94 protein-coding genes, 1 tRNA gene and 15 pseudogenes (1 of these 110 running past the window's edge) are annotated in these 115,343 nt (G+C 56.7%); 51 read left to right on the top strand and 59 right to left on the bottom strand.

From position 1 onward, the window contains the following. The 4 genes from JCM25354_RS22255 to dapF form a co-directional block, all read right to left on the bottom strand. Positions 1-903, bottom strand: the 5' portion of a protein-coding gene (locus tag JCM25354_RS22255) for a TonB-dependent receptor plug domain-containing protein (protein WP_243443922.1). Its footprint begins 663 nt before the window's first position; only the first 903 of its 1,566 coding nucleotides appear in the window; the start codon lies at positions 901-903; its stop codon lies off the left edge, out of view. Between the two features lie 287 nt (positions 904-1,190). After that, entirely contained in the window at positions 1,191-2,138 is a 948-nt protein-coding gene (ftsY, locus tag JCM25354_RS05550) for a signal recognition particle-docking protein FtsY (protein ID WP_025885282.1), read from the bottom strand. A gap of 1 nt (position 2,139) precedes the next feature. Continuing rightward, complete coding sequence (gene mtaB / locus JCM25354_RS05545; RefSeq protein ID WP_025885281.1) at positions 2,140-3,384, bottom strand: tRNA (N(6)-L-threonylcarbamoyladenosine(37)-C(2))-methylthiotransferase MtaB; 1,245 nt, start codon at positions 3,382-3,384, stop codon at positions 2,140-2,142. Then, the gene (gene dapF, locus JCM25354_RS05540; RefSeq protein ID WP_025885280.1) at positions 3,381-4,166 is read right to left on the bottom strand and encodes a diaminopimelate epimerase; all 786 of its coding nucleotides are present in this window, start codon (positions 4,164-4,166) and stop codon (positions 3,381-3,383) included. The genes mtaB and dapF overlap by 4 nt, the downstream gene beginning before the upstream one ends. A gap of 111 nt (positions 4,167-4,277) precedes the next feature. On the opposite strand from dapF, the gene JCM25354_RS05535 reads away from it, so the two are divergent. The 3 genes from JCM25354_RS05535 to JCM25354_RS23340 all read left to right on the top strand — a co-directional run bounded on the left by JCM25354_RS05535 (position 4,278) and on the right by JCM25354_RS23340 (position 5,629). Further along, entirely contained in the window at positions 4,278-4,904 is a 627-nt protein-coding gene (locus JCM25354_RS05535) for a hypothetical protein (RefSeq protein WP_025885279.1), read from the top strand. Positions 4,905-4,982: 78 nt separating this feature from the next. After that, positions 4,983-5,210 carry a hypothetical protein gene (locus JCM25354_RS23345; protein WP_369345731.1) on the top strand — a complete coding sequence of 76 codons (228 nt, stop codon included), beginning with the start codon at positions 4,983-4,985 and terminating at the stop codon, positions 5,208-5,210. Between the two features lie 11 nt (positions 5,211-5,221). Continuing rightward, positions 5,222-5,629: a class I SAM-dependent methyltransferase gene (locus tag JCM25354_RS23340; protein ID WP_369345730.1), complete on the top strand. Its 408-nt coding sequence runs from the start codon at positions 5,222-5,224 to the stop codon at positions 5,627-5,629. Between the two features lie 30 nt (positions 5,630-5,659). Here the strand turns inward: JCM25354_RS23340 and JCM25354_RS05525 are convergent, their stop codons facing one another. Next, complete coding sequence (locus tag JCM25354_RS05525; protein WP_025885278.1) at positions 5,660-6,619, bottom strand: sugar phosphate isomerase/epimerase family protein; 960 nt, start codon at positions 6,617-6,619, stop codon at positions 5,660-5,662. A 155-nt stretch (positions 6,620-6,774) separates the two neighbouring features. Further along, positions 6,775-8,931: an FUSC family protein gene (locus JCM25354_RS05520; protein ID WP_025885277.1), complete on the bottom strand. Its 2,157-nt coding sequence runs from the start codon at positions 8,929-8,931 to the stop codon at positions 6,775-6,777. 255 nt (positions 8,932-9,186) lie between these two features. Between JCM25354_RS05520 and JCM25354_RS16935 the strand changes: the two are divergent. Together JCM25354_RS16935 and bfr are read left to right on the top strand one after the other, a co-directional pair. Continuing rightward, positions 9,187-10,997: pseudogene (locus JCM25354_RS16935) on the top strand (DEAD/DEAH box helicase). A gap of 332 nt (positions 10,998-11,329) precedes the next feature. Next, entirely contained in the window at positions 11,330-11,821 is a 492-nt protein-coding gene (bfr, locus tag JCM25354_RS05510; protein WP_025885276.1) for a bacterioferritin, read from the top strand. Between the two features lie 119 nt (positions 11,822-11,940). Here bfr and JCM25354_RS05505 read toward each other — a convergent pair whose 3' ends face one another. Both JCM25354_RS05505 and hrcA read right to left on the bottom strand, forming a co-directional pair. Next, on the bottom strand, positions 11,941-12,171 hold the full coding sequence (locus JCM25354_RS05505; RefSeq protein WP_025885275.1) for a (2Fe-2S)-binding protein: 231 nt from the start codon (positions 12,169-12,171) through the stop codon (positions 11,941-11,943). Positions 12,172-12,259: 88 nt separating this feature from the next. Beyond that, positions 12,260-13,306: a heat-inducible transcriptional repressor HrcA gene (hrcA, locus tag JCM25354_RS05500; protein ID WP_035446822.1), complete on the bottom strand. Its 1,047-nt coding sequence runs from the start codon at positions 13,304-13,306 to the stop codon at positions 12,260-12,262. A gap of 81 nt (positions 13,307-13,387) precedes the next feature. On the opposite strand from hrcA, the gene JCM25354_RS05495 reads away from it, so the two are divergent. The 3 genes from JCM25354_RS05495 (at position 13,388) to rdgB (ending at position 15,611) form a co-directional block, all read left to right on the top strand. Next, positions 13,388-14,176 (top strand): MOSC domain-containing protein, encoded by a 789-nt coding sequence (locus JCM25354_RS05495; protein WP_025885273.1) that lies wholly within the window; start codon positions 13,388-13,390, stop codon positions 14,174-14,176. Between the two features lie 98 nt (positions 14,177-14,274). After that, positions 14,275-14,997 carry a ribonuclease PH gene (gene rph / locus JCM25354_RS05490; RefSeq protein ID WP_025885272.1) on the top strand — a complete coding sequence of 241 codons (723 nt, stop codon included), beginning with the start codon at positions 14,275-14,277 and terminating at the stop codon, positions 14,995-14,997. Next, on the top strand, positions 14,994-15,611 hold the full coding sequence (gene rdgB, locus JCM25354_RS05485) for an RdgB/HAM1 family non-canonical purine NTP pyrophosphatase (protein ID WP_025885271.1): 618 nt from the start codon (positions 14,994-14,996) through the stop codon (positions 15,609-15,611). Before rph ends, rdgB begins: the two co-directional genes overlap by 4 nt. Before the next feature lie 715 nt (positions 15,612-16,326). On the opposite strand, the gene JCM25354_RS20585 is transcribed toward rdgB, so the two are convergent. Next, positions 16,327-16,956 (bottom strand): LysE family translocator, encoded by a 630-nt coding sequence (locus JCM25354_RS20585; RefSeq protein WP_084294649.1) that lies wholly within the window; start codon positions 16,954-16,956, stop codon positions 16,327-16,329. A 357-nt stretch (positions 16,957-17,313) separates the two neighbouring features. On the opposite strand from JCM25354_RS20585, the gene JCM25354_RS16930 reads away from it, so the two are divergent. The 3 genes from JCM25354_RS16930 to JCM25354_RS05460 all read left to right on the top strand — a co-directional run bounded on the left by JCM25354_RS16930 (position 17,314) and on the right by JCM25354_RS05460 (position 21,165). Beyond that, complete coding sequence (locus JCM25354_RS16930) at positions 17,314-17,610, top strand: hypothetical protein (RefSeq protein WP_025885268.1); 297 nt, start codon at positions 17,314-17,316, stop codon at positions 17,608-17,610. Positions 17,611-18,001: 391 nt separating this feature from the next. Next, positions 18,002-19,033, top strand: coding sequence for an HlyD family efflux transporter periplasmic adaptor subunit (locus JCM25354_RS16925; protein WP_243443921.1), 1,032 nt, complete (start codon positions 18,002-18,004; stop codon positions 19,031-19,033). Continuing rightward, positions 19,030-21,165, top strand: coding sequence for a peptidase domain-containing ABC transporter (locus JCM25354_RS05460; protein WP_025885267.1), 2,136 nt, complete (start codon positions 19,030-19,032; stop codon positions 21,163-21,165). Before JCM25354_RS16925 ends, JCM25354_RS05460 begins: the two co-directional genes overlap by 4 nt. Before the next feature lie 30 nt (positions 21,166-21,195). Here the strand turns inward: JCM25354_RS05460 and JCM25354_RS05455 are convergent, their stop codons facing one another. After that, positions 21,196-23,064 carry an ABC transporter ATP-binding protein gene (locus JCM25354_RS05455; protein ID WP_084294643.1) on the bottom strand — a complete coding sequence of 623 codons (1,869 nt, stop codon included), beginning with the start codon at positions 23,062-23,064 and terminating at the stop codon, positions 21,196-21,198. A 74-nt stretch (positions 23,065-23,138) separates the two neighbouring features. Between JCM25354_RS05455 and nth the strand changes: the two genes are divergently transcribed. Together nth and JCM25354_RS05445 are read left to right on the top strand one after the other, a co-directional pair. Beyond that, complete coding sequence (gene nth, locus JCM25354_RS05450; protein ID WP_035446863.1) at positions 23,139-23,825, top strand: endonuclease III; 687 nt, start codon at positions 23,139-23,141, stop codon at positions 23,823-23,825. Next, positions 23,822-24,109 carry a DUF1330 domain-containing protein gene (locus JCM25354_RS05445; protein WP_025885264.1) on the top strand — a complete coding sequence of 96 codons (288 nt, stop codon included), beginning with the start codon at positions 23,822-23,824 and terminating at the stop codon, positions 24,107-24,109. Before nth ends, JCM25354_RS05445 begins: the two co-directional genes overlap by 4 nt. Positions 24,110-24,158: 49 nt before the next feature. Here the strand turns inward: JCM25354_RS05445 and JCM25354_RS16920 are convergent, their stop codons facing one another. After that, positions 24,159-24,851: a M23 family metallopeptidase gene (locus JCM25354_RS16920; RefSeq protein ID WP_035446861.1), complete on the bottom strand. Its 693-nt coding sequence runs from the start codon at positions 24,849-24,851 to the stop codon at positions 24,159-24,161. A 199-nt stretch (positions 24,852-25,050) separates the two neighbouring features. Here JCM25354_RS16920 and JCM25354_RS05435 point away from each other — a divergent pair, with 199 nt between their 5' ends. After that, positions 25,051-26,301: a cation:proton antiporter gene (locus JCM25354_RS05435; RefSeq protein ID WP_025885262.1), complete on the top strand. Its 1,251-nt coding sequence runs from the start codon at positions 25,051-25,053 to the stop codon at positions 26,299-26,301. A 3-nt stretch (positions 26,302-26,304) separates the two neighbouring features. Here JCM25354_RS05435 and JCM25354_RS22250 read toward each other — a convergent pair whose 3' ends face one another. The 3 genes and pseudogenes from JCM25354_RS22250 to JCM25354_RS22965 form a co-directional block, all read right to left on the bottom strand. After that, entirely contained in the window at positions 26,305-26,841 is a 537-nt protein-coding gene (locus JCM25354_RS22250; RefSeq protein ID WP_243443933.1) for a hypothetical protein, read from the bottom strand. Between the two features lie 67 nt (positions 26,842-26,908). Next, positions 26,909-27,504, bottom strand: a pseudogene (locus JCM25354_RS22970) (ComEC/Rec2 family competence protein); the annotation flags it as partial. Then, on the bottom strand, positions 27,390-28,403 hold the full coding sequence (locus JCM25354_RS22965) for a ComEC/Rec2 family competence protein (protein ID WP_279379547.1): 1,014 nt from the start codon (positions 28,401-28,403) through the stop codon (positions 27,390-27,392). The gene JCM25354_RS22965 and the pseudogene JCM25354_RS22970, both read right to left, overlap by 115 nt. Before the next feature lie 330 nt (positions 28,404-28,733). Here JCM25354_RS22965 and gltX point away from each other — a divergent pair. From gltX to JCM25354_RS05385, 9 genes and pseudogenes are all read left to right on the top strand, one after another. Beyond that, positions 28,734-30,137 (top strand): annotated as a pseudogene (gene gltX, locus JCM25354_RS16910) (glutamate--tRNA ligase). Beyond that, positions 30,130-31,070 (top strand): annotated as a pseudogene (locus JCM25354_RS16905) (aspartate carbamoyltransferase catalytic subunit). The pseudogenes gltX and JCM25354_RS16905 overlap by 8 nt, the downstream one beginning before the upstream one ends. Next, a complete protein-coding gene (locus tag JCM25354_RS05415) occupies positions 31,067-32,359 on the top strand; it encodes a dihydroorotase (protein WP_025885261.1) in 1,293 nt (430 codons plus the stop codon). The pseudogene JCM25354_RS16905 and the gene JCM25354_RS05415 overlap by 4 nt, the downstream one beginning before the upstream one ends. Then, positions 32,356-33,006, top strand: coding sequence for a glycerol-3-phosphate 1-O-acyltransferase PlsY (gene plsY, locus JCM25354_RS05410; protein WP_025885260.1), 651 nt, complete (start codon positions 32,356-32,358; stop codon positions 33,004-33,006). The genes JCM25354_RS05415 and plsY overlap by 4 nt, the downstream gene beginning before the upstream one ends. Positions 33,007-33,012: 6 nt before the next feature. Then, entirely contained in the window at positions 33,013-34,140 is a 1,128-nt protein-coding gene (gene dprA, locus JCM25354_RS16900) for a DNA-processing protein DprA (protein WP_035446818.1), read from the top strand. Between the two features lie 41 nt (positions 34,141-34,181). After that, positions 34,182-36,912: pseudogene (gene topA / locus JCM25354_RS16895) on the top strand (type I DNA topoisomerase). Between the two features lie 422 nt (positions 36,913-37,334). Continuing rightward, positions 37,335-38,635 (top strand): annotated as a pseudogene (locus JCM25354_RS16890) (S41 family peptidase). Then, positions 38,632-38,964, top strand: a complete 333-nt coding sequence (locus JCM25354_RS05390) for a DUF1491 family protein (protein ID WP_025885259.1) — start codon at positions 38,632-38,634, stop codon at positions 38,962-38,964. The pseudogene JCM25354_RS16890 and the gene JCM25354_RS05390 overlap by 4 nt, the downstream one beginning before the upstream one ends. Before the next feature lie 232 nt (positions 38,965-39,196). Beyond that, on the top strand, positions 39,197-40,408 hold the full coding sequence (locus JCM25354_RS05385) for an OmpA family protein (protein WP_084294647.1): 1,212 nt from the start codon (positions 39,197-39,199) through the stop codon (positions 40,406-40,408). A gap of 83 nt (positions 40,409-40,491) precedes the next feature. Here the strand turns inward: JCM25354_RS05385 and cysK are convergent, their stop codons facing one another. Further along, a complete protein-coding gene (cysK, locus tag JCM25354_RS05380; protein WP_025885257.1) occupies positions 40,492-41,493 on the bottom strand; it encodes a cysteine synthase A in 1,002 nt (333 codons plus the stop codon). A 112-nt stretch (positions 41,494-41,605) separates the two neighbouring features. On the opposite strand from cysK, the gene JCM25354_RS05375 reads away from it, so the two are divergent. Continuing rightward, the gene (locus JCM25354_RS05375) at positions 41,606-42,055 is read left to right on the top strand and encodes an RrF2 family transcriptional regulator (RefSeq protein ID WP_025885256.1); all 450 of its coding nucleotides are present in this window, start codon (positions 41,606-41,608) and stop codon (positions 42,053-42,055) included. A gap of 59 nt (positions 42,056-42,114) precedes the next feature. Here JCM25354_RS05375 and JCM25354_RS05370 read toward each other — a convergent pair whose 3' ends face one another. Next, positions 42,115-42,651: a hypothetical protein gene (locus tag JCM25354_RS05370; RefSeq protein WP_148301407.1), complete on the bottom strand. Its 537-nt coding sequence runs from the start codon at positions 42,649-42,651 to the stop codon at positions 42,115-42,117. A gap of 356 nt (positions 42,652-43,007) precedes the next feature. Between JCM25354_RS05370 and JCM25354_RS05365 the strand changes: the two genes are divergently transcribed. The 4 genes and pseudogenes from JCM25354_RS05365 to JCM25354_RS05350 all read left to right on the top strand — a co-directional run bounded on the left by JCM25354_RS05365 (position 43,008) and on the right by JCM25354_RS05350 (position 47,334). Then, a complete protein-coding gene (locus JCM25354_RS05365) occupies positions 43,008-43,538 on the top strand; it encodes a hypothetical protein (RefSeq protein WP_035446857.1) in 531 nt (176 codons plus the stop codon). A 63-nt stretch (positions 43,539-43,601) separates the two neighbouring features. Continuing rightward, positions 43,602-45,619, top strand: a pseudogene (parE, locus tag JCM25354_RS16885) (DNA topoisomerase IV subunit B). Then, positions 45,619-46,524 (top strand): EamA family transporter, encoded by a 906-nt coding sequence (locus JCM25354_RS05355; RefSeq protein ID WP_025885253.1) that lies wholly within the window; start codon positions 45,619-45,621, stop codon positions 46,522-46,524. Before parE ends, JCM25354_RS05355 begins: the two are co-directional and overlap by 1 nt. Positions 46,525-46,635: 111 nt before the next feature. After that, positions 46,636-47,334, top strand: coding sequence for a YfdX family protein (locus JCM25354_RS05350; RefSeq protein WP_025885252.1), 699 nt, complete (start codon positions 46,636-46,638; stop codon positions 47,332-47,334). 41 nt (positions 47,335-47,375) lie between these two features. Here JCM25354_RS05350 and mutL read toward each other — a convergent pair. From mutL to ileS, 5 genes and pseudogenes are all read right to left on the bottom strand, one after another. Next, positions 47,376-49,218: pseudogene (gene mutL / locus JCM25354_RS16880) on the bottom strand (DNA mismatch repair endonuclease MutL). A 9-nt stretch (positions 49,219-49,227) separates the two neighbouring features. After that, a complete protein-coding gene (locus JCM25354_RS05340; RefSeq protein WP_025885251.1) occupies positions 49,228-49,764 on the bottom strand; it encodes a DUF3035 domain-containing protein in 537 nt (178 codons plus the stop codon). Positions 49,765-49,807: 43 nt separating this feature from the next. Then, positions 49,808-50,389 carry a signal peptidase II gene (gene lspA / locus JCM25354_RS16875; RefSeq protein ID WP_408734975.1) on the bottom strand — a complete coding sequence of 194 codons (582 nt, stop codon included), beginning with the start codon at positions 50,387-50,389 and terminating at the stop codon, positions 49,808-49,810. Then, positions 50,386-50,634 carry a zinc finger domain-containing protein gene (locus tag JCM25354_RS23710; protein ID WP_408734977.1) on the bottom strand — a complete coding sequence of 83 codons (249 nt, stop codon included), beginning with the start codon at positions 50,632-50,634 and terminating at the stop codon, positions 50,386-50,388. Before JCM25354_RS23710 ends, lspA begins: the two co-directional genes overlap by 4 nt. A gap of 105 nt (positions 50,635-50,739) precedes the next feature. Then, positions 50,740-53,178, bottom strand: a pseudogene (ileS, locus tag JCM25354_RS23705) (isoleucine--tRNA ligase); the annotation flags it as partial. Between the two features lie 306 nt (positions 53,179-53,484). Between ileS and JCM25354_RS05325 the strand changes: the two are divergent. Further along, the gene (locus tag JCM25354_RS05325; RefSeq protein ID WP_148301406.1) at positions 53,485-53,907 is read left to right on the top strand and encodes a hypothetical protein; all 423 of its coding nucleotides are present in this window, start codon (positions 53,485-53,487) and stop codon (positions 53,905-53,907) included. Between the two features lie 40 nt (positions 53,908-53,947). On the opposite strand, the gene JCM25354_RS21325 is transcribed toward JCM25354_RS05325, so the two are convergent. From JCM25354_RS21325 to JCM25354_RS05280, 9 genes and pseudogenes are all read right to left on the bottom strand, one after another. Next, entirely contained in the window at positions 53,948-54,094 is a 147-nt protein-coding gene (locus tag JCM25354_RS21325; protein ID WP_159103456.1) for a hypothetical protein, read from the bottom strand. A gap of 386 nt (positions 54,095-54,480) precedes the next feature. Then, the gene (locus JCM25354_RS05315) at positions 54,481-55,251 is read right to left on the bottom strand and encodes a DUF3667 domain-containing protein (protein ID WP_243443919.1); all 771 of its coding nucleotides are present in this window, start codon (positions 55,249-55,251) and stop codon (positions 54,481-54,483) included. Between the two features lie 448 nt (positions 55,252-55,699). Next, complete coding sequence (locus tag JCM25354_RS05310; protein WP_025885246.1) at positions 55,700-56,629, bottom strand: bifunctional riboflavin kinase/FAD synthetase; 930 nt, start codon at positions 56,627-56,629, stop codon at positions 55,700-55,702. Beyond that, a complete protein-coding gene (mtnC, locus tag JCM25354_RS05305) occupies positions 56,626-57,318 on the bottom strand; it encodes an acireductone synthase (protein ID WP_025885245.1) in 693 nt (230 codons plus the stop codon). The genes JCM25354_RS05310 and mtnC overlap by 4 nt, the downstream gene beginning before the upstream one ends. Then, a pseudogene (locus JCM25354_RS16865) lies at positions 57,315-57,870 on the bottom strand (1,2-dihydroxy-3-keto-5-methylthiopentene dioxygenase). Before JCM25354_RS16865 ends, mtnC begins: the two are co-directional and overlap by 4 nt. Further along, positions 57,867-58,484, bottom strand: coding sequence for a methylthioribulose 1-phosphate dehydratase (locus JCM25354_RS05295; protein ID WP_025885244.1), 618 nt, complete (start codon positions 58,482-58,484; stop codon positions 57,867-57,869). Before JCM25354_RS05295 ends, JCM25354_RS16865 begins: the two are co-directional and overlap by 4 nt. Positions 58,485-58,491: 7 nt before the next feature. Next, positions 58,492-58,758, bottom strand: coding sequence for a twin-arginine translocase TatA/TatE family subunit (locus JCM25354_RS05290; protein ID WP_025885243.1), 267 nt, complete (start codon positions 58,756-58,758; stop codon positions 58,492-58,494). 51 nt (positions 58,759-58,809) lie between these two features. Next, positions 58,810-59,319 carry a CHAP domain-containing protein gene (locus JCM25354_RS05285; RefSeq protein WP_025885242.1) on the bottom strand — a complete coding sequence of 170 codons (510 nt, stop codon included), beginning with the start codon at positions 59,317-59,319 and terminating at the stop codon, positions 58,810-58,812. Beyond that, positions 59,316-59,939, bottom strand: a complete 624-nt coding sequence (locus tag JCM25354_RS05280; protein WP_025885241.1) for a regulatory protein RecX — start codon at positions 59,937-59,939, stop codon at positions 59,316-59,318. The genes JCM25354_RS05285 and JCM25354_RS05280 overlap by 4 nt, the downstream gene beginning before the upstream one ends. 59 nt (positions 59,940-59,998) lie before the next feature. On the opposite strand from JCM25354_RS05280, the gene JCM25354_RS22235 reads away from it, so the two are divergent. The 10 genes from JCM25354_RS22235 to JCM25354_RS05230 all read left to right on the top strand — a co-directional run bounded on the left by JCM25354_RS22235 (position 59,999) and on the right by JCM25354_RS05230 (position 70,728). Beyond that, positions 59,999-60,769 carry a serine hydrolase gene (locus JCM25354_RS22235; RefSeq protein WP_279379546.1) on the top strand — a complete coding sequence of 257 codons (771 nt, stop codon included), beginning with the start codon at positions 59,999-60,001 and terminating at the stop codon, positions 60,767-60,769. After that, the gene (locus JCM25354_RS22230) at positions 60,766-61,557 is read left to right on the top strand and encodes a hypothetical protein (protein WP_279379545.1); all 792 of its coding nucleotides are present in this window, start codon (positions 60,766-60,768) and stop codon (positions 61,555-61,557) included. Before JCM25354_RS22235 ends, JCM25354_RS22230 begins: the two co-directional genes overlap by 4 nt. A gap of 129 nt (positions 61,558-61,686) precedes the next feature. Next, positions 61,687-62,901: an aspartate aminotransferase family protein gene (locus JCM25354_RS05270; RefSeq protein WP_025885240.1), complete on the top strand. Its 1,215-nt coding sequence runs from the start codon at positions 61,687-61,689 to the stop codon at positions 62,899-62,901. Next, positions 62,898-63,884: an ornithine carbamoyltransferase gene (argF, locus tag JCM25354_RS05265; RefSeq protein WP_025885239.1), complete on the top strand. Its 987-nt coding sequence runs from the start codon at positions 62,898-62,900 to the stop codon at positions 63,882-63,884. The genes JCM25354_RS05270 and argF overlap by 4 nt, the downstream gene beginning before the upstream one ends. Positions 63,885-63,939: 55 nt before the next feature. Next, positions 63,940-64,857 (top strand): Hsp33 family molecular chaperone HslO, encoded by a 918-nt coding sequence (hslO, locus tag JCM25354_RS05260; protein WP_025885238.1) that lies wholly within the window; start codon positions 63,940-63,942, stop codon positions 64,855-64,857. After that, on the top strand, positions 64,854-65,870 hold the full coding sequence (locus JCM25354_RS05255) for a hypothetical protein (protein WP_025885237.1): 1,017 nt from the start codon (positions 64,854-64,856) through the stop codon (positions 65,868-65,870). Before hslO ends, JCM25354_RS05255 begins: the two co-directional genes overlap by 4 nt. Before the next feature lie 29 nt (positions 65,871-65,899). Beyond that, the gene (locus JCM25354_RS05250) at positions 65,900-66,748 is read left to right on the top strand and encodes a hypothetical protein (RefSeq protein ID WP_025885236.1); all 849 of its coding nucleotides are present in this window, start codon (positions 65,900-65,902) and stop codon (positions 66,746-66,748) included. A gap of 157 nt (positions 66,749-66,905) precedes the next feature. After that, positions 66,906-67,598: a gluconate 2-dehydrogenase subunit 3 family protein gene (locus tag JCM25354_RS05240; protein WP_025885235.1), complete on the top strand. Its 693-nt coding sequence runs from the start codon at positions 66,906-66,908 to the stop codon at positions 67,596-67,598. 26 nt (positions 67,599-67,624) lie between these two features. Then, positions 67,625-69,403 carry a GMC family oxidoreductase gene (locus JCM25354_RS05235; RefSeq protein ID WP_025885234.1) on the top strand — a complete coding sequence of 593 codons (1,779 nt, stop codon included), beginning with the start codon at positions 67,625-67,627 and terminating at the stop codon, positions 69,401-69,403. After that, on the top strand, positions 69,400-70,728 hold the full coding sequence (locus JCM25354_RS05230) for a cytochrome c (RefSeq protein WP_243443918.1): 1,329 nt from the start codon (positions 69,400-69,402) through the stop codon (positions 70,726-70,728). The genes JCM25354_RS05235 and JCM25354_RS05230 overlap by 4 nt, the downstream gene beginning before the upstream one ends. A 40-nt stretch (positions 70,729-70,768) precedes the next feature. Here JCM25354_RS05230 and JCM25354_RS16855 read toward each other — a convergent pair whose 3' ends face one another. Genes JCM25354_RS16855 through JCM25354_RS21015 form a run of 7 tightly spaced genes read right to left on the bottom strand, consistent with a single transcriptional unit; the run spans position 70,769 to position 76,350 of the window. Then, the gene (locus tag JCM25354_RS16855; RefSeq protein ID WP_148301405.1) at positions 70,769-72,028 is read right to left on the bottom strand and encodes a glycine-rich domain-containing protein; all 1,260 of its coding nucleotides are present in this window, start codon (positions 72,026-72,028) and stop codon (positions 70,769-70,771) included. Further along, entirely contained in the window at positions 72,007-72,666 is a 660-nt protein-coding gene (locus tag JCM25354_RS05220) for a hypothetical protein (RefSeq protein ID WP_025885232.1), read from the bottom strand. The genes JCM25354_RS16855 and JCM25354_RS05220 overlap by 22 nt, the downstream gene beginning before the upstream one ends. Further along, complete coding sequence (locus JCM25354_RS05215) at positions 72,666-73,901, bottom strand: hypothetical protein (protein WP_025885231.1); 1,236 nt, start codon at positions 73,899-73,901, stop codon at positions 72,666-72,668. Before JCM25354_RS05215 ends, JCM25354_RS05220 begins: the two co-directional genes overlap by 1 nt. Further along, positions 73,901-75,043: a baseplate J/gp47 family protein gene (locus JCM25354_RS05210; RefSeq protein WP_025885230.1), complete on the bottom strand. Its 1,143-nt coding sequence runs from the start codon at positions 75,041-75,043 to the stop codon at positions 73,901-73,903. Before JCM25354_RS05210 ends, JCM25354_RS05215 begins: the two co-directional genes overlap by 1 nt. Before the next feature lie 39 nt (positions 75,044-75,082). After that, positions 75,083-75,457 carry a hypothetical protein gene (locus tag JCM25354_RS05205; protein ID WP_025885229.1) on the bottom strand — a complete coding sequence of 125 codons (375 nt, stop codon included), beginning with the start codon at positions 75,455-75,457 and terminating at the stop codon, positions 75,083-75,085. Beyond that, positions 75,454-76,104 carry a hypothetical protein gene (locus JCM25354_RS16850; RefSeq protein WP_025885228.1) on the bottom strand — a complete coding sequence of 217 codons (651 nt, stop codon included), beginning with the start codon at positions 76,102-76,104 and terminating at the stop codon, positions 75,454-75,456. Before JCM25354_RS16850 ends, JCM25354_RS05205 begins: the two co-directional genes overlap by 4 nt. Positions 76,105-76,116: 12 nt before the next feature. Then, positions 76,117-76,350, bottom strand: a complete 234-nt coding sequence (locus tag JCM25354_RS21015) for a hypothetical protein (protein ID WP_148301404.1) — start codon at positions 76,348-76,350, stop codon at positions 76,117-76,119. Between the two features lie 117 nt (positions 76,351-76,467). Here JCM25354_RS21015 and JCM25354_RS21010 point away from each other — a divergent pair, with 117 nt between their 5' ends. Beyond that, positions 76,468-76,743 (top strand): hypothetical protein, encoded by a 276-nt coding sequence (locus tag JCM25354_RS21010; protein WP_148301403.1) that lies wholly within the window; start codon positions 76,468-76,470, stop codon positions 76,741-76,743. A gap of 112 nt (positions 76,744-76,855) precedes the next feature. Here JCM25354_RS21010 and JCM25354_RS05185 read toward each other — a convergent pair whose 3' ends face one another. From JCM25354_RS05185 to JCM25354_RS05105, 16 genes are all read right to left on the bottom strand, one after another. Continuing rightward, positions 76,856-77,725 carry a hypothetical protein gene (locus JCM25354_RS05185; protein WP_025885226.1) on the bottom strand — a complete coding sequence of 290 codons (870 nt, stop codon included), beginning with the start codon at positions 77,723-77,725 and terminating at the stop codon, positions 76,856-76,858. Positions 77,726-77,735: 10 nt separating this feature from the next. After that, positions 77,736-78,014 (bottom strand): hypothetical protein, encoded by a 279-nt coding sequence (locus tag JCM25354_RS21320; RefSeq protein WP_159103455.1) that lies wholly within the window; start codon positions 78,012-78,014, stop codon positions 77,736-77,738. A gap of 978 nt (positions 78,015-78,992) precedes the next feature. Then, positions 78,993-79,316 carry a hypothetical protein gene (locus JCM25354_RS05170; protein WP_025885224.1) on the bottom strand — a complete coding sequence of 108 codons (324 nt, stop codon included), beginning with the start codon at positions 79,314-79,316 and terminating at the stop codon, positions 78,993-78,995. After that, positions 79,313-79,738, bottom strand: a complete 426-nt coding sequence (locus JCM25354_RS05165) for a hypothetical protein (RefSeq protein ID WP_025885223.1) — start codon at positions 79,736-79,738, stop codon at positions 79,313-79,315. Before JCM25354_RS05165 ends, JCM25354_RS05170 begins: the two co-directional genes overlap by 4 nt. 3 nt (positions 79,739-79,741) lie before the next feature. Beyond that, positions 79,742-81,232, bottom strand: a complete 1,491-nt coding sequence (locus JCM25354_RS05160) for a phage tail sheath protein (protein ID WP_025885222.1) — start codon at positions 81,230-81,232, stop codon at positions 79,742-79,744. 27 nt (positions 81,233-81,259) lie between these two features. Then, entirely contained in the window at positions 81,260-82,237 is a 978-nt protein-coding gene (locus JCM25354_RS05155; RefSeq protein WP_025885221.1) for a hypothetical protein, read from the bottom strand. Positions 82,238-82,239: 2 nt separating this feature from the next. Then, entirely contained in the window at positions 82,240-82,617 is a 378-nt protein-coding gene (locus JCM25354_RS19965; protein ID WP_051537235.1) for a hypothetical protein, read from the bottom strand. 231 nt (positions 82,618-82,848) lie between these two features. After that, the gene (locus JCM25354_RS05145) at positions 82,849-83,232 is read right to left on the bottom strand and encodes a hypothetical protein (protein ID WP_243443917.1); all 384 of its coding nucleotides are present in this window, start codon (positions 83,230-83,232) and stop codon (positions 82,849-82,851) included. Between the two features lie 29 nt (positions 83,233-83,261). After that, on the bottom strand, positions 83,262-84,629 hold the full coding sequence (locus JCM25354_RS05140) for a hypothetical protein (RefSeq protein ID WP_025885219.1): 1,368 nt from the start codon (positions 84,627-84,629) through the stop codon (positions 83,262-83,264). Between the two features lie 27 nt (positions 84,630-84,656). Then, positions 84,657-85,097: a phage scaffolding protein gene (locus tag JCM25354_RS05135; RefSeq protein WP_025885218.1), complete on the bottom strand. Its 441-nt coding sequence runs from the start codon at positions 85,095-85,097 to the stop codon at positions 84,657-84,659. Positions 85,098-85,123: 26 nt separating this feature from the next. Continuing rightward, positions 85,124-86,533, bottom strand: coding sequence for a phage portal protein (locus JCM25354_RS05130; protein ID WP_025885217.1), 1,410 nt, complete (start codon positions 86,531-86,533; stop codon positions 85,124-85,126). A gap of 10 nt (positions 86,534-86,543) precedes the next feature. Beyond that, positions 86,544-87,713 (bottom strand): phage terminase large subunit, encoded by a 1,170-nt coding sequence (locus tag JCM25354_RS16835; protein WP_408734976.1) that lies wholly within the window; start codon positions 87,711-87,713, stop codon positions 86,544-86,546. Between the two features lie 141 nt (positions 87,714-87,854). Then, positions 87,855-88,292, bottom strand: coding sequence for a helix-turn-helix domain-containing protein (locus JCM25354_RS05120; RefSeq protein ID WP_025885216.1), 438 nt, complete (start codon positions 88,290-88,292; stop codon positions 87,855-87,857). A 79-nt stretch (positions 88,293-88,371) separates the two neighbouring features. Then, positions 88,372-88,692 carry a hypothetical protein gene (locus JCM25354_RS05115; protein ID WP_025885215.1) on the bottom strand — a complete coding sequence of 107 codons (321 nt, stop codon included), beginning with the start codon at positions 88,690-88,692 and terminating at the stop codon, positions 88,372-88,374. A gap of 70 nt (positions 88,693-88,762) precedes the next feature. Next, positions 88,763-89,182: a hypothetical protein gene (locus JCM25354_RS05110; protein WP_035446840.1), complete on the bottom strand. Its 420-nt coding sequence runs from the start codon at positions 89,180-89,182 to the stop codon at positions 88,763-88,765. A gap of 168 nt (positions 89,183-89,350) precedes the next feature. Then, positions 89,351-89,590: a hypothetical protein gene (locus tag JCM25354_RS05105; protein ID WP_148301401.1), complete on the bottom strand. Its 240-nt coding sequence runs from the start codon at positions 89,588-89,590 to the stop codon at positions 89,351-89,353. 107 nt (positions 89,591-89,697) lie between these two features. On the opposite strand from JCM25354_RS05105, the gene JCM25354_RS22225 reads away from it, so the two are divergent. The 4 genes and pseudogenes from JCM25354_RS22225 (at position 89,698) to JCM25354_RS16825 (ending at position 96,511) form a co-directional block, all read left to right on the top strand. After that, a complete protein-coding gene (locus JCM25354_RS22225) occupies positions 89,698-89,925 on the top strand; it encodes a helix-turn-helix domain-containing protein (RefSeq protein WP_243443916.1) in 228 nt (75 codons plus the stop codon). Between the two features lie 631 nt (positions 89,926-90,556). Beyond that, positions 90,557-93,721, top strand: coding sequence for an efflux RND transporter permease subunit (locus JCM25354_RS05095; RefSeq protein ID WP_025885212.1), 3,165 nt, complete (start codon positions 90,557-90,559; stop codon positions 93,719-93,721). After that, positions 93,721-94,902: an efflux RND transporter periplasmic adaptor subunit gene (locus JCM25354_RS05090; RefSeq protein ID WP_025885211.1), complete on the top strand. Its 1,182-nt coding sequence runs from the start codon at positions 93,721-93,723 to the stop codon at positions 94,900-94,902. Before JCM25354_RS05095 ends, JCM25354_RS05090 begins: the two co-directional genes overlap by 1 nt. Further along, positions 94,899-96,511, top strand: a pseudogene (locus tag JCM25354_RS16825) (efflux transporter outer membrane subunit). Before JCM25354_RS05090 ends, JCM25354_RS16825 begins: the two are co-directional and overlap by 4 nt. 92 nt (positions 96,512-96,603) lie before the next feature. On the opposite strand, the gene JCM25354_RS05080 reads toward JCM25354_RS16825, so the two are convergent. Both JCM25354_RS05080 and uvrA read right to left on the bottom strand, forming a co-directional pair. Beyond that, positions 96,604-97,548, bottom strand: a complete 945-nt coding sequence (locus tag JCM25354_RS05080; protein ID WP_025885210.1) for a 2-hydroxyacid dehydrogenase — start codon at positions 97,546-97,548, stop codon at positions 96,604-96,606. Continuing rightward, positions 97,545-100,471, bottom strand: a pseudogene (gene uvrA / locus JCM25354_RS16820) (excinuclease ABC subunit UvrA). Before uvrA ends, JCM25354_RS05080 begins: the two are co-directional and overlap by 4 nt. A gap of 174 nt (positions 100,472-100,645) precedes the next feature. Here uvrA and ssb point away from each other — a divergent pair. The 6 genes and pseudogenes from ssb (at position 100,646) to JCM25354_RS05040 (ending at position 107,180) form a co-directional block, all read left to right on the top strand. Continuing rightward, complete coding sequence (gene ssb / locus JCM25354_RS05070; protein WP_025885209.1) at positions 100,646-101,188, top strand: single-stranded DNA-binding protein; 543 nt, start codon at positions 100,646-100,648, stop codon at positions 101,186-101,188. A gap of 118 nt (positions 101,189-101,306) precedes the next feature. After that, positions 101,307-104,110, top strand: a pseudogene (gyrA, locus tag JCM25354_RS16815) (DNA gyrase subunit A). Continuing rightward, a complete protein-coding gene (gene coaD / locus JCM25354_RS16810) occupies positions 104,094-104,696 on the top strand; it encodes a pantetheine-phosphate adenylyltransferase (protein WP_051537234.1) in 603 nt (200 codons plus the stop codon). The pseudogene gyrA and the gene coaD overlap by 17 nt, the downstream one beginning before the upstream one ends. Beyond that, complete coding sequence (locus tag JCM25354_RS05055) at positions 104,666-105,139, top strand: peptidylprolyl isomerase (protein WP_025885208.1); 474 nt, start codon at positions 104,666-104,668, stop codon at positions 105,137-105,139. Before coaD ends, JCM25354_RS05055 begins: the two co-directional genes overlap by 31 nt. A gap of 97 nt (positions 105,140-105,236) precedes the next feature. Continuing rightward, positions 105,237-105,312: transfer RNA gene (locus JCM25354_RS05050), tRNA-Lys, on the top strand. Between the two features lie 401 nt (positions 105,313-105,713). Further along, a complete protein-coding gene (locus tag JCM25354_RS05040; RefSeq protein ID WP_025885207.1) occupies positions 105,714-107,180 on the top strand; it encodes a hypothetical protein in 1,467 nt (488 codons plus the stop codon). 8 nt (positions 107,181-107,188) lie between these two features. On the opposite strand, the gene JCM25354_RS05035 is transcribed toward JCM25354_RS05040, so the two are convergent. From JCM25354_RS05035 to JCM25354_RS05020, 3 genes and pseudogenes are all read right to left on the bottom strand, one after another. Further along, complete coding sequence (locus tag JCM25354_RS05035) at positions 107,189-108,055, bottom strand: DUF697 domain-containing protein (RefSeq protein WP_025885206.1); 867 nt, start codon at positions 108,053-108,055, stop codon at positions 107,189-107,191. Further along, positions 108,052-109,565 (bottom strand): annotated as a pseudogene (locus JCM25354_RS05030) (YcjX family protein). The gene JCM25354_RS05035 and the pseudogene JCM25354_RS05030 overlap by 4 nt, the downstream one beginning before the upstream one ends. Before the next feature lie 767 nt (positions 109,566-110,332). Next, positions 110,333-110,791, bottom strand: coding sequence for an Lrp/AsnC ligand binding domain-containing protein (locus tag JCM25354_RS05020; protein WP_025885203.1), 459 nt, complete (start codon positions 110,789-110,791; stop codon positions 110,333-110,335). A 135-nt stretch (positions 110,792-110,926) separates the two neighbouring features. Here JCM25354_RS05020 and putA point away from each other — a divergent pair, with 135 nt between their 5' ends. Continuing rightward, on the top strand, positions 110,927-114,496 hold the full coding sequence (putA, locus tag JCM25354_RS05015; protein ID WP_025885202.1) for a bifunctional proline dehydrogenase/L-glutamate gamma-semialdehyde dehydrogenase PutA: 3,570 nt from the start codon (positions 110,927-110,929) through the stop codon (positions 114,494-114,496). A 168-nt stretch (positions 114,497-114,664) separates the two neighbouring features. Here putA and JCM25354_RS22220 read toward each other — a convergent pair. Further along, a pseudogene (locus JCM25354_RS22220) lies at positions 114,665-115,246 on the bottom strand (alpha/beta fold hydrolase); the annotation flags it as partial. Positions 115,247-115,343: the final 97 nt, after the last annotated feature.

The following is a 115,343-nucleotide window of genomic DNA, read 5'->3' as shown; positions in this document are numbered from 1 at the left end:
AGAATTCTGGTTATAATTCTGCACCATTGTGTCTTTGGCAAAATTATAGCGATCGGCATTGCTGTAGCGATGAAATGTGCCATCGCCGTTCGAAACCAGATTGGTGCCGGTAACCGGATTGGTGACACGACCGGCAGGAATGATCGACGAGCCATAGAGCGGTGTGCCGGTCACGGGGTTGCTCTGCTGGGGATTGGCCGCCCAGTCACGATCCTTGCTCATGATCCCGCCGGACGTGTTGTACTGGCCGAACAGGGTGACGTTGCCGCGACCATGATCGAAATTGAAGCCCTTCATGGCCGAGAGCAGACCGGTCTTGGCATCGCCATATTGCGAGATGCCACCACGCATGGTGATGGTTGCCTTGGTGACGTCATGACGCAGCTTGATGTTGATCACGCCAGAAACAGCATCGGCACCGTAAAGCTCGGAACCACCATCCTTGAGCATTTCAACGCTCGCGATCTCTTCGATGGGGATCGTATTGAGATCGACGCAGGATGTGGCCGCGTTGATCGCCGTGCGCTTGCCATCAATCAGGATGAGGACGCGCTTGGAGCCGAAATTGCGGATATCGGTGCAGCTCACGCCACCACCGCCATTTGTCTGCTGGTTGGGGGTACCCGAGGAACCAACTGAAGGCAGACGCTGCAGATAGTCACCGAGAGAGGTGGCCGAGGTCTGCTGAATCTGCTTGGCTGTTACAATCTGAACAGGATTGGCCGAGCTGTTATTCGAGCTGCGCAGATACGAACCGGTTACCATGATGGTTTCGGATTTGGCGGTCGCCTGCTTCGTCTTGGCGAGTGTCTTCTTCTTCGAGACCGTCGTGCTGGTCTTTGAAACCGTGGCATCGCTTGGCACATCGGCCGCCACGGCAACGGGTGCTGAAAGCCCGGCCACAGCCGTAAACGTCAATAAGAGGGATTTGCGCAGTGACGCCGCCATTAACAGAACGCTCCAACGTAACGAAATTCAATCGAAACGTGACGCTGTCATAACGATAAAAGCCTGTGTGCGACGTTTTGTTGCTTATTTGTGTCGAACTATAAATTATAATTGAAACAGCGTCGTAACGTTAAATAATCGTCAAAGCAACTGACGTGCTCCGGATTATCGTTGCGAAAAAGACACGATATTATCCGCCCATCCAGCCCAGTTGACAGGGCCGGAGATACATTTCCGGAAACTCAGTGTTCAGAATCGTCCACCAGATGCCCGGCAAGGTCGCCCCCCGCCTGCCCCACCAGACCACGAGCATATTCCGTGGCAGAGAAAGGACGCAGATCCTCGACCTGCTCTCCCACACCGACCAGATGCACCGGCAGCTTGAAGGCATCAGCCAGCGCCACCACGATCCCGCCCCGCGCCGAGCCGTCAAGCTTTGTGACGATAAGGCCGGTTACATTGACCAGCTCCCGGAAGACACGCACCTGTTCCATGGCGTTCTGACCGGTTGTGGCATCAAGTACGAGCAACACGGAATGCGGTGCTGTCTCGTCAAACTTCTTCATGACACGAATGATCTTGGCGAGCTCCTCCATGAGCGCACCCTTGTTGTGCAGACGACCGGCCGTATCGACAAAAAGCAGATCCGTACCTGCTTCCCGGGCCTGCTTGATACCTTCATAGGCCAGACCAGCCGCATCGCCGCCAGGCTTGCCCGCAATGACCGGCGCACCGGTGCGTTCGCCCCAGACCTGCAACTGCTCTACGGCAGCAGCACGGAAAGTATCGCCTGCCACCATCATGACCGAACGGCCCTGATCACGGAACCATTTGGCCATCTTGCCAATGGTCGTCGTCTTGCCGACGCCGTTGACGCCAACCACCAGCACAACATGCGGCTTGTGTTCGGTCCGGAGTTCGAAAGGCTGGGCCACAGGCTCAAGAACACGGGCTATTTCAGTTGCCAGCGCCTCCTGGATTTCTTCTGTCGTCACATTGCGCCCGAAGCGTGAGCTTCGAAACCCCTCGATCACACGCCCTGCCACGGCAGGACCAAGATCGGCAGCGATCAGCTCATCTTCGAGTTCCTCCAACGCTGTCTCGTCGAGATAGCGATGGGTAAGAGCTGCGTTAAGCTTCTGCGTCGAACGCGTCAGCCCCTGTTTGAGACGTGAGAAAAATCCAGCCATGTCAGTTGATCTCTGCTACCAGCCCGGCTTCGTCAAGAGTGTGGGCCCTGAGAACAAGGCGTGCTCCCCGTTCTGCCTGACCGCCGGCAAGACGCACAGGCACAAAATGAGCCGAGTGCCCGCGTTCGGGCCCCTCCATCAGAACATCGAGTTCACGTCCGATCATGCTTTGCCAATAGGCACGGCGACTGACTTCCCCCGCCTCACGCAAGGCGGAAGCGCGCGCCTGCCGCTGTGCATTGGGTACGCTGGGCATGCGCGCCGCCGGAGTGCCGGGTCGCTCGCTATAGGGAAAGACATGCAGGTAAGGCAGAGCATAGTCGGTAACGAAAGCAAGCGTCTCCTGCGCCTGCGCCTCCGTCTCGGTCGGGAACCCGGCAATAAGATCGGCCCCGATGGCGATATCGGGACGCAGGCGCCGCGCTCTTTCTATAAGAGAGGCCGCATCATGTACCGAATGCCGGCGCTTCATGCGCTTGAGAACCATGTCGCTTGCAGCCTGAAGCGACAGATGGAGATGAGGCAGAAAACGCGGCTCTTCGGCCAGCAGCACCCAGAGATCACGGTCCACGGCAGCCGGATCAAGCGAGGACAGACGCAAACGCGGCAATTCCGGCACAGCATCCAGTACGGCGCGGCACAGCGTGCCCAGAGCCGGGTTGCCATCGAGATCACGCCCCCATGACGCAATATCAACACCTGTCAGCACGACTTCATGATGCCCTGCCGCGACAAGCTGACGCGCGCGCGTAATGACATCAGCCACAGGTACCGACCGCGACGCGCCTCGCCCATAGGGAATGATGCAGAAGGTACAGCGGTGATCGCAGCCCTGCTGTACCTGAAGCAGGGCACGAACATGACCACCCGTTTCAGTCACCGGGGCAGCCGGAACTGCCGGGGCCGAAAGGATGTCGGCAACACTGGCCTGTTGCTTCAGGGCCGTATCGGTCCAGCTCCCGGCTTCGAGCTTCTCGGCATTGCCCATCACATGGGCAACGCCTGGCAGGCTGAGCCAGTTTTGCGGCGTGATCTGGGCCGCACAACCTGTCACGACGATCCTTTTGGAGGGGTCCTCGCGATGCGTTCGCCTGATCGCCTGACGCGCCTGGCGTTCCGCACTTGTCGTCACAGCACAGGTATTGACCACCACCACATCATCCAGATGCCCTGTCAGAGCCTGCATGCGTTCGCTCTCATGCAGGTTCAGACGACAGCCGAATGTCAGGAGCTTTGCCCCGCTCACAGGTGAATCTGCCCTTCAAACACATGGGTGGCAGGGCCGATCATCAGCACATGATCATCGTCCTTACGCCAATGGATACGAAGACTGCCACCCTCCATCGTCACGTCGCAATGCCGGTCAAGCAGACCCCGACGCACCCCATTGACGACAGCGGCACAGGCACCTGACCCACAGGCAAGGGTCAACCCCGCGCCACGCTCCCAGACGCGCAGCCTGACAGCCTGTCTCGACAGGATCTCGACACAGCCGATATTGGCCCGTTCGGGAAAAAGCGCGTTGCGCTCCAGCGCTGCACCCTCACGTTCTGCGCGCTCCAGCCCGTCAAAAAAGGTCACATGGGGATTCCCCATCGAACAGGCAGCCGGATTGCCAGACAAAGGCAGATCAAGCGTATTCATGGCATGCGCCAGCGGTATGCTCTGCCATTCAAACACGGGGCGCCCCATATCAACCCCGATTTCCCCGTCCGGTGTCACAAAACTGGGCAACAGACCGGCACGCGTCTGCAGAACAGGCGCCCCTCCCACCAGAGCCGCGACGCAGCGTGAAGCATTACCGCACGCCCCTGCTTCGGAACCATCTGGGTTGAAGAACCGGACCAGCACATCAGCCCCTTCACGATCCGCTGCATCGAGCAGAACGAGCTGATCGCAGCCAATACCGAAGCGTCTGTCACAGAGCTGCGACATAGTATGTAATGTTGCCTCAAAAGGCCCGTGACGCCTGTCGATAATGACAAAGTCATTACCCAGGCCCTGCATCTTATGGAACCGGATCATCATGCTCGCAGTTATAGAGGCTCCGAGCCGTTCCGGCACGGAAAACCTCAGGTTTTCCTTTGTAAATTTTCAAAACCGTTGCGCCGCTCCATGCGACGCAGGAATACGAGATCCATGTTTGTTGCGCCTTACGACACGCCTGCCATTACACGTCACATGCGTCTGATCTGGTCGTGTCTGGGAATGAGTCGTGACGAGATCGAAGTCTGCCTGTCACAAACTTCCTCAGGGTCAAACCTTCTTGTCGATCAGAGCGATATCGGCTGGCTTCGTGCTCAGGCACCGCGTCACAACCTGTTGCGCCTAGGCCTGACAGGGGTAGAACGCCTTCGGCCCGATGGCAGCGTTGCCGAGACCATGGCTCTTTATGAACATTGCCTGCCATCACAGATCGTCGATCACCCTACCCGCTCGGCCATCGCCCTTGATATTGTTCTCGACGAGAATACAGAGGAAGCATGGGAACAGGCTGAGACTCTCATTGCCCTCGGCCTCAGGTCACAGATTGCCGCTGCCGCGCTTATCGGTACCGCACAGGAAATAGCCCTGCGTCTGAATGATTACCGCAAGCTCGGCTTTTACGATGTGATACTGACTGCCCCCGCAGATCGCGCACCCTACCGAAGCGCAGGCGAAGTGCTGATGCCCCTGCTGCGTCAGCAGGCTATACCGCTCGAGAGCCATGCCCGGGTAGCCGGCATCTCGCACGGACCGTTTGAATGGCACGGCGCCGCGCTCTGATCCATCCCTGACTTGACGAGAAACGAAGGCGGTTGCATCCCTCCTTGTTTCCTCGTTGAGACAGTCAGGAAGACACCTATGGCCGACACCCCATCAGGGCTGCATCCTGCGGCCTTCACCCGCGCCAACAATGATCCAGATCGCCTGTTCTATAACGGGCGCAGCGATTCCAGCCAGATGGATGTCGGAGCTCGAACCGCTGTCACGGCTCTCTATCAGACAACGCTACCGGCATCGGGAGTTGTGCTCGATCTCATGTCAGGATCTCTCAGCATATCCCGCCGGAGAGCAGTCATGAGACGGTAATCGGACTCGATGTGAACAAGAGCGCACTCGACAGCAATACAGCCCTGACCCAGCGCATCGAACAGGATCTCAACGAAACTCCACTAATCGATCTACCCGATTCCACCCTGGATGCCGTCTGTCTGTGCGATGGTTTTGCCTATCTCACAGATCCGACCACTGTACTGGAGGAGATCAACCGCCTCCTCCGCCCCGGCGCACCGATCATCATCACTTTTTCGGACAATTTCATTCCGCAGAAGGCCGTAGCACTCTGGCAGGCTCTTGAGCCCGCCGATCGTACACGACTGATCACCCTTCTGCTCGACCGCGCCGGTTTCAGTGATCTTGATACAGGCGAAGTTGTTCCCCCTGAAGATCTGACAGCATGGAACGATACCGTCCATGCTGTGATCGGTCGTAAGAAGACAGTTGCCTGACAATCCGTCAGGCTGACCGTATCAACGACGTCAGATCTCCAGCTGGGTAAAGCCGCCGATCCTGACCGGCATGACTTCACGCAGTAGCGCGACAGATTTTTCAAGCCCTTCGATCGGATCGAGCAGTGAATCCTCATGCTCGATCGAAAGCCAGCCATCATACCCGACCATCCGCAGACGGTAGCAGAACTGTCGCCACCAGAGCGTGTCATGACCATAACCAAGCGTGAGAAAGGACCAGGCCCGATCAGAGGGCAAACCAAGCGGTCCGTTTTCAAGGCTCGTCGTGACACCGTGTCGTGCTTCGTTGAACCCGGCATCCTTGGCATGGACATGGCAGATTGCGTCACCCAGCGCATCGATGGCCGCAATCGGATCCCCCCCCATCCAGAACATATGAGAGGGATCGAGATTGGCACCGATCATCGGACCAAGCACCTCGCGCAGACGAAGCAGATTGGGCACGTTATAGGCCCACTGCCCACCATGCATTTCGAGTGCAAACTGTGTGACACCGCATTGTGGCGCCATCTCAAGCACCTTTTCCCAATACGGAATGAGACGTTCCTTGAGCTGCCATTCCTTGGCTACCTGGCCTTCCGGTGGCCAGGAACTCACAACCCAGTTAGGCAGAAGATCACCTTCCCGCCCCTCGGGCAGACCAGACATGGTACAGATCTTGGTGATACCCAGATCGCCCGCCAGCCGGATCGTCTCGTGCAGATCCTCACTCTGTTTGCAATCAACAGGATGAAGCGGATTACCGTTTACATTGAGGGAAATGATTTCAAGACCCCGGCTTTCAAAAGCCTGCATGAAGGACTGCCTGGCTGCGGCGCTTCCCCGCAGAAGCGGCAGATCGATATGAGGGGCGTGAGACCATCCACCCGTATTGACCTCCACCCCCGAAACACCGAGAGCGACGGCCTGATCCAGCATGTCGTCGAAAGAGAGTGTCCCGAGGCTGTCTGAAACAAATCCGATCTTCATGACGCAAGCACCATTCCTGTGAAACCGCGCCGCCATGCAGAGGCAGCGTTGGAATGAGAATTTATATTCTCTTCTTCCTCAGGAATCGGAACATTAATTCGTTATTACTCTATCATATGGCTGTGATCCACTCTGCAAAGTCCTCCCGGCCCCCCTCAGGCATCCTGGTTACTGGCTTTCTGCAAGGCAGAACGAAAGCTTCTATTATCAAGCCAGAGCTGATTTCCTGCCCATTCATGCTGCACAACAATAAAGCTGCCCAGCGCTTCAGCATAGGCAAGGCGTTCGCTCTCAGAGGCAGAACATGCCTGTTCACGCAACGTCGCTATGGCCGTTTCCAGCCTCACTGAAAAAGCAGATTCTTCCGTCGAAGGCATGCGCAGCCAGTGCGGCCCGATCTCTCTGAAAAAATCCGTGAGTATGTCGGCAAGCGCCGGAGGCAGAGTGGGACGCGAGGCAAAGCCTCTGAGAAAAAGCAGATTACGACCCAGCGTCATGACAGAGAGGAGACCATGCAGATTCAGCTCGATGAATGGCGTCAATCCTGTACCCGCGTAACGTATCACCCGTTCCATCCCCTGGGTGACAAGGCCGATCCAGCGATTCTCCTCCGGAAGGCGTCGCCTGGACGTGCAGATACGCACCAGCCCCTTGAGGGCGCGACGCCTGAGCAGAACACAGACCTGATGCATATTGAAAGGCAGAATACACCGGAAGACCAGCACACCGGCCCCAAGACCAAGGAGAAGCGCCATCGTGGCATTGAACCAGCCCAGCTCACTCATGCGTGTCTGATTATCAAGCCCGATGATCGCTGGTAGAAACGTATTATACGCGCTCCCTGCCGTCGCTGTGGCCGGATTGCGTATGGCCAGACCACCTATGAACATCAGAGGTCCCACTGCCACGACCAGAGCCTCGAACCCGGATCCCAGAGGAATCAGGAAAAAAACGGGTACGATCGAAGCAAGTGCCGCGAAACAGGCACCATAAAAAAAACGGTTACTGACCAGCACCGTATTATCTGTCGTGGCAAACCCTGCCACGACTACAGCAATAAAGGAGATGAATGCTGCCCCCTGAGACCAGGCGGTCACCTCCCAGAACAAACCTGCCAGCAGGATCGCAGCGGTTGATCGCATCGCATTATGAAAAGCCGCATGAAAATGCATCACCCGTCGCAGACGGAACCTCGCGGGTGTGAGAGCTTCATCGGGTTTCGCCTCGAAATAGACCAGAAGCGTTTCATATTCTTCCAGAATAAGCCTGATACCATGCAGGATAATCCGGTCATCCGGCGTAAAGGACTCACCCCCACCATTATCAGCCTGTCTGTAGAGAATATCGAGACGCGCCTGAAGCACCCTGAGATCCTCCCTCAGTGAAACAACAAGCGCCGCATCCCCGAGGCGAGCTGTCAGCCCCCTGATAAACGCTGCCACTTCAGCCTGCATCTTTCGCGTCATTTCGGAAACCACAGGCGTGATTGAAAGACGGGCCTGCATTCCAAGGCCGCGTGAGACGATTTTCGAGAGAATACCAATCGTCGCATAGGCGCAGGCTATGGCGTGATCACTGCGTCCCACCTCCACCACAGTGAATTCGAGCTGTTCATTGAGTTTGAGCGTACGACTGAAAACAGCGCGTATGGCTGCCTCAGGTGGGGCTGCACCAGCAAGGACGTCACTAATCACATGAGAAGCGCCCTCGATACCTTCTATCAGCCATGCCCGCATGGTGCGACGGGCCTTGACCGCCAGCGAAGCAGAAAAAATAAGGCCTGCCGCCATCTCACACAGAACACCGAGGACGATATATGTCCCCCGTGCCATCGCAATCTCGAATACATGATCGGGCGCGCTCAGCGAACCTGTCGCAATGATAGCGCAGGTATAGGCTGCCAGAACGAATGCATAGGCACGAAAATTATGCAGCAGCGTCGCAAGGCCAGTGCACAGCCCAGCCCAGAGGGCAAGCACCGGAATGAACAGCCAAGGAGCCTGGGGGAACCCGGAAACCAGGGTGATAGCGGCGATCACACCGAGCAGCGTGCCAACCAGACGCCAGCGCCCCTTGGAAAGGCTTTCACCCCGGGAGCCCTGGGCCGTAATCCAGACGGTCATGGCCGCCCATTGCGGTTCCCCGAGCTCCATCCAGAACGCAATGCCCAGCGCAAACAGGGACGCAATCGTATTGCGCAGAGCAAATTCAACCGCATTGCCACTCGGCGCCCAGAGCCATCTGAAAGGCCAGGAACGACCGTTCAGACGGGAAAGCGCCTCGTTCTGACGGGCAAGAAAATCAACAATCATGCGCGGCGTCTTACCCGAATTTTAGGGTTTACATGAAGACAGTCGCTTCAAAACCTTTCTCCTTTCCCATATATTGAACTCATGCAAGGTAACATCTCGAGGATCAGCGTTTTCAGCCTCCCTGCTGTTTAATCCTAGATTTCATCCTGCATATTCTCTATTGACCGCCTTCCTTACGCCGCGAGCCATGCTCGGCACAGCGAAGCTCTGTAACGGCGTTCTTTCTTCGCAAGATCCTGATCGAGTCCGAACCGCATGCCTTTTCCCGATACCGTCCCGTCTCTCAGTCGCGCTCTGGCGGCACGCGGATATGAAACGCCGACCGCCGTGCAGGAAGCTGTGCTGCAGCCGGGCCTCGAAACACGGGATCTGCTTGTTTCCGCCCAGACGGGATCGGGCAAGACGGTTGCCTTTGGTCTGGCCTTTGCCCCAACCCTTATTCCCGAGGGGAGCGAACGCCTGCCCCCCGCCAACAGCCCGATGGCTCTGGTCGTGGCGCCAACGCGCGAACTGGCCCTGCAGGTGCAGACCGAACTCCAGTGGCTCTATGCCGAGACCGGCGCACGTATCGTAAGCTGCATTGGTGGCACCGATGCCCGTCGCGAAGCCCGCAACCTGTCAAACGGCGCTCATATCGTTGTCGGCACACCTGGCCGCCTGTGCGACCATCTGTCTCGCGGCGCACTGAACCTGTCTGATCTGCGTGTAGTCGTACTCGACGAAGCAGATGAGATGCTCGATCTGGGCTTCCGCGACGAGCTGGAGCAGCTCCTGGATGCTGCCCCGGTCGAACGCCGCACGCTGCTGTTCTCGGCGACTATCGCCAAGGAAATCGCCAATCTGGCACGTCGCTTCCAGAAGAATGCCGAGCGAATCAACACCGCCTCGACTTCCAAGCAGCATGACGACATCACCTATAAATGCGTGCTGACTGCGCCCAATGATATCGGCCGTGGCATCGTCAATGTGCTGCGCTTCTACGAGAGCCCGACAGCCATGCTGTTCTGCAACACGCGCGCCATGGTCGCACAGGTGCAGGCAGCCCTTGTCGAGCGCGGCTTCGCCTCGGTCGCAATCTCGGGCGAAATGGGTCAGAACGAGCGTTCACGCGCCATCGAGGCCCTGCGTTCCGGCGTGGCACGCGTCTGCGTGGCGACCGACGTTGCCGCTCGCGGTATCGACATTCCGGCTCTGTCTCTCGTCATTCACGCCAACATGCCGAGTGAAGCCGCAACTCTGCTGCATCGCTCTGGCCGCACAGGTCGTGCAGGACGCAAAGGTACCTGCGTGGTCATGGTGCCGCTGAGCCAGCGCCGCAAGGCAGAGCGCCTGCTCACTATGGCCAAGATCAGCAATGCTGAATGGGAGAGTGTTCCGTCCGCTGATGCGATCCTCGAACAGGATGCCAAGCGCCTGATGGAAGACCAGACGCTCTTTGCGCCGTCCCAGGCCAACGAGGATGTTCTGGCTTCCAAACTGGCCGAGACGCACGATTCGCATCAGTGGCAACCGCACTGGTACGCCTTTACAAGAGCCGCCTGCCAAGTGTTGAGAATATTCGCCCTGTCAGCGTCGAGGCGCCTGCTCGTGGCATGCGTGACGATCGCGCCCCGCGTGAATTCACCGGCCGTATTGATCGCATGGGTGGCGAGTGGTTCAGCTTGGCGATTGGCCGCACCGAGCGCGCCGATCCGAAATGGCTGGTACCGCTGATCTGCCGCCTGGGCGGCGTGACCAAGAGCGAAATCGGCGCCATCCATATCGACACGGATCATACCCTCTTTGAAATCGCACCAGACAGCGCTGAGCGTTTCCGCTCCTGTGTTGCCGGTGCCGATGCCGACGAAGCCAAGATCGAGCCGGCTTCCGCACCGACCGGCCCGTCTGCCCCGCCACGTGGTCCACGCCGCCCCCGTGAAGGCGGATTCGCCCCCCGTGGCAAGGGTGGTTTCCGTGGAGGAGACCGGGGTGGTGATCGCGGTGGCGACCGTGGCGGCGATCGACCGGCCTTCCGCAAGAGCAGCGGTGTCGGCAACGGCAAGGGTTCGTCTCGCAAGCGCTACTGATGCAGGCCACATGACGCCCAGTGCAGCGTCACTTCCGATAAAGCATTAGAATCAGGGCACTGCCCTGTTCAGACGCCCCGCCCAAAGCGGGGCGTTTTTCGTTTTGAAGTCCAAAAAAGAAATAGCATATTGTTGCGAATGAAAATCAACTTCGTTTACTGAGTCTGTATTAATAGAGCGATTGATTCTCATCTCCGATACTATAATTATTATATTCGTTATTTCTATTGCGTGGTTTTATTTTTCATGCTTGAAGAGCGCCATAGAGCCAGCGACGGACAGCCATGTGCTGACCGGGCGCAACAGGACAGATATCAAGAAAGGAACATGCCATGCTTAAGGACCCGAAAGTCGTCGAGCATCTGAACATCCAGCTGACGAACGAACTGACTGCCATCAACCAGTATTTCCTCCATGCCCGTACCCTGAACCACTGGGGCGTAACCAAGCTCGGCAAGAAGGAATATGACGAGTCCATCGAAGAGATGCGTCATGCTGACTGGCTGATCGAACGTATCCTCTATCTCGGCGGCCTGCCGAATGTGCAGCGTCTGAACCAGATCCTGATCGGCGAAAGCGTCGAGGAAATTCTGGCCTGCGACCTGAAGCTCGAAGAAAAGGCTCTGGCCGATCTGCGCGAAGGCATTGCGTATTGCGAAAGCGTCCGTGACTACGTGTCACGCGATCTTCTGATCCGCATCCTCGCCAATGAGGAAGAGCATGAAGACTTCATCGACCGTCAGTTTGATCTGATCAAGCAGGTTGGCATCCAGCGTTACATCACGCTGAACTCTTCACCTGCCCCCGAGCAGACAGCAGAGTAAGATAGCAGCCTTCTCCGGCCAGCGTTGCGACGCATAGCCGGAAGATAAAGTCTGACTGACAGAAAACCCGGCAGCCTTCTGGCGTGCCGGGTTTTTTGCGTTTTGCGGATTCGGTCCGTTCAGGCGAAGGCGGCTGACCCGCCCCCCTGTTCGGCGTGCTGATACAGATGGGCATTTTCCTTGCGCTCACGCATCAGGCTACGCAGTGCGCACACAACACCGGGAACACAATTGCCGCACTGCGCCTTGCATCCCTTTGCGGCGTAGACATCCTTGGGTCTGGAAGCGCCCCGGCGGACCGCATCAGCGATATCATGATTGGTCAGGGCATTACACGAACAGACGATCATCAGCCATTCCACTTCAGAACGGCCCGACCGTAACAGCGTTTGAGAACCAATCGCAACTGTAAATTGCGAGTGATTCTTAAAAAATATCTCAGCTCAGGAGACGGCCTATAACCCTGGCCGTGTAATCCACAACCGGTACAATCCGACCGTAGTTGAGGCGCGTAGGGCCGATTACCCCGATTGCCCCTACAATCCTGTTGGTTTCGTTGCGCGCCGGAGCAACCACCATCGAGACGCCCGACATTCCGAAAAACCCGCTTTCCGCGCCGATATAGATTCGTACCCCATCCGAGTCCTGCGCGAGCTGCAACAGACGCAACATGGTTTCCTGCGCTTCGAGCCGCTCAAAGAGCATCTGGATCGTAGTCAGTTTCTCGATCTCGGTAATATCAGTGAGAAGATTACCCTGACCACGCAGATACAGCGTACCGTGCTGCTCATCCCACATGGCCAGGCCGCTTTCGATCACGCTGGCAGCCAGCGAGTCGAGATCTGATCTGTTCTGCTGAAGGTTTTCCGAAACGCGCTGGCGAAGTGCACTGAGTGTCACATCACCCAGAAGCGAGTTCAGATAGTTCCCCGCTTCGACCAAGGCGGAAGGAGGCAGACCGGGAGGAGTCTCGATCATGCGGTTTTCTACCTGACCATCAGCCGCTACCAGAATGACCAGAGCCTTTCCCGGCCCAAGAGCCACGAATTCGATATGTTTGAGTGCTCCGTCGCCTTTCGGTGCCAGAACCAGCCCGGCAGCCGCGGAGAGCCCCGACAACATTGACGAGGCTTCGGCAAGAGTTTCCTGCATCGAGCGCCCCTTGAGCGCCAATCTGCTGGCAATGTGAGCCCTTTCCACATCATCAAGGGCACCGAATTGCAAAAGCCCATCCACGAAAAGGCGAACACCTTTTTCTGTGGGAAGACGCCCAGCCGAAACATGAGGACTGAACAGGAGGCCCGCCTGGGTCAACTCAGCCATGACATTGCGAATGGTGGCGGGAGAAAGAGAAGGCGTAAGCCGCTGGGCAAGAGTCTTGCTGGCGACCGGATCACCCGTCTCCATATATTGCTCGACAATCTCACGCAGGATCTTGGCTGATCGGGCATCCATACCGCCCGGCAGGCTTGAAAGATCGATCATACACTGCCCTTTCACGTGACGTGCTCTACAGGAGGGGCCATGGTCCGACGGACTGTACCACCCGGATCTGGAGTCCTGTTCTTGACCCGCATCGCTGCCTTATACATCCATCCAGTCAAAAGCCTGCACCGCATTGACGTTGAGACACTGGATCTGGAACCCTGGGGACCAAAGGGAGACAGGCGCTGGCTGGTGGTTTCACCAGAAGGCATATTCATGACCCAGCGCCAGCATCCTGCCATGGCCCCTGTCAGGACCTTCCTTGACGCTGACGGACTCATCCTTTCAGCCGAGGCGGTTCCTCCCTTGCGACTTGCCCCTCCAGGCCCGGATGCATCTGTTCTCTCTGTCAGTGTCTGGAAGGACCGCAACATCGAGGCCCGTGATGCAGGAGAACAGGCCGCAGACTGGATGAGCAAGGTCCTGCAAACACCCTGTCGTATCGTCCATATGGCAACACCGGAACAGGCAAGACCCACCGGGTTCGGCAGTGTGAGCTTCGCCGATGGTTTTCCGCTTCTCGTAACCAGCACGGCCTCTCTTGCAGCACTGAACGAACGCCTTGACCAACCTGTACCCATGGAGCGGTTCAGACCCAATATTGTAGTCGAAACCGAAGCACCCTGGGCCGAAGATGAGTGGCGCATTCTGAAGATCGGGATGGTAGAGCTGGAACTTGTCAAACCATGCAGTCGCTGCATCGTCACGACCATTGATCAGGAAACCGGTCATATTCCTGTACCTCGTGAGCCACTCAGAACCATGACAGCGTTCCGACACCGACCAGGTGGAGTCATGTTCGGTCAGAACGCCATCATCCGTCGAGCCGGCGTTATTAGACTGGGTGATCAGGTCGAATGTCTCGCCTGAATTTTATGGCCAGAATTTTTGTCAATCGGAGCCTGACGCGCTAAGGCTTCTTTCCGATAGCGTGCACACGCCCGAACAGAAAGAATATCATGTCCAGCATCCGCCCCTCCGGCCGCAAAGCCGATGAAAACCGCGTTGTCTCGATCGAGCCGGGCTTTGCCCGCCACGCTGAAGGTTCGGTGCTGATCCGCGTAGGAGGTACGGAAGTTCTCTGCGCCGCCTCGATTGAAAACCGTGTACCGCCCTTCCTGCGCGGTCAGGGGCAGGGCTGGATCACTGCCGAATACGGCATGCTGCCCCGCGCCACTCACACGCGCGGCAATCGTGAAGCCGCCAAGGGCAAGCAATCGGGCCGCACACAGGAAATCCAGCGTCTGATCGGTCGCGCCCTGCGCGCCTGCGTTGACCTGCGTGCTCTTGGTGAAATGACCATCACACTCGATTGCGACGTGCTGAACGCCGATGGCGGCACACGCTGCGCGGCCATTACCGGCGCTTGGGTGGCCCTCGCCATTGCGCTCGACAAGCAGATCAAGGCTGGCACGCTCAAACGCTCGCCGCTGCGCGCTCAGGTGGCTGCCGTGTCTTGTGGCCTGACCGAAGCTGGCCCGGTGCTCGATCTGGATTATATCGAAGACAGCTCAGCCCAGGCCGATACGAATTTCGTCCTGACCAGCGAAGGCGGCATTGTCGAAATTCAGGGCACGGCTGAAGACGCGCCATTCAGCGAGGCCGAGTTCAATGCCCTTATGGCCTTGGCCAAGACAGGCACGTCACGCCTGTTCGATGCCCAGCGCGCCGCTCTTGAGAGCGTCAAGTGAGCAGCGAGCGGCGTCTGCAAAGGGGCGAGCGCATTGTGCTCGCCAGCCATAACAAGGGAAAGCTGGTTGAATTCCGCGCCTTGCTTGCCGAAAGCGGGATTGAAATTGTCTCCGCTGCCGAACTTGGACTAGCCGAGCCGGAAGAAACGGCAGACAGTTTTGAAGGCAATGCCGCCATCAAGGCTCTGGCTGCTGCAAAAGCTACCGGTTTACCCGCACTGTCCGACGATTCCGGCTTTTGCGTTGCGGCACTCGACGGTCGCCCTGGTGTTTATTCGGCACGCTGGGCCGGGCCAGACGGCAACATGACGCTCGCCATGCAGCGTGTTCACGACGAAATGGGCGCATCGCCCGACAAAAAAGCCGCTTTCGTCGCCGTACTCTGCCTTGCCTGGCCCGATGGTACAACACGCTTTACCGAAGGACGTTGCGAAGGCGAGGTCTGCTGGCCACCACGCGGTGATCAGGGTCATGGCTATGATCCGATCTTTGTCCCGCAGGGCGATTGCCGCAGTTTTGCCGAACTCTCATCTGATGAGAAGAATGCGACCAGTCATCGCGGGCGCGCATTGACCCGGTTTTTACAGAGCTGCGTAACCCCGGATCCTGTCTGACTATGTTTGGAGTTTTCATCATGAAGACAAGCTCGTTTCTCCTTATGGCCTGTGCGCTTGCCCCCTTCGTGACGAAGGCTCTTGCTGCACCGCTTTTCGACCCGACAGGATTTGAGCTGCGTGAAACGCAGCCTTTCAGCATCTCGGTGCAGCCAGCCACGGCACTCAGCTCTGCGCAGACAGTGTCCTATCGCCTGATGCCGGGCGGTATCATGCTCAGCAGTGAGGCCCGCAAACCAACTTCCTACCACGCCCGTCAACCCCGTACCGAGCTCTCGGAAAGCCGTATCTGGCGCGTGCAGGATGCTCCTGCTTTTCTCAGCGCGACCCTCCACATCGATCGCTTTCCCAAATCGGGACAGATTGTTCTGGCTGAACTCGGCCCTGATAACGACAGCGCACCTTTGCTGAGACTGATGGTTGACGGCGATCGAATAGTGCTCCGCGGCATGATTGACGATGCACCAGCCAGTGGCGTGACTGTCGGTACGGTTGACGCCACACATCAGGTGCATATTGCCCTTCAGACACAGGCTGACGGACAGCTGACCACCCTTGTCAATGGAACACAGAGCCAGCTGCATCTGACACGCCAGGCTCTCTCCATTCCAGTCGTGTTTCGTACAGGTGCCCATGCGGTTGAAGATATCGGAACGACACCTGACACTGTGACCGTCACCCTTACGGGTCTGAGCGCAAGCATGGTACTTCTGGCTCAGGCCTTCGCACGTAAGATCACAATACCAAATGCCACGAAAACAACAGCGGTCACGCGGTTGAATGCCCGTCTGATGGGACGGCGGCTAAGAAAGCGCGAGAGCGACTGGCCGCCCAGACCGTAGGCCGAAAGCCAGAGTGAATCAGAACAGAGATAGGTAACAAGCAGAATACCGAACTGCGGCAGTACCGGCCTGTGATGGTCTATGAACTGCGGAAAAAACGCTGCCGCAAAAAGCAGCAATTTCGGATTGCTGATTCCGACCAGAAAGCCATTACGATATAAGGTCCAGATACCTGTCCGACAGACGCGACTCTCTCCGCTGGGCAGTCTGGTCTGCTCATCGCTCGACCGCCACGCCTTTATTCCCAGATAAACAAGATAAGCCGCTCCCATATAACGGATGGCGTCGAACAGACGAGGCATGGCAACCAGAACAGCACCAACACCAGCCATCGAAAGTACAAGAGCGATAAGCAGTGCCGATACACAGCCGGCCATGGCAGCAGTGCTACGTTTGAAACCCACCTGCACGCTGCGGCTTAATGCGTGCATCATATTAGGCCCTGGTGTAGCCGAAATGAAGAAAACGGTGACTACAAAAAGCCACCAGGTCTGCATGGTCATGGATAGCATTCCACCTGCCTGAAACCGGAGAAGACAGAAACCGGCTTGCGATAGTCGATGATCGCGAAGCAGATCTGTATTTATCCCGTCAAAAAAATACCACGATCCGGGTCAGCCCTGATAGGCAATGATCTGCTCTTTTCCAAGCGGGGGAGGCATCAGGACCTGATACTTGTCAGATCTCCGGAAAACAGAACAGTTTTCTTCTATTCATCAATCTATATAACTAATAATTTTATATAAAAATAATAGTAGCAAAATATTGAAAAATTATCAGTGGAGTTATTCGTGTTTAACAAACATTATAAATAACTGGGTCAGGATAGGGACTCAAACTCAGAACGAAAGGTCAAAACCATGCGCGAATTGAATATCGTCGAAATTGACTCCGTCAGCGGCGCTGGCTTTTTCAGCAATTTTGGCTCTCAGCTTGGAAGTGCAATCGGCAACATCGTCGACTGGGCAAGCACCGCCATAAACGGTTCTGCACCGAAGGCGAGCGCGCTTACTCCAGCCACTACACTCGGAACCGGTATTGGCGAAGTTGTCGATACCCTTGCATCACGCAACCTGAACGGCGTTCCACAAGCCGTTCAGACAATAGGGCTTGGTATTACTGGGATCATCGCAGCAGCCAAGGCCAATCAGGCCTGACAGGTTCCGGTCTGGCGGGTCAGGCATTGTCAGCCTGCCAGACCGGTATTTCAGTCATCCATATCTATGCGTGAGTCCCGGATTTTTGACCCGAATGCCTACCTCTGATGTCTTCTGATCTTTTCAGACAGGAGTCAATCGACGCTCGACGTCATTCCTGGCTTGGCCGGGTTCAAGTTATCCAGCCCCTCTCCTTCCGTCTTGTTGCCTTTGCCACACTCATCCTGTGTCTTGCATTGGCGCTATATGTAGCACTCGGCGTCTATACACGGCGTGTTCATGCTACAGGATATATGGCACCGCCTTCAGGCCTCATCACAATCGCCGTCAATTCCACAGGCGTCATATCTGCCAGAATGCCGAGGAGGGCAGACACGTCCATAAAGGTGACGTGCTGTATGTCATCAACATCGAATCCACATCCAGCTCTGGTCCGACGCAGGAACGGGTACTCAACCAGCTTCGTCAGCAAAGTGCGATTCTGAGAAAACAGAAAGCACTCAGGATCAAGGATGGCCCGATCGAAAAAACATCTATCGCGACGCAGATCCGCTTTCTCACCCAGCAGCATGAAGAAATTCGGCACCAGATCGATAATGACAACAAGGTCCTGCCCGTCGTGGAATCGGCAATGAAAAAAATGCAGGCCGCAAAGACCGAGCATATCGTCACAGAGACACAGTTTCAGAACCAGCTCTATACTTATGCACAGCTACTCAGCAGTCATGCACAGTTCCTGCAAAATCTCTCCGGTATCGAAGGCCAGATAGCCGATCTTACAACCAGGCTCATACGCTATGACAGTCAACAGGCTCACGATCTGAACGACCTCGACAAACAGATTGCCCAAATCGATCAACAAACCATCGAAAGCGAGGCCCAGCGAAGCAATGTAGTCATCGCTCCTGATGATGGCATTCTAACCGCCATTCGGAGCAATCGCGGTCAGCATGTCCAGGCCGGACAGACACTCGCCACACTTCTGCCTACAGGACATACGCTTGAAGCGATGCTGTTCGTCAGCAGTGCTTCGATCGGCTTCTTACACGAAGGCGAACCGGTTCTGCTTCGCTATGACGCCTACCCCTATCAACGCTTTGGCCTTTACCGCGGCACAGTGGTCGAAGTTACGCGGGCTCCTGTTTCAGTGACTGAAATCAGCGGAACAGCCAATAGCGGTTCGCCTCCCGCACCTGTCAGACAGGGTAACGACGTCGCCCAGAACCTGTATCGCATACGTATCCTGCCCGATAAGCCCTATGTCATGGCTTATTCAAAACGAAAGCCACTACAGGCAGGAATGGCGGTTCAGGCAGATATCGCCATTGACACACGGAAACTCTACGAATGGCTTTTCGACCCTCTGATCAGCGTTCGTGACGATATCTACATGGTCAGTGGTGGAATGGTGCGTGGACGATGAAAGCGCTTAACGCGATTGAGTTCGGCTTTCAGTCAAAAACACCGGTGATCCTGCAGGTTGAAGCTGCTGAATGCGGCATGGCCTGCCTGGCCATGATCATGGGTCATCACGGCAATCGCATCGATCTGCCCACACTGAGACGGCGTTTCTCGCTTTCAATCAAGGGTAGCACACTGAAAGATCTGATGATGACGGCTGACCGGGTCGGGCTTGCAACCCGCGCCGTACGTCTTGATCTGGATGAGCTGTCCGGTCTGCGTCTGCCATGCATCCTGCACTGGAGCCTGACCCATTTTGTCGTTCTGACAAAAGTCTCCGGCAACAAAATTGTCATCCACGATCCCGCCTTCGGTCGACGCGTACTCGGTCTCGATGTCGTTTCACGTGAATTTACCGGCATAGCGCTCGAAGTCTTTCCAAACGAGAATTTCCGCAAAGAAGATGCACGGGAAACCCTGCGTCTGCGTGACCTGTTTCAGCATATCTCGGGACTGCGTTCGTCGCTTCTGATGCTTGGGGTTCTTTCTCTTGGGCTGGAAGCTATTGCCATTATCATGCCGATGGTTTCACAGGTGATCATCGATGAAGTCGTGGTGACATCCGACCATGAATTGTTGATTACCATCGCTTCCGGAGTGGCGCTCCTCCTCCTTTTGCAGTTGCTGATCTCCTGTGTGCGACAATGGTCGGTGCTCATTCTTGGCACCCGTGTCGGGCTGCAGTGGAGTGCAGGGTTGTTCAACCATCTGTCACGCCTACCGCTCGATTATTTTACAAAACGCCATGTGGGCGACGTTCTTTCTCGCTTCAACGCGATTGCCTCAATCCAGAAAACCATGACAACCGATATGGTCCAGACGATCATGGATGGTTTGATGGCTGTAGGCATGGGCATCATGCTGTTCATCTATGGCGGATGGCTGGGCGCCGTTGCTTTCGTAGCAGTCGCTCTTGATGTTGCCTTGCGTCTGTTTACCTATCGTCTTTATCGCGAGGCAAATGAAGAGCAGATTGTCTTCGACGCACGTCAGCAAAGCCATTTCATCGAGACCATCCGCAACATGGCCAGCGTCAAATTGCTGGGGTTACGCGAACGACGACGCGCATCTTGGCTTAACCTTATCATAGACAGCATCAATGTCCGGCTGCGCATACAACGTTATGACCTTGTCTACGGACGTCTTGCTGAACTGATTTTCGGGGCAGATCGCCTGATCATGATGGTGCTTGGCGCCTTTGCTGTCATGAAAGGAGCCATGACCGTAGGTATGCTGGTGGCCTTTCTCTCCTACAAGGATCAGTTTGCAGGACGGATTGGCAGCCTGATCAACAGCGCTTTCCAGATCCGCATGCTCAGCGTTCAGACTGAACGTCTGTCTGATATTGTCATGACAGCTACAGAGCCTCAGGAAGCTCCGTCCAGTCCTGTCAGCGGGACACCCGGCTCAGCAAGAGGTGCTCTCACCTGCGAAGATCTTTCTGCACGATATGGAGCCCATGATCCCTGGATTTTCCAGAATGTGTCGCTGAGCGTTCCAGCAGGACGCATTATTGCTATCGTCGGACCGTCAGGCTGCGGCAAAACCACTTTTCTCAAAGCACTCATGGGACTGATGGAAATCCCGAGTGGCCGGATCACGCTTGATGGTAACGACATCACAGCGCTGACCCTTGAGGGCTATCGCAACCGGATAGCCGGAGTCTTGCAGGATGATGGGCTGTTTTCGGGTTCAATTGCTGAAAATATCAGCGGTTTTGCAGAAGAACCTGATGAAAACTGGCTGAGGCAATGTGCCACCCATGCAGCTATCCTGCAGGATATCGAGCATATGCCTATGGGGTTTGATACGCTGATTGGCGATATGGGTGCCGGCCTCTCGGGAGGACAAAAACAACGTATTATTCTGGCCCGCGCCCTTTATCGCAAACCCGATATCCTGTTCCTCGATGAAGCAACCAGTCATCTGGACGAGACGACAGAGGCGCATGTTGCCTCGGCCTTACGGGAAATGCGGATCACCCAGATTATCGTCGCCCATCGTCCGGCCACCATCGCGCATGCAGACCGGATCTACGTCTTTCAGCCAGGCGGTATTCTGCAGGAATATATTCCACAGGGTCGGGTATCATAGGCCCTGCAGTAAAAAACGGTGGCCTGCAACTCAGCCTTCCAGAGATTGCAGCTCGAATAGACGACGATAAATTCCTCCCTCACGCTGGACCAGTTCACCATGCGTCCCGTCTTCCATCAGCTTGCCTTTGCTGAATACGAGAATGCGATCAAGTTCCATAACGGTTGAAAGGCGATGCGCAACGACAATCACTGTGCGCCCCGCCATGAGTCGATGCATGGCTTCCTGCACCAGGACTTCAGATTCAGAATCCAGACTGGAAGTGGCCTCATCGAAGATCAGCAAGGGGGCGTCAGCAAGAAAAGCGCGGGCAATGGCTACGCGCTGACGCTCGCCACCCGACAGCTTTACACCGCGCTCACCAACAAGCGTGGCATACCCATCAGGCAGCCGCTCGATGAAGGCGCTGGCATTGGCAAGACTGGCCGCACGTTCGATTTCCGCCTGGCTGGCACCGGGACGGCCATAGGCAATATTCTCCGCCAGAGAACGATGAAACAGCATCGGTTCCTGGGGTACTATGGCAATACGGGCACGCAGCGAGTCCTGGGTTACATCACGCACATTCACATCATCAATCAGCACCCGGCCTTCGTTCGTGTCATACAGGCGCTGGATCAACTTGGTGAAGGTTGTCTTGCCCGAGCCGCTCGGCCCGACCAGAGCCACACGTGATCCGGGCGTAATGGTGACATCCAGATCCTCGTAAAGCGGCGTGTCCTGACCCGGATACTGGAAGGTAACCTTCTCGAAACGGACACGACCGGTTGTAAAGGCAGCCTTTTTCGCCCCCTTGCGGTCCTGAACGCCTGGTGCCTCGTCAAAAATTGCGACCAGTTCTTCCATTTCATTGACCGAACGCTGGACCTGACTGACCTGCTGGCCCAGATCGCGCAGATAGCCCTGCACCAGAAACACCATGGTCAGCACATAGGCGACATCACCCGGGCCCGCCTTGCCCTGCCACCACTGCCAGACAACCATGACCACCAGCAGCATACGCATGACCAGCGATGAGAAACCCTGGAGATTGGCGCTGTTTGTTCCCCTGATCCAGGTGCGGGCCGTACGCGCGCTCCATGCTTTCAGCACGCGTCCCAGACGACGTTCCTCACGCCGCTCTGCACCAAAGGCCTTGACCACGGCATTACAGGTCACCGCATCGGCAATCGCCGCCCCTACCTTGGTATCCCACCGATTGGCCGCACGCGCTGAGGGCGCCACATAACGCAGCGTCAGCATGACCGAGAGCCAGGTAAAAAGCACGACTGAAAGGGCCAGTACCGCTCCCATAAGCGGCGAGTGCCAGGCCAGAACCAGTGTCGTGCCCGTCAGGACCAGCACTTCAGGAGCAATAAGCAGAAGCAGCGTATCATCAAGTGTGTCGATGGCCCACATGCCACGCGTCAGCTTGCGCACGGTGGAGCCCGCGAAATTATTGGCGTGCCAGTCGGTCGAGAAACGCTGCACACGAGCAAAACCCTGAGACAGGGCGCGCTGCATGATCGCCAGACTCAGATGGGTAATTCCGAGATAGGAAGAACGACGCCCGAGCAACCCGATAAGCCCCAGGGCAATCAGCCCCCCTGCCATCATCAGCGCATCATTACGCAGAGCAAGCTGGGCAGCATCATGCGGCGCTCCCCCGCTATGGCTGGAGATATCGGTTACCAGTCGCCCTGAAAGAACGGGGGTCGCCACATCGGCAATCGTCGCCAGTGCAATGCCCAGCACCGTGCGTGCCAGAAAAGCCGGGTGCTCCAGCCAGCGGCGCATGACAAAGCGCACAATATCAACAAAGGCGATATCGCGCGGCTTTGTTCGGTGAGTGAGATCGGTCTGGTCGGGCTCGGACACGAAAGAAAGCTCCTCCGCCAGATGATTGAACCGGGCGGGCATACTGGAAGTCTTGATCGGGAAGCGCTTATTGTGGGGTTTCAAGCGTCCTTATGCAACATGATGAAACGGTTCTGATGTCTCTTCCTTCGGCCAAGCGTGCCATGACTCGCGCCCAGGCACGCGATTTCATCACTCTGCTCGCCCAGGCCAACCCCGATCCGGAAAGCGAGCTCGACTATAGCGACGCCTTCTCGTTGCTGGTTGCAGTCGTGCTCTCAGCCCAGGCAACAGACAAATCGGTCAACAAGGTCACTGCCGGATTATTTGCCGATGCGCCCGACCCCGCCGCTATGGTGGCACTCGGGGAGGAAGGCATAGCCAGCCACATACGCACTATCGGTTTGTGGCGCGCCAAGGCGAAGAATGTTCTCAGACTGTCGGAACAGCTGCTGGCCCTGCATGAGGGCGCCGTTCCCGCCGACCGGGCCGCACTAGAGGCTTTGGCAGGGGTCGGACGCAAGACAGCCAGTGTCGTTCTGAACGTCATGTTTGGCGAAAGCGCGATGGCAGTCGATACGCATATCTTTCGTCTCGGCAATCGCACCGGACTGGCACCGGGCAAGACCACGCGGGCTGTTGAAGAGGGTCTGATCAAACGCATTCCGCCCGATATGCTGCGCCCTTCACATCACTGGCTGATCCTGCACGGTCGTTATGTCTGCAAGGCACGCAGCCCCGAATGCTGGCGTTGCGTTGGGTTTACGCCTTGTCTTTTTCCCCTCAAGGCCCAGATGCTGAAGGCAAAAGGAGAGTCTGTATGAGCACATATATCATCTTCACCCGCGAAGAGACCCTCGATCAGAAGGAACTCGATACCTATTCCTCTCTCGTCGCCGAAACCTTTGAGGGCCATCCGATCAAGCCGATCGTAGCCTATGGCGACCAGAAGGCTCTCGAAGGCAGCGAGCCCGAAGGAGTTGTTGTCGTTGAATTCCCGGACAGAGCCTCCGCTCTGGCCTGGTACGATGGCGATGCCTACCGCAAGGTGCGAGAGCATCGTTTCCGCGGTGCAAAATATCGTGCGACCCTCGTAGAGGGCGTCTGATATTCTGCCCAAGCCTGACCGGATGACGCCATCCGGTCAGAAAACCTGCCTAATTCGAGCGCAGTGTCGGGATTGCCCCCATAGCGGCAAGGTCCCACCGGATCTGGAAGGGCTCAAGCCCCTGATAGGCCCCCACATGAATATAAGGATTACGCGCGAGGCCATTATTTCCTCCGAAAGCAATAACGTCGCCTGACTTCACCCGGTCGCCCTCTTTCACACGTATATCCTGCACATGGGCATATACGACCATCATCCCGTCATCACGCCGGAAAACTATCATGCCAGCAGGTGACTTGCCCGTTATACCGGGCCGATTGGTTACAGGATTGACGTGCACATAGGTCACAGTACCATCGAAAGGCGCATGAATACCCACATGCCAGCCGTACCAGTCCTTGTTGTTTCGCCCTGACCCTCTGAAGAGCTGAAAAAAGCCACCGGCCTTGGTCACACCGCCTACCACCATACAATCCGTACCGAGAGCATCGCCGACCGTGGTCATCTGACCAAGCGGATGTTCACTGCAGACAAAAGGTTGATCAAAAAGAGGGGCCAGCGTCACCTCACGAATGGCTTCCGGCTGACGGGCGATTTCCTCCAGACCAGGCGGGAGGTTCATCGCCTTGAGTTTTTCATGATAGGCACGCAGCAATGCCGTACTGGGGGTCGCTGAAACCTTCAGGGGCACTATGCCCAGAGAGAAGACGAACAAAAGCAAAAATCTTCTGACAGGCTTCATAGGGCACTCTTTTTTGCTTTTCTGACCGCAGCAGAAAAACGTCGCTGAGAAACAGTCCAGATACCGACAATCACCATTGGCAATGCCCGTCAGCATAGCTTTCGAAATGACATAATGTGAGAGGCGGGACAAAACGTCTTCATTCACGTTCTCTTGGGCTAGAACAATCTGGTTTCGCCCCTCAAGAGTCGTAGGTTTCATGTCATCACTCAGCCTGTTCGCGATCCTGCTGACGCTTTGCACTATCTGCGGTATTCTCAATTACAAACTGCTGCGCCTGCCCATGACCATCGGCATCCTGCTGATTGCCATGGTGGGATCACTGGTAATCAAGGGGCTCGACATCGTACTGCCGAACGTCGATCTCCATACGCTGCCGATGCATCTGCTGGACTCAGCCGATTTACCCGGAAACCTGCTGGATGGCGCCCTCTCCTTCCTGCTTTTTGCTGGCGCGTTGCAGGTTGATACACGTCATCTCATAGAACGTAAGTTCTCGGTTCTCTTCCTTGCGATTGTCGGAACCATTCTGGCGGTTTTCCTGCTCGGGGGGGCCATGTACTGGGTTATGGCACTGGTGGGACTGCCAATTCCCTTTCTGTGGTGCGTGGTGCTGGGTGCCATTCTGGCCCCGACTGATCCGGTCTCTGTGGTGGGCATGCTCAGACGCCTCGGTTTACCGGGACCAATACAGGCTATTTTTGCCGGGGAGAGCCTGTTCAATGACGGGGTCAGCATCGTTATTTTCGGGCTGGCCATGACATTGGTCACCGGAGAGGCACATCATCTGACCCTGCTCGACGCACTGGAGGCGTTCGGAGTCGAGGCTATCGGAGGCGGCTTACTGGGGTTTGTTGCCGGGCTGGTCGCGCTGTTCTGTTTCCGGGCCGTACGCGACAGCCATCTTCAGCTTCTCGTTTCCCTCAGCCTTGCGGCAGGCACGTTCAGTCTTGCTCATGCGCTGGGCATGTCCGGCCCGATTGCCGTAGTCGTCGCCGGGCTGTGCCTCGGCAGCGAGCGAGCGAAGAACAGCATGGACGAACATGCCCGCGAAGAACTCAACAGCTTCTGGACGCTGGTTGATGAGGTCCTGAACGCATTGCTGTTCCTGATGATCGGGTTTGAAGTGCTGGCCACCATACCGGGCATGCATGCACTCTGGGCCCTACTTCTTGGTATTCCTCTCTCCATCGCTGCGCGCGCGCTCAGCGTGTTTCTGGCAATCCTGCCGATCCATCTTTATGGCGAGGACCGCGGGCGCATGCTGGCTGTTCTCACCTGGGGTGGCCTGCGGGGCGGTATTTCCCTTTCACTGGCCCTCACCCTGCCCGCAGGACCAATGAAGGATATTCTGGCACCGATCTGCTACGGGATCGTGGTGTTCACAATTCTGGTGCAAGGCCTGTCCATGGAGCGTGTAGCCCTGCATTTCTATCCCAGGACCAGATAGCCGCTACTCCGACCGGGCCAGCGGCAAGTTCGGCACCCCCCTGAAGCCAGGGCGTGGCACCCAGAGACGCGCTCCACGCCAGGAGCGGTCGGAGACGAGCCTGAGACCGTCACTCTGAACCCAGACGGCTATCGCCCCCTCACGCCAGACAGTAAATCGATCGATGTAAAGGGGCGGATGACAGTCTTCGGGCAAAGGCGCGGCACTGATCACAAACTCTTCTCCCTGACAGGCTTCCGGGCGAGCCTCGGAAGGTGGCAGAGCAAACCACAGAGCAACAAACCGTCTGCCTATGGCAAGATCGCATTCCGTCGCATTGCACGAAGACGTGCTGACACTTGCCTGAACCGGCAACGGCCAGGCCCGTCGCCAGGCATCCAGCACATGTGTTTCAAGGCCATTATGCGGCCCGGCAATCCAGGACCCGTTTTCCTGAAAGGCAATGAGACCGGCATCGGGGGATACAAGCAGGGCAGGCTTTTTGACAAAAACTGACGACACCACCCCGACCAGGATCAGAGGCAAAAAAACGACCCGCATCCCCCCCCCGCCACAGACAGAGCCCTGCAAGCCCTGTCATGTACAACAGCAGCGCCCACCAGCTCACATGAGGCACCGGAACATGTGCCAGCGGCAGAGAAGCGACATGACATGCCAGGAAAGAGATCACGCCAATCCCCTGCCCCATTATCTGGAGTGGCAGTCCTGACAGGCCGAGCGGCATGAGCAACAGGGCACAGAGCCCGGCAGGCATGACACAGAAGGCCGCGATCGGCACTGCCAGAAGATTGGCCAGAACGAACCAGGCTGAAAACTGCCGAACCCTGCCATGACCAGAGGCAGGGTAGCCCCACCTGCAAGGGCGCTGGTCAGGGCAAGCAGCACGAGATGATACCCCGCCCCGTTTCGCTTTCCTTGTTCGGCCCTTCTGATGAAATGCGGCCTTAGCGCTTCGTATCCGGCAATCAGCGCCATGACAGCGGCAAACGACATCTGAAAGGACAGATCGAGCACAAGAACCGGAGAGACCATAAGTAACGCGAGAGCGATCAGCGCCAATGAACGCATTGACAGCACGGTCCGCCCACTCAGAAGGGCAAGGGTTGCCAATCCGGCCATTCCCAGACTGCGCAAGGCGGGCAGATGGAACCCGGTAAGCGAAACATAGACCAGTCCGGCACATAAGCCAGAGAAGGCTGCCATTTCCCGACAGGCAGACGCAATCCAAGCCAGGGCCACAATACCAGGACCTGTCTTGTCACAACAAATACTGCCCCCATGACCAGACCCAGATGCAGCCCGGCAACGGCAAGAATATGGGCAAGACCTGACGCTGCATAAGCCGCGCGCGTCTCCCGACTGATTCCCTCGCCATGACCAGCGATCAGTGTCGAGGCAATTGCGGCGCGCTGTCCGGAAAGATGACGGGCAATCTCGGTAGCGATCTGCATTCGCCATCGTCCAAGCACATAACCCTGCGGTGCTTTCAGAATATCAGGCACTCCGAGCACGCGCCCTGTTCCGGCCAGACCGTCAAACCAGAACTCTCTCTGACGGTCACGTCCACCGGGAAAATCCGGCCAGTCAGGCGGGCGCAGCACCGCACGCAGACGCAGCATCATGCCCGGGACGTAATTCTGCCCGTCATGAGTAAAAACCAGCAGATCGCGTTTCAGAGGAGCCATACCGATATCGACCCCGGTTTCAAACACGGCCTTGCGGATACGCAGGCGTTGCAGATTCTGACCGGTCTCTCCGTTGCTGGAAACATCGGCAATCGTGCCATGCAGTGTCACAGCGAGAGAAGGCAGGGCTGGCATTGGCGGCTGACGCCTGGCCTGATCGCGTGCCGCCAGAAACCCCAGACTGGTCATCAGCACAGCAAAACCCAGACTGCGTAGTGTGAGCTGTCGCCAGCCGCAAAGCAGCATCAGCAGAGCCAGTGCAGCGCAAATACAGGCCTGCCAGAAACCAGGCTCGTATCGAGGCAGAAAATAGATCAGACTCCCCGCTGCCCAGGCAACAGGCAGCCATGCGACAAGAGCACGCCCCTGAATCATCAGCAGGGAGTCGAAAAAGGCTGTAATACGCGTCAGACTCACGACGTGTTGCCTCGATCAAAGGCTAACTGCCTTGTGGAAACATTCGATTTGGGTACCGCAAGGGAGACATTCAGCCCCGACCACCCGTCACGGATTTTTCATAAACAACCGAAAACGAATTTTTATATTACGATTATTGAAAATAATACTGATATCTATTCACGATGCATGATTGGGGATCTTTCCTTCTTCCTTTCTGCTGAACAAACCACAGCTGGCTGAAAGCACCTTTGTTCTCACGTCTCAGGACGAGCTCATAAGCGGGCTGCGATCCGCACAACAAGATGCCATCCCATAGTGTGCCGCCCCTAATCATGCTATGCAGCCGCCATGACCGTTCGCACACGCTTTGCCCCTTCTCCCACCGGCTTGCTGCATATCGGCAATGCCCGTGCGGCCCTGTTCAATTTTCTTTTTGCCCGCCACCATGGTGGGCAATTCCTGCTCAGAATCGAGGATACGGACCGTGAGCGCTCCACGCAGCGTGCGGTCGATGTGATCTTTGAAGGACTGGCCTGGATGGGAATCAAGGCGGATGAGGAGCCCGTGTTCCAGTCCACCCGACAAGGCCGACACACGGAAGTGGCACAGGAATTGCTGGCAAAGGGCCTCGCCTATCGCTGCTACTGCACAACCGATGAGCTGAAGCAGATGCGCGAAGACGCCATCGCGAACGGCCAGCCGCCCCGTTATAACGGCATGTGGCGCGACCGCGATCCGTCCGAAGCTCCCGAGGGAGCGCCTTTCGCGGTGCGTCTGAAAGCACCGCGCGAGGGCGAGACCGTGATCAATGATCTGGTTCAGGGTGAGGTCCGCGTGGCCAATGCGGAGATGGACGATCTGATTATCCTGCGTTCAGACGGTACGCCAACCTACCTCCATGCTGTAGTCTGCGATGATCATACATGGCCATTACCCATGTCATTCGTGGTGACGATCACCTGACGAACACCTTCCGTCAGGCCATGATCTATCGCGCCATGGGCTGGGATCTGCCGCGTTTCGCCCATCTGCCGCTGATTCATGGTCCCGATGGCGCCAAACTGTCCAAGCGTCACGGCGCCCAGTCGGTGGTGGAATTCCGCGATGAGGGTTTCCTGCCGGAAGCTCTGTGCAATTACCTGCTGCGTCTGGGCTGGGGTCATGGCGATGCGAGATCCTGAACCGCGAAGAACAGATCCGCCTGTTCGATCTCGATGGCGTCGGTCGTTCGCCCTCACGTATGGATTACGTCAAACTGACCCATCTCAATGGCGTCTATATGCGGGAGGCCGATGACGCCCGCCTGACCAATGATGTGATCGAGCGCCTGAAAGAGCGCGAGGAGGTCACGGTCGACGATGCATTGCGCGCCCGTGTACTGACGCTGATGCCGGGCCTCAAGGAACGCGCCAAGATGCTTACCGAGCTGGCCGATAGCGCAGCGTTTCTGGGGCGCTCCCTGCCCTTCACCTATGACGCCAAGCACAGAAGCAGCTTTCGGAAGAAGGCAAGGACGTGCTGCGTGGTGTCGCGCAGGCGCTTGCTCTGGTCGAGCCTTTTGAGGCTGCCGCCATCGACAGCGCGTTGCGTGAATTTGCCGAAAGCAAGGCCATCAAGCTGGGTCAGGTCGCGCAGCCCTTGCGTGCCGCCATGACCGGCAGCACGGTCTCGCCCGGTATCGATCTGACCCTGCAAGCCCTTGGCCGGGACGAGGTTCTGGCCCGTATAGGAGCCGCGATCGCGCATGGCTGACACGCTCGCCCGGAAGCACCATCTGCTCGGCCTCGAAGGCATGAGCGCCGAAGAGATCACGCCTTTTCTCGATCTCGCGGCGAATTATGCGCTGCTGAGCCGCTCGCGCACCGCGCCCCGTGATGCGCTGCGCGGCCGCACCGTGATCAACATGTTCTTCGAGGACAGCACCCGCACCCGCACCAGTTTTGAACTGGCCGGCAAGCGTCTGGGGGCCGATGTCATCAACATGACGGTGGCCACATCTTCGGTGAACAAGGGCGAGACGCTTCTCGATACGGCCGCAACACTCAACGCCATGCGTTGCGATCTGCTGGTGGTGCGTCACGCACAATCCGGCGCTCCCGCCCTGCTGGCACAAAAGGTCGAGGCCAGCGTGGTCAATGCCGGTGACGGCATGCATGAGCACCCGACACAGGCCCTGCTCGACGCGCTCACCATCAAACGCCATCTTGGTACGCTAAAGGGGCTGAATGTCGCGATCTGCGGCGATGTCGGCCATAGTCGTGTGGCCCGCTCGAACATCCATCTCCTGACTGCCATGGGCAGTCATGTGCGTCTTGTCGGACCGCCGACGCTGGTGCCTGCCGCCATGGCCTCTCTCGCGCGGTGTCGATCCATCATGATATGGAAAGCGGACTGCGTAACGCTGATGTGGTCATGACGTTGCGTCTGCAACGCGAACGCATGGGCGCCGGGCTGGTGCCAAGTGCTCGAGAGTTCTTCCGCTTTTATGGCGTCGATAGCCGTCGCCTTGCACTGGCAAAGCCAAGCGCACTGGTCATGCATCCGGGGCCCATGAACCGTGGTGTTGAAATCGCTTCGGACGTGGCTGATTCGGTGCAGAGCGTCATTCAGGAACAGGTAGAAATGGGCGTCGCCGTGCGCATGGCCGTTCTCGACCGACTTTCACGCATGCGGACCGCATCATGACCGAACTCGTTTTTGAAAATGTCCGCCTGATCGACCCCGCGGCCGGTACGGACAGTATCAGTCGCCTTCTAGTCAGGGGTGGCCGCATTGCCGGCCGTGACAAGCGCGGCGCCGAGGGCAAACCGGAAAACGCACAGATTATTGACGGCAAGGGTGCTGTTCTCTCGCCTGGCCTGGTGGATATGCGTGTGGCCATAGGCGAGCCGGGGTTCGAATATCGCGAAACCATCGCCTCCTGTGCCCGCGCTGCCGTTTCAGGGGGAATAACCACTCTGGCGGCTCTGCCGAACTCCAAACCCGCTATTGACGAGCCCGCACTTGTACGTCTGCTGCGCGGCCGTGGCGAAGAGACGGGTCTTGTCAGCATCCTGCCCTATGGCGCTCTGACAAAAGGCTGCAATGGTGAGGAAATGGCCGAACTTGGCATGCTGCGTGAGGCAGGTGCCGTAGCCTTTACGGACGGCATCCATGCCATAGCCGACACCAAACGCATGCGGCAGCTTCTGGCCTACGCCAGGGGCATTGACGCCCTTGTTGTACAGCACCCGGAAGATCCGTCCCTTGCCAAAGGCGGCACCGCTACGGCCGGAGCCCTCGCCACACGCATGGGTCTGGCCCAGATCCCGGCAGCCGCTGAGGCCATCCTGATCGCACGCGATATCCGCCTCGCAGAAATGACGGGGGCAAGACTGCATTTTGGTCATGTCTCGACCGGCGAAGGTCTGGCCCTGATCCGGCAGGCCAAGGCACGGGGACTGGCCATCACCTGCGACACAGCACCTCCCTATTTCGCGCTGAACGAAGAAGCGATCGGCGAATTTCGCACCTATGCCAAACTCTCTCCGCCTCTGCGTGCAGAAGAAGACCGTCTGGCCGTCTGTGCAGCGCTGGCTGATGGCACAATCGATGCCATCGCCTCAGATCATGCCCCCTGGGATGCCGATGACAAGCGTCTGCCCTTCGCCCAGGCCAGCGCAGGAGGCACCGGTCTGACCACCTTGCTCGCCGTGGGACTTTCCCTCGTGCATGAAGGTCACCTCAGCCTGACGCAACTCATCACCCTGGTTACACGCAACCCGGGGCATCTGCTGGGCAGTGAGGCCGGGACAGTGCAGGAAGGCGCCAGCGCCGATCTGTGTCTGTTTGATCCCGATGCCGAATGGATCGTCGAGGCAGGTAACCAGCCCGGCCGGGCCCAGAATACCCCCTTTGACGGACGCAGGCTCAAGGGCCGGGTCGTGGGTACATGGAAAGCCGGGCTCCACGTCTATGGTGAGGCTTCTGTATGATCCAGACCTTGCTGAAGCCTGATTTCCTTCTTTGTGCCGGGCTTGCCTATCTGCTCGGCAGCATTCCTTTCGGTTTGCTGATTGCCCATGTTGGCGGAGCCGGGGATATTCGCAAGATCGGCTCGGGGAATATTGGTGCGACCAATGTGCTTCGTACCGGTCGCAAAGGACTTGCTGCCGCCACGCTGCTTCTTGACGGTCTCAAGGGGGCGCTGGCTGTTCTGATGGTTCGCTTTCTGCTTTCTGCCGATCTGCAGACCGGCATGGCGGTCGCTGGTGTGAGCGTGGTGATTGGCCATTGTTTCCCGGTCTGGCTGGGTTTTCGTGGCGGTAAGGGCGTTGCGACCGGGCTGGGCGTCCTCTTTGCCCTGTGCTGGCCTGTCGGCATTGCCTGCTGCATTGTCTGGCTTGCTGTTGCCAAACTCTCCCATATCTCATCGGCAGGTGCCCTTGCAGCTTTTGCCGTCGCGCCTTTCATCATGCCGCCACTGGCCATGCAGCCGATACACAGTCCACTGCCTGTCGCCACACTGATTCTGACGCTCATCATTCTGTTGCGGCACACAGGCAATATAAAACGTCTGATTACAGGCCGGGAAACGCGTATCAATATAGACCCCCCTCCGCAGACAAAGCGGGAAATCTGACGCCAGATGATCCCACCGCCCTCAGCCAGCGAACGCATCGACATGATGCGCCTCGCTCGTACTGACGGGATCGGGCCGGTCAATTTCCGACGCCTGCTGAAAGAGTATGGTTCGGCCACAACGGCCATTGACATCCTTCCAGAACGTGTCCGCAAGGCAGGTAGGCGGGCCGGTGTCATTATTCCAACGCGCGAGTCGATTGCCGAGGAACAGGAAGCTCTTGAACGCTTTGGAGGACAGCTGCTTGTTCTCGGCGATCCTGATTATCCGCCCCTCCTGGCGCGCCTCCCGGATGCCCCGCCCGTTCTGGGTGTCTGGGGACGGGTTGCGTTACTTTCAGAACATGCCATCGGTATTGTCGGCGCGCGCAATGCTTCGGCAGGAGGACTGCGTATCGCAGAAAGTCTGAGCGGTGCCCTAGCTCTCGAGGGATGTGTGATTGTCTCCGGCCTTGCTCGTGGCATCGATTCTGCCGCCCATCGGGCAGCACTCCATACCGGGATGACCATTGGTGCAGCAGCAGGGGGGCTGGACTGTTTCTACCCTCCTGAAAACGAGAGTCTCTACCGCGCTGTAGCCGAACGTGGCTGCATCGTGACCGAAGCACCTCTTGGCACTATCCCGCAGGCCAGTCATTTCCCCCGGCGCAATCGTCTTATTGCAGGGCTGTCCCTCGGGGTTATCCTGATCGAAGCGGCTCTGCGTTCCGGCACCCTGATCACAGCCCGCCTTGCCCTTGATTATGGTCGCGATGTCTTTGCCGTGCCGGGGTCCCCCCTTGATCCACGCTCTCGTGGCGGCAATGACCTCATACGTCAGGGTGCAATCCTGACAGAAACCGCCGAGGACGTTCTGAGCCAGATCGGAAGCCCGGGCAATCCGCGAGTCGCGCCGGAATGGACCGGATTTCCCGGGTTCTCAGAGGCAGCTTCCCCCGGCGTCACACCGACGCCCACCCCTGATGAAGTGCGTCAAACAGTTCGCGATCTGCTCTCTCCTGCGGCCGTAGCAGTTGACGACATCGTGGCGCGCTGCCAGTTCTCGGTATCCATGGTGCTATCCGCCCTGTCAGACCTTGAACTTGGCGGCGTAGCGACTTTCCTTCCCGGGGGGCAGGTTGTTCTATCAGCCTGATCCGCCGGTTCCGAGCAGGCCGGAGCGGTTCTGGAGTAGAGATGACTGATGTCGTAGTGGTCGAAAGCCCGGCAAAGGCGAAGACCATCAACAAATATCTGGGCGATAATTTCATCGTTCTGGCATCGTTTGGCCATGTCCGTGACCTGCCGCCCAAGGATGGCAGTGTAAGGCCTGACGAAAACTTCGCTATGGACTGGCAGACCGATGAACGCGGTGCCAAGCAGATCGCGACTATCGCCAAGGCAGTCAAAAGCGCCAGCACGCTCTACCTCGCCACTGACCCGGATCGCGAAGGCGAAGCCATTTCCTGGCATGTGCGGGCGGCACTTGAGGAGAAAAACCTGCTGCGTGGCAAAAACGTGCAGCGGATCACCTTCAACGAAATCACAAAATCGGCTGTGCAAACAGCGATGGCCAATCCACGCGCGCTCGATCAACCCCTGATCGATGCCTATATGGCCCGCCGCGCACTGGATTATCTTGTAGGTTTCACGCTCTCTCCTGTGCTGTGGCGCAAGCTGCCTGGCAGTCGCAGCGCAGGGCGTGTACAATCGGTCGCACTCAGGCTGATCTGTGAGCGCGAAGCCGAGATCGAGATCTTTAAAAGCCGCGAATACTGGTCGGTCACCGGCGGTTTTGCCACGCCACGCAACGCAGCGTTCTCAGCGCGCCTTACGCATCTTGACGGACGAAAGCTCGACCAGTTCGATCTGGACAATGAAGAGAAAGCCCATGCCGCGCGTGATCTGGTAGCGCGCAGCGCCTTTACTGTGCGTTCTGTCGAGCGGAAAAAAGCCCGTCGCAACCCGCCTGCACCGTTCACTACTTCAACCCTTCAGCAGGAGGCCTCGCGCAAGATCGGCATGAGCGCGCAATCGACAATGCGCGCGGCCCAGCAGCTCTACGAAGGTGTCGATCTCGGAGGCGAAACAGTCGGTCTCATCACCTATATGCGTACCGATGGCGTCACCATGGCAGCCGAGGCCGTCCATGCCATTCGTGACATGATAACCAGCAGCTATGGCCCGCCCTATCTGCCCGAAAAGCCCCGCGTCTATACCAGCAAGGCAAAAAACGCGCAGGAAGCGCATGAGGCGATCCGCCCAACCGATGTCACGCGCACACCCGAATCCATGGCGCGCCATCTCTCGGGCGAGCAGATGCGCCTGTACGAACTGATCTGGAAGCGCGCTGTCGCCTCGCAGATGCAGTCGGCGGAACTCGACCAGGTGGTGGTTGATCTGTCCGACTCCACAAACCGGTCCGTCCTGCGTGCCAACGGCTCGATCATCGCTTTTGACGGCTTTCTCAAGCTGTACAGCGAAGGCCGCGACGATACGAAATCTGACGAGGATGAAGGCCGCGTTCTGCCTGCCATGAGTGAGGGTGACGCGCTCTCCATTCGTGGTGTCGAAGCTGACCAGCATTTCACCCAGCCGCCGCCGCGCTTCTCTGAAGCCAGCCTCGTCAAGCGTATGGAAGAAATCGGGATCGGACGTCCTTCGACCTATGCCTCGATCCTGACCGTTCTGCGCGACCGCAATTATGTACGCCTCGATGCCCGCCGGTTCATTCCCGAAGATCGCGGCCGCCTGGTCACTGCGTTTCTGACATCCTTTTTCGAACGCTACGTCGATACGGACTTTACGGCGACTCTCGAAGAGCAGCTTGATGACATTTCCGATGGCCGTGCCGACTGGCACGACATCATGGCCGCCTTCTGGCGCGATTTCTCGGCAGCCGTAGCGCAGACCAAGGATCTGAAGATTTCGGATGTCATTGACGCGCTTGATGAGGATCTTGGTTCGCATTTCTTTCCGACCCGCGAGGACGGGGGCGATCCACGCCAGTGTACGGCCTGCGGAACGGGACGCCTTGGGCTGCGACTTGGTAAATTCGGCGCCTTTATCGGCTGTTCGAATTACCCCGGCTGTCAGTTTACCCCGTCGTCTGGTCGCTGAAGACGGCGGAGAAGGCGAGACCCTCAAGGAAGGTATGAAGAGCCTCGGCCAAGACCCGGAAACGGGAGAGGACGTCACGATACGCCGTGGCCCCTATGGTCTCTATATCCAGCGTGGCGAAGCCGATCCTGACAACAAGAAGATCAAGCCAAAACGCACTACCATCCCCAAGGGACTGGAAGGAGACAAGCTCACACTTGATCAGGCGCTTGGCCTGCTCTCCCTGCCACGCAAGCTCGGACCCCATCCCGAAACAGGAGAGATGATAGAAGCAGGGCTTGGCCGTTTTGGTCCCTATGTGAAGATGGGCGCAATTTTCGGTACGCTCGACGCGGATGACGACGTACTGACAGTCGGGCTCAATCGTGCCATCGACTCACTTGCCAAGAAGCTGGCTTCGATACGCAATCTTGGTGCGCATCCGAAGGACGGCGAGGCGGTCATGATACGCAAGGGACGCTTTGGTCCCTATGTCCAGCACGGGCAGATCGTTGCCAATCTCGCCAAGGGGCAGGCAATGGACGATGTAACGTTCGACGAGGCCCTGACGCTACTGTCCGAAAAAGGCAAGCCCCTCAAAGCCAAGACAAAGGCAACGCGCAAGACCGCCACGAAATCGACCCCTGTCGAAAAGGGTGAGAAGGCCGAACCCGGAAAGAAGTCCGCGTCCAGGGCAACATCAACGAAGAAACCAGCTGCCAGGAAAGCCACAAGCACCAGAAAAAAAGCAGAGTCCTCAGAATCCGCCACCAAGCCTGTAAGGAAAACACGCCAGGCCAAAACAACAGGTGGTGAAGAAACAGAATAATTTGCGCTTTTGATGCCACAGACCGTGGCAAAAACATCGCTCGTCCTGCTAGGCTTCTATCGCGCCTCCTGACGGGTCGCTAAAGCGGAATTCTTAGGGGGAAGCCATCTTCCTGATGGTCAAGGTTACTGGCTCTGAAACACGTTCCTTTCCTGTCTGGCGCGTTATCCCGGTGCAGCCTGGGCACGATTGCGGCGCTATCCTTCATTGCCTGCCTGGAAACAGCGCAGGCACAGGAAGGGCCCGCACTTGATACGGGGTTGCTGAACTCCGTTCTGTCGAGCGCCTTCCGGTTTCTCACACCGCGTACTCTCGAGGTTCATTCAAGCAAGACCTATAGTCTGTGGGGGCTCGACGGGCTGACAGCAATCGATCCGTCGATCACCGTGGTCGAACCGCCCCATGATCCCAACCATCCGGCAATGTTGCGCCTGTCTATCGGCCAGAAAACTGTCTCGGAATTTCGGGAACCGGGCGAGAATGACACGCTCAACTGGGTAAAGCTGATTGTTTCGAGCATGGATGTGGCATGGCATGGTTCGGCCTCCCTGCGTGCCGCCGGACGTGACGCTCTGCTTCAGAGTTTTTTCGACGAGCTGTTCAACCATCTCGACCCCTATTCACGCTATGTCGCCCCGGCTCCCGCAGGGAATGACAGGGCGAACCGAACAGGCGCCCAGGCGGGTGTCGGGCTTTCTCTTGCGCGTGAGAACTCTGCGATCGTCGTAACTGCCATCAATGCCAATGGGCCTGCCTGGGCTGCTGGTGCCAATATCGGCCAGAGACTGCTTGCCGTCGATGGCCGCTCGACGCGGAACCAGGACCCTGCGACAGTCGAGAGCTGGCTCACCGGCGCACCGGGAAGCAAGGTCAAGCTTCTGCTTGCCGACCCCGGCCATCACGGTGCGATCATGCGAATAGAACGCCAGATCGTCCCACCCCAGACAGTTTTTGCCAGTATGCACGATCATATCGTGATACTGCGTATCGCCTCGTTTTCCTCGGATACAGCTGAAGAGCTGAGTCAGAATATCGATCAGGCTCTTGAAGACAAGAAACTGACCGGGCTGATTTTCGATCTGCGCGGCGATCGTGGAGGTGTGCTTCAACAGGCGGTTACTGCGACAGCCCTCGTGCTCGATCAGGGTATTGCAGTCGTTACCCAGGGCCGTGATCCAAAATCCAATCATATATGGGCAGTACAGGGAGGGGACATGACCAATGGCCTGCCCATCGTGGCTCTTGTTGATGGCCGTACGGCAAGTGCAGCAGAGATTATGGCGGCAGCCTGTCTGATCATCGCCGTGCTGTAGTTGTCGGCAGCGCAACACTGGGCAAGGGACTAGTTCAGGCTGTCGGACAAATGCCGGATGGCGGCGAGCTTTTTGTTACCTGGAGCCGTGTTCTGGCGCCTCTGGGCTGGCCACTGCAGGGACTGGGAGTCATACCGCAAATTTGCACTTCACGCGGAGCCCAAGCGCTCAAACAGCAACTGCAATCACTTGCTCAGGGAAAGCTTCTTGACAGCGAAAGCGTCACCGCCAGTCGCGCCCTGCGCTTTCCGGTTTCCGTCTCGCGTATTCTTGATATCAGGCGTCACTGCCCTGCAGCATTGGGTACCGATGCCGATCTCGATACAGCTGCGCTTCTTCTTCATCGACCGGAAAGCTATCATGCTGCAATTGCCGCCATGCCGGACGATATGGATGATGCGCGGCCATGACTGAAGCCCGTCTCAAATCCGGCCTGTGGGCGCGTGGTCTCATGCGACTGATCGAGACGCAGGGGGGCTCAGCCATGATGATCAAACGTGGTGATGACGATGCCGGCGCCGTGCTGGTCATTCTGGTTGACCGTATGGCACGTTGCGCCGTGCTGCGTGATGCGGCCTTCGGTGCGGGCTGGGAGCGCATCACCATGGAAAGCCATGAAGCACTCGATACATATCTCGAACGTCAGAAACGCTATGACCCGGATTTATGGATTCTGGAATTCACCCTCGATGACATAACCGCGCCTGTCGAAAGTATTTTACCTGGCCGGAACGGGTAATTCCATGCAGGCCGCATTAAAAAATGCAGAGGCAGGCTTCTGCGACTGTTGCAACCATCCCACACTCGGAGCAGGAAGAAAGAATGGCGCAACAAAGCGAATGCACCCCGACCGGAAACAGACGTTGCACGGGGATGACAGTTCAGCGAAAAGACGGCATTCAGATCGCTGCGGAAGGCTGCTTGACCGGCCTCCTCTCAGTCTGCCGCGTGAAAAGGATGGAGAAGACGATATGACCCTGGAGCACCGAACGCGCGGTGAAGCCGTTTACCGCCCGTTTTCCGATGTCCCGCAGGCGGTCGGATCGCTTTCTCGCTTTTTCCGCAGGAGTCTCCTGGGCCTGAGCGCTCTGGGCGGCTTCTGCCTTCTGACTGCTCCTGCACAGGCTCAGGTGGTGAAAGGGCTTTATGCGGCAGGCGCAGGTGGCGCAAGTTTCAATCAGGATCAGACCGTACGCCTTTCACCGGTCCTGCCCAGCGGGCGCGACCACTATGATGCGGGCGTAACCGGCCTTGGTTCTGTCGGCTGGGGTCTGGGCAACGGCTTTCGTGTTGAAGTGGAAGGCAATTACCGCAACAACCGTCTGCAACAGTTCAAATCAAGCTATTTCCCGTCTTCTGCCGGGGGTCGTCAGCAGCAATATGGCGTAATGGTCAACGCCCTGTTTGACATGGATATCGGCGCGAACTGGGTCTATCCCTATTTCGGAGCCGGTGTAGGCTATGGCTGGCAGGCCATGAATGCCTCTGTTCGTGCTCCGAATAACTATCTCAACCAGAAAATCGGCGGTACGACCAGCAATTTTGCCTATCAGGGTATCTTTGGTCTTTCCTTTCCGGTTCCGTTTGCTGTCGGACTGTCATTTACAACCGAATATCGCTTCTACTCGATGCTTGGACCAAACGGGCATTACGCGAGTGGCTATGGCAGCATAGGCGGGTATGACACCCCGCGCCCTGCAGGTGCCATGGAAGGTAACCGTGTTACCCGTACCGACTTCAATCATTCCCTGCTGCTGGGACTGCGCTACGAGTTCAATCCGGCCCCTCCCCCACCGCGCAGTGTGCCCGTCGTTACAGCGCCTGCTCCTGCCCCGGCGCGCAGCTATCTCGTCTTCTTTGACTGGGATCGTGCCGATCTGACTGATCGTGCTCGCGCCATTGTCGGCACTGCCGCCCAGAACTCGACCCATACGCAGCTTACGCGCATTGAGGTCAATGGCTACACCGATAACAGCGCCGCTCATCCCGGTTCGCGCGGTGAAAGCTACAACATGAAACTGTCGGTCCGTCGCGCTGATGCCGTACGCGCCGAGTTGATCCGTGATGGTGTGCCAGGCGGGCTGATCGTAACCAAGGGCTATGGCGAAAGTAACCCTCTGGTCCAGACAGGGCCGAACACGCGGGAACCTCAGAACCGCCGGGTCGAGATTATTCTGAACTGACAGGATAACGGGAGAGGGTATCCCTCTCCCACCCGTCAGAACGGGAGATACCGCCCCCGTTCCGCAGACCAGCAGGTCCGATTCTAGACAAGTCCGTTGAAAAGAGATGTCGAGAGATAGCGCTCGGCAAATGACGGAACGATTGACACGATCGTCTTCCCCTCGTTCTCATCGCGTTGTGCCAGCGTCAGGGCCGCATGAAGCGCGGCTCCGGAAGAAATCCCGATGGGAATACCTTCAATACGCGCGCAACGCCGTGATGCCGCCATGGCATCACGTTCCGAGACAGCAAGCACACCATCCAGCAGGGATGAATCGAGCGTATTGGGACAGAAACCGGGGCCAATGCCCTGAATTCCGTGCGGACCCGGGTCATCACCATTCAGCACCGCGCTTTCCGCAGGTTCCACGCCCCAGAACTCCATTGATGGTTTGCGCGGCCTGAGAGTGCGCGCGATACCGGTCAACGTTCCCCCTGTGCCCACCCCGGCAACGACAAGATCCACTGTCCCATCCGTATCGATCCATAGCTCCTCAGCTGTCGTTAGCGCATGGATCTCGGGATTGGCCTGATTATCAAACTGACTTGGCATCCAGGCATCAGGGAGAGAAGCCACCAGCTCTTCAGCACGCAGAATGGCCCCTGCCATTCCTCGTGCCGCCGGAGTCAGTTCCAGCTGGGCATCCATCAGACGCAACATCTTGCGTCTTTCGATCGACGCGCTCTCCGGCATGGTGACAATCAGCCGATAACCAAGCGCAGCGGATGCAAATGCCAGGGAAATACCCGTGTTACCGGAGGTCGGCTCTACCAGTACCGTGCGCCCCGGCGTGATCTCTCCCCGTGCTTCTGCCTGCTGGATAAGGGCAACGCCGATACGATCCTTTACAGAGCCCAGCGGGTTAAAAAACTCCAGCTTGAGCAAAAGCCGGGCCTTGAGTTTGTCAGCCTGGGTCAGGCGCGGCACAGCCACAAGCGGTGTGCCCCCTACGGTTTGCAGGATCGAGTCGAAAATCTGGCCTCTGGGTGCGGCATAGCCTGACGCCGTACGCGTTTTCTCACCAGGCACCGTAGGGGTCGTCATGGGCAAATCCTTCTTGCAATATGGCAGCGCGTTCGTTCCTGCGATGCGCATCTGTGTTTTCCCGGCAATAACTGCTATATTGCGGATAATTTGTCATTGAGGAAAAATCTGGATGTATCTTCGCAGGGACAGGGCGATGATCGCTGTGATCATCATGGTCGATGTGGCCTTTCATGCCGGACGCTCCAGCCTTGTCAGCGGCGGCGATATTGCCGAGCGGGCCGGGTTGGCCCGCAGGGGGATCGAACCACTGCTTCAGGCACTGTCGCGCTCCGGCCTTCTCGAAAGTGTCCGTGGACCACGTGGCGGCTATCGCCTGGGCCGACCGCAACGCGATATCGGGCTTGATGAGATTGTGCGTGTCGTTGTCTCCGAAGACACAGCGAGTGAAGAAGCCGCTCAGGGTGCACTGTTTCGCAATGTCATCGAGCCTTGCTGGCAGGTCCTCGATGAAACGATACGCGGTGAGATGGCGACGCTTACCCTGGAGGAGATGGTCAGGAGAGCAGAAGCTGCCGGACTGCGTCGACCGGTCCACGAGCCTATTTCATTCTCGATCTGACATGCGAGTCAGTCTCCCTGCTTCTTCGCCAGACGCAGAAGCAGGGGAGAAACGGATTCCTACTTCTTGGTGGTCTTGCGACGTGACGTCGTGTGCTTGGCGACAGGTTTCCTGGCTGCCGGAGCGACTGTAGCCTTCGGAGGGGCCGCAATGGTAACGCCCGTTGCATCAACCGTTGCATTGACAGTCAGCCTGGTGCGCTTTTCGGTCCCGCCGGGAATCAGAACGGCGGTAAAGCTGTCCTTGCCTGCATAGGCGGTGCTCGGTGTGTAGGTAATGTAGGTGTGATCGTCGAAATTATACATGAAGGCCTTGCCATGCTGAGGCGCAGGGGCAACGCCGAAAGAACGGTAATTGGTGTTGCCCGGCTTCTGCACGGCGAGGGCACAAAGACCGTCATCGCTGCGCACCGTCATTTCAACGCTCATGCTGCCATCAGGCGCCGTCTTGACCGGAGTCGTCGTACAGACAGCAGAGACTTTCTGATAACCGAAGGGGTTGGGAGGAACGACGCGCTGTACGACGGGCTGTTGCGCGCAAGCCGCCAGAGTCAGAGCCGAAACGAGAGTAATTGCAGAACCACGCAGTCGCACCATCAACTCCACTGATCACATGTCATCGAAAATCGATACTGCTATTTGTTATACCAGCAGGCCCGACACCGGATGTCTCCCGGCATGATCAACGCCTCCGGAGACAAATTCGTCAATGGCCCTAGCGCAAGCAGAGCGCTACCGGAAGGGGGAACCGACGATGGAAACGAAAGAAAAGAACGTCCGGGTTTTTTTTTGAGAAAATGGCCTTCTTCCTTGCCTGCGGGCATTTTCTCGCCGTAATTGCTACGTCATAATCCAATGGCATTTCCCTGCCCTGCCCGCGCCCTGACGGCGCAACGCTCTTGTCACTCGCCCTTGTGGAGTCCCCTGATGTCGCTTTCAGCCCGGCAACGCTCCTGCGTCCGTTTGCGCGCCTTACTGCCTGCACCTTGCTTGCCAGCACCTTTGCCGTTTCCGGTGCTGCCTATGCGGCAGGATGCAGCGAATCTCCCGCGCATGAGGCTTTCAACGTGCAGGGACTGAAAAGCGAACTCATGGTGACCGCACTCTCATGCAGCGCCCAGGACCGCTATAACTCATTTGTAGCCAAGTTCCGCCCGAAGCTTGCTGCCGAGGAGGAACGCCTGAATACCTATTTCAAATCGGCTTACGGGCGCAACGCCATGAAGGCGCATGACGACTACATCACACAGCTCGCCAATGTGCAGTCTGAGGGTGGTCTGAAGGCTGGTACGATTTTCTGTCAGCAGCGCGTTGCCATGTTCGATGAGGTAGACGCTCTCGATGACGGCGCCGATCTGGCCCATTATGCAGATGCCAAGGATATCATTCAGCCTGCCTCCTTCGAAACCTGCTCGGCCCCGGCGGCTGTCGCCCATAGCCGTTCAACCGGCAAAACTCGCGCCCGTCGCAAGACCCGCGCCTAAAATCTGACCCCTACCTGCACGGGGTGCTTGACGGCGCCCCGGCGAGGCCGTCAAGAACGCAATATGAACGACGACCTCTTCAAGAGTGATGACAAGCCTGCACGTCGCCCCCGCAAGACGACGCAGGCTCCGGTGCCGGAAAATTACGGTGCCGACCAGATCGAAGTCCTTGAAGGACTAGAGCCGGTCCGCCGCCGCCCTGGCATGTATATTGGTGGTACGGACGACACCGCCTATCACCATCTCGCTTCCGAGATTCTCGACAATGCCATGGATGAGGCCGTTGCAGGCCATGCCAGCGTCATTGATGTGGCCTTGGAAGGAGCGAGACTCCTTATGGTGCGCGATAACGGGCGCGGTATTCCTGTCGATGCTCATCCGAAATTCAGGAATCGCTCGGCGCTGGAAGTGATCTTCACAACGCTTCACGCGGGCGGAAAATTTTCAGGCAAAGCCTATGATACGTCGGGCGGATTGCACGGCGTCGGTTCTTCTGTGGTCAATGCCTTGTCCGAGAAGCTCGAGGTCGAGGTCGCGAGAGAGAAACTTCTGTGGCGACAGGACTATGCACGCGGCAAGCCTCTCACGCCTCTGCAGCAGATCGGCAATGCGCCCAACAGGCGCGGTACAACAATCCGCTTTGCACCCGACCCGGAGATTTTCGGCGGCCTGAGCTTTTCGCCACAGCGTCTTTATCGGCTCTGCTGCTCCAAGGCGGCTCTCTTTCGTGGGGTAACCATTCGCTGGAGCGTCGAGCCAACACTGATCAAAAGCGGTGACGAGACCCCGACTGAAGCGACGATCCATTTTCCCAATGGTCTGGCCGACAGTCTGAATGCCGAACTCGGCGCGACACCTGCCCTGCTGAGCCCCCTCTGGTCCGGCGAGGCCGAACTGCCTCAGGCGGCCGATGGACGGACTGGTGGCAAGCTGGAATGGGCTGTGGCGTTTCTGGAGCAGGGCGTGTCGGGCATGACATCATACTGCAATACCATCCCCACACCACAAGGCGGCACGCATGAGGCAGGGTTCCGCACTGCGCTTGTCAAAGGGTTTCGTGCCTGGGGCGAGAGCCGCAGTATCAAACGGGCAGCGGCAATCACGGCCGAGGATGTCCTAGGAACGCTTTCTGCCAAACTCTCTGTTTTCATTCGCGACCCACATTTTCAGGGACAGACAAAGGAAAAGCTGACTACGCAGGAAGCGAGCCGCCTCGTGGAAGGCGCCCTGCGCGACCGACTGGATCACTGGCTCGGTGGTAACCCGGCCCAGGCTGATAATCTTCTGGCCTTTATCATTGAGCGCGCCGAAGAACGTCTGCGTCGCAAGGAAAGCAAGGACACGCCACGCAAGAGCGCCACGCGTCGTCTGCGCCTGCCTGGCAAGCTGACCGATTGCACGCGCGAGAATGCTGCCGATACCGAACTTTTTCTGGTCGAAGGCGACTCGGCTGGAGGTTCCGCCCGTCAGGCGCGCGATCGCGAGACACAGGCTGTGCTGCCGCTTCGCGGGAAAATTCTCAACGTTGCCTCGGCAACAGCAGACAAGCTCAAAGCCAACCAGGAACTGCGTGACCTGGTGGAAGCACTGGGCTGCGGTTCAGGATCAGCCTTTGATCTGACACGCCTGCGTTATGGGCGCGTGATCATCATGACGGATGCTGACGTGGATGGTGCCCATATCGCCTCACTGCTCATGACCTTTTTCTATCGTGAAATGCCCGAACTGGTCCGCAAGGGACATCTCTATCTGGCGCAGCCCCCCCTCTATCGCCTGACCCACGGCGCCAAGACTGTGTACGCCATGGATGACGATGATCGCGTACGCCGCCTCAAACGCGATTTCAAACAGGCGCGAAAGTCGAAATCTCACGATTCAAGGGGCTGGGCGAAATGCCGGTCAAGGATCTGAAACAGACAACCATGGACCCTGCCAGACGCACGCTCCTGCGTGTTGTGACTCCGGCGGAAGATCGCGCGCTGACAAGTGATCGTGTCGAAAGCCTCATGGGACGCAAACCGGAACTGCGCTTTCGTTTCATTCAGGACCATGCGCGTTCAGCCGAACTGCTTGACGTCTGATGGTTTCTCTCGATCATCCGACGTCGACACGCCTCGACAAGCTCGGCGGCCTGGCCCTTCTGATAGGAGGCATTTCCTCTTTCCAGATCGGCGCAGCGCTGGCCAAGGGGCTTTTTCCTCTCTTCGGCGCAGAGGGTATGGTCGGTCTGCGTGTCGGCCTGGCTGCTGTCATCCTTCTGATCGTGGTTCGGCCTGGCCCTTCTGTCCTGCGTCCTGGCCTGTGGCGCCTGCTTCTGCCTTATGGCGCGTCAATGGCCGTCATGAATTTTGCCTTCTATGTCGCTCTGGTGCGTTTGCCTCTGGGGCTGGTGGTGGCTTTTGAATTCATGGGGCCGCTTTCACTCGCCCTTATCGGTTCACGTCGGCTGCTTGACCTGCTCTGGGCAGGCATGGTGGTTTCAGGACTTTATCTCCTTCTGCGCCCTGATCATGTCGCAGGGCACCTTGACCCGATCGGGGTTATCGCCGCCCTGATCAGTGCCGTTGGCTGGGTGGTCTATATCCTGACCGGTACAAGAATCGGACGGGTCATGCCTGCTGCCCAGGCCACAACACTGGGTATGACGACCGCAGGTATCCTGCTGCTCCCCTGGTTGCTCCCGGCCCTTGTACCGGCTGTCACCCATCCTCATCAGGGGATTGCCGCTGTAGGAGTAGCCATCCTTTCTTCTGCCGTACCCTATATTCTGGACATGATGGCCATGCGCAAGCTTGGCCCGCGTGATCTTGGTATCCTGTTGAGCCTCGAACCGGTACTCGGTTCGATCTCGGGGCTGTTGCTTCTGGGTGAGTCTCTTTCTGTCGCCCGCTGGCTCGGTGTTCTCTGCATTGCAGGCGCATCGGCAGGCAATGTGCTGACCAGTCGCAAACCTCCCCCGGATGGAGAGACACCGCCCCCTCTCTGATTGTCGTTTCTGGCTGCGTGTTAACAGGGTTGTCATGCAACAGCAGCGCGTTGCTTCCGTTCTAGACTCAACATCTCCAGAAAACAGAGATGACCATTGAGGAGAAAAACGATGCGCCGCCTGATGATTGCCGGCTCTGCCCTACTGACCCTGGCCGGGGTTCCGGCCTACGCCGCGACATCTCAGAATGTCACAGGCGCCGAACAGGCCCATGCCGACAAGGATTTCGCCCGTCTCTCCAAGGATGGACAAAAAGCACTCGCCAATATTCTGCTTGCCCAGCAGGCTCTGGCGAACAACCAGAACGGGCAGGCCCAGAGCCTGATCAATGAAGCTGAAGCCCGACTGGAAAAGGCTGCAAAGGATGACCGCGCCTTTGTACGAGCCGAAGATGCCATGCAGCCGGTTCCAAGTCATGGCGCACCAAAACGTGTTGTCGCCAATGGTGTTCCGGTTCACTGGCTCCCTGTTGGCGGAGAATATATGGTCACGGATGCTCTGGCTCCTGCGCAGCAAACCGCCCTTTCCAGTGCCAATCAGCATCTGAAAACCGGCGAGACCCGACTGGTCAATCAGGATCTTCAGGTTGTAGGGACCAAAGTCCAGTATGTGATCGCCCTTGCACCTCTGGAAATGATTTCGGGCGACGTACATCGCGCCTCAGTTTTCATGGATGGGGGCGACTCCAAATCGGCAACAGACGCGCTGCAGAATGCGGTCGATTCGGTACTCTACGTTTCAGGCGATGTCGTAGCAGTAACTCACCCCGTTACAGCAAAGCGTCACAGAATGGCTCACAACCCGTCCTGACAGCATAAACTGAAGGCGATACGTCCAGAGATGAATCGCCTTCAGCGAATCCGGCCAAACAGTTTCTCGAGTTCATCACGGCCCAGACGAAGCCAGGTTGGTCGGCCATGTGAACAGGTATTGGCACGAGGCGTCTGCTCCATCTGGCGTAGCAAAGCTGCCATTTCCTCCCGTTGAAGGCGTCTGCCAGCTCTGATGCTTCCGTGACACGCCATACGCGCGATAACCGAGTCAATACGTCGTTCCAGTGCAACGCTGTCTCCCGGCACAAGATCAGGGTCGGAAGCCAGCTCTTCAGACAGATCACGCAACAGCGCTACACCATCCCCTCCCTGCAACAGCATTGGCATGGTTCGCAGCAGTACACTCCCCCCGCCAAAGGATTCGATTTCCAGTCCCAGGGACTCCAGAGCCCCTTTCCATTCGAGCAGACGTACGGCCTGTCCGGGTGGCAGATCCACAACTTCAGGCAAAAGCAGGCGCTGGGCTTTCAGTGCACCAGAGGCATGTTGGGCAAGCAGCTTTTCATGGGTCAGACGCTCATGAGCTGCATGCTGATCCACGAGGATCAGATCGCCGTCCTGACCAAGTGCCAGAATATAGGTATCAAAAATCTGGGCAACCGGGGCTCCCAGCGGGAAAGACCCAAGCTGACCGGCATCCGGCTGGATGGCCGGACGGGCTACCGGCATAAAACTGCCGAGACCTTCGGAGAAGCCCCGGGGAGTTGCAGCCCCTCCCTGTGAAGCTGGCACCTATACCGACAAGTGTTTCATGTGATGAAAGGAAACCGGGTTCAGGACGCACCGGGGCAGAAACCGGATACTGGATATTCTGGCGCGCGGGCGCTGCAAAACGCATCCTTACCCCGCCTTCACCCGCTCCATGACCCAGAGCGCGTTGAATGGCCCCAATCATGAGACCCCGCACATCAGCCTCATCGGCAAAACGAAGCTCCGTCTTGGCGGGATGAACATTCACATCCACCCTGTCATGCGGCAATTGCAGATGAAGAGCGAGAACCGGGTGCCTGCCAGGTTCAATGACCGGGCGATAGGCCACACGTATGGCCGTTCTCAGCAGAGGATCAGAAACAGGCCGGTTATTGACCACAAGGAACTGTGAGGCTGCCGTAGCACGCGTTGCAGCCGGGCCGCAGACGAAACCCGTCAGACGCAGGCCATGGCGTTCTTCATCCAGCGTAATCAGGGAGTCACTCTCGCCCAGAACGGCCTGCACACGCTCAACAAGGGTCTGGGCCGGGAAATCAAAAACCAGCCGCTCATCGAGTGTGAAGCGCATGGCACAATGCGGTGCCGAAAGTGCAAGGCGGCGCATGACGGCTTCGGCATGCCCTCCTTCCACGCGGGCAGATTTGAGGAATTTGCGTCGTGCCGGCGTTGCGAAAAAAAGGTCTTCCACGACGACACGCGTCCCCGGCGCCCCTGGCGCCGGAACGGGAGGAGTCAGGAGGCCACCTTCAAGACGCAGCATCCAGGCCGTATCAGCATCATGCTGACGGGATGTCAGACCCAGTCGGGCAATGGCACCGATAGAAGGCAACGCCTCGCCACGGAAACCAAGAGTGACAATACGGGTCAGGCTTTCATCGGCAAGTTTTGACGTGCAATGACGCTCTACAGCCATGACAAGGTCATCCGGCGTCATGCCGCAACCATTGTCAGTGACCTCGATACGGTCACAACCGCCATTGAGGAGAGAAATCTCGAGTCGGGTCGCACCGGCGTCGAGTGCGTTCTCCGCCAGTTCCTTGAGCGCCGCGGCAGGACGCTCGACAACCTCACCCGCAGCAATCAGATCGATGACATGATTGGATAGACGACGCAGCGTGGGACGAGGAAGGACGTGCTCAGCAGGTTTCATGAAGAGGCATCAGAAGACGCCGAGAAACGAGCTCTTTGACTTCTTGGTAGGCGTTGCCCCTGTCGAGGGTTTCTGACCAAGTGCCGAAGCGCGCTGGATGCGACGGTTTTCGGCCTCGCTATCGACAACACTACCGGCATTACCACCGCGCCAGAACATCAGCTCATCGGTCAGACCGGCCCCCGCAGCCCCCAGCTCGGCGTTATTGGGTGCTCTGGAAGCCTGATCGACCTCGCCGACAAGTGCCTGCTGACCTGCGCTGTTGCTGCCTGTTGTCGAATGCAATGCCGCATTGGGCGACAGGGTTTCAAGCGCCTGGGTACGGGGATTCTCATCCGCCGTATGCTCGCCCTGACCCGGCAGGCTCAGTTTTTCTGAAGGCGGCATCGAGAGCGGTGCTCGCGTGGTGACCGTATACTCGTCGGGCATCGACCGTTCGAGGCCAAAAGCCCGCGAGACGTCGGAACCGGAGCAAGCCGGAAGGAGTGCTGTCAGGCCGAGAACCGGCAGGACACGAAGGACGGTCGGGAGGGAGAGCTGAGCCATATCGGTCTCGATCCTAATGGAGCGTTTCGGCATCGACAAGAGATCAATGATCCCGCGGTGCTGTTGCAGAGCCGGATAAGTGCAACGAATTCTTGCCACCCCCGCTGCGTGTCCCTTCTGCGCGTCGATCAGCCCAAATCGATCCGATAATCCAGGCAGCAACACCGCAGTCAATGGCGGAATCGGCAACGTTGAAGACATACCAACTCCAGCCGAAAGCATGGACATGGATGAAATCGACCACCGCGCCGAAGCGTACACGATCGATCACGTTCCCTACTGCCCCACCGGCAATGGCTGCAGAGGCAATAGCCACGACCATACGTGAGGTGGTGAGCGTCTGCCAGAGCAGGACCAGAACTGCGATGAGTGCAACGGTGCAGAAAATCAGCGGACCGTAAGACCCCACGCCCCCAAGCAAGCCGAAAGTAACAGCGTGATTCCACACCATAGTGAAATTCAATCCTGGCAGGATGGCCACGCTCCCTTTGGCAGGCAGATCAAAAACATCAAGAATCCACCATTTGCTAGCCTGGTCGGCACAGAGCACGACCATGAAAGCAATAATCCCGGCGATCAGTGTCGCCGGGCGTCCAAAGGAAACGGTGAGTTTCGCGCGCGTCACATCGACACCACATCGCTGCAACGCAGGCACAGACCCGAATGCTCGGCATAACTCCCGACTTCAGGCAAAACACGCCAGCAACGCAGGCACTTGGTGCCCTCTGCCTCACTGACGCTCGGGCCGGGATGGGCAGCAACAACGCCTTCGCGATCGGGATCGGCACCATCATCAATATAGAGAGAAGGTGCATTGGTCAGGAGCTGAACGTCGGCCTGCGAGACAATCGCCAGCTCGGCCCAGTCCACATCGCCGAATACGACCTGTTCCTGTTCCGTAAGAGGCAGACTGAGACGTGCTTCAAGCGAAGACCCGATCACACCACCACGACGCGCCCCTTCCAGCTCCGTGGTGATCACGCGGCGCAGGGCACGGATCTGGGTCCAGCGTTCGCCAAGGGCAGAATCATGCCAGAGCGGATCGGGTTCAAGAAACGTCTGAAGATGAACAGAGCTTTCTTCGCCAAAACGGGCTGTCCAAGCTTCTTCAGCCGAGAAGACCAGCACTGGCGCAAGCCAGGTGGCAAGCGCGCGATGAAGAATATCCAGTACAGTACGGGCGGCACGACGACGCATCGAGCCGGGCGCATCGCAGTAAAGAGCGTCCTTTCGTACATCGAAATAGAAAGCGGAGAGATCGGTCGTGCAGAAACCGTGGAGCATCGGATAGACGCCAACCCATTGATGGGTATGTACCGCCTGCTTCAGCAAACCACCCAGATCGCTCAGCCGGTGCAGGATATAACGTTCCAGCTCCGGCAGCTGTTCATAAGGTACGGCCTCTTCAGGCGCAAAGCCGTCAAGTGCCCCTAGCAGCCAACGCAGCGTGTTGCGCAAACGACGATAGAGTTCGCCCTGCTGCTTGAGAATCTCGTTACCAATACGCAGATCCTCATTACTGTCAGAATTGACGACCCACAGACGCAGAATATCCGCGCCAAGCTTGTCGGTCACTTCCTTGGGCGCAATCACATTACCCAGTGACTTCGACATCTTGCGGCCTTGCTCGTCGAGCACAAAACCGTTTGTGACAATCGCCTTCATGGGCGCCATGCCGCGTGTTCCGACGCTCTCAAGCAAAGAAGACTGGAACCAGCCGCGATGCTGTCGGACCCTTCCAGATAGAGATCGGCCGGGAAATTCAGCCCGTCTTCACCCAGAACAAAACTGTGAGTCGAGCCACTCTCGAACCAGACATCAACGATGTCGAAAACCTGTTCGTATTGCGACGGATCACGTCCTTCACCAAGGAACTCCGCCGGATCGGCACTGTACCAGATATCGGCACCATGCTCGGCCATCGCGTCCACAATACGCTGCATCACCGTCGCGTCACGCAGCACTTCACCGGTGCTCTTCTCAACGAAGACCGCAATCGGTACGCCCCAGGCACGCTGACGCTGATGCACCAGTCGGGGCGCTGTTCAATCATGGAAGTCAGGCGGTTACGCGCAGCTTCAGGCACAAAAGTGACATCAGCCAGCGCATCGAGTGCCTTGCGGCGCAGCGCCTGATCACCATCCATGCGAATGAACCATTGCGGGGTCGCGCGGAAGATGATCGGTTTACGTGAACGCCAGGAATGCGGATAGGAATGCACAATGCTTGAGCGCGCGACGAGGCCGGCTGCGGCATCGCCATTCGCAGCCCAGCGCTGCGTTGCTTCTGTCAGGGCTGCGCAAACCGGATCGGCCGCCTTGAACACATGGATACCGGCGAAATGCGGTACCCAGGGGGCATAGGTGCCATCGTCCTGCACCAGTTCGGACACTTCAATTCCGTATTGACGTGTCAGCAGGAAATCGTCCTGACCATGGGCGGGGGCCATATGCACAAGACCCGTACCAGCATCAGTCGTCACAAAATCGCCCGGCAGCATGGGCACATCAAATTCGTAGCCACAACCACGCAAGGGATGGGCACAGATCGTGCCTTCGAGAGCCTCGCCGGGGAGGGTATAAAGGGTATGATATTCCTGAATCCCTGCCTGAGCGCAGAAATCTACCAGACGCTCTTCGGCAATCAGGAAGCGCGACCCCGGCGCTACAAGACTGCTTTCTTCCAGCAGGTCAGCGCGGATTACGGCATACGCAATTTCGGGACCATAGGCGATGGCACGATTGGCCGGAATGGTCCAGGGCGTGGTCGTCCAGATAACTGCGGACGCTCCTTGCAGAGCCTGTCCGGGTGTAGGATCGGCCTCGATTGGAAAAGCCACATGAATCGTGGTCGATGTGATGTCGTGATACTCGATTTCTGCTTCGGCAAGGGCCGTCTTCTCTACCGGGCTCCACATGACTGGACGCAAACCGCGATAGAGCCCACCATTGAGCAGGAATTTGCCGATTTCAGCCACAATGGCTGATTCCGAACTGAAATCCATCGTGGCGTAACGGTTCTTCCACTCCCCCTGTACGCCAAGACGCTTGAATTCCTCGGCCTGGGTATCCAGCCAGCGACGCGCATAGTCGCGGCATTCGGCACGGAACTGCAGAACAGGCACATCATCCTTGTTCTTGCCTGCCTTGCGGTATTCTTCTTCAACACGCCATTCTATCGGCAGCCATGGCAGTCCCAGCCCGGCACGTAGCGCACACGGGCGCCATTCATGCGCTGGGCACGATTGATGACGTCCTTGTTGATCTTGTTCAGCGCATGTCCGATATGCAAATGGCCATTCGCATAAGGCGGCCCATCATGCAGGGTGAAGACCGGCTTGCCCTTGCCTGCCTCGATAATCTTCTCATCAAGCCCTATCGATTCCCATCGCGCCAGAATTTCCGGCTCGCGCATAGGCAGGTTGCCACGCATCGGAAAGCTGGTGCGAGGCAGAAAGACCGTGTCGCGATAACGGTCCTGAGGATCGGGGCTTTTGGAATCAGGCATCTTCGATCATTCGACGGAGTCAGGGAACCGCGAGTTATGCGAAGATGCGGGCTTCGGGGTCAAGAGCAGAGGTTGCATCCTGCCTTCGATGGACGCAGCAAAATCACAAAGATTTTTAAAGCGTGTTTCAGAGGAATAGAGAGTCAGTAGACTGACCTACCAGACAAAAATCTTTTCTGTATTATGCGTCATACGCGCTAAGGGGCAATGATAATGAGAAAAGCAGCTTGGATTTTTGTCGCATCTATCTTTCTTTTTATATCAGAAACCAATGCACAAAGCGCCTTGACCCCACCACAAATGCCGATATCCGCGATCGATGACTATGTAAACCTCCTGAACCGCGCTGCTCCATTTGCAGATAATCCAATGTCTACGATCTTGTCGGCACGCAGAAAGGGGCGCACAATCACTGAAGAAATCGCGTTAAGTCATCATGCAGATGAAGCTATCTTTCAGTACTCAGAGACAGAGCTGAAACGAATGATCGTAAATGGAACGACAGAACGATATTGCTCCACCAATTTGAAGCAATTTATGAATGGAAATGTCTCTTTCGAGTTTGTTTTCTATCTACGCAAGAAAGAATTTTTCCGGCTAACCAGAACGCCCCTCTCCTGCACCATGGTCAATTGACCTGAATGCCGACGTCTGCAGATATTCGCCCATCACGGACTCAGCGCAAGCTTCCATGTTTGGAAAAGCCTGTCGAGGAACAGACACTGTCGAAGGTACCGTCAATCTGCTGGCCGAGCGTCGTAAGATCCTGACGCAGAAAGGCTTTCAGCCTGACAAGACGCGAAACGCTTTCTTTACGACGCATTTCCTTTTGGGCGATGTGCTGTTCCATCGCCTGCATCTGATACATTTGCATCGCGCCAAACATGACACCCCCCGGAATTATTAATCTCAGTTAATATATAACATGAGAACGGTGACAACAAACAACAAAACTTCACATTTTAGGCACTGATCCAGAATGTACGAGAGAGAGGAGTCTGCCGCTCCGATAGATCCCGATTAAGCGTCACAGAATCAGGCGATCTTTCCGGGATCATCCTTAAGCAGGACAATGGCCCGTCACTGGGTAAACCTTGGATGCTCTCGCGGTTGCTTCTCAACCAGACAGTGTCAGCCTGGAGGTCATGATAACAACACGGGTCGTCTCGACACCCTGCAAGACCAGGTATTACCGCAGGACATTCATCTCTATTCCCCCACGGCTCCAAGTTGCAGGCCGATGAGGGCCAGAGCAAGGGTGAGCAGGAAGGATGCCACGATTGTGGCCAAGCCGAGAAGGATCATACGCAGAACGGTTCCGGCAGCCGAACGCCTGTAGAAACCTTTCAGATGTGCAAAAAGATGCACCGTCATCGCCAGAGCGAGCGCACGTATAAGCCAGTCCATTACTTCGTCGGACAGAAATTTTTCCAGTATCGTCGCGACGGTGACAATCAGAAACAGGACTGTCAGGGAATGCAGCGAGACAATGAGATGATCGTAGAGAGGAACCGGTTTCGGGAAAGCATACAATATCCAGAGAAATACTGCGCTTATGGGAAGCAGTAGCAACACCATGCGCTCCGCCCATTCACCCATCACATGCTGCACCTCGTCAGGATTATCCAACGCAGCGGCAAGATGATCATCTAACCATTTCTGCACCCGTTTTGATCCGGAAAATGTCAAAGTCTCTACCTGAGCCTTGAGCTCCACCTTCAGACTTTCAGCATGTCCTGATAGCGGAAGTGTAGAGTGGCTTTCTTCAGCCATTTCTTCAGGTATTTCTCTGGCAACAATACTATGAAATGGCGCTACAGACGTAAACGCGAAGAAAAGCAGGAGCGAGACAAAAAACATACGGATCGGGGGAATCTCACTGGCCCGCTTCCCTTTTATATAGTCACGTGTCAGGCAAGCCGGATCAAAGAAAAGACGACGGATTGTGCGCATGACCTTGCCATCCGCATGTGTCATCATCTCGAAGAAATCCAGGCAGAACTCGCGAAGAGAAGGCTCCGCAGTACGGGCGTTCTGCCCACAGACGTGACAGTAATGGCCTAGAAGAGAGGTATCGCAGTTGAGGCACCTCTCCGGAGGCTTGCCGGCCAGCATGAGATCATGTTTTTTCATTCCAGAACCATACCGTTTCCCCCATATTTTGGGAAACTGTCCTTGAAATGTCATTTCACAGTGACACAACGCATGGTTCGCTACAGAACACGATAAGGCAACCGTCCGGGTATAGAGCGCAATTACCCTGCTGCAGCTGAATCAGATCCATTGACTGGATAATAAGCCTACATAGTGAACAACTCAGTCTCACCTTGCTCTTCACACCCGGAAAATGAGTGCGTGACACATCGCGAGCACCTGTTGCAGATCATTTTCGCGATGCATGGCATGATAAAAGGATCGCAGGCGGGGTTCAGATGGCAGGGCTGAGCACGGCGCGGGCCTGGCTCGCATCCTCGGCAATCTGGGCCTTCAAGGCGTCAAGCCCGTCGAAGCGACGCTCCTCCCGCAGCAGTTTATGCAGACTGACTTCCAGCACCTGACCGTAGAGGTCCTCACTCACGTCGAAGAGATGAACCTCAAGCCTGCTCTCCTGTCCGTCATTGATCGTCGGACGACGACCGATATTGGCAACGCCGGAGCTTATGCGCCCATCGGGATGACGGATCGTCGCGGCATAAACGCCACGTGCCGGTTCGACATGACGACCCAGAGGGATATTGGCGGTCGGAAAGCCCAGAAGACGCCCGCGCTTGTCTCCATGGGCAACAGCACCGGTAATAAACCACGGACGACCGAGCTCCTCCGCGGCACGTTCCGGGTAGCCTTCCTGAAGCAGCCGACGAATGCGCGAGGAGGAAAAAGGGCCACTGATATCGGTCAGGGGAGGCACAATCGTCAGGCCGATACCGAATGTCTCGAGCCTGTGACCCAGATACCCGATATCACCGGCCCGTCTGTGGCCAAAAGCAAAATCAGGACCACAGGCCACATGCTGCACACCCAGCCCATGATGCAGCACGTCCTCAACGAAGCGCTCCGGTGGCATATGACTGAAATCAGCGTCGAAAGGGAGCTGGAAAATCTGTTTCACACCCAGTTCATGCAGAAACCGCGCACGGACAGGCGGCAACATCAGACGGACCGGAGGGTCTTGAGGGCGGAAGAATTCGCGTGGATGGGGCTCGAAAGTCACAACACCAAGCGGAAGATCTGGACGCGCTGCATGAAGTGATTTCAGAAGATGGGCATGTCCCAGATGCACACCATCGAAATTACCAAGAGCGACAGCAGAGCCACGTGCCCCATGGGGGACCGCTGTCCAGTTCTCGTAAAGGGTCATGAGACTGGCAATCCGAACTGCAAGCCAACAGCTTTGAAGTCCGCCGCCTGAAACGTACCAGCATGGGGGATCGTACCATCTTCCGGCCGCACGAGCTGGCAGGTTCTGAGTCCTGCCTCTTCTGCCGCGTCAAGTTCCGCACCGATATCAGAGAGAAACAGGATCTCACCGGGAGCGACACCCGCACGCAAGGCAATCTCCCGATAACTCTCGGCCACTTTCTTGCCCCCGATATCGAGATCATAGAATGCCTCGAAAAGAGACGTCAGATCACCAGCATCCGAATAGCCATAGAGCAGGCGCTGCGCGCTTGCCGAACCGGATGAATAGACTGCAAGACGTAATCCGGCGTCATGCCAGGCCTTCAATGCCGGCGGTACGTCGGGATACAGACGTGCCTTGAGAGCGCCCGATTCGAAACCTGTCTTCCAGGCCAGACCCTGCAATGATTTAAGCGGCGCAACCTTTTCATCCCGCACAGTCCAGTCATGAAGCTGGACAAGCGGATCACAACCGGGACTGGTTGCTTCGATATCCGCCAGCGCTACCTTGACCAGCGGATTGTCTGCCTGCTCACGCAGCAGTTCAGGCATCACCTTGTCAGAATAGGGAAAGAGCACGTCCCTGACGAAAGTGATCGGCAGGGTAGTACCTTCGATATCCAGAAGAATGAGACGAACAGTGCTCATGCCGCAAGTTCCGGAATAGTGACAGGGAACCGGCGTGCGATCTCATCGCCCGTGTATTCCGCAACCCAGCCTGTTGTATCGGTAAAGACACGCAAGGCAACAACATCGGATCATGTCCGGCATCAAACCAGTGCGGCGTGCCGGCCGGCACCGAAATCAGGTCTCCCTGCACGCACAGAACAGAATAGACCTTCCCTTCAACATGCAGGATGAAGCACCCTGACCATACACGAAGAAGCGCACCTCATCCTCGCTATGGGTGTGCTCGGAGAGGTATTTCTCACGCATGGCAGCGATCTGGGGGGTATTACGGTCAAAACGAATCACATCGGCACTGCCTGCGCCCGTTTCACCCATCAGCCCGTCAAGATAGGGGCGATAGGCCTCCAGAATAACTTCCGGCGCGGCATCCCTGGCCGGTGTGACCGGAGACTGCCAGCGTTCGAAACGCACATCGAGCGGGCGCAATGTCTCGGCGATCACCCGGGCATCCTCTGTGTCGAGAATGAGATTTTCAGGCGTATCGTCATGATAGATGGTCAGTCGGCTCATCGTTTCCGCCTTTCAAGTTCGCAGGCCAGAAGAAACTCCAGTCCTTCGAGGCGGGCAAGAGCCATCGCCATATCCCGTCCCCAGACATAGACTCCATGCCCCCGGATCACGTAGCCCGCCGGCATTTTGCCCAGAGAGGGAGCCACGACCGTCGCCAGACGGGCAATATCCTGATCATTGGCAAAAAACGGCACGTCAATTGCCGTATCATGGGTCGATTGCCCTTCAAACACCTTGATCAACTCGTAGCCTGACAAGGTGAGAACAGGCGTATCGAGAGCCATAGACAACACGGTTGCGGCAACAGAATGACCATGCAACACAGCTCCGATTGCCGGGTCGGATGCATAGAGCTGCGTATGCAGCAATGTCTCGGCACTTGCCTTCTGACCAGGAGCAAGCGGGCAGCCTTCAGGATCGATTTCAATAACGTCCTGCTCGCTCAGAAAGCCCTTGTGGCCGCCGGAACGTGTAATTGCGATACGACCGTCTGCAAGACGACGGCTGAGGTTACCGGCTGTAGCCGGCACCCAGCCTCGCTGATCCATTCTGCAACCTGCATGCAGCACGTCCTGTACCGCATCCATCCAGAGCTGATCCGAAAGCTTGGTCATGGAAAACTCAGTGATTGACGTTGTTTACATTACTGCCCGACACCGGGGGTGTGTAGTGCGGCTGCTGAAAGTTACCCTGGGGCGGCGGGGCAATCTGGCCGTTGGGCTGATCGTGCTTGGGCTCCATCGATTCATCTTCGGCCATGTTTTTCTTGAAGGATTTGATCCCCTTCGCAAAATCACCCATGAGGCCACTGATCTTGCTGCCGCCGCCAAAAAGGATGAGTACAACGGCAAGCACTATCAGCCAGTGCAGGGGACTCATGCTACCCATATTCTCTCTCCTTGTATGACGGGACCAAACAACCGTCTTTTTCCTCGCTTCTCACATGGCGTGATCAGGCGTCTCTTGCAAGCGCGCAATATTGTCGAGGTCGCGTGGAACGATGAATCCGTAGGTAGGATACGCACGTGAACCCAGATTCCTGATAGGCGCCCAGTAGACCCGTACAAGAGACCAGTCATTATTGCGGGAGACATCAATAACCGGCACAGAACGGTCAATCCGGCCCGGCTCCCAGTTGGCATGCTCAACCAGTATCTTGCGCGACGAAACGGTACTGCGGACTACAGAGACATGACCAGACGGCAGGCGCCCGGTCGAACGGAAAACAAGAATCTCACCTTCCGCCGGCGTCTGGGTACGCCTGTATTTACCGGAAGCGCCTCGCCACCACGAAGCTGCTGCCCCGTAAAGTGCAACACCGGTCTTGGAGCGGGCATAGGGAGCGCATTGCAGCGGACCATTGAAGCTGGCGCGGCTGTATTCCCTCGGCCCGCCACCACAGGCAGCGAGACCCAGGCAGAAACTGAATCCAAGCATCATTTTCTTCATGACGATTTCAGCGCCATGACGCGATCCTCCGCTTCCATCAAATCCAGAGCCAAGGCCCGTTCGGCTACATCCCGGCCGAATCCGGCACGAGCAAAGACTGCCAGAGCACGCTGGTGAAGCTCTGGCGTGTGCTCATCGGCATCGTCCCTTCTGAACGGTCCAAGGCGGCGCTTGCGTGCAAGAACCAACGCTGCTGCAAGCTCACGCTCATGAGCGCTGTCATCATGCCTGTGACCAAGCGCTTCTTCCAGCGCTTCACCCAGCACTTCGGCGCCGATACCTTTTTGCAACAGACTGGCCGCTACAGCCCGGCGCGAACGCCCCGAGCGCGTCAGACTGAGAGAACGCGAGCGGGCAAAGGCCGCATCATCGAGTGCGCCGAGCCGACGCATATCGGCAATAATTCCGCTGATTTCGCCGCGGCTCGCACGCGCCTGTGCTTCGATCTGGTCGCTCTCACCGCCTTGCCCGGCTGCCTTGCGCGCCCAGCGCATCACAGCGCGTTCCAGCACCTGGGCCAGACCCTGCTCGGTCGCAGCAAAACGGGCGAGATGACGCAGGGCCGTCTCGCGCAGGCTTGCCGCTGTCGGCGGGGAAGACTGATCCGGAATCGCTGACATGCTGTCATTGTGCCATAACTTCATGGCAGCAACATGGTGAAAACTGCCGGAGCCCCGTCATGACCCTATCATCGCTCGACCACGCGCTTGCCGCTCTGCCCTCAGCCTATCCGGGTCCAGGCGGTGCGGCAGCGGTCATCAAGAATGGTGAGGTCGTTGGCCGCCATAGCTGGGGGTTTGCCAATGCCGAAACCCGCCAGCCTTTCACCCCGCAAACCCTGTTTCGCATGTGTTCAATCACAAAGCAGTTCACCTGCGCACTGCTTGATGAATTTTCTGACAAGGCAAAGCTTGACGCTATTATCGCCAGCTATCTTCCGAATCTTCGGGAGCCTCCTCCAGAAATCATGGATCTGGCCCATAACCAGTCCGGATTACGCGATTACTGGGCCGTGGCAATGCTGCATGGTGCCCCGACTGAATCGGCTTTCGGCCCGATTGAAGCGCATCGTGTAATCTCAGGCACGCGTAGTCTGCATTTCAGACCCGGCACAGCCTACTCCTACGTCAACCAGAATTTCTTTCTTATTTCCGAAGCGCTCGAAGCTTTCTCAGGCCGCAGCTTCGCCGAACTGCTCAGAACGCAGATCTTCGAGCATTACGGCATGAACACCGCCTTTCTCGCTGCCGATACGCGAGCCATGCCGGATGGCACACAGGGCTATGAGGGAAGCGAGGCTACCGGCTACCGGGCAGCGGTCAATCATATCTTCTGGACCGGCGATGCCGGGCTCGGCGCCAGCCTGGACGACATGGTCGCCTGGGAGCTGGCAATCGATGCCCAGCGCGACAACCCGCAGGGTTTTACAATCGCCTCTCCGCCCCCGTGACCTTCCGAGACGGCACCCCGGCCCGTTATGGCCATGGGTTGCAACGCGGCACGCTTTTCGGACGCGCCATGACAGGTCACGGCGGCGCCCTGCGCGGCTGGCGCAGCCACAGGCTGCATCTGGCGGAGGAGCGTCTGTCAGTCGTCGTGATGTTCAATCACATGTCCGAGGCGCATTCGGCAGCAGCTCACCTCGCCGCCGCTGCACTCGACATTGCGCCGGTCTCACAGGAAGAAAACCCCGGCAACAGGGCCGTGCTGGGGCATTATCTGGACAAGGAGACGGGACTTTCGGCATCGGTCACGCCCAGTGCGTCGGGCACAAAGCTCTCTTTGCGCTACGCCTACCCACCCGAGACGCTCGATCTCTGGACTCAGAACGGTGCAGGCAGAGAGGCGACAAGGCTGAGTCTGTCTGACGAAGGGCTTCTGATGGAACGTCCACAGGAGAACCGTTCAGTCGCTTTGACCTGCATCCCGGACCGCCCCGGCCAGGACGACATTGCCGGACAATATCACTGCGCTGAACTCGACAGCGTGCTTTCACTGGAAGGTACGAACAACGCGCTTTATGGTGCTTTTTCCGGTATGCTCGGTCTTGGCCGTATGGAGCGCCTTCAACCGCTGGGCGAGGATGTCTGGCTGATTCCCTGCCTCAGGGCCCTAGACCACTCACCACCCGGCTACTGGACCCTGGCTTTTGTGCGGAACGAACACAGGAAACTGACGGGTGTGCGTGTCGGATGCTGGCTGGCGCGCGATCTGTTTTACAGGCGCAGCCCGGAGTAAATTTGACGGATGGGGGCCAATACCCCCATCATGGTATTTGCAGCAGCCTGTGCCCTGCCCTGAGTCTTCAGGTGCGGGGTTCTTGCCGTTGCTTTTTTCCACCAATTCCTAACAGGCTCTCTCATCGCCATGATCTCCGCTCTGATGCCAACATTCAAACGAGTCGACCTTGCTTTCGAGCATGGTCAGGGCGCTTGCTTGTACACGGCTGAGGGGCGACGATTTCTGGATTTCGGGGCGGGCATTGCCGTCTCCTCTCTCGGTCACGGCCATAAAGGCCTGGTCAAAGCGATCGCCGAACAGGCCGCCAGGGTGATGCATGTCTCCAACCTGTATCGCATCCCGCAAGCGGAAAAGCTGGCGGACCGTCTTGTCGCGCATTCCTTCGCCGACAGCGTGTTCTTCTGCAATTCCGGCGCAGAAGCGAATGAAGGCATGGTCAAGATGATCCGCAAGACCCAGTCGGGTCGCGGTCATCCGGAGCGCACACGCATCATCTGCTGCACCGGCGCCTTTCATGGCCGTACACTGGCCATGATCGCTGCCACCGGCAATCCGGCCTATCTCGAAGGTTTCGGTGCTCCGGTCGAAGGCTTCGATCATGTGCCGTTCAACAACATGAATGCTTTGCGCGCTGCCATCACACCGCAGACAGCAGGCATCATGCTCGAACCCATTCAGGGTGAAACCGGCATCAAACAGGCCGATCCGCAATTCATGACAGGGCTGCGTCAGGTCTGTGACGAGTTCGGGCTCATTCTGGCACTCGATGAAGTGCAGACCGGTATGGGACGTACAGGCAAGCTGTTCGCTCATGAATGGTATGGCGTTACCCCCGATGTCATCTCGGTGGCCAAGGGTATCGCTGGAGGCTTTCCCATGGGAGCCATTCTCGCCAATGAGGAAGTTGCGGCCTCAATGGGGGCAGGATCGCATGGCACGACATTTGGCGGCAATCCTCTCGCCTGCGCAGCAGGCAATGCCGTTCTCGATGTTCTTTTAGAAGACGGTTTCCTGCCGGAGGTCGAGCACAAGGGAAATATCCTGCACGACGCACTCAATACGCTGGTACGCAAGCACCCGACGGTGTTCGAACTGGCACGCGGTCGTGGCCTGATGTGGGGACTCAAATGCCGACTGCCCGTTGCACAGGTACAGGCTCAGGTAATGGAAGAAGGGCTTCTGACCGTTACTGCAGGTGAGAACGTGCTGCGACTACTGCCTCCGTTGATCGTCACCGAAGAAGAATGCCTTGAAGCCTGTGCGCTTCTCTCACGCGCCGCCTCAGCGCTGGAAGCCTCTGAGAATAGCAAGAACAAAGCCGCGACGGAGCGCCTCGCATGACCATCCAGACACGCTCACCTTCCACAACAACGTCCATCAGGCATTTTCTCGATCTGCGTGATCTGGACTCCGCTACACTGCGCGACATCCTTGATGTCGGCCGCTCGGTCAAGGCAATGCAGAATGACAGGCGTGTCCCTATGCACCCGGCGCATCCCCTCGCGGGGCGCACGCTTGGACTGATGCTGTCCAAGCCGTCAACGCGCACGCGTCTCTCCTTCGAGGTCGGCATGCGCCAGCTCGGTGGCGACGTATCGGTGCTGTCACCCTCTGACATGCAGATCGGTCGGGGCGAAAGCCTGGCCGATACGGCACGCGTTCTGTCCCGGTTTCTTGACGTGCTTGTTGTACGCACTGGGGAAACAGACATGATCCGCGAACTTATACGCTGGAGCAGCATTCCGGTCGTGAATGGTCTGACGCCGGATTCGCATCCTGTGCAGATCCTGGCCGATATCATGACCTATGAAGAGCATTGCGGCCCTGTCGCAGGCTCACACTGGGCCTGGATCGGCGACGGAAACAACGTCGCCGTCTCGCTGATTGAAGGCGCTGTCCGTTTCGGCTTTTCTCTTACCCTTGCCACCCCCGAGACCATGAAGCCCCGACAGGAAGTGCTCGACTGGGCAAAGGCCGAGGGCGGCAAGATCCGGCTTATCCACGACCCGGTCGAGGCCGTACGAGATGCAGGCTGCATTGTGACCGATACCTGGACGAGCATGTCTGACGAGGAATCGGCCACAAGGCTCAACACCCTGCGCCCGTTCCAGGTCAATACAGCCCTGATGCAGAAAGCGGCCAGGGGGGTACTGTTCATGCACTGCCTGCCTGCCCATATTGGTGAGGAAGTGACCGAGGAAGTCTTTGAAAGCCCGGCTTCGGTCGTTTTTGACGAAGCCGAAAACCGTCTTCATGCACAGAAGGGTCTCCTTCTCTGGGTGCTCGGCGGCGAAAACTGGCGCTCTTTCGGCAAACCCGACTGAGCACGACACGGTCGCGACGCGCAACAGATCCAGAAAAGTACCAGACAAAGCAGCGATGATCGAAACACCCGCCTTTATGGACACCCAACGCCCCGAGACCGTGCCTGATCTCGTCATCTCGCACGGTATCACGCCGTTCCATCTGGCCAATCGCCCTGTACGTGGTCGTCTCGTACGTCTGGGGAAGCTCGCCGATATCATGCTGATGCGTCATGATATTTCCGACCGGGCTCGCGCGCTTGCCGGTGAGGCACTCTCGCTCGTGGCGGGGTTGAGTGCGGGCCTGAAATTCAAGGGGTCGTTCTCGCTTCAGATCAAGGGTGATGGCCCTGTATCCATGCTCGTGACAGACTGCACGGATGCTGGCGAGGTGCGCTTTTATCTGCGCTCCGAAAACGTCCCGGAAGAGGCTTCGGCCAAAACCCTGCTTGGGGACGGTTATTTTGCCTTCACAGTCGATCAGGGGGCTCATACGGAACGCCATCAGGGTATCGTGGCACTCGAAGGTGAGACCCTGGCCGATATGGCCATGCATTATTTTGCCACAAGCGAGCAGCATCAGTGCTGGATGCGCCTTTATTGCGAAAAAACAGATCTGGGCTGGCAGGCGGGTGCTCTCCTGCTTGAAAAGATCGCTGAGGAAGGCGGTATTGCGGCCTCGCAGGACAACCATGAGGATGCATGGGACACGGCCTGCATTCTCGGCAACACCCTGACAGCTGCCGAGCTCTTTGACCCGACACTCAGCCCGACAACGCTGGTCGAACGTCTTTTCGGAACACAGGATGTGCTGGTTGATCGCTCACGCGTCGTCAGCCTCGGCTGCCGTTGCAACCGGGCCAGACTGGCAAGCGTATTATCGACCTTCCCGGAAGACGACCTCGACCATATGGCTGAGGAGGGACACATCACCATGAATTGCGAATTCTGTAATGTCGGGTTTCGTTTTGATCGTGCCGAGATTGCGCGATGAATGCCCCGGATGACTTGCTGCGCAATATTCGTGTTGATGGAGAATGCCTGACGACCCTGTACGATCAATGGGTACCGCAGGAAATGATCGTTCTGACGGATGATATCCGATGTCTGGTCATGCATGATCCTCTGAGTGGTCGGGAAGCTGTGTGGTATCTCGATGGCGAGAACAATTACTGTGGTTCGCATATTGAAGCTGTCCAGCGTCTTCATCCGCAACAGATCCTGTCAGCAGTCGCGCCCTGGTTTGATGATCTGACAAGATATTCCCTGAGCGCCTCGCCCGTAGGCATCCCCGATGCGCCGCTCATGCCGAACTTTCTCGCCACCCAGCTTGCAGCAGCCTGGTGTGTGCGTACCCTGACTGAAACCCGCCAGCTGCAAACCGCCCTTGCCGAACAGGACAAGGACATTGCGCATTTCGGTGAAAAAACCCTGTCTGCCAGACGGGTCAGACGCCTTCTCGGCACCAGAGTCGGGCCAGAATCTCTGGTAGTACTGTCCCCCCTGACCGACATTCCGTTGCGGTCACAGATTTCCTTCGTAAGCAATCGTCAGCTTGTGCACCGCTTCTATGACAAAGAGACAGACTGCTCTTTCTATCTGTCATGGTGGGAAAAGCAGCTTGACCAGCTACCCAGTTTCTATTGTCCAAAAGCCAATCTGCTCGTCAGCGACGAAACCATGGCCGGAATGCTGCCAGCCTTGATTCTTGGCTGGTATCTCAGCAATCCCCATCATGTAGCATCAATCGCTGACGCACAGGCTTTTGAAGCCCGGGATTACGGGCTCGGCCAGGCCTCCGCACTGCTGGCAGAAAGTGAAGCCGTCGAGACAACACTTCCACATGCTCCTGAAACCACCTCGGCCGACATGATTTCGGAATCCTGGGCATTTCTCAGTCAGAACCCATCCAGTCCGACACCGGTTGAAGAACAACGCACATTACAGGAAAAGAAACAGTCAGGCCGCCTTTTCGAGCGGCTACGCTCTTTCGTAAAAAAGAACTGACATCAAGACGCATTCTTCAGGAGCCGCTCATGTCGCAACATCTGTCCAGAGTTAAGTCTTTCCTGCCTCTCAGTTCTCTTTGCCTTGCTCTTGGTGGCATCTCGCCTTTACTGACGGCATGCGGCGGTAACGAACCACAAAGCTTTGCGCCGCTGGATTACAGCTATCTCAGCAAGATGCATCTCAACGTTGCTCATATTGAAGTTGTCGATACAGCGCCGCCAGGCAGTGTTCCCGGCGATATCTCAGGCAAGGCACCCACACCACCGCAACAGGCTCTGGAACAGATGGCCCGCGATCGCCTGATTGCAAGCGGCACGGAAGGCAGTGGTACCTTCACCATCACCAAAGCAAGCATTCTGCATGCGCCAGGCGGCATGCTCATGGGTGAGCTTGAAGCTCATGTCGATCTGTCCGCTCCGTCCGGAGGACGGGCTGGCTATGCACTTGCCCATATCACGCGCAACCTCAATCCCGGCAGCAAGGATCCTGAATCACGCGCCGTTCTGTATGATCTGACATCGCAGATGATGCAGGATATGAATGTCGAACTTGAATTTCAGATCAAGAAATCCCTGCATGACTGGATGGTCGATGCCAGTGGCGCTCCTTTACCAGGTGCAATCCAGAAGCAGGATATCGGTCCCGGTTCAACTGTCGTCACGCCCGCCAATGCACCATTAGCCTCATCGTCATCGGTCGGCTCAATCAGCGCAACGCCTGCTTCACTACCGGCTGCCAAAGCCTCTCCTGCTACACCTCAGGAACCGGATGCTGTCTTCCCGCTTGGTGACGACGCCGGAACAGAGCGTCCTTCTGCGCCGCCTGTCAAATCACCCCAACCCGGCGTTCTTGCCCTTCCTGCAAACCATTCCTGATTGGAAGGAAGCTGATGCTTTGGCCGCCAGATGAAATGACAAGACGGGACGGCGAGACAACACAGAAAGCTGCTTGCATTTCATCACACAATCGCGAAGAAGAGGGTGATGCTCATATTCTGGGCTTCTTGAAAAATTGTTCCGTCAGGAGAACAGGTTGAGTACGCCTTCGTCTTCACGCCGACATTTCGTCAGGAACGCGGCGGGTACCACCGCTTTTCTCCTTCTGGCCGGTCACGATTTTCGCGCACGGGCTTTGGCTGCCACCGCTCTCAGTGACAAACCACAATTTTTTACTCCGGAAGAAATCCGCTTTCTTAATGCCGCCTGCGATTGCATTTATCCCCATGATGATCTTGGGCCTAGCGCCACAGAGCTTGGAGTACCGGTATTCATTGATCGGCAAATGAATACGCCCTACGGGCGCGGCGAATTATGGTACATGACGGGTCCGTTCCGGGAAGGACCTGCAAATCTTGGCTACCAACTCCCTTTTGCGCCTCGCGACCTCTATCGCAAGGGAATTGCCGGTGCCGATCATTATGCCCGATCTGCACGAGGCAAGGTATTTGCCGATCTTGATACACATGACCAGATAGAAATCCTGACGGCCTTCGAGGGAGGCGCCGTTCATTTTCCCGATCTCAACGCGCGCCTCTTTTTTGAACAGCTGAGACGTAACACGCTTGAAGGCGTCTTTGCCGATCCGATCTATGGCGGCAATCGCAACATGGAGGGCTGGGCCTTGCTCGCCTTCCCCGGTGCACGGGCCGATTTCATGGATTGGGTCAATCAGGAAGGCGCTGCCTATCCATTCGCTCCTGTATCGATCAGCGGCCAGAAGGCCTGAGCGTCAATAATTCGAGTTCCAAACGCATGACATTAAAACGGACTGACGTGGTCATTATTGGCGCAGGCTGGGCAGGCGCCATTCTCGCGAAGGAAATGCGCGAGGCAGGACGCAGTGTCGTCATGCTCGAACGCGGACCCGAACGTTCTACAGCGACAGAAGGGACCTATCCCGGGTCTATTGACGAACTGCGTGGTGCCATAAGACACAGGTTATTCCAGAATCCTGCCAAAACCACAGTAACCATTCGCAATACCGTCAACCAGACCGCCCTTCCCTATCGTCAGCTCGCAGCCTTTCTGCCCGGTGAAGGGGTTGGCGGTGCCGGGCTCCACTGGTCGGGTGTTCATTTCCGCGCGGCACCAGATGATCTGCGCCTGCGTAGCCATGTGATTGACCGTTACGGTGCCAAATTCATTCCGGAAGGCATGAATCTTCAGGATTACGGCGTAACCTATGAGGAACTGGAGCCTTTCTTCGACAAAGCCGAAAAGGTATTCGGCACGTCAGGAGAGGCCTACAGGGTCAACGGTCAGATCGTTGGCAACGGCAATGTTTTCGCACCATCGCGAAGCGACAAATTTCCGCTTCCTGCAATGCAGGATGTCTATACGGCAAGCCTGTTCCGCAAGGCCGCGTCAGAAGCCGGATATCATCCCTATTCTCTGCCTGCAGCCAACGCCTCGATGCAATACACCAATACGTACGGATTACAGATGGGTCCGTGCAATTTCTGCGGTTATTGCAGCGGTTATGACTGCTATATGTATTCAAAAGCCTCACCGAATATAAACATTCTTCCATCATTACGTTATGATAGTGATTTTACTCTGATTACCGATGCTCATGTGCTGAAAATCAATCTGGACAGCGATCGACGCAAGGCAACAGGTGTCACTTATCTCGACCAGCGCGAAAACCGCGAGACAACGATCGAAGCCGATCTGGTCATTCTGGCAGCGTTCCAGTTCCATAACGTCCATCTGATGCTGCTTTCAGGCATCGGCAGACCTTATGACCCGATCAGCAATACAGGCGTTGTGGGCCGTAATTTTGTCTATCAGACTATTACAACCTCCCGTGCCTGGCTTTCCGAAAACCAGTTCACCAACCAGTTTGTTGGCGCCGGAGGCGCCGGTGTCGCCGTCGATGATTTCAACAGTGACAATTTTGATCATGGTCCACTGGGTTTTGTCGGCGGCTCGCCCATCTGGGTCAATCAGGCCGGTGTAAAACCGATTGCTGCGGCGTTGAACGGCGGAGGGAAATCCGCTCCACGCTGGGGGGCGGGCTACAAGGCAGGTCTCGTCGATACCTATCGCCACTCCCTTGCGATGGACGCCCATGGCAGCAATATGGCCTATCGCGATGTCTATCTCGATCTCGACCCGACATGGCATGACAGCTATGGCCAACCCTTGCTTCGCATGACCTTCACATGGAAGGAAAACGACATTCGCATGAACCAGTATGTCGTCGGCAAGATCGAGCCGATCATGAAGGCACTGGGGGCGAGACGCTACGAACTCGGCAGACTTGAGCACGGCGAAGCCTTTGATACGCGTCGTTATCAGACGACCCATCTTGGCGGGGGCGCTGTCATGGGCACAAACCCGAATGAAAGCGCGCTCAACCGTTATCTGCAAAGCTGGGATGTATCGAACGTCTTCGTCATAGGGTCGAACGCCTTTCCCCAGGGCATGGGCTATAACCCCACCGGCATGGTGGCAGCCCTGGCTTATTGGGCAGCTTACCATATCCGGACTACCTATCTGACCCAGCCTGGCCCGCTGGTGACCCTATGATGCCTTTCCCCAGAACCGGCTTCAGACTGCTCGCAGCGTTCGGGTTTATCCTTGCAACGCAGGCAAGTGCCCAGACCAGTTCACAAAAGGATCTTCTCGAGAAAGGCCGCTATCTGGCAGCAGCAGCCGACTGCTCCGCTTGTCATACGCATGATGCGACCGCACCCTATGGCGGAGGTAATCCGTTTAGGTTGCCTATCGGCACGCTTTATGCCCCCAACATCACACCAGATATCCAGCATGGCATCGGCAGCTATACGGAAACCGATTTCTCCAATGCCCTAAGGCGCGGTATCGGCAAAAATGGCAAGCCTCTCTATCCGGCCATGCCTTTCCCTTCATACGCACGCATGACTGATGCCGATATTCATGCTCTCTGGATTTATTTCCATGATGGCGTAGCACCCATCGCCCGATCGGCACCCGACAACGCCATTCACTGGCCGCTTTCAATGCGCTGGCCCATGACACTCTGGCGATGGGCTTTCGCCCCGACGCCAAAAGCAGCTCAGGCCAATGCCAAGCGGGACTTTCCTTCAGACGAGATCGCCCGTGGTGCGTATCTGGTCGAAGGACCCGGTCATTGCGGTGCCTGCCATACCCCGCGCGCGCTCACAATGCAGGAAAAAGCGCTTTCAAGCGATGAAGGAGACGCCTTCCTCTCGAGCGGTGCGGCTGTCGACGGCTGGACGCCTGTCAATCTGCGGCAGGATGATCGCACAGGGCTGGGCCGCTGGAGCGAAAATGACATTGTTGCGTTTCTGGCCACCGGCCGGAGTAAAAAGGGATCGGCTTTCGGGGGCATGAGCGATGCCATAGAGCATGGCACACAATATCTCAGCACTGCTGATCTGCATGCCATTGCGCGCTATCTCAAGACATCATTGCCAGCCCGCAAGCACGAAAAACCCTGGCATGCCAATCCCGCAATAGCGCAGACCCTTCGCGAGGGACGTCTTCCGAATGCCGGGTCCAGAATCTATATCGACAGGTGTGCAGCCTGTCACCGAACTGACGGTCATGGTTATGCCCCCGCTTTCCCGCCCCTGGCGGGCAATCCGACACTCATGGACAAGGATCCAGGTTCGCTGATCCTCATTGTTCTGCGTGGAGCCACGGTCGTACCGACACAAAAAGCCCCTTCAGCCTTGACCATGCCCGGCTTCGGTCATGTACTCAACGATCAGGAGGTCGCTGATGTGGTGACATTCATCCGCCAGAGCTGGGGCAATTCCGGCAGCACCGTCACAGCGGCCGATGTCCATGATTTCCGCAACAGGAATGCAGAATGGATCAATACCCCACCACCCAAGCCTTTCAACTAGGACCTGTGTTTTCCCACTCTTCAGTGAAGGAAGCGATAGATTACGAGCCCCTGATAGCCGCGGCCTCCCGCTGCGGCCTGACCAGCCATACGGGTGGAATATGCTCCGCCTCCGCCTGCCCCGTAACGCGTGGCATTGGCACCGAGAAGATACCCGGCCTTGCCACCGCCACCCCAGGACCCGTCGGCACCATTACCGGCAAAAACGATAGAGCCATTCTGACCATCGCTCCCGGCCCCACCCGTCTGGCTCCATAGCGTCCCCCCCCCCTGTACCGCCCCCCTTCTCCTCCCGTTGCATTCCGCGCTGTCGCAAAATATCCCGGACCACCCCCATCGGCTGTCAGAAACGGCGTCCCGTCATACGTTACGAAGCTCGGCCCACCACGCTGATCGGTTGCGCCACCAGAGCCCACCGTGACTGAAAGATTGGCGTTACGGGACGGTTCGACAGCATAAACGCCCCAGCAATCGCCACCGGCTCCCCCGCCAGCGCCCGAAAAAGATCCTGCCTCAGGTGTCAGAGCAGTGCTCGATGCCCCACCGCCACCACCGCCAATAACCCGCAATTCAACATGATTTGCCCAAACAGGTATGGTCAGAATCTGATTGGTCAAACAAAGCGCCTGAGGCTGGCTGATCTGCTGTGCAAAACTCATCGTTGCAAATTCAGGAAGGCCAGGAAGAAATACATCACTTTTCTGCGGAACAATATCGCTCAATGTGCTGGCCCCAACCGGAACGCTCAGGACATAAAGCGGCACGACGAGTGCACCAGAAACAGAAGGTGTGTTCAGCGCTGCAACAAATCTGATTCGCCCTGTGCGGCGGGTAGGAAGTGCCTTGCCCCGGTTATCCGGACCAGCCATGGTCTGGTCCGGTTCTTCCGCATTATAGAATGGCAGGATATCAGGCATATCATCCTGAGCAGAACAGACCGCGTAAACGGTGATATCCGCACCGGCAAAAGGTATGCGCACAGATTGTGCTACATCATTGTAGAACAGGGTTTGTGTTATCGTCGTATCGGCATCGAGCCCTGCTGACACGCCTCCAATACGGGTAGCATCGAGTGCATCCGGCGCCATAATCGTCCCGCGTCCGATCATGACCGTCATATCGCTGTCAGAAGGCAGGCAGACAAGCCCCGATGCCATAACGGTCTGACTACCCACAAGCATTTCTGCAAAACGTCCCAATTCCTCTTTCGCATAGCGACCAAGACGAAGCAGGTCCGTATCGAACGGGACAGCACCCGCATATATGATCGGACGATCCATCACGTTTGCATCCTTACCCATGCAATCACATCCGCGGCCTTCGTTCCCCTGAGCGCTGCGTGCAGGACACGCGGTTCGGCCGGAAGCTTCGGGTAGACCTCAAGAAAAAACTGCCCTCCTGGACGCGTGCCGTAGCGGCTGCGAGCAGCCCCATAACCGCCGACATATCGCCAGGCTCCACAATCATGTACTGTCCCGGGCTCGATAATCCGTGGTGCTGCACCGGAAAGCTGGTGTACGATTTCGGAAATGGCTGTGCGTGTATTCAGTGAAGCCCCCAAAGAACGCACCATACGCTTGCGAAAATGAGAGTCTTTTTCCTGCCTGAGTCGAGGCATGCCTGAAGGGCCAAAAAAATCAGCCGCAGTCATATCCAGAAAAACCGCCTCCGTCGTACCAAAACGCGTCTGCTTGCGTACAGAATTTATCTGGGTCCAGGTTGAAGCCAACACAGATCCGAACCCGGTCAGCAATGCTTGCAGAATGGGCGCATCCTCTGCCTCATCTCCACGATAGGCAGGAAACCAGCCGGCAGGCAGCAAAAGCCGCAGGCGTCTGGCGAAATCCCTGGCCGTGCCAGAGGCAATGCCGGTATCATACAGTGTCTTGCGATCTGTTGCCTGCAGGCTCGACACATCGCGATCTCTCAGAACGGCCATTAGCCACCGACCTGCTCAGCCGTAAACAGCGGCACACGGTAATCTCTGCCATTCACATTGAGATGCAAGAAACCGCCTTCCGCCTCTTGCGGCACCATGCCGCCCAGACTCGCCACAGGGGACGACATCTGGATCTCACCCCCATCGGCAGGATAGAGCCCCAGATTAGGCGACCCGTTTTCGCCCTTCTGAACATAGAGACCAGCTGCAGCCAGTCCGCTCCCTGCCTGAATGTTCAGCGTATTAGTGGGCGATTTGTTGGGAGAGATCGAAAACAGCAGATTACCTGTCATGTTCGTAACCAGAAGCCCATCATCATCAAACTGGATGCGCTGCCCTTTCGCTGTCTGCGAGACCGTCGAAAATAACATGGCCCCTGTATCGAGCCCCTGTATCTGCTCACGCGTTTCCGGCGTTCGCCATTCTATTCCCTGGCTTCGTGCCATGGAAATTGCTGTCGCGTAGCCGCCATCATCTCCGTTGGTGCCGGCCAGGGCCGTATTGCTGAACAGGATGCCCGTTTTCCATGAATCGGGATTACTGACGAAAACAATCCCAGCTTCGCAGTCAGCCGTCCCTTCAGTTTGTCCTCCTCCGGCACCTATCTGGATCGCATAAGTGCCGCCGCCACAATTTGGATGATAGGGTGTTGACATGCCATAGGCTGGACCACCCAGATTGACCGCCTCCAGCTCCATGACGAAACTCGGCTGATAATTGACCCCGGGCATGCGCCAGGCCTCGCCATAATAGGCATAAGCTGTAGCCTGGGTCGAATTGGTCGTATCATCGGCAACTCCCCATGATGCAATACCAATCGTACTCGGAACATGACCGAGCTTGTCATGCGATCTCATCGCATCCGAGGTACGTGACCCTGCGACAAAGGCGCTGTTACCAAACCGCGAGAGCGAGGCAGCCTGGGCATTTTCGAGCGCCCACGGACCGATCGAAGTTGTTGCCATAAGAGAAGACAACCAGTCCTGACGCTCTACATCACGCGTATTGACGGCAGGGTAATCCGATGCGGCGCCAATAAAGAACCGATCACCATATCGGCTGACCTTTGCTCCTTCTTCAGCAAAGAATTCACCGCTTGGCGGTGAGTCGGCAGGTGCTCCAGCAATCTGGCTCGCTGTCGCATTGAGAGTCTCCACACCATCCGGTGTCGCAATGACGAGAACTTCCGGACCTGCAACAGAAGGAATATGAAAGTAATTGTTGAATTTTGGCATTACCCCTCCTGAACGACCTGAACGGAAATCGTGCCCGGGAAAAGTGACTGGCTGGTTTGCGCAGGAATGTCGTTCTGGCTGCCATTGAGCAGGATATCCGTCACCGACAGAACGGACACGCCAGCCCCCACATAAGCCACATAGGAAAGCCGGCTGAACGGATAAGACGCCCCGATCCGGACTGACGTGATATCCGCGCTGATGGCTTTGACAAGCGCCGTTCTGGCCTCTTCCGCATCAGCGCCCGGCGCAATAAGCACCTTCATTGCAACCATCACCGTCAGCATTACCGGACGCTGAACAGCAAAGCCTATGCCAAGAGCTTTTATCGCTTCGATACGATAATGAATTTTTTGCAGTACCGCCTCCGGCACATACTCGCTACCATCATCCACCACCACCGTGAAATATCCTGGACGGAGCGATCCATCGGCTTCCTGCCCGTCAAAAACCGCAAAACTCAGATTATTCTGCGTTTCAGCTATGGCACTTTCTACAGCTGCCCGTGAGGCAGTGGCCTTTGATGCCAGCCAGAGCGGAAAACGCTCACGTAATTGCGTATCTGTCTCCTGATCTGAACCATTGGCAAAAGGCTTGTGATTGGTGACAATATCAATACCTGCGACTGATGTGCCCATCAGGGAAATGGCGCCAATAGCGACATTTCCCTGCACACCCTCCACCAATGCCTCGACAGGCAGAGTCAGTGACGCCATTCCTGCCGGGCGCACATAGCCCCCCGTCTCTGCCGACCAACACTCATGAGCTGTGTCGGTCACGACCTGAAAAGTAATGGCTGAAGCCGTGCGCACAGTCACGCCTGGCCGTACAACAGCGGAAATATCACCATAAGAGAAACAGGTCATGGTGACCGACCCCAGAGCCTTGACTCCGGGCAATCTGGTCATGCCGAAATCACCTACAAAACTGTCGCAATCGGCACCAACCGAGGTAGCAAGCCTCGTACGACACAAAATCTGAACCAGTAAATATTGCAACCACAGACCAAGCGCAGCGACACTCTCGATCAGCGCCCGTCCCGGCGTACCAGTATCAAGTGTGAATTTCTGTGCACAATGCGCCTGCGCAGTCACAACAGCATTTTGCACCAGTGACGAAAAAGAACGCAAAGAAAACGACATGGGCTTTCCGATGCCTCACCGGCAGGAGCCAAGTCTGGCTCAGATCGTGCTGCTCTGGTTGAATGTGAATATCTGCCTGCCCTCTTCGCCCCGTTCGGTATAGGCAATCGTGCAGCGATAAGTGCTGACCGCCAGGGGCGTCAGTGTCACTGTTACAGGCTGATCATGATTGATCGTCGCCTCCAGAGAAAGCTGACTGACAATCAATCCCCGTGTTTCTGCTTCCCGGATCGGTGTCCCTATACGGGCCGGGAGACCGGCACCATAATCACCATGCCAGAGATAGGCTTTTGGATTGGTACAAAGCCGTCGCAGGATATTCTGCTGCGTTGCCAGCTTTCCTTCGACAATACGCAAGGCCCCGTCCTGGTCGAGCTGCAGATCCTCGCCGAAATAATGAAAGAGAACTGTCATCCCACAGCCTTTCCGGTCATACCATTCACATAGGGATGTACATGGCTGCCGAGACTGTTCGTATCCGTGCGGACGTCGCCTCCCGATACAGAAATTCCACCCCCTTTTACCTTGATACCGGCACCGGAAACAGACAACCCTCCGGAATCGAGCGTCATCGTGACTGACCCCGCCTTGAATACGATAGCTGATCCGCTCAGCGCGCAGCGTATCTCGCTGGCCCCAAAGAACACGCCATCCCGTCCCAGATGTAACCAGCCCCCCTGATCGCTCTTCACATTCGACTTCCCTGAAGGCGCTCCGCACCCCGCCCGAACCAGCAGTTCACCAGGCTGCGCAACCTTGCCGGTCTGTGGAGACAGAGCTGGTCCGGCCACAACATCAAACACGACTGCAATAATGACGTAATTCTCGCCATCCCCCTCCACGGGCATCAGCAGGACATGTGTGCCCGGCGCGCACGGGCAGGAAAGACGCAGATCACCAACCTGGGTAAGAGCAGCATCGGGCAGCCAGCCGGTTTCAATATTATCAGGCTGCAAACGTACCTTGACAGCATGATTGGCAGGATCCACCGCCGATACGATTCCATGAAGAGCATGGGCCGTACGGGTTTGATGGGCCGCAGCCCATGAAGAGCCATCCATGGGCTTGTTCCTTCAGAATACGCGATCCCGCAGCGTCACCTTCTGGCGATAGCCATGAACGAGATCAAAAACATGCGTGACAGCATCAATGGATAAGGTTGTGACCCCATCAAGCAACCCGTCATCCAGGGACATGAAATGACGCGGCGCCAATCCTGTCACGGCCGGAAAAGTCACACAGGCCTCGGTGGCGTGTGAGACAATCCGTCGATATTTCCCTCTGGCCAGGCGCCTGATATCATCCATACGCAATCCAGGCGCCCTGAAGGTATAGAGCGCAGCATTGGCTGCCGGCCTCTGATCTGAGAAATTCCGGCCATCAAAGAAAATCTCGCTCCGGGATCTCTGACGTGAATCCCACGATTGCACTCCAACCACAACGTCCCGGACAAGACCGAGATCGCGACGAAAACTCCTGAGACTGACGCCAGCAGGAGAGAAAACGCGCGTATCCCCCTCACCTATGGCATAAGGCGCATGAATACTGATCGTCTTGCCAACAGCATGACATTCATATCCATGATCACGCGCCAGGGAGAAAGCGATATCGAAAGCCGTCTGATAGCGATGCTGCGTGATCGTCGGGATCCGTCAACCCGTTTTTTTTCGCGATGCACCACCACTGCATGGCATCGTTAAAATAATGCATGGCAAGATGAAAAAGAGAAATGTCATCCGACGTGATCTGTATGTTCATCCACATTCCTCTTGAGGCAATTCTGTCTGACCGGCTGATTTGCCAAACAGCAGATTACGAACCAATCAAAGCCTGTACCCGCCCAACGTAACTTCCTGCCTCGACACTCAGGGTCGCAGCTCCCGCATTCTGCGCGACAAGAACCAGATCACCCGTATTCGTGATTTCCGCTTTTTCCAGCGCCAAGCCCGACTCATTTCTTACCTGCAACAGACTACTCCCTGCAAGCGAGAGATCCGAACCAATCGCTGCACTTGCCGTTGGCATACGGGTGACATTCGCTGTGGCCTGCCACAATGAACTTGCCTTTCCCAATGCATCCTGCGCGCGCGAAACGGCGCCTCCTGCCCCCAGACATTGGGCAACCGGCATGATCTGCCCCAGGGCAGAAGCGATCACGTTTGTCCCGATCCATCCTGAATCGGTCATCTGCCCCAGTATCGTCGAGATGGCGGAAAGGCCGGAAATCATATCAAGATCGACCATTTCCGATACCCCTGGCCTCTGCACAGGGGGACTGATTTCGCGCTCCAGAACAAGGCGATAAGGACACACTGTACCACGCGCCTGATAGGACCACGAAAATTCAGCAATCCACACTCGCGCCGACAGATCGGCAAGTGAAAAAATCAGAACTTCCGCCGCCTCGCGCATTGCTTCGAGACGACGCGCCCTAGCTGTCGCCATCGGTCCGACAAAACGCCCGGTTAATACCAGTCTCGCAGGATCGTTCCCTACAGAGTCAATCACCCTCCCGCCTCCGAGAAGGCGGTGTATGACCAGTATCTGACGACCTCCGATAATCAGTTCATCGGGTATCTCTGGCCCACTGAATACAAAACCGCCCAAAGTTACCGGAGCTGCCCGATCAAACTGACCTATAGCGCCAAGCGCATTTTCGACTTCCTGAAGCGATAAGCCCATTATTTTTCTCTTACATGAAGCCGAAACTCATGTTCGGGTATTGCGGTATGGCAATTTCATCGACGACGGCACTTTGTCGGCGCAGGGAATTCACGCGAAAACTCCCCCCGAAGGGACCTGATGAATTTTCCAACTCACGTAATGGCATGTCAGCCTCACCAGAACGCATGATCTGGTCAGCAGGATCAAATGCTCCCTGCATCCCACCCTTCTTGCGGTCGGAGAAGTGATCACGTCGTGCCACACCAGGAAAATCAGGCACAGCAGAAATTGCGTAATCGCGCTCCATATCCCGCTGTAAACCCTGTTCTCTTGGAATACTGTGCAGAATTTTTGACGACCTGACAGCTATTCGCATCCGCTGCTTCACATTATTGCCCGATTTTTTCCGGGAGCCATAATCTTGTCGAACAACATCATTCCAGGAGCCAATACTGTTTATATGGTGTGCCTTGTCACGCGGTAAAACAAGAATATCCCTTCCTTCAATAACACGCGTAATACCAGTATTCTTTCTGACAGAAGGCAGCTGATGAGGCACCAGTGATCGTGTCCGGAAACTCCGTGATCTCAAAGACATCGCAGATACCGGATTCTTCGCATCTGCTTTCGAGATGACGTAAGCCCTCTTCTCTGAAGGACGACCTCCAAAAATCGGCGTGGTTGACGTAAGAAGAGAGGCGTTTCGTTTTCCTTCTCTGCCAATACCAGACCCACGCGCTGCGAAAGAAAAAGAGAGCTGTCTTCGAATATTCCGATCAGGCCTTCCCTGCATCAGGATGGGCAAGACTGGTCTCAGAAAATCATTTTTCTCTCTGCCAGATCTCCGCCCTGTAACGCGGCTCGCACGGTTTCCATAACCCATCAGTTTATGTTGCCTGCGAGAAAGAGGAAAACGATCAGGGCCAGACATTACATGATGCAACAAACGATCGTTTCGGATAATCGCCCCCGCCGAGCGAAGACCTTTATTTTTCCCGGGCCATGGCGGCGGCACAAAAGACCCTGAAAAAGGCCTCGCAGCCGCCGGAAAGCGTGAAAAAACACTATGGATCACCTGCAGAGTTTCCGTTTTTTCAATGCGCTCTTCTCATTCAGGCTTATTCCTGACGATAACGGCATTGTTCCCAGTCAAAAGAGAAACCATCCTGCTCGGCCAGAACAACGCATGCTGCCATACGCCGTACGCGCGACCAGCTCATGACAACTGACCAGGGCACCCCATTGCGCAGGAGATAGAGAATCTCCTTGAAAACAGGGTGCCTTGTCAGTTTTTTGCTGTGTCCAGCCCCTGCTCTTCCTGAGAGTCAGACGTAAAAAAAAGAGATTGCAGCACCATGATGCCCTCATTGCCAATGCGCCGGGCCAGATCACGAATATCATCTTTTGTCGCCGGCATCTGCACTGGCACACCATCCACCGCCCTGACCGAACAAATCATCTGGGCGTAAGAAAGCCAGGTCGAAGCCGCAGCACCTGAGGCAGCACTCCCCCCGGCCTCGATCAGATCGAGCATATCTCCGGGGTCGAGTTCACGTAACGAGAGCGTACGACCAGACGCAATTTCGATTTTTTCAGGCAAATCCGTCATGAAATCCTGCTCCGCAGAGAAGCGTAAAACTGGACATGCTGATGAATCATGCCTTCAGCCTGCCAACGATCGGTCTTTAGCGAAAGCGAAATGCCGCTATACTCCCAGGTTGTGGTCGTCCCATCAGGCTCGCGGATATATTGATACAGGGTGCCGCTTCCGATGCTGCCAGCATTCCAGAATGCGGCTTCGATTGCCGCAACCAGGCTGTCGAGATTCGCATTGGCTCGTGCAATAGAAAAAACACCACGCCAGCCACTGGGTGTATTGAATTCGACCGGCAATCCGTTGAGTGGCGTTGCCCGCTGAATGACCGTATGCTGCTCTGACTGAAATCCGGTTACATCGCGCAAATCGATCCTCGATCCGTTCCAGAGCAATGTGATCCTGCAGTCCCGACCAATGCTGTAAGGATTCACCATGCTTCAGACACTCCCGCTGGCAGTGCTGACGCTCACAGAGGCGCCCCCCTGCAGATTGATAATGAATTTCTCGTTGATTCCCTGATACTGGACCTGCACATCAGCTTGCACATAGCCTGTTGCAACACGCGCGACGGGATTATTGGAGCTATCACACAAAACAGCATAGGGCAGTCGCCCAGCCGTCATGCCGAGGATACCCTGTGACAGCAAACCTGAAAGAAAACCCAGAATTGAGGCACGGATATTGCCAAAAAGGCTGTCGTTGATCACGCTGCCGACATATTGTCCCATTGTCCCTTCCAGAGAGCGCGCCAGATAATTGGTCAAACGCGTGTAGGAATCGCTCTGCACCGCTATATTCTGCGATGTATTATGCCCGGCACGGATCGCCCAGTATTGCCCTCCTGGTGAGGGATTACAGATGACGTCAATCCCGTTCTCGATCAGCTTGCCGAGTTCAGCCAGTGTATAACCGAAGCGTGTCGCTTCGAGCCCGTTTTTCTGACTGCCAACGATACCCGCCAATGGTTTGTTCAGCCCCGACTGCTCCGGAGACAATGCCGCCAGCTTTCCGGCTGCAAAAAGTGCCGGACTGACCAGTTGTAATCCGAGCGTGTCGTCATTCCACCAGAGCCAGTCGCCATGCATGTATTTCAGAGCGTGCGACCAGAGCCCATAAGCCGCCTTGCTTTGCACGGCCTGTGCCATCGTCTCACCTTGAGGCCCGGCCGCAATCATATAAATGCCTTCATCACGACCAAAAGCCAGCATCGGCACCATTGTCGCCGCATCACCAACACCTGCGAGCGTCGCGACACTGCACCCCTGACTGGTAAGGGCATAAAGCCCGGTCCTGGTTTCTGCCACGCCGATGAAACGGTCCGGCGCAGGTTCTCCTCCATCCGCTCCACCGGCAAGCTGCACTGACCCGGCTTCCGCGATAGCAACATCACCCGTGATATCAATCAGAACAAGCGACTGGGTGTCTTCTGCAACAGCCTTGGCGAGCCCTTTCCAGTCTGCTCCCGTATAGGCTGTCGAACCTAATTCTTCATGAGAAACGCTCAGAACGAATTGCCCGTCCCGATAGCTCTGACGGGCCACGCTCACAACCAGAGCATTACCAGCGGTTCCGGTATAACGCGCGGTGATATGAGCAGCGCCCAGACTGGCCTGTGCCGCCTTGTCAGACCCATCCGTTACGCGAACGAGACAGAACTGACTGGCCCCCTGATGCACGGTCACATCGACCGCAACATTGAGATTCGATGCCCAGCCCCGCTTGCCGGCAAAAATCTCCCGACACTGCCCGACACTGCCAACAAGGTTTGGAACATCAACAGGACCCCATGAGGCTGTTCCGATAATCCCGAGTAAAGCGGAGGACACTCCTGATATCAACAAGGTTTCAGGCTGCGCGATCTGGATATACAAATCGGGTACAGGCAGAGCCGCCATATTCAAGGCGCTACTCTGTAAGAGTTGTGGCATGAATGATCCTTCTTTTCTGGAAGTGACCTAAACAAATTGCGGTTTGATCCGGACTGTCCCGTCGCCATCCGTACACCAGCCGCGATAGGCGAGCGGCATCTCCTGTAATGCTGCCAGGGTTTCAAGCGCCTCCACCGGTATTTCGGCGCGCAACATGTCAGGGGCAGTATCAAAGGCAAATCTGACGTCATTCGACGAGATCCAGCCACCACCGGTCACCATTTGCGGCGACCAGACAGAGTCATATCTGTCAAATATGACACGCAACCGGACATCACGACGAAACAGGGACTGTGTCTGCATCGCGTCCTGATCATCCTCTCCTTCGAAGACAATCTGAGCCTGTCGCCCATCGGTCAGAGCAAGCCAGTCCTGCGGCAAGAGACGTGACACCAGCAGATCGCCAAGCACCGGACGCATCTCGCCTGTACTGGTCCAGACAGAGAGCCGAAAGATCTGGCTCTGACGTTTTGTCAGACAGACAGAACGGCCATAGCCACCGATAGTGACACCCAGATCTCCCTCTGGAACAGTCAGTTCATCGCGATCGACCGTGCTTTCATTGAGTTGCAACGCCAGATATTGCGCAATTTCATGAGCTGTCTCCCGGTCACCAACGACATGTCGTGCCAAACGATGTTCACCATTCGCACGTATCCAGCTCAGCGAGACAATACCGGGAGCGGCTCTGCGAGAAATCAGACTGACACGCGCTGTCCGTCCTCTGATCTCAACTGAAACCGCGGGAGGAACACGCAGGGTTTCTTTCCATTCCTGGCCAAGCGGAGTCTGAACGCCTTCATACCCCCCTGGCAAGGCAGTGATCGTCACGTAGCACACGGCCTCACGCAAGGAAGGCGACGCAAAAAGATCGGATGGCATCAAAGGCCCAGCCCGAAAAAAGATCTTCTGTGCACTCCAGAAGGACGAAGAAGCCGCAATTTCAGAGAAGCGAGTGGCACAGCACAAAGCCAGTCCACGCATCACATGGGAAAGATCGGTCATGATCAGACCTGTTGCAGGGACAGGATAGCCCGTGTCCCATTTTGTGACGTCTCAACCGCATCAACGATATAACGGAAATCCAGCTCATCAATGATCTGCATATAGGGCGTCAGATAGAAACCGGGCAGAACCGGAAGGTAAAGCATGTAACTTCCCGCACGCAGCGCACCGGGCATACCGCTGTGTCGGTCTTCACCCTTTCCGATCAGCACAACGCTTGCAGGACAGTGCTCGACATGAATTTGTGTTACGCCACGCATGCCAAAAACGGAAACACGCGTATTGCATGCAACGCAGAGGGGGGGGCGATAGGTCTCTATTCCCGAGACGAAATGAAACCTCTCCTCCTGCTCCAGAACATCTCCGATATGCAGACTCAAGCATCACTCAGCACATATTCCATGGGCCGCGCCCACATGCGGGGCTTACGCATCTGAAAACCGGCATCGGCATCAAAACACAGGAATGGACTACCTACTGCACCTTCAGAGGTTTCAGGGGATCGAGAACACGGTAATGCCGCCCCCTAATGCCAAGGCGCCGAGCCACCCTGGCAAAGCCTGCTTCCACGCGTTCCTGCATGGTACGCATCGCTTTCCCTCCTGTTTTGGTTACATGACGATCGAGGCCTGATCCCGCAAATCTGGCCCAGGCATGATGCCCAGGAACCCGCACAGACGCCGACGCCACCAATCGAAAAGACGCACCCTTTCCGACAGCTCGCGCGTATTGCGCGTCCAGACAGACGCGACCTGCGTGTCCAGCGTTTCAGAAGCGCACAGAACAGCTCGTTCCATCTGACCTAGAGTCAAAAGAAAATAGCGCATTCTCTTGCGCTCAGCCTCCGCAAGCGTATTCAGACGCCATTCGAGCGTTCCCGTATTCCGGAAAAATCGCCATGAACTCTCACCGCTTGCTGCATCACCGAGCGCTGCATAGCCGCAGAAACGCCTGATCTCGGTTTTTTCTTCATCAGTCAGAACCGCGTCTGTCACCACTCCGCACTGGTCCCATCCATACTCTCTCACAAACCGGAACCGGCAGCATCCGTCCCAAGGCTTTCAATCACCACCCCACGCTTGAGATAGGCATTGGTCGCCGTTGGAATAATGGAGATATCAGCCGTTACATCCGTGGGTAATGCAAAGCCACCAATCCAGTACCATGACTGCGCGATAATCTGCTTCAGGCGATCGAGCGGCTCACGGGTAACCATAGCCACGCCATCAACCATTTCGATCAGGGCGCGATCAGCATCGGGAATATCGGAATGACCGACACAGGCGCAGTCTCCTTCAACCAGCGCACCCTGTCCAAGAAGCAAGGCACGATGAATGGGCCCACCGCCAAGAGACGCCTGCTGGGGTGCTTCCGTCGTCGGCACGAACCGCACACCCAGCAATTCGATAATCTGACCCGAGCGATATTCTTCCGAGCCATAAGCGCCGCGATAAAGATATTTGAAATCGGCATCTCGGAACAATGAAAGAAGCTGCAGGTCATCAAGATAACAATTATATGCTCCGTTGATCATGGGTACATTGTTTCGACGAAGCGACGCCACTCCAGCCAGTACATGCTGGATACCAAGCGTATCACCGTCTGCCATACGCAGATCAGCTGTACTGCGTTTGCCATTTGGTCTCAGAACGAGAGGGGCTGTAGAGGCCACAATTGCATTTCCCGCTGTCGCATCGGCAACCGAAGCCCCACCGGAAAGCTGCAACTGTCCTGAAATGCCGCCCGGAGCTGTCGAGACGTTCTTCTCGTCAGCTATCGCTCCAACAAGCGTATAGACCCCACTGCCAATAGTTATGGTCATACCGGAACTTGCACTGACAGGCCTCACCAGACCCGAGGCAATCACAAATTGAAAGCCGCGTATATCATCAGCCGCAACCGTTGTGGTTTTTGCCGTTGCAGTGACCGTCACCCGGGTATTCCCCCCCAGATAACCGCCCACGCCTCCGGGCACCCCTCCGAACAATGCATTACGCGCCAGTCGATCTAGCGACTGCATGGCCTGATGACCATTGGTCTGTGCGTTGGCCAGAAACTGGGAAGCGATGCCAACACCTGTGGTGACCATATTCAGGTCAATCGTATCACCATACTGATTGATGCTGAGCGTATATTGCTCAACCGCCCAGCCACTTGGTGAGAGCCCATTGTCGAAATTCGTATTTCCGGACGGCAGAAGTGGTTCGGTCACTGGCGACTTGAGACTTTTGCGTGTCTTGGTCAATGTCTCACCGATCGCATTGGGAAAAATCTCGCGATCTGCGACCGCGCGGAAACCCAGGCGGGCATTCAGCCCCGTCTCGAATTCACGGGCCAGAAATCCTTGTTGAATAGCCGCACGCAGTTGCTCGGGAAAATTCTCGATACCCATTTTTGTTCCACTTCTGAGTCGTTATTTTCAGATAATTCCTGCGAGAAACTGGCGCTTTCGCGCAGCATAATCCGCCTCAGTCAAAGAGCGCGCATCCTGTATCTGCGCAGGTGCCGGCTTCGGCACGACATTCCTCCGGCCAGCCTGATCAGCCAGAATTCGCGAATCATGAAACAGGTAACCGCGCGCCTCACGTGTCTGCGCCATAGCCTGTTCCACGCCCGAAATATCGCCCTGTTCCGACCATCCAATGCTGGAACGATCCATCAATGCCATCACAGCATCGGGGTCGTGGGCACCAAGACGTATCGCCTCGGTGCGAAGGGCATTTTCCAGAATACTTGTCCGTGCAACCTCTGTTATTCTAGCCAGCTCTTCCTGATGTGCCTGATGTGCCTGAATGAGAGATTCCCGTTCGGCCTTCAGTTCAGCCAGAGAATAACGAAGCGCGTCGATGTCATCTGACATATTTATTTTACCTCAAAAGGTTCTTGTCAGGCTGGTCTGGCAGACATTATTTTTTTCCATTCCGATGTTGAGTCCGAAAGGCCGACCGCACTGGCATAAAGTCGCGCTGCGGTCTCCTGACTTAACAAACCGGAATTCACGGCAGCCCCCAACTCCTGCGCCATCGGCAAAAGCTCAGCTTCATCAGCTGTAAACCAGGCTGGCCAGTGAAGAGACAAACCAAGAGGATCAAGATCTCCATGATTTCGTCCTCCGATTGAAACTCCTCCAGGCAGGACCGAGGAAAACCGGCAAAGCATCCGGTAGAGCACCAGAATGCCACCATCACCGTAGGTCCCACGCAAACGATCAGCCATCCAGATCAGAGGCTGACACATCAACTCCATAGCCCGACCCGATTGAGGCGCTCCTAGACGGTCACCATGGGTTCGATTGCCATGAAGCTGCTCAAGCACAAGCTGACGCAGCTCGCGATAATGCGCCAAAACGGCAGCTGCTGCCGCGCCATTGATCTCAAGCAGTTTTGCGTCCCCTTCTGGCGGCAACGTCAATGCCGTGGCCGCTCCCCCCTGACGTGCCACACCTTCCAGGATATCAGGTGTTTTCAGCACGAGCGTCGGGTCAGAACCGTATTTGAGACCACGCCCAGCCTGAGAAAGCAGATAATCTGCTTCGATAACCGTATCGATCGCCTTCTCAAAACTGCATTCTCCGTCCGGCTCCTTGTCAGAAGAGTCAGCCAGATTTTTGATCCAGACTATCGGCACAAAACCAAAGCCATGCACCCTTGATCGTTTCTCATCAAGAACAGAAGCACTTTCCTCCTCTGCGGGCTGTGGCACAAAGATTTCCAGCGTTGTACGCGTCCAGCGTCGCTGCCACCAGAAACGTGACGCACGATGCTCAGGATTAACCGGATAGCCAGTGGCTTCGAGATCGAAACCCGTCACCATAAATCGCTCGGTAACGACTGAAAGCGTTGCCTCATGATCCCATTCAGGAGTCAGATAAGCCGTTTCCAGAAGTGAAAGCTTTGGCGTATTGCCCAGTATCTCAACCAGTATAGCGACCGATCCGACAGAACCACGCGTGGCAGCCTGCATCATGAGTGCAGGCAATCCTGCCTCCAGAGCAAAACAGTTCATCGCTTCGGCAGTATGTGCCTCAGAGGCAACCGCCAGAGGCCAGTGCGTATTACCGAATAAAAGAGAAACCACCTCATCAATCACGGTGCGACACAGATTAGTGCGCACTGAAGGTCGTCTTTGCGAGAGCGGAATATATTCTCCCGATGGACTGCGCTCACTTCCAAAAGGATAAGGCAGCACGTCATATTGCGTACCATCGAGTACCTTCTGCAGTGCCAGCAACCGTCTCGTACGCGCAGATGCACCCGGCACAGCAGCATATTGCTTCTGCAACGCCAACCAGTCCATGCAAGCTCCTTTACCTTGAAAGGCTGAACCACCCCGGATCCTGCCAGCGCGCCTTTACCGGCTGCGGTTCGATCATCAGTTCGCTAAGCGCCCAGATCAGCGCATCCGCCCTGTCAGGTGATGAAGCTCCGCCAAATCCCCGTACGGAGAACAAACAAAGTTGCGTTTCGAGTTCGACAAAACGCCCGTGATGCACCACGCGTCCCTGTTCATAGAGTGCTGCAATCGGTTCGGCACGCACGGCTTTGCCGCGTGATGCCGTAACCATTTTCAATGACACTGTAGGATCGACACTGCGCAGCGTGGCTTCCACCAGAGCCCCACCGAAATTACGTTCGGCGACAACCCTGTCTGCCTGCCAGAGCGTCACGCTCTGCATGACGCGACGCGCCCATGCCATCGGCGTATTACGTACCGAACAATCATCAAGAACATGACCAATCCCTTCATGATCAATCGCCGCCACCACAATGCCGATTTCATCCGCCCTGATATCGAAGGGACCAGATGCGCCCGAGGGATCAACTGCTACGACAATACGTCGCATTTGTGCGATCAGAGCCTCGCGGTCCTGATCCATAATCGCGCTTCGCCTCTTGAACATATCTACGCGCCATAAGGCGTCTTCGAGCACGGTCTGATATTCACCAAGCAGAAAGCGCCTGCGCTCTCGTTCAGGCAAAGCCTCAAGCTGCTGCATATAGGCATCGCTGAGATTGATCCGGTTCTGATCCGGATTCATCACCATTGAGGCATAAAGTGCCGGATCAGCATGACGCAGGCCTGATCGTGGCTCCACACCATTCTCGAAAAGAGCATAAAGCCAATGGTCGGTCGTCGGCGGATTGGCGTCGATATATTCACGTACTGTCAGAGCACAACGCTGCGCCAGCCGTGTCAGCAGCATATTACGTGCGCTATAGCTGATCTGGCTTGCTTCGTTCAGATAGATCGTTGCGAATTCGAGACCAAGAATTTTCTCTGTTCGCACTGAGTCATCAAGCCCTCCGAAAAGGATCGAAGACCCGTTTGAAAATACCACACGATTGCTTTGTCCGTCCCATTTGTAACGTATACGCGCAAAGCAGCATCGCATCACTTTAGGAAAAGTATCCTGAATGATGCTGGCCCTTAAAGCGATCTGACGATGCCGGAATACGCCATGACGTGATTGTGGCACTCTCAATGCTCTGATCACCAACGCCTGATCAGGACAAAGGTCTTTCCTGATCGGGAACCGCCACGCAAAAAAATATGCCGCGCTTCTCCACCAAGGAGAGTGTTGGCCTGCTCCTGGGCAGGCGTCAGGGCAAACGCCGCGTCAGAGTTTCTCATCACTTTCGGTCAGGGAAAGACGTATCTCGCTCTCCTCGAAAATGCCACGCCCCTGGCAAAAACTTGCAGGACGATGAGCACGCAGCAACATACGTAAAAGCCCGTCGCTGTAACGCTTTCGCGTCATCGGTTTACCTTCTGGATCACAGATCACCCGCCCGGCGTAGAGTACGGGCTCCTCATACCCTTCAAGGGCCCTGCGACGTGCCTCGACCTCCAGCATATCAGTCGCTTCTTCAAGCGCCTGCTTCCAGCGCTCACTGAAGAGATCATTACCCCATCGCCAGTTGTAAACTGTCTTGCGATCCACTCCGGCTGCACGCGCAGCCTCGGAGACATTCCCCGCCTTTCTTAGATGATCAAGAAACAGATTCCTAAGAGCTTCACCCCGAGGACGGTCTCGTTTTCCACGCCTGTTTTCCATTTCGGCTCCAGTTTATTATCGTGGAAACGCCAATCGGTCTCTGAAATTTCGTTTTCCGCTGAAACTGCCCTAAGCCGCCTCATCTTACCCCGGATCTGTCGCTCTGTTTTATCTCCTGGATAATCTTCTGCATGACCCGCTTCGTGAACGCAGGCTGTACGATCCCGATACGGGTCAGACATTCCTGTCGCTTACGGAACGGAATTGCCCGGAGCCGTACTTCAGGATACGGCAGATTGGTCTCGACCAGATCACCCCAGCCCAGTTCAAGATCTGCGCGATGTCTGATCTCGGAACCAGCTATGAACGGACACAAAACAGCATCGCCGGACAGCATTTTCACAACGAGATGAAAATTTCTCTGACTCGACACAACGTCTCCGACAAAAATGTCGGCCACGCCTGAAATCCATTTTTATTTTAGTATATAATACCAATACATTATATCTACTCTATATTCAAGTCTTGTTTTAATAATATTCACTCAATCGCTCGAGGGCCAGAGCACATTGTGCCGCTACCTTTGTACGTGCCTGAGCCCGTGCACCAACAGGAAAAATCATGCGCGCCATATCCGGGAAACTCATTTCTCTTGCGAGCATCATTTCGATACGGGCATACAAACTCGATCCCAGCACCTCTCTGACCTGACGCAATCTCCGGGCACATTTACCTCGACCCAGCATCCACGTATGCACATCACCCTTTTCGTGACTGCATGTCAGATCCGTCGCCTCGACTATGCCCAGTTCTGCGTAGTCATATTCGGCCCGCCAGCGCTGGGCTGCTGCCATCTCATCATCGCCGATATCACCGGCCTCATAAAGCCAGGTAGCGGTAGACAGAACCTTCAGCGCCTTTCCATGTTTACGAAAGCGACTTCGTTTCATTCGTTCCGCTGTTGGCAGAAAAGCCCCAGCTTCTCTGTCTGAAACATTCGCTTCATCTGTGCTCACTTTCAAACGCATATGACAGATCTCCCGCTTCACGACAGCCTCCCTCCCCCCGATGCAGACGACGCCCGTTGAAATTCTCTCCGGGCCCCCGTGCATAATGCGCTACCAATGCCCATCCCCCTGAACGGCAGCGAGATAGCTGGGCGGATCATCCCTGCCCCAAAGTGCACCCCATGAAACCGGATGCCCTGCAGGCAGCGCGCCAGACTCATCACGCTCGTCCGGTCCTTCGCTTTTCCCGACAGGAAAAGGCCGGGGAGCCGTCTCGTCCAGTAACGCCAGAGCCCGGACCAGCGCCTCTCCAGTTGCTGAGCACCTTCCACTTTCTCGTACAATTCTCATTATACTCAATCCTTGACGAAATATGGCTAAATGCCACTACGTCGAATGCGAGCATTCCAGAAATTACCTACTGGATTTGGCAATAAGCCATTGCTATGAATGTCCCTATGGCCAAACACAAACGCCCTGACTCACTCGCAATCGTTCAGCGCGCCATTGGGAGACGCATCACCTGGGCAAGAGAGCTCGTCTTTCCAAATCAGAGCGAATGCGCACGCCTGCTGGGCGTTGACGCATCAACGCTGAACAAGATCGAGAAAGGTGATCGTGCCCCAAGCATCTTCCTCATTCTGGCTCTTTCCAATCGCTACGCATTTCGACCGACTTTCTTCTGAAAGGCGTTTTGAACGGACGCACGGATGAGGAGATGGCGCTTCGTCTTGCGGCTCTGCACCCAGAACTGGTGCTCCAGCAGCCGGACATGGCGTTTCACACGGGCAAAAACATGCCTTGCGACATGCCAGAGCCGCCCAGGAGACCAGATGGGGACCATTCTTGACGTCCTTTTTTTCATCACATATCCAGAAAACAGCCTTCTTCATTCGCAGACATAGCGCTTGAAGTCGGGCGCAGCAAGAACAAAACGTGAACAAATGCGCGCTTACCTGTTCCTTACGCCTCATGCCACCGCGTTATGATCAGTTCCAACCGGCCAGCTGCACCTTGAAGTCAGTCCGACTTCTGGACGATTAACGTCTTATTAATGGCATTAAGCATAATGTCAAGAATAGATGATGGCTCAATGCCACATATCAAATCACCACTTCATCGGCATGAGTTTGTAAAACAACATTTATGCGACATTTTATGTCTGCATCTCTACGATCCGTAGACGAGTGATCTGAATAAGTAATGGACGGCACAGACATGCTGATTTCATTTTCTTAATATTAATTCGGATTAATGAAACAATATAAACTGCCGTAAGGCATCTTCCTTTCGTACGAGAAGAGAGCGCATGAATTCATGAACGCCATCGTCGTAACTGCCCTAAGGCGGCCCTTGACCTTCGTCGTCTTTTCGATTCTGATTCTGATGTTTGGAATCATGTCGATCTTCAAGACACCGACCGACGTGTTTCCCGAAATCAAGGTGCCAGTCGTCTCGGTTATCTGGACTTATCCCGGCCTTCTGCCGAATGAGTTTGCCGGACGAATTACCTACAATTTCGAACTGGCTGTCACAACGACGGTCCAGAATATCGAGCACATGGAATCGAACTCCTATTACGGGCGTTCGATCGTCAATATCTACTTCCAACCCGGCACGCCCGTCGGCACGGCTGAAGCAGAAGTGACGGCCATTTCCCAGACGATTCTGCTCGGGCTGCCCCCCAAGGTTCCGGCCCCGATGATCGTGGCGCTCGATCCGTCACAGGTTCCCGTCATCGCCCTTCAGATCACATCCGAGAAACAGACGCCCTCTGATCTGTTCAAGCTCGGTGTCATTCGTGTGCGTCCTCTTCTTGCAACGGTACCCGGCGCTGTCGTGGCTCATCCTTATGGTGGCATGGACAGCTTCGTCATGGTTTCGCTCAACCAGGAACAGCTGCGCGCCCACCATCTTTCCGCCGCCGATGTTCAGGCCGCCCTCACCGCACAGAATATCGTGCTTCCGGCAGGCGACCAGAAGATCGATGCCATGGACTGGATGGTCCAGACCAATGCGGCGCCGGAATCGATGGAAGATATTGCCAGTATTCCGGTCAAGCGCGTCGGCAATGCCGTCATCTATATTCGTGACGTTGCCGACGTCTATCGTGGCGGCCATCCCCAGACGAATCTTGTTCTCGTCAAGGGTCGCCAGGCTGTCGAAATGATCACCCAGAAGGGCGGCACAGCTTCTACGCTTGATGTCGTCTCTGCCACCAAGGCCCTTTTGCCTCGACTCCGGGCCATCCTGCCGCCTGACGTCAAGGTCTCAATCCTTGCCGATGCTTCGGTAATGGTAAAAGAGCAGATCATGGATGTCGTTCATGAAATGATCACGGCGTCCATCCTGACCGGTATCGTTGTCCTGCTTTTTCTTGGCTCGTGGCGCTCAACCGTCATTATTGCCACCTCGATTCCCCTCGCCATTCTCTGCTCGATCATTGGTCTGGGATGGGCCGGGCAATCTATCAACATCATGACTCTGGGTGGTCTGGCTCTCGCCGTCGGGATCCTCGTCGATGACGCAACCGTCATGATCGAGAACATCGACACCCATCTTGAAATGGGCAAGGATCTTGAGCTTGCCATCATTGATGCTGCCAACCAGATCGTCATTCCGACCTTCGTCTCGACAACCTGCATCTGCATTGTCTGGCTGCCGCTCTTCGAACTCTCTGGCGTCGCGGGCTATCTCTTCATGCCCATGGCGCTCGCCATCATCTTCGCGATGATTGCCTCCTTTATCCTATCGCGTACTCTGGTACCGACCATGGCCAAGTTCCTTCTTGCCGGTCAGGTGCATCATGCTCACGGCCATGATGATCACGCCCCTGCACCGAAAGGCTTTTTTGGCCGCTTCCAGCGAGGATTCGAACATCGGTTCAACAATTTTCGTGAGGGCTACAATACCCTGCTCACGCGTTGCGTTGCCCGACGCGGGACCTTTGTCGGCATATTCCTGCTCATTTCCATCGCCTCGATGGGTCTTTACAGCATAGCTGGTCGCGACTTCTTCCCGGAGGTCAAATCCGGAGCGTTACAGATGCATATGCGCGCGCCTCTCGGCACACGCATCGAGGTCGCAGGTCGTATTGCTGCACTCGTGGATGACCGGATCAATCAGCTCCTGCCGGGCAAGATTGAAAATATCATCTCCAATTGCGGCCTGCCTGAAGGTCCACATAACCAGGCTTTCATTCCGACCCCGACCATTGGTACGCAGGATTGCGATCTCACCATTGCCCTCAAGGATGAAAAATCCCCCGTCTGGGATTATCGCGCCCTGCTCCGCAAGGACCTCTCGGCACGCTTCCCCGGCACAGTGTTCACCTTCCAGCCTGCCGATCTCACCGACAAGATTCTGAATTTCGGTTCGGCTGCACCTATCGACATCCAGCTTTCGGGCCCAAGCGTTGATGATAACTACAATTATGCAAAACATCTGATCGGCAAGATCCGTCAGATTCCAGGCACGGCTGACGTCGTTATCCAGCAGACCATGTCCACACCGACACTGATGGTGAACGGCAACCGTACATTCAGTCAGGCAACCGGTCTGAGCGAAAACGACCTTGCGACCAATGAACTCCTGACCCTTGCTGGTTCTGGTGTCGTCGATCCGCAATTCTGGCTCGATCCGGTCGATAATGTCACTTTCCCGCTGAACGTCTACACGTCGCAGGATCAGCTGACCCATCTGAACGATCTGCTTACGATACCGGTCGATAAAGGTGACGGTGACCCCAACGACCAGACGCAGCTTCTGGGCGCTATCGCCGATGTCGTACCCACCGGCACGCCGGGTGAAGTTTCACATTACAACTCGATGTCAGAAATCGATATCTACGTGAATGTTGAAGGCACTGATCTCGGTAACGTTCTTGATGCCGTAAACAACACGATTGCCAAAGACGCGCCCAACCTGCCACGCACGACCGCTGTCGATGTCCATGGTCAGGCTACAACGATGCACGGTGCGTATGTCCAGCTTGTTTTTGGTCTCTGCGTATCAGTGGTGCTGATCTATCTGCTGATCGTCGTGAATTTCCAGTCCTGGCTGGATCCGTTCATCATCATCACGGCTCTTCCCGGCGCGCTGGGCGGCATTGCCTGGGCCTTGTTCCTGACCGGTACCCGCTTGTCAGTCCCGGCTCTGACCGGCGCCATCATGTGCATGGGCACGGCAACTGCGAATTCGATTCTGGTCGTCTCGTTCGCCCGTGAGCGTCTTGAAGTGCATGGTGATGCCCTTCGTGCCGCAATCGAGGCCGGTTATGGCCGTATCCGACCAGTCATCATGACAGCACTCGCCATGATTGTCGGCATGATCCCGATGGCAACCTCAAATTCGACCAACGCGCCTCTGGGCCGCGCCGTTATCGGCGGATTGATTGTCGCCACCATCTCCACCCTGCTTTTCGTTCCCTGCGTCTACGCGATCCTGCACAACCGCCCTGCCCGCCAGAAGGAAATCGTCTAATGGCCACCTCCCCCAAGTTCATCGCCATTGCGGGAGGATGCGTCCTCGCGCTCTGGGTCGGCGCTCTTGTCGTCGGTCGCGTGCACCACACCCACGCACTCGCCACCGAGACAGCAGCGAATGCTATCCCGAACGTAGCCGTCCTCAACCCGATACAATCCCCCTCCAAGGTCGCGCTCACCCTGCCCGGCAATATCGATGCCTGGTATCAGGCCCCGATCTATCCGCAGGTCTCCGGCTATGTGAAAATGTGGTTCAAGGATTACGGCGCTCATGTGAAGGCTGGCGATGCACTGGCCGAAATCAACGCCCCGGCTCTGGATGCCCAGTACGCACAGGCACAGGCTGATCTGAATGCTGTTCTGGCAAAGTATCATCTTGCTGCCGTGACGGCAGAACGCTGGCGTGCCATGGGGAAATCCCAGTCAGTCTCTGGCCAGTCCGTATCGGTTTCGAATGCCAATGAGCAATCAGCCAGAGCGGAAGTCGATGCAGCCCAGCGCAATGTCGATCATTTCGCCGCACTTGAAAAATTCAAGACCATCGTTGCCCCCTTCGACGGAATCGTCACCGCACGTAGCATCAATGTGGGCGATTACGTTCACGACGGCGGCGGCAACCTTAACAGCACCGGCTCGGCATCCGAGCTTTTCACAGTTGCCGACGTCCACAAACTGCGCCTGTTCGTTTCTGTGCCGGAAGTTTTCTCGTACATTCTGCAGCCTGACATCACAGCGGATGTCAGTGTCCCTCAGTTCAAGGACAAGAAGTTTCATGCGAGCTTCCTCACCACGGCACGTGGCTATGATCCGAACACCCGGACAGTGACTTCGGAATTCACCATGGAAAATCCCGGTGAAACCCTGTGGCCCGGTACTTTTGCCTCGGTTCAACTCAAGGCTCACAACGAAACTGCGCATCTCTACGAAGTGCCGACTTCTGCGCTCGTCTTCCAGGAAAAGGGAATGCAGGTCGTCGTCGTGAATGACGACAATACGGTTCATTACAAGAAGGTCGTGGTTGGACGGATGGCCGATACCTCGACCGAAATCCAGGCCGGCATTTCGCCAAAGGATCGTATCATCGCCAACCCGCCAGCCGATCTGCTCGAAGGCGACAAGGTCAACGTCACCCAGCCAGAACGCGGCTACAACCAGTCCGGATTCGGGGCTTCGGAATGATCACACATCGCTTCAGAAAACTGGCTCTGGCCTGCGGCACGGTTCTGACAGCTTTTGGCCTGTCAGCCTGTGACCTCGCGCCAACCTACACCCCCCCCACTTTCGTCGTTCCAGCAAGCTGGCACGGTCAGGGACCGTTCGCCACGGCAACCCCGGCCGATACCACGCTCCCTACCGACTGGTGGAAGCTGCTGAATGATCCGCTGCTGAACGAGATGGAAGCCACGCTCACAAAAGCCAATCCGGATCTGCAGGCTGCTGCTGAACGCTTTATCCAGGCCCGTGCCTGGTGGTACAGGCCAGGTCTGAACTCCTTCCCCATCTTGCGATGGGTGCGGGGGCATTCGACAACAAACAGTCAGCTGATCGTCTTTTCCGCTACAAGGGCAATATCACCGAGACGGATGAAGAATATCACGGCCTCGCTTCCTGGGAGCCTGATTTCTGGTCGGCCATCCGGAACCATGTTCGCGCGCAAAAGCAATATGCGCAGCAGAAAGCAGCTGATTTTGCCATGTCACGCCTGAGTCTTCAGGCAGAGCTGGCCTCAGATTATGTCCAGCTACGCGGTTACGATGCACAGATCGCCATCTATAACCAGTCGATCGGATATTATCAGAAGGCCCTCCAGATCACCAGGAACCAGCTGGAAAATCAGGCGGCACCGCGTCTCGACGTGGCGCGCGCCCAGGCTCAGCTTTATTCCACACAGGCAGCCGAACTGGACGTGCAGGCCGCTCGCGAGGTGACCGAACACGCGATCGCAATTCTTACGAACGCCTCACCTTCCTCGTTTCACATTTCTCCCACACAGGTCATGGGTTTCAACCAGCCCAGCATCCCGGCGGGTATACCTTCTGAGCTCCTGCAACGTCGTCCGGATGTGGCGAGTGCAGAACGCGAGATGGCACAGGCCAATCGCGAGATCGGCATTGCCCGTGCAGCCTTCTACCCGCATGTTTCGCTCCAGGCAGGCGGCGGCTTCGCCCAGAACGGGTTTGATCTGGCCAATCTGGCCAATTCGCTCTGGTCGTATGGCGCATCCTTTGAGCTCCCGATTTTCGAAGGCGGACTGAGACGTGCCGAGTTGCAGCATGCCTGGTCAGCCTATCGTGAGACACGGGATAATTACCGCAGCAAGGTACTCGACTCCTTCCGTGAAGTCGAAGATGGTCTGTCACGTACCACACGTCTGGATCAGGAAAACCGTGCCTTGAAAAAGGCGGTTGATGCAACTCTGGCCACCCAGAACATGACCATGACCCTCTATCAAGGCGGTGTGGGTACCTATCTTGAGGCCATCTTTGCCCAGGTGCAGACGCTGGATACCCGCATCCATCAGATCGAAGTCGCGACCCGTCTCTATCAGGCCGATATCGGGCTTATCCGCGCCTTGGGCGGCGGCTGGAACGTCAGGCTTCTGCCCACAATGGATCAGACTCTTTCCATTACGCCATTGCAATATGACGACCTGCATCACCCTCAGCCCGTAGGTGGGGTTACGATTTCGCAGCATCCAGAGGCATTCGAAAACCTGTCTGGCCTCGCGCCAGCGGCACCAGCCGCCGCATCAGGCAAGACGCTGCGTCCGATTGAAGACCAGCACTGATAGAAGTTTACCATCATCTTTTTCTGCCATGGCGGCTCGTCATGGCAGAAAAAGACATATCAGACCGGTCAGGCCTGTGGGCTCGCTTTTATTCAGTACCCAAGCTCACGATTGACGGCTCTGGGAATTTGTCCCTGATCAAAGAAATTCTGGATATTTCTTGCCGCCAGTGCAGTCGCCGTTCCGATCTGGGTTGGCGCCGTAATATGCGGCAGCACAGTGACTTTCGGATGCCCCCAGAGCGGGTCCTGTTCTGAAAGCGGCTCGTGCTCAAATACATCAAGCACAGCATGACCCAAATGGTCACGGTCAAGCGCCCGTATAAGAGCCGCATGGTCAACGATTGGGCCACGGGCAAAATTGAGCAACGCGGCCCCTTTTCGCATCTGACCAAACCGCCAGTCATCAAGCAATCCACGTGTCTGTGGTGTCAGGGGCAGCAACACCACCACAATACTGCTGTTGCGCAAAATGGCTTCGAGACCGTGAGGTCCGTATTTCATCGGAATATCAGCCTTCGTCCAGGGGCTGCGGCTCCATCCCGTTACCGGGAAACCATTATTTTTGAGACGCTGGGCAGCTACCCTGCCAAGATTTCCCATACCCAGTATACCGACCGGACGATCCTGCGGAGACACAAGTGGAAGTTGCTCCCAGTGTTTCTCCCTCTGCTGACGATGATAGGCAGGCATGTCCCTGTGAATATAGAGAGTCCAGGCCAGAACAGCCTCAGCCATGGTCTGAGCCAGTTGAGGGTCGGTCATTCTGACAATCTTCAGGGAACTGGCAGACAGTTCATCAACGAGGCGATCAACACCAGCCCATAAACTCTGCACCCATTCAAGCATGGGAAGGTCGAGCAGATTTGTCGGGTCAGGGTTGGCCACTACCGCCATACGCGCGGTCCGGCGTTCCCCATCGGTCAGATCCTCGAAAGGCAATACCCTGATATTATTCAGAACAGCATTGATCGCGTTCAGGCTTTCCTGCCGCTCTCTCGGAGTGATCCGACCACAAAAAGGGACAACGATAGTCATGACGTTCGCACCTTTCGACGAGCCACTGCTGTGGCTTTCTTCTTTTTTTCCGGCATCTTGACGGAAGACGAAGGCAGAAGCGGCCCCAGGAACCTTCCTGTATGACTGCCGGCAGTTGCGGCTATCACTTCCGGCGGCCCCTCAGCCACGATCCTGCCTCCACCGTCTCCCCCTTCCGGGCCGATATCAATCAACCAGTCTGCTGTCTTGATCACATCAAGATTATGCTCGATGACCAGAACGGTATTTCCCTGATCGACAAGAGCATGCAGAACATCAAGCAACTTGCGCACATCCTCGGTGTGCAGACCTGTCGTCGGCTCATCGAGAATGTAAAGCGTGCGCCCGGTGGCACGCCGGGCCAGCTCCTTGGAAAGCTTTACACGTTGTGCCTCACCACCGGACAATGTCGTGGCTTGCTGGCCCAGCGTGACGTAACCAAGTCCTACCTGCTGCAGAATCGCCAGACGATCGCGTATACGCGGCACAGCATGGAAGAACGGTAACGCCTCATCTACTGTCATGGCCAGTACATCGGCAATCGACTTGCCGCGAAACTTCACATCAAGCGTTTCGCGGTTATAGCGCTGTCCCTTGCAGGTATCGCAGGTCACAAAGACATCGGGCAGGAAATGCATCTCGATCTTGAGAACACCATCTCCCTGACAGGCCTCGCAGCGCCCGCCTTTGACGTTGAACGAAAACCGCCCCGGTTTATAGCCGCGTGCCTTGGCCTCTGGCAGTTCGGCAAACCAGTCGCGTATTGGCGTGAACAGATCCGTATAGGTCGCCGGATTTGAACGCGGCGTACGACCGATCGGCGACTGGTCAATGTCGATGATCTTGTCGAGATGCTCTACGCCCTCAAGAGCACGATACGGCAAGGGCGACTGGTTCGCACCCATCAACTCACGCGAAAGCGCCTTGTAGAGCGTATCAACCACAAGCGTGGATTTCCCGCCCCCCGACACACCTGTTACCGCAACAAAACAACCGAGGGGTATACGTGCCGTCACATCGTGCAGGTTATTCCCTGTTGCCCCGATAACGCTCAGCATACGCTTTTCATCATAAGGCCGCCTCTTCTGCGGCACAGGCACCATCCGTCTGCCCGAAAGATAATCGCCTGTAATGCTATCCTTATTCTGCGCTACCTGATCCGGCGTACCTGACGCAACGACAGTCCCGCCGAGCGCACCCGCGCCCGGCCCCATATCGATCAGCCAGTCCGCCGCACGAATGGCATCTTCGTCATGTTCCACAACGATCACCGTATTGCCGAGCTTCTTCAGACGATCGAGTGTGCCAAGCAGCCGTTCATTATCGCGCTGATGCAGCCCGATTGACGGTTCATCCAGCACATAAAGCACCCCGGTCAGACCGGAACCGATCTGGCTCGCCAGACGAATGCGCTGGCTCTCACCTCCCGATAGCGTCGCGGAACCACGCGACAGTGTCAGATAATCCAGCCCGACATCATCGAGAAAGCGCAGACGGTCCAGAATTTCGCGCAGGATGCGTCGTGCAATCTCGGCACGCTGTGCCGTCAGCGAGGCCTCAACACTCCCAAACCAGTCCAGCGCCCGACGAATGGTCAGGTCAGATGCCTGGGCGATATTAAGCTGGTTCACCTTTACACAAAGCGCCTCGGGCTTGAGACGGGCACCATGGCAGGCATGGCATGGTACATAGGACTGATATCGCGACATTTCCTCGCGCACCCACATGCTGTCCGTCTCGGCCAGACGACGCTGGAGATTACGCATCACCCTTCGAAAGGCTTGGTCAGCTCATAGGCACGTTTGCCATCCTTGTAGGTAAACAGAATGGAATCCTCGCCCCCCTCGAGCAGGATTTTGCGAAAACCCTCACCCAGCTTGTGCCAGGGCGTCGTCATTTTCTCCCTGTAATGACGCGCCAGTGCCTCAAGCGTCTGCTCGTACCAGGGTGTTTTCGCATCACGCCAGGGAGCAATCGCTCCATCTGCCAGAGAGAGAGACTCATCCGGTACGATCATGCGCGGATCGAAATGTGTCTCTGTCCCGATACCGTCACAGACCGGACAGGCTCCCATGGGCGCATTGAACGAAAACAGACGCGGCTCGATTTCCTCAAGCGTAAAGCCACTCACAGGACAGGCGAATTTGGCCGAAAACACCATATGATCGACTGTCGTTTTTTCACCTTCACGCAGAACGGGTTCTGCATAGGCAACGCCGTCAGCCAGGCCCAGCGCTGTTTCAAAACTGTCTGCCAGACGGGTTTCAATGCCCTCCTTCACCACAACCCTGTCCACTACCACTTCGACTGTATGGCGCAGCTTGCGATTCAGATGCGGAGCCTCGGCAATCTCATAGGTCTCGCCATCGATTTTTACCCGCGTGAAACCCTTGCGCTGAAGTTCTGCCAGCTCCTTGCGATACTCGCCTTTCCTGTCGCGAATAACGGGGGCCAGCAGCATGAGGCGCGTTCCCTCAGGCAGGGCCATCACCCGGTCCACCATCTGACTGACCGTCTGCGCCTCGATAGGCAGGCCGGTCGCAGGCGAATAGGGTACGCCCGCACGTGCCCAGAGCAGACGCATGTAATCGTGAATCTCGGTGATCGTGCCTACCGTAGAGCGCGGATTTTTTGATGTGGTCTTCTGCTCGATCGAGATAGCCGGTGAAAGTCCTTCAATGGAATCCACATCCGGCTTGCCCATCAGTTCCAGAAACTGACGCGCATAGGCCGAGAGGCTTTCGACATAGCGCCTCTGCCCTTCGGCATAGATCGTGTCAAAAGCCAGAGACGACTTGCCCGAACCGGAGAGGCCCGTAATGACCGTCAGCTGGTCCCTGGGAATATCGGCATCGATATTCTTCAGATTGTGGACGCGGGCACCGCGCACACGGATGGACTGGTTGTACGGCAGGTCAGACATCAGCACCACGCGAGGAAGGATTGGAAAGGGGGAGTCGAAAACGAGAACGTATCGGGACCCATGTAGGATTGCCGCTCACAGGATTAAAGTAGAGCCCCATTCCGTCACAGGCGTGACGGCGGCGTTCTGCTGGGTTAAGATGGGGAATATTTTCAGGATGTAGGGTCGGTTGCCATGGCAGGAAGTGTGAACAAGGTCATTCTCGTGGGTAATCTGGGGCGCGACCCGGAAACACGAAATGCCCAGTCTGGCGCCAAGATCGTCAACCTGACCATCGCCACTTCTGAGAGCTGGAATGACCGTGCTTCGGGCGAGCGCAAGGAGCGCACCGAGTGGCATCGCGTGGTGATCTTCAACGAGCGTCTGGCCGATGTCGCCGAACGTTTTCTGCGCAAGGGCCGCAAGGTTTATGTCGAGGGCCAGCTCCAGACCCGCAAGTGGACCGACCAGTCCGGCCAGGAGCGCTACACAACCGAGATCGTTCTCGACCGTTTCCGTGGCGAGCTTACTCTCCTCGACAACAACCGCGAAGGCGAGTCCGGTGGTGGCATGGGCGGCGGTTACGAAAGTGGTCCGTCACGTTCCTATAGCGGCGGCAATGCCCCGGCACGCAGTGGCGGCGGGATGAACCAGCAGCCTGCGCGTACCAATGGCGGCAATAATGGCGGTGGCTGGGATGCTCCGGGTGGCGACCTGGACGACGAGATCCCGTTCTGATCACACACACCCGACTTTTTAGCCCCGCCCTCCAAGACAACAAGACGGACCTGCCTTGACTGACCTGACGCCGCCTGCCGCCCCGACTGACCAGATCCCGGTGACCATTGAGGAGGAAATGCGCTCCTCCTATCTCGCCTATGCCATGTCGGTCATTGTGTCGCGTGCGCTGCCGGATGTGCGTGACGGTCTCAAACCGGTCCATCGCCGCATTCTCTACGCCATGCGCGAGAGCGGCTTTACTTCCGACAAGCCGTATCGCAAATCGGCCCGTGCGGTCGGTGACGTCATGGGTAAATACCATCCCCATGGTGACAGCTCGATCTATGACGCCATGGTGCGTATGGCCCAGTCCTGGTCCATGCGCGTCCGTCTCATCGACGGTCAGGGCAATTTCGGCTCGGTCGATGGCGATAGCCCGGCCGCCATGCGTTACACCGAAGCACGCCTGGCCAAATCGGCGTCCTTCCTGCTCGATGATATCGATCGCGACACGGTTGATTTCCAGCCGAACTATGATGAAAGCGAAAGCGAACCGAAGGTTCTGCCTGCCGCTTTCCCCAATCTTCTGGTCAATGGTGCTTCCGGCATCGCGGTCGGTATGGCGACCAACATCCCGACCCATAACCCCGGCGAGGTTATCGACGCGACACTCGCCCTGATCGAGAACCCCGAGGCCACGCTTGATGATCTGATGAAGATCATCCCCGGTCCTGATTTCCCGACGGGTGGCATCATCATGGGCCGCCGTGGCATCCGCCAGGCCTTTGAGACGGGTCGCGGCTCGGTTCCCATGAGGCACGTGCCGAGATCGAGGATATCCGCAAGGATCGTCAGGCAATCATCGTCACCGAAATTCCCTACCAGGTGAACAAGGCGACGTTGCAGGAGAAGATTGCCGATCTCGTCCGCGCCAAGGAAATCGAAGGTATCTCCGATATTCGTGACGAGAGCGACCGCTCCGGCATGCGTATCGTCATCGAGCTCAAGCGCGACGCAACCCCCGAAGTCGTGCTGAACCAGCTTTATCGCTTTACCCAGCTTCAGACTTCGTTCAGCGTCAACTGCCTTGCCCTTGATGATGGCAAGCCCCGCACGATGGGTCTCAAGGACGTTCTGGAAGCCTTCATCCGCTTCCGTGAAGACGTCATCCTGCGTCGCTCGCGCTTCGACCTGAACAAGGTACGTGATCGCGGTCATCTGCTCGTCGGCCTCGTCATTGCTGTAGCCAATATTGATGAGGTCATCGCGCTTATCCGCAGCGCCCCCGATGCCGCGACCGCACGTGAGTCGCTCATGGCTCGCGCATGGAATGCCGAAGACGTGCAACCGCTCATCGAGCTGATCCATGACGAGGGCAATGTCATCATTGATGGCAAGGTCCATCTGACCGAAGTTCAGGCCCGTGGCATTCTGGAACTGCGTCTGCAGCGCCTGACCGGTCTGGAGCGTGACAAGATCCAGGGCGAGCTGAGCGAAGTCGCCACCAAGATCAACGAACTGCTCGAGATCATTGGCAGCCACGTCCGGCGCATGGAAGTCATGCGTCATGAGCTGCTTCTGGCCCGCGCCGAAATCGCCACCCCGCGCATGACCGAAATCTCGGACGCGCTGGGCGACCAGTCGGATGAAAGCCTGATCGAGCCCGGTCAGATGGTCGTCACCATCACACGGGACGGCTTCATCAAGCGCACGCCGCTTGAGATCTTCCGCGCCCAGAACCGTGGCGGTCGCGGGAGAACCGCAGCGGGACGTCGGGGTGACGACGTCATCGTCAACAGCTTCAACGCCCATACCCATCAATGGGTCATGTTCTTCTCCTCAGGCGGCAAGGCCTATCGCGAGAAGGTCTGGCGCCTGCCGGAAGCCTCTCCGACCGCCAAGGGCCGCGCCCTGGTCAACCTCCTGCCCGATCTGGGCACGGATTCAATCACGGCCATCCTCGCTCTCCCGCAGGAAGAGGAACAGTGGGAAGATCTGCACCTCGTCTTCGCGACGGCGAGCGGCAACGTCCGACGCAACCGCCTGAGCGACTTCAGGAACATCCGCGCTTCCGGCCTGATCGCCATGAAGCTCGATGAAGGTGACAGCCTTGTGGGTGTCGCCACCTGCCGTGAAGGTCAGGATGTCTTTCTGGCCACGCGCAAGGCACGCTCCATCCGCTTCCAGATCACCGATGACACGCTGCGCGTCTTTGCCGGGCGCGACAGCTCGGGTGTCCGCGGCATCCGCCTTGCGACAGGGGATGAAGTCAATTCACTCTGCATCCTTAACCATGTCGATGCCAGCGTCGAGGAACGTTCTGCCTATCTGCGCGCCGCCAACGCCAGACGCCGCGCCGAAGCGGCTGCCAACGCAGCCGGCGCAGAAGAGGAAATCGAAGAGATTGCTTCTGACGATACCGATGAGGCTGTCGACGCCGGTGACCTGACACAGGAGCGCTTCGACGAGCTCGCCGCCCAGGAAGAAATCCTGCTTACCGTCACCGATGCCGGCTTTGGTCGTCGCTCTTCGGCTTATGAATATCGTGTCAGCGGTCGTGGCGGCCAGGGCATCGCCAATATGACCCTGACCAACCCGAAACGTGGTCGCGAAGTCGTTGCCACCCTGCCCACGATCGATGGCACTGATGTCATGATGGTAACTGATGTGGGCCGCCTCATCCGCGTCCCTGTCTCGCAGGTGCGCGTCATGGCCCGTCAGGCCAGCGGTGTCACCCTGTTCCGTGTCGGCGCAGAAGAGCGTGTGACCAGCATCTTCCCGGTCGCCGAGTCCGAAGGGACCGAAGCGGACGACGCCGAGACCTCGCTGGAGGAATCGGACGCCGTTGCTTCAGGTGCCACTGCCCCGGATGGGCATGATGCCGCAGCCACGCAATCCACGACCTCTGCTGAGGCAAAACCGGATGACAGTGCACACTGATTTCTCCCGGAACAGCGAACGTGTCGGGTTCTACCCCGGCACGTTCGATCCGTTCACCCTTGGCCATCTTGATATCGCAAGACGGGCGCTGGCGGTGGTTGACCGGCTTGTGATCGGTGTAGCCCTCAATCCCGGCAAGGCACCGCGTCTGACCAGCGAGGAACGCTGCGCTGCCATTACCGAGACTTTCACTGCCGCGAGCATTGAGAAGATCGCTGTCGCTCCGTTTAAAGCTCTCATGGTTGAGGCGGCCCGCGCGCATGGCGCTCAGTTCGTCATCCGGGGGCTACGCTCGGAATCTGATCTGGCCAGCGAGATGACAATGGCTGCCGTCAATCGCCGCCTTGCCCCCGAACTTGAGACCCTTTTTTTCACCGCACGTGAGGAGCATCGCCTGATCTCTTCCAGCCTCGTGCGTGAACTTCTGGCTTATGGAGCGATATACGCCCCTATCTGCCGGAGAATATCGCCCGGCGTCTCTTGCCCAATGCATCAGAGAGGCCGACATAGGCCGCGTAGCCTCTCCAGGCTCCGCAAACACAAGGATAGAAGTTTATGTCCGAGACCAATAACCGCCTCGTCATGAAGCTCAAGACCGGGGATGTCGTGATCGAGCTGCGTCCTGATCTCGCTCCGCTTGCCGCTGAGCGCCTGCGCACCCTCTCCGAGCAGGGCTTTTATGATGGCGTCAAGTTTCATCGCGTCATTGAAGGCTTCATGGCACAGGGTGGCGACCCGACCGGCACCGGTTCGGGCGGAAGTGACCTGCCCGATCTGAAGGCAGAATTCACACGTGAAGCCAAGTTCGAACGCGGCACGCTGGGTATGGCTCGCACGATGAACCCGAACTCGGCCAACAGCCAGTTCTTCATCATGTTCCAGCCCACCCCCTCGCTCGATGGCCAGTACACCATCGCAGGACAGGTCGTATCCGGCATGGAGCATATTGACCAGATCAAGCGCGGTGCCGGCTCATCGGGCATGGTGAAGGATCCCGACACCATCATCTCCATGCGCTCCGAAGCCTGATCCTTCGGCAAGGAACAAAAAGCAGCATGAAAACCGACTGAACCCGATTCAGTCGGTTGACGGGCTCTGGCGCATATTGTAGCCAGACGCCTGACGTGAACCGGTAGCTCAGCCGGTAGAGCATTCGACTTTTAATCGAATGGTCGTGGGTTCGAGTCCCACCCGGTTCACCACTCTCCTGTAAAAATCGAACCGACATGTTCTGCTTGTATCTGACCTGCGTTGCCAGCTTGGTATTGTTAGGTTCTAAAAGTTTCGATGCCGGAACATTCTCTCGAAAAGCTTACACTGAATTTCGGCTTCTCTGATCTTCAGCGCATAATTTCAAGACTCTCAGCATAAATCCCAACAATATTCGGTGAACAGACCAGATACTTCTGGCGCTTTCATGCCGATGGACCACGATACAGATCCCATACGGTATCATCCTTAGAGTAAAACAGTCACTTTCGTCCTCATATCGCTCGTATTCACAGACCGGTTCGCGACGATTTTTTTATCGCCGCTCAGGTCGAGGGCACAGTGTTTGCTATTATCTCGATTTATCCTGACGCCATTTGCAAAGAGCAGTGCCATGACACGATCGTGCGAAAGTTTTCTCCGTCGGATCTCTGATCAGCGTCTCCACTCACGAAGCAAACTCACACCGAAGCGTCTCGGCCTGCTCGTCTTCTTCAATCTCGCGATTGTCACCGGCAATCCGATCATCGCACCCTCTGCTCATGCAGACAGTGGATCGAGCCCGGTCCATTTCTTTGAGTTCGATCTCCTCACCGTGGACACAGAGGGCCATCCGGCCCTTTCAGTCAGTGACAGTCATGGCGTGCTTGACGCCATGTTAGCCGGAGATACGGGGAAATTACTTACAATCAGAAAGGTTCTTGAGCAGAACCCCGGCCCTGAACCGGCTTTTGATATCATGCGTCTTGCCTTGTGTGACGCCGCGATTGCAAGAACAAAGGGCGACATAGAACGCTCCTCCCGGATTATTCGCCAAGCACTACAGACAGCGCAACCGTGGAGTAACCCGGCTCACAGCGTCAATCCCTTCAACTTTATGCTGATGACTCTACTTTCGGGAAATTTTCTTCTCGAAGGAAATCCACCCATCTGGGCTGCTGAGAGAACCTATCTTGAGCAGAACCTCTTCGCTCCCATCCGGGCACATTACGAGAAACCCAGCCTGGACTTCAGTGATGTGGAACAACTCCGGCTCACGGCTCTTCCCGACGCATTACCCCCCCTCACGACAGAAGGTCCTCGCCTCGATCACGTGTCGTTCAATCCTTTCGCGACGATCATCGATAATTCCACAGTGACAACAGCAGCGGCGAAAATTGATGTCGACGGGAGTATTGCCCCTGCCATCATCAACACAGGAACCGTACTGGGCGCCGTCCCCGCTTCGCTCCAGCGCCAGCATCATTGGTCACAGATCGGCACCTTTACTGAATATGGCCCCAGCACGAAGCCACCCAGAATAGTCAAGATTGTCCGTGTCCCCAGTCTTACGCTGGGACATACCACGTTCCGTAACCAGATGATGATGGTGATCCAGAGCGATTTTGCTGTGATCGGGCTTCAGACACTCGGCATTCTGCGGCATGTCATCATGAATGAACACGAGATGACCTTTGGACCGGACGTTCCGTTTACATGTCGCCGACACACATCCCAGCTCTCCAGCATCTCGGGATTCAAGGCAGGCTTGCTATTACCGGTCACGTATGAGGGAAAGCGCAGCATGGCGATCATGAATACCGGTGAAAATTATCCGGAGCCGCTCGTCATCGATGTAGCCCGACTGTCCAACGCTCTCTCCGGATCAAGAAAGGAGCAGAAAATCGAAACTGCGACAGGGAACGAGCAGGAAAAGGGTGTCAAGCACACCACAACGCTCCTCATTGATGGCCATCTTGCTCATGGCGCGATCCGCTACAGGATCGGCAAGGCCGATCAGCTTCCAACTCTGACGATGTCCGCCCTTGAAGGTCGAACGCTCGCCTTCGACCTCCGCGCCGGTATCGCCTGCCTGGACTGACGCCGCTCCTACTCGGGCGGCAAGGGCGAACAAGCAACCCCGGTGGCCCTCCCGAGCACGATCAGACGCCGTGCAGCTACGGCACCTCCTGCCACATCACCGGCAATATGCGTCAGAAGCGGGCTGCTCAAAACCGCATGGGCCGCCGTATTGACCGCAGCCTCGGTGACCGCCGTGGCCGTAGCCGACAAAGCGGTCCGCCTTAGGAGGCCCAGCGTCGCCAACAAGCCCGGCCGTACCCCGTAGAGTGTTGCAATCTGTCGGATCAGACGTACTGCACGCCATGTGATCAAAACAACGACGAGCGCAGGCGCCGGTGTTGCCGCCATGCCTGCCACGACCTGGACGGCCGCCCTCCGGCTGAACGCATCGGCCTGAGCCCGGAGCCTACTCTCTACCCCCGTACGCAACAGAGACAGCACCGCATCAGGATCGTTCAGCGCATCGAGTGCCGGACGGAGCGCCTCTCCATTATCGACTTCGGCAAGCCAGCGCCGCGCAGCATGAACCCGGGTGGCCGCATCGGTCGAGACAAGATCACGTCGTATCGCGTCCACGGCGCGCAATCGCGCAAGCCCAAGCAATTCACGACCAATACCCGTCAGTACCAATCCAAAACCGAGAACCGCAATACCCAGGGTCAACCAGCCTAGCCAGGCTGAACGCGCAAACTCGGCCGCAACGAAGTTCGCCGTTGCAAGTCCGGCAAACCCCAGCGCCAAAACCACAAAGCCCGACAACACCAACGTCGACGTTCGCAGACCGAGCGGCCGACGAACCGGCATGAGCTGCGATGGCGGCTCAAGATCGAGACGAGGCGCATAATCCGCCTCTTTTTCGATACGCGGCTGTATCAGCAGTTTGTCACCCGTCACAGCAGGTCCTCCAGCAGAAACCCCAGCAGGGCATCGAGACCGATATTCGGGATACCTCCCTTTCCGTCGGAGCGTATTCGTGCCGGTTCGAAAGTCGGCAATGCCAGAAAAGGATGCGTCCAGAAGGCCTGATCCGGCGGCGTATCTGGCACCTCGCCGGGATAGGAGCGCGTCATGCTGTCATCACCCAACCGTCGCCCACGCACCGCCGATACGGGGTGACCGTCCAGTGACCAGACAAAATCCTCCGTGCATCGTGCGGCGGCCACCGCAAAAGCCGCCCGCTGGGCATTCCCCACCATTGTCGGTTGATCTGTTCCGGTGCGGGTCAGCACATCCATCAAGCGCCTGAGATTACCGCGCTGCCGTTCAGCAACATGGTCGGCCTTGCTGGCAACATAAGCCACACGGCAGATCGTGCGGGACGGCAGACGGCCTTGGGCCAGAGCGCCGAGGGTCTGAAGCCAGGAGCCTTGCCAGCGCAGGGAAGAGGCTGCCGCAGATAGAGCGTCGCGGGCATCCTCAAAAGCCACACTCCCTTTATGCAAGGCACCAAGGAGGTCCGCCAGAACCACCAGACGGTCAATCTGACCGAATAACGGCGCAACAAGCCCCGTACGCACCGATGCGCGATAGGCTTCATAGCGCTGCTTCAGCAAATCGCATAACCCGGCACGACTATCCATCGGGAAAAACGCTATCCATGGCGGCTGTGAGCCGGGGCCGGGCATCAGAAAACGTCCGGGTTGCAGCCACGAAAGACCGTGTTCGATCCGAAGGCTCACCAACGCGCGGACAAATAAATCATGACCGCTTTGCGCCAGCGCATCGGATGCCGCGATCGAAACCGGCAGAGCATCGACGAACTGCAGAAACGCCCGGACGGCATCCGTGTCAGGACCTGCGCGCAGACGTGCCAGTTTTGCCTGCGACCAGACGTCGAAAGTCTGGGTCAGCATTGGCAGATCGAGCAGCCATTCTCCTGGATAATCGAGAAACTCCAGTCTTATCTTGCGTGCCGGCAAGCCGGGTCGACCAACTTCCAGATCGAGCGCAAGCAAGGCGGTCGCATCTGTACGATCGGGCCAGCGTGGCGGGTCTGCTGCAAGAGCCGCCATATCGCAGCAAACGGAAAACGCGGCAGCGAGCTTGCCCCTGCTTCCGCCAGACGCGCACGCCTGATCCGGCCACCGAGGGCACCCGGTGTCAGCACGGTCGCCGCCAGTGCCGTCAGCAGCACCGTCTTGCCTGCGCGGGCAAGGCCCGTGACACCAATCCGCGCCACGCGCGGACGCCACCAGTCCAGAGGGTTGCGTTTCAGTTCGCTCAACTGTCCCGGCAAGTCAAACCAGTTCTGCGGGGCCTCTCCAGCCTCAACGCGGGGAGTACAGGGTCGTGGGGTAGATCGCTCGCCATGCCTATACTTCCCGGAAAGCCGTTGATCGGGGTCACAATGTGTGACTGTAAACCGAGCATGGCAAGCATCAACGCAGCGTTCGGCGGAACACATCAAGCCGTGCGTGGCTGCCCGACCTCATAAATACGCAAGTTCCGATCCCTGAGCTTGGACCCAAGCCAGGAAGCACGCCACTCGGCAATATGTGCTGACAGAAAATGGCGGTCGAGCGCGGTTTGATCTCTTCATAACGCTGTAACGTGGATTGGATCATGATCGAAAACGTCTTCGACGTAACAGTATTCAGGACCCCCTCACGTTCAGGGACTCTTCATTAGTCAGGGCCTTTTCTTGCCACTCTCCATTGGACGGCACGACGCATCCGTCCTCCGCAAGCTGTCAAGAATGCGGATCTGAGCGCGAAGGTCGCGGCAACGCAGATAATGTCGCGTCCCTTCGACCAGAAGCCAGAGTAGAAAGAACGCCGGAAAAAAGAGCGTCACGAGCGCACTCATATCGCTGTCAGTCATACAGTAGCTCTCGTTACCTCGAAGCTTGCAGCTGAACCGGCGCTGCGTTGATGGCAGCGGATATCTCTTTTGAGCGTCCACGCCAAAACACAGGCTTTTTTCACGGCAGGACAGATCCGCGAGGAAGGCTTAATCCGCCATACTGGTGAAGAGGTCATGCGACATTCCCATCGATAATGATGGCATAAAGTTGGAATTCATAACTTTCTTGCAAACTGGGAGTCGACCATGCTCTTCAGGCAGGCGACGACGGGGAGGTCAGCCAAGCTCGCGCAACCGCCGCCTTATTTTAACGCCGTCTTTAGGGATTACCCGCCGACACGACACAGGTCAGTCTGACAACGGTGCCTCTCAGATCGGCAGTTCGAGATCTGCCTTCACTTCTTCCATCACTGTGTAGGTATGCGTCTGGCGAACACCCGGCAGGCGGGTGAGCGTCTTGCCCAGAAAAACGCGATAAGCATTCATATCGCGCACGCGCGCCTTCACCAGATAATCGAAGCCTCCCGCCACCATGTAGCACTCGCTTACCTGTGGTATGGAGCGAACGGCCTTGGCAAAAGAGTCAAAGATATCAGCACTGGTTCGGTCAAGCGTGACCTGCACGAAGACGAGCAGCCCCAGATTGACCGTTTCCGGATCAAGGCGGGCCATGTAGCTTCTGATGACCTTGGCCTGTTCAAGCTTGCGCACCCGCTCCAGCGTCGCAGCCGGGCTCAGATTGACGAATCTCGACAGCTCGACATTGGTGATGCGTCCATCCTTTTGCAAAATCCTGAGAATCCTGCGGTCGATTTCATCAAGCGTCATTCCCTGACCTGAAGATAATTCATCCAGACTCCGATATGCCGAATAATCAATCCTGTAGCCATAATTTTTCCATAGCTCATTTGGTCAAAGCCCCCTTAATGAAACATAAACAACCAGCTAATGACATGGGCTCGCATGAACGCTTCCTTCTCTGCCTTCCGCTCGATCGCCCCCGAACGATCCCCTTTGCGTCAGACGATCACCAACCATACACGCGCAGCAGAAGCAGAGCGGGTTGCGATACTGTCCGGTGAGGCCAATCTCACCCCGGAGCAGAACGCAAAATCCCGCGAAACGGCGCGCCAGCTGGTCGAAGCCCTGCGTCGCAATGGCACACCCGGCCTGGTTCAGGGGCTGATCCAGGAATACGACCTGTCATCCCAGGAGGGCGTAGCCCTGATGTGCCTCGCCGAGGCTCTCTTGCGTATTCCCGATACCGCCACACGCGATGCACTTATCCGTGACAAGATCTCAACAGGCAACTGGCACGGCCATATCAGCAAAAACACACCGCTCTTCGTCAACGCCGCTACCTGGGGGCTGATCGTCTCGGGTGGTTTTCTCACCACCACACAGACAAACCGTCTGCCGAAAACGCTTGATACCCTGCTCAAGCGTTGTGGTGAACCGGTCATCCGTCGTGGTGTGGATATGGCCATGCGCCTGATGGGCGAACAGTTTGTCACTGGCCAGACCATCGACGAGGCTCTCAAAAACGGACGCAAGCTCGAGGAGAGAGGGTTCCGCTACTCCTACGACATGCTCGGCGAAGCCGCGATGACTGCGGAAGATGCCGAGCGTTATTACCGGGACTATGAAAACGCCATCCATGCCATAGGCAAGGCTGCCAATCGGCTGGGCGTTTATCGCGGTCCAGGAATCTCCATCAAGCTTTCGGCCCTTCACCCGCGTTATGCCCGTCTGCAGCGTGACCGCGTCATGGCCGAGCTTCTCCCTCGTGTCGTCGCTCTGGCCAAACTCGCCTGCTCCTATGATATCGGTTTCAATATCGACGCAGAAGAAGCCGATCGTCTCGAACTTTCCCTCGATCTGCTTGAAGCCCTCTGCTTCAACGAGGCTCTGAAAGAGTGGAAAGGAATAGGCTTCGTCGTTCAGGCCTATCAGAAACGCGCGCCTTTCGTTCTGGACTGGATCATTGACCTTGCGCGGCGCAGCCAGCACCGCATCATGGTCCGGCTGGTCAAGGGTGCCTACTGGGACAGCGAGATCAAACGGGCCCAGACCGACGGGCAAAGCGATTTTCCGGTCTATACACGCAAGCTCCATACAGACATTGCCTATATTGCCTGCGCGAAAAAACTACTCGATGCACCAGACGCGGTCTTCCCGCAATTCGCCACACATAACGCCCAGACCCTCGCCAGCATCTACGCCTATGCCGGCCCCGAATTCTCCACCGAAAAATACGAATTCCAGTGCCTGCATGGCATGGGTGAAGGGCTTTACAATGAGGTTGTCGGCCCGAAAAAGCTCGATCGTCCGGTGCGTATTTACGCTCCCGTTGGCACACATGAGACCCTGCTGGCCTATCTCGTGCGGCGTCTGCTTGAAAACGGTGCCAACTCCTCTTTCATCAACCGTATCCAGGATGAATCGATCTCGGTCGATGAGTTGATCACTGATCCTGTCACTCTGGCTCAGCGCGAGGCTCCCGGCTACGCCATCCCTCTTCCTCCCGCGCTTTATGCTCCGGAGCGACGCAATTCGATGGGATTGGATCTCAGCGACGAAGATACATTGCGGCACTTGGGCAAGGCTTTCCTGACCCCTTCCTCCTCAGCATATCATGCGCAGGGAGAAAGCATTACCAACCCGGCTGATACGAGCGATATCGTCGGCCATATCGTATTTCTCTCCCCTGAAGAAATCGATACTGCCATTGCCCGCGCCGCTGAAGCATTTCCGGCCTGGTCGGATACAACACCTGACCAGCGTGCCCTGTTACTCGAAAAAGCGGCCGATGCTCTCGAGTCCGAAACAGCCAGCCTGATGGCGCTGATCATCCGTGAAGCCGGGAAAACCCTGACCAACGCCGTAGCCGAGATTCGTGAGGCGGTCGATTTCCTGCGTTATTATGCTGTGCGTATCCGCGAGCAGGGTGACTCTGTCCGACCTCTTGGGCCGGTTACCTGTATCAGTCCGTGGAATTTTCCCCTCGCCATTTTCCTTGGTCAGGTCTCCGCAGCTCTTGCCGCCGGAAACACGGTCCTTGCCAAACCGGCTGAGGAAACCCCGCTGATCGCTCGTGAAGCTGTACGTATCCTGCATGACGCAGGCATTCCCGAAGAGGTCGTCCAGCTTGTTCCCGGTGACGGAAAGGCCGGAGCACAGCTTGTGGGGGATCCGCGCATCACGGCGGTCCTGTTCACAGGCTCGACCGATGTTGCCCGCCTTATCCAGAAACAGCTTGCCGGTCGTCTCAACAGTGACGGCACCCCGGTTCCGTTTATCGCAGAGACTGGCGGCCAGAATGCCCTGATTGTTGACAGCTCTGCCCTGACCGAGCAGGTCGTTCTCGATGTTCTTGCATCGGCTTTCGATAGCGCAGGTCAGCGTTGCAGCGCCCTTCGTCTCCTCTGCATCCAGGAAGACAGCGCCGATCGCGTTCTGACCATGCTAAAGGGTGCCATGCAGGAACTGCGTACCGGCACGCCCGAACGTCCGGATACGGATGTCGGTCCGGTCATCACCGCGGAAGCCCGGGATATGATGCAGGCACATGTCGATACCTTGGCGGCGCAGGGGCATCGCGTGTTCCAGACAGAACTTTCCTCCGAGGCAGCTTCAGGAACTTTCTTTCCGCCTACCCTGATCGAAATCCGCTCGGTTTCTGATCTGAAGAAAGAAGTATTTGGCCCTGTGCTGCATGTGGTGCGCTATAAACGCGACGCTGTTGACGACATCATGGCCGCTATCAATGCCACAGGTTACGCTCTGACTTTTGGCGTTCATTCCCGGATCGACGAGACGATCGAGACCCTGAAGGCCCAGAGCCATGCCGGGAACGTCTATATCAACCGTAATCTCGTCGGCGCTGTAGTCGGTGTGCAACCCTTCGGGGGCCATGGTCTGTCAGGCACCGGCCCCAAAGCAGGCGGACCGCTCTATCTGCGACGACTGTTGAGCCGCAAGATACAGCTTGATGAGACGCTTTCCCATCCGGTTACGCCGACTTCCAGGCTTTTTGCTGATTGGATAGCGACTGCCCTGCCCGGAATCACGGCAAAGCCCTATGACAAAACGCCGCTTGGTACGTCGCTTTCTCTTACCGGACCGGTAGGAGAAACCAATCTTTATACGCTGTCACCCAGAGGTACCGTTCTCTGTGCCGGGCCAAGCCTTGAGGATCTCTGCGCTCAGATACTGGCCGCCAGTGCAACCGGCAATCGCTGCGCCATACCGCGCGATCTCCTGGACACCTTGCCGGAACGTCCTCCGGGGCTTGGAAAGCATATTGTCGAAGCCAGAACAGGAACAGCGATAGACGTTGCTCTGGCCAACGGAGACGCAGTCTTCCGTACATCACTTGGCGCGGAGCTGGCTTCACGCGATGGGCAGATTGTGGGAGTGCATGTCCCGGATTCCGACGGACGTTATCCGCTCGAATTTCTTGTTCTGGAATATGCCTGCAGCACCAATACCACAGCAGCAGGCGGCAATGCCGCCTTGATGGCCAAGGTCTGATCGTTTCCCGGCCAGAGCCTGAAGCTCTGGCCGGGTTTCAGGCAAGTTCAGCAATAAGGCTCGCCACACGTTCCGGATAGATAACCTCAGCATCATGCGGCAAGGTTTCTGAACGGTAGTGCCAGCCATTCTGCTCGCGCGCATAAGCCGACTGGGTTCAATCGATGCCAGGGCAGGATTTTCATAAGCAATATAGGTTACAGGTAGTCCTGCCCCGGCAGGTTTACTCAAGCGCACCGGTGTCTGATAGGTACCGACCGGGTGTGGCCGCAAATGTGATACAAACCACTCCTTACGGGCTCCCTCGGGAAAAGTAATGGCTGCAAGGGGTGGAACCGGGAATGCAATATCTGCCCCGCTCGCCCTTACGCGCTCCCTTCGGATTTGCGCCATAGCAGGAGGCAAGATATCGAAACCTGTCTTGCCATCAAGACCAACAAGTGCATCGAGATAAAGCATGTGACGGACGCGAGAAGTAAGCCGATCTGCAACGCAGGTCACGACCAATCCCCCGTAGGAATGCCCGACAAGAAGAACGTTCTGAAGATCACACATCTCGATCGTGGCAATAATATCTTCAATATGAGTCTCGAGAGTGATCTCACGTGAGAGCAGATGCGCCCGATCGCCTGTCCCTGTCAGGGTTGGTGTGACAACCTCGAATCCCCTTGCGGTCAGGAGAGGTGTGACATAACGCCAAACCCAGCTACCGCCATGCAGCCCATGAACCAACACAATAGGCGATCGCATTGGCGCCTCCTGTAACAGTCGAAGCAGCTCCCGGCATAATGGCCAGAAGGTCCAAGACCGTTATTGTGTCATCATGCCAGGCTTTTTAACAAGGGAT

The organism is Asaia prunellae JCM 25354, from assembly GCF_000613885.1.
In the GTDB taxonomy this organism is placed as follows: domain Bacteria; phylum Pseudomonadota; class Alphaproteobacteria; order Acetobacterales; family Acetobacteraceae; genus Asaia; species Asaia prunellae.
The sequence above is the reverse complement of the archived record's forward strand: the minus strand, read 5'-3'. Positions and strand labels throughout refer to the sequence as shown.

Bases quoted from the DNA above. Each gene is read 5' to 3' on its own strand.
- ftsY (WP_025885282.1), bottom strand. From the start codon at position 2,138: ATGGCTGGATTTTTCTCACGTCTCAAACAGGGGCTGACGCGTTCGACG.
- dapF (WP_025885280.1), bottom strand. From the start codon at position 4,166: ATGATGATCCGGTTCCATAAGATGCAGGGCCTGGGTAATGACTTTGTC.
- JCM25354_RS05535 (WP_025885279.1), top strand. From the start codon at position 4,278: ATGTTTGTTGCGCCTTACGACACGCCTGCCATTACACGTCACATGCGT.
- JCM25354_RS23345 (WP_369345731.1), top strand. From the start codon at position 4,983: ATGGCCGACACCCCATCAGGGCTGCATCCTGCGGCCTTCACCCGCGCC.
- JCM25354_RS05525 (WP_025885278.1), bottom strand. From the start codon at position 6,619: ATGAAGATCGGATTTGTTTCAGACAGCCTCGGGACACTCTCTTTCGAC.
- JCM25354_RS05520 (WP_025885277.1), bottom strand. From the start codon at position 8,931: ATGATTGTTGATTTTCTTGCCCGTCAGAACGAGGCGCTTTCCCGTCTG.
- bfr (WP_025885276.1), top strand. From the start codon at position 11,330: ATGCTTAAGGACCCGAAAGTCGTCGAGCATCTGAACATCCAGCTGACG.
- JCM25354_RS05505 (WP_025885275.1), bottom strand. From the start codon at position 12,171: ATGATCGTCTGTTCGTGTAATGCCCTGACCAATCATGATATCGCTGAT.
- hrcA (WP_035446822.1), bottom strand. From the start codon at position 13,306: ATGATCGATCTTTCAAGCCTGCCGGGCGGTATGGATGCCCGATCAGCC.
- JCM25354_RS20585 (WP_084294649.1), bottom strand. From the start codon at position 16,956: ATGACCATGCAGACCTGGTGGCTTTTTGTAGTCACCGTTTTCTTCATT.
- JCM25354_RS16930 (WP_025885268.1), top strand. From the start codon at position 17,314: ATGCGCGAATTGAATATCGTCGAAATTGACTCCGTCAGCGGCGCTGGC.
- JCM25354_RS05460 (WP_025885267.1), top strand. From the start codon at position 19,030: ATGAAAGCGCTTAACGCGATTGAGTTCGGCTTTCAGTCAAAAACACCG.
- JCM25354_RS05455 (WP_084294643.1), bottom strand. From the start codon at position 23,064: ATGCCCGCCCGGTTCAATCATCTGGCGGAGGAGCTTTCTTTCGTGTCC.
- nth (WP_035446863.1), top strand. From the start codon at position 23,139: ATGTCTCTTCCTTCGGCCAAGCGTGCCATGACTCGCGCCCAGGCACGC.
- JCM25354_RS05445 (WP_025885264.1), top strand. From the start codon at position 23,822: ATGAGCACATATATCATCTTCACCCGCGAAGAGACCCTCGATCAGAAG.
- JCM25354_RS16920 (WP_035446861.1), bottom strand. From the start codon at position 24,851: ATGAAGCCTGTCAGAAGATTTTTGCTTTTGTTCGTCTTCTCTCTGGGC.
- JCM25354_RS05435 (WP_025885262.1), top strand. From the start codon at position 25,051: ATGTCATCACTCAGCCTGTTCGCGATCCTGCTGACGCTTTGCACTATC.
- JCM25354_RS22250 (WP_243443933.1), bottom strand. From the start codon at position 26,841: ATGCGGGTCGTTTTTTTGCCTCTGATCCTGGTCGGGGTGGTGTCGTCA.
- JCM25354_RS05415 (WP_025885261.1), top strand. From the start codon at position 31,067: ATGACCGAACTCGTTTTTGAAAATGTCCGCCTGATCGACCCCGCGGCC.
- plsY (WP_025885260.1), top strand. From the start codon at position 32,356: ATGATCCAGACCTTGCTGAAGCCTGATTTCCTTCTTTGTGCCGGGCTT.
- dprA (WP_035446818.1), top strand. From the start codon at position 33,013: ATGATCCCACCGCCCTCAGCCAGCGAACGCATCGACATGATGCGCCTC.
- JCM25354_RS05390 (WP_025885259.1), top strand. From the start codon at position 38,632: ATGACTGAAGCCCGTCTCAAATCCGGCCTGTGGGCGCGTGGTCTCATG.
- JCM25354_RS05385 (WP_084294647.1), top strand. From the start codon at position 39,197: ATGACCCTGGAGCACCGAACGCGCGGTGAAGCCGTTTACCGCCCGTTT.
- cysK (WP_025885257.1), bottom strand. From the start codon at position 41,493: ATGACGACCCCTACGGTGCCTGGTGAGAAAACGCGTACGGCGTCAGGC.
- JCM25354_RS05375 (WP_025885256.1), top strand. From the start codon at position 41,606: ATGTATCTTCGCAGGGACAGGGCGATGATCGCTGTGATCATCATGGTC.
- JCM25354_RS05370 (WP_148301407.1), bottom strand. From the start codon at position 42,651: ATGGTGCGACTGCGTGGTTCTGCAATTACTCTCGTTTCGGCTCTGACT.
- JCM25354_RS05355 (WP_025885253.1), top strand. From the start codon at position 45,619: ATGGTTTCTCTCGATCATCCGACGTCGACACGCCTCGACAAGCTCGGC.
- JCM25354_RS05350 (WP_025885252.1), top strand. From the start codon at position 46,636: ATGCGCCGCCTGATGATTGCCGGCTCTGCCCTACTGACCCTGGCCGGG.
- JCM25354_RS05340 (WP_025885251.1), bottom strand. From the start codon at position 49,764: ATGGCTCAGCTCTCCCTCCCGACCGTCCTTCGTGTCCTGCCGGTTCTC.
- JCM25354_RS05325 (WP_148301406.1), top strand. From the start codon at position 53,485: ATGAGAAAAGCAGCTTGGATTTTTGTCGCATCTATCTTTCTTTTTATA.
- JCM25354_RS21325 (WP_159103456.1), bottom strand. From the start codon at position 54,094: ATGCGTCGTAAAGAAAGCGTTTCGCGTCTTGTCAGGCTGAAAGCCTTT.
- JCM25354_RS05315 (WP_243443919.1), bottom strand. From the start codon at position 55,251: ATGATGACACATGCGGATGGCAAGGTCATGCGCACAATCCGTCGTCTT.
- JCM25354_RS05310 (WP_025885246.1), bottom strand. From the start codon at position 56,629: ATGACCCTTTACGAGAACTGGACAGCGGTCCCCCATGGGGCACGTGGC.
- mtnC (WP_025885245.1), bottom strand. From the start codon at position 57,318: ATGAGCACTGTTCGTCTCATTCTTCTGGATATCGAAGGTACTACCCTG.
- JCM25354_RS05295 (WP_025885244.1), bottom strand. From the start codon at position 58,484: ATGACCAAGCTTTCGGATCAGCTCTGGATGGATGCGGTACAGGACGTG.
- JCM25354_RS05290 (WP_025885243.1), bottom strand. From the start codon at position 58,758: ATGGGTAGCATGAGTCCCCTGCACTGGCTGATAGTGCTTGCCGTTGTA.
- JCM25354_RS05285 (WP_025885242.1), bottom strand. From the start codon at position 59,319: ATGAAGAAAATGATGCTTGGATTCAGTTTCTGCCTGGGTCTCGCTGCC.
- JCM25354_RS05280 (WP_025885241.1), bottom strand. From the start codon at position 59,939: ATGTCAGCGATTCCGGATCAGTCTTCCCCGCCGACAGCGGCAAGCCTG.
- JCM25354_RS22235 (WP_279379546.1), top strand. From the start codon at position 59,999: ATGACCCTATCATCGCTCGACCACGCGCTTGCCGCTCTGCCCTCAGCC.
- JCM25354_RS05270 (WP_025885240.1), top strand. From the start codon at position 61,687: ATGATCTCCGCTCTGATGCCAACATTCAAACGAGTCGACCTTGCTTTC.
- argF (WP_025885239.1), top strand. From the start codon at position 62,898: ATGACCATCCAGACACGCTCACCTTCCACAACAACGTCCATCAGGCAT.
- hslO (WP_025885238.1), top strand. From the start codon at position 63,940: ATGATCGAAACACCCGCCTTTATGGACACCCAACGCCCCGAGACCGTG.
- JCM25354_RS05255 (WP_025885237.1), top strand. From the start codon at position 64,854: ATGAATGCCCCGGATGACTTGCTGCGCAATATTCGTGTTGATGGAGAA.
- JCM25354_RS05250 (WP_025885236.1), top strand. From the start codon at position 65,900: ATGTCGCAACATCTGTCCAGAGTTAAGTCTTTCCTGCCTCTCAGTTCT.
- JCM25354_RS05235 (WP_025885234.1), top strand. From the start codon at position 67,625: ATGACATTAAAACGGACTGACGTGGTCATTATTGGCGCAGGCTGGGCA.
- JCM25354_RS05230 (WP_243443918.1), top strand. From the start codon at position 69,400: ATGATGCCTTTCCCCAGAACCGGCTTCAGACTGCTCGCAGCGTTCGGG.
- JCM25354_RS16855 (WP_148301405.1), bottom strand. From the start codon at position 72,028: ATGGGTAAGGATGCAAACGTGATGGATCGTCCGATCATATATGCGGGT.
- JCM25354_RS05220 (WP_025885232.1), bottom strand. From the start codon at position 72,666: ATGGCCGTTCTGAGAGATCGCGATGTGTCGAGCCTGCAGGCAACAGAT.
- JCM25354_RS05215 (WP_025885231.1), bottom strand. From the start codon at position 73,901: ATGCCAAAATTCAACAATTACTTTCATATTCCTTCTGTTGCAGGTCCG.
- JCM25354_RS05210 (WP_025885230.1), bottom strand. From the start codon at position 75,043: ATGTCGTTTTCTTTGCGTTCTTTTTCGTCACTGGTGCAAAATGCTGTT.
- JCM25354_RS05205 (WP_025885229.1), bottom strand. From the start codon at position 75,457: ATGACAGTTCTCTTTCATTATTTCGGCGAGGATCTGCAGCTCGACCAG.
- JCM25354_RS16850 (WP_025885228.1), bottom strand. From the start codon at position 76,104: ATGGATGGCTCTTCATGGGCTGCGGCCCATCAAACCCGTACGGCCCAT.
- JCM25354_RS21015 (WP_148301404.1), bottom strand. From the start codon at position 76,350: ATGGATGATATCAGGCGCCTGGCCAGAGGGAAATATCGACGGATTGTC.
- JCM25354_RS05185 (WP_025885226.1), bottom strand. From the start codon at position 77,725: ATGGGCTTATCGCTTCAGGAAGTCGAAAATGCGCTTGGCGCTATAGGT.
- JCM25354_RS21320 (WP_159103455.1), bottom strand. From the start codon at position 78,014: ATGGAGCGCGATTACGCAATTTCTGCTGTGCCTGATTTTCCTGGTGTG.
- JCM25354_RS05170 (WP_025885224.1), bottom strand. From the start codon at position 79,316: ATGACGGATTTGCCTGAAAAAATCGAAATTGCGTCTGGTCGTACGCTC.
- JCM25354_RS05165 (WP_025885223.1), bottom strand. From the start codon at position 79,738: ATGGTGAATCCTTACAGCATTGGTCGGGACTGCAGGATCACATTGCTC.
- JCM25354_RS05160 (WP_025885222.1), bottom strand. From the start codon at position 81,232: ATGCCACAACTCTTACAGAGTAGCGCCTTGAATATGGCGGCTCTGCCT.
- JCM25354_RS05155 (WP_025885221.1), bottom strand. From the start codon at position 82,237: ATGACCGATCTTTCCCATGTGATGCGTGGACTGGCTTTGTGCTGTGCC.
- JCM25354_RS05140 (WP_025885219.1), bottom strand. From the start codon at position 84,629: ATGGGTATCGAGAATTTTCCCGAGCAACTGCGTGCGGCTATTCAACAA.
- JCM25354_RS05135 (WP_025885218.1), bottom strand. From the start codon at position 85,097: ATGTCAGATGACATCGACGCGCTTCGTTATTCTCTGGCTGAACTGAAG.
- JCM25354_RS05130 (WP_025885217.1), bottom strand. From the start codon at position 86,533: ATGGACTGGTTGGCGTTGCAGAAGCAATATGCTGCTGTGCCGGGTGCA.
- JCM25354_RS05120 (WP_025885216.1), bottom strand. From the start codon at position 88,292: ATGGAAAACAGGCGTGGAAAACGAGACCGTCCTCGGGGTGAAGCTCTT.
- JCM25354_RS05110 (WP_035446840.1), bottom strand. From the start codon at position 89,182: ATGAAACGAAGTCGCTTTCGTAAACATGGAAAGGCGCTGAAGGTTCTG.
- JCM25354_RS05105 (WP_148301401.1), bottom strand. From the start codon at position 89,590: ATGAGAATTGTACGAGAAAGTGGAAGGTGCTCAGCAACTGGAGAGGCG.
- JCM25354_RS22225 (WP_243443916.1), top strand. From the start codon at position 89,698: ATGGCCAAACACAAACGCCCTGACTCACTCGCAATCGTTCAGCGCGCC.
- JCM25354_RS05095 (WP_025885212.1), top strand. From the start codon at position 90,557: ATGAACGCCATCGTCGTAACTGCCCTAAGGCGGCCCTTGACCTTCGTC.
- JCM25354_RS05090 (WP_025885211.1), top strand. From the start codon at position 93,721: ATGGCCACCTCCCCCAAGTTCATCGCCATTGCGGGAGGATGCGTCCTC.
- JCM25354_RS05080 (WP_025885210.1), bottom strand. From the start codon at position 97,548: ATGACTATCGTTGTCCCTTTTTGTGGTCGGATCACTCCGAGAGAGCGG.
- ssb (WP_025885209.1), top strand. From the start codon at position 100,646: ATGGCAGGAAGTGTGAACAAGGTCATTCTCGTGGGTAATCTGGGGCGC.
- coaD (WP_051537234.1), top strand. From the start codon at position 104,094: ATGACAGTGCACACTGATTTCTCCCGGAACAGCGAACGTGTCGGGTTC.
- JCM25354_RS05055 (WP_025885208.1), top strand. From the start codon at position 104,666: ATGTCCGAGACCAATAACCGCCTCGTCATGAAGCTCAAGACCGGGGAT.
- JCM25354_RS05040 (WP_025885207.1), top strand. From the start codon at position 105,714: ATGACACGATCGTGCGAAAGTTTTCTCCGTCGGATCTCTGATCAGCGT.
- JCM25354_RS05020 (WP_025885203.1), bottom strand. From the start codon at position 110,791: ATGACGCTTGATGAAATCGACCGCAGGATTCTCAGGATTTTGCAAAAG.
- putA (WP_025885202.1), top strand. From the start codon at position 110,927: ATGAACGCTTCCTTCTCTGCCTTCCGCTCGATCGCCCCCGAACGATCC.